Annotated in this window: 114 protein-coding genes, 2 tRNA genes and 1 pseudogene (2 of these 117 only partly in view); 66 read left to right on the top strand and 51 right to left on the bottom strand. The window is 64.3% G+C overall.

Translation table 11 applies throughout. The annotated features are described in order from the left end of the window. Together EBB59_RS05945 and EBB59_RS05940 are read right to left on the bottom strand one after the other, a co-directional pair. Positions 1–606, bottom strand: partial view of an ABC transporter ATP-binding protein gene (locus EBB59_RS05945; protein WP_122101219.1) — the 5' portion only. 96 nt of this gene lie to the left of the window's left edge; only the first 606 of its 702 coding nucleotides appear in the window; it begins with the start codon at positions 604–606; its stop codon lies beyond the left edge, outside the window. 3 nt (positions 607–609) lie between these two features. After that, the gene (locus EBB59_RS05940) at positions 610–1,857 is read right to left on the bottom strand and encodes an efflux RND transporter periplasmic adaptor subunit (protein ID WP_122101218.1); all 1,248 of its coding nucleotides are present in this window, start codon (positions 1,855–1,857) and stop codon (positions 610–612) included. A 279-nt stretch (positions 1,858–2,136) separates the two neighbouring features. Between EBB59_RS05940 and EBB59_RS05935 the strand changes: the two are divergent. Beyond that, positions 2,137–2,499, top strand: a pseudogene (locus tag EBB59_RS05935) (ATP-binding cassette domain-containing protein); the annotation flags it as partial. Positions 2,500–2,686: 187 nt separating this feature from the next. On the opposite strand, the gene EBB59_RS05930 reads toward EBB59_RS05935, so the two are convergent. The 7 genes from EBB59_RS05930 to EBB59_RS05900 all read right to left on the bottom strand — a co-directional run bounded on the left by EBB59_RS05930 (position 2,687) and on the right by EBB59_RS05900 (position 8,784). Continuing rightward, a complete protein-coding gene (locus tag EBB59_RS05930; RefSeq protein ID WP_122101217.1) occupies positions 2,687–4,063 on the bottom strand; it encodes a leucyl aminopeptidase family protein in 1,377 nt (458 codons plus the stop codon). Beyond that, a complete protein-coding gene (locus EBB59_RS05925) occupies positions 4,060–4,788 on the bottom strand; it encodes an HAD family hydrolase (protein ID WP_122101216.1) in 729 nt (242 codons plus the stop codon). Before EBB59_RS05925 ends, EBB59_RS05930 begins: the two co-directional genes overlap by 4 nt. 93 nt (positions 4,789–4,881) lie before the next feature. Continuing rightward, positions 4,882–6,006: an AI-2E family transporter gene (locus tag EBB59_RS05920; protein ID WP_425451800.1), complete on the bottom strand. Its 1,125-nt coding sequence runs from the start codon at positions 6,004–6,006 to the stop codon at positions 4,882–4,884. Further along, entirely contained in the window at positions 6,003–6,413 is a 411-nt protein-coding gene (locus tag EBB59_RS05915) for a hypothetical protein (RefSeq protein WP_122101215.1), read from the bottom strand. The genes EBB59_RS05920 and EBB59_RS05915 overlap by 4 nt, the downstream gene beginning before the upstream one ends. A 25-nt stretch (positions 6,414–6,438) precedes the next feature. After that, positions 6,439–6,981, bottom strand: a complete 543-nt coding sequence (locus tag EBB59_RS05910) for a phage holin family protein (RefSeq protein ID WP_122101214.1) — start codon at positions 6,979–6,981, stop codon at positions 6,439–6,441. A gap of 6 nt (positions 6,982–6,987) precedes the next feature. After that, positions 6,988–7,338 carry a hypothetical protein gene (locus EBB59_RS05905; protein ID WP_122101213.1) on the bottom strand — a complete coding sequence of 117 codons (351 nt, stop codon included), beginning with the start codon at positions 7,336–7,338 and terminating at the stop codon, positions 6,988–6,990. A 27-nt stretch (positions 7,339–7,365) separates the two neighbouring features. Then, positions 7,366–8,784 carry a trypsin-like peptidase domain-containing protein gene (locus EBB59_RS05900; RefSeq protein ID WP_122101212.1) on the bottom strand — a complete coding sequence of 473 codons (1,419 nt, stop codon included), beginning with the start codon at positions 8,782–8,784 and terminating at the stop codon, positions 7,366–7,368. Between the two features lie 386 nt (positions 8,785–9,170). On the opposite strand from EBB59_RS05900, the gene EBB59_RS05895 reads away from it, so the two are divergent. The 7 genes from EBB59_RS05895 (at position 9,171) to EBB59_RS05865 (ending at position 16,641) form a co-directional block, all read left to right on the top strand. Then, complete coding sequence (locus EBB59_RS05895; protein WP_122101211.1) at positions 9,171–11,333, top strand: adenosylcobalamin-dependent ribonucleoside-diphosphate reductase; 2,163 nt, start codon at positions 9,171–9,173, stop codon at positions 11,331–11,333. A 124-nt stretch (positions 11,334–11,457) separates the two neighbouring features. Further along, a complete protein-coding gene (locus tag EBB59_RS13780; RefSeq protein WP_158601726.1) occupies positions 11,458–12,060 on the top strand; it encodes a hypothetical protein in 603 nt (200 codons plus the stop codon). Positions 12,061–12,124: 64 nt separating this feature from the next. Beyond that, positions 12,125–12,925 carry a TSCPD domain-containing protein gene (locus tag EBB59_RS05885; protein WP_122101209.1) on the top strand — a complete coding sequence of 267 codons (801 nt, stop codon included), beginning with the start codon at positions 12,125–12,127 and terminating at the stop codon, positions 12,923–12,925. Positions 12,926–13,202: 277 nt separating this feature from the next. Continuing rightward, positions 13,203–13,607, top strand: a complete 405-nt coding sequence (locus EBB59_RS05880; protein WP_122101208.1) for an EF-hand domain-containing protein — start codon at positions 13,203–13,205, stop codon at positions 13,605–13,607. Between the two features lie 119 nt (positions 13,608–13,726). Then, positions 13,727–14,638, top strand: coding sequence for an arginine deiminase-related protein (locus tag EBB59_RS05875; RefSeq protein ID WP_122101207.1), 912 nt, complete (start codon positions 13,727–13,729; stop codon positions 14,636–14,638). Further along, positions 14,638–15,432, top strand: coding sequence for an SDR family NAD(P)-dependent oxidoreductase (locus tag EBB59_RS05870; protein ID WP_122101206.1), 795 nt, complete (start codon positions 14,638–14,640; stop codon positions 15,430–15,432). Before EBB59_RS05875 ends, EBB59_RS05870 begins: the two co-directional genes overlap by 1 nt. A gap of 21 nt (positions 15,433–15,453) precedes the next feature. After that, on the top strand, positions 15,454–16,641 hold the full coding sequence (locus EBB59_RS05865) for a cation:proton antiporter (RefSeq protein WP_122101205.1): 1,188 nt from the start codon (positions 15,454–15,456) through the stop codon (positions 16,639–16,641). Between the two features lie 521 nt (positions 16,642–17,162). On the opposite strand, the gene EBB59_RS05860 is transcribed toward EBB59_RS05865, so the two are convergent. Beyond that, entirely contained in the window at positions 17,163–18,323 is a 1,161-nt protein-coding gene (locus tag EBB59_RS05860; protein ID WP_122101204.1) for a PQQ-dependent sugar dehydrogenase, read from the bottom strand. A gap of 74 nt (positions 18,324–18,397) precedes the next feature. Here EBB59_RS05860 and EBB59_RS05855 point away from each other — a divergent pair, with 74 nt between their 5' ends. The 8 genes from EBB59_RS05855 to EBB59_RS05820 all read left to right on the top strand — a co-directional run bounded on the left by EBB59_RS05855 (position 18,398) and on the right by EBB59_RS05820 (position 24,554). Then, complete coding sequence (locus tag EBB59_RS05855) at positions 18,398–19,117, top strand: HAD family hydrolase (protein WP_245979085.1); 720 nt, start codon at positions 18,398–18,400, stop codon at positions 19,115–19,117. Positions 19,118–19,193: 76 nt separating this feature from the next. Beyond that, positions 19,194–19,619 carry a hypothetical protein gene (locus EBB59_RS05850; protein ID WP_122101203.1) on the top strand — a complete coding sequence of 142 codons (426 nt, stop codon included), beginning with the start codon at positions 19,194–19,196 and terminating at the stop codon, positions 19,617–19,619. A 123-nt stretch (positions 19,620–19,742) separates the two neighbouring features. Then, positions 19,743–20,177: a hypothetical protein gene (locus tag EBB59_RS05845; RefSeq protein WP_147455518.1), complete on the top strand. Its 435-nt coding sequence runs from the start codon at positions 19,743–19,745 to the stop codon at positions 20,175–20,177. Between the two features lie 143 nt (positions 20,178–20,320). After that, positions 20,321–20,776: a hypothetical protein gene (locus tag EBB59_RS05840; protein ID WP_245979083.1), complete on the top strand. Its 456-nt coding sequence runs from the start codon at positions 20,321–20,323 to the stop codon at positions 20,774–20,776. A 115-nt stretch (positions 20,777–20,891) separates the two neighbouring features. Next, positions 20,892–21,911, top strand: coding sequence for a tRNA dihydrouridine(20/20a) synthase DusA (gene dusA / locus EBB59_RS05835; RefSeq protein ID WP_122101200.1), 1,020 nt, complete (start codon positions 20,892–20,894; stop codon positions 21,909–21,911). Between the two features lie 94 nt (positions 21,912–22,005). Beyond that, positions 22,006–22,377 (top strand): PepSY domain-containing protein, encoded by a 372-nt coding sequence (locus EBB59_RS05830; protein WP_122101199.1) that lies wholly within the window; start codon positions 22,006–22,008, stop codon positions 22,375–22,377. Positions 22,378–22,424: 47 nt separating this feature from the next. Beyond that, positions 22,425–23,111: a response regulator transcription factor gene (locus EBB59_RS05825; RefSeq protein WP_122101198.1), complete on the top strand. Its 687-nt coding sequence runs from the start codon at positions 22,425–22,427 to the stop codon at positions 23,109–23,111. 66 nt (positions 23,112–23,177) lie between these two features. Continuing rightward, positions 23,178–24,554 (top strand): ATP-binding protein, encoded by a 1,377-nt coding sequence (locus EBB59_RS05820; RefSeq protein ID WP_245979081.1) that lies wholly within the window; start codon positions 23,178–23,180, stop codon positions 24,552–24,554. Between the two features lie 21 nt (positions 24,555–24,575). On the opposite strand, the gene EBB59_RS05815 is transcribed toward EBB59_RS05820, so the two are convergent. Beyond that, entirely contained in the window at positions 24,576–24,827 is a 252-nt protein-coding gene (locus EBB59_RS05815; RefSeq protein ID WP_147455517.1) for a hypothetical protein, read from the bottom strand. A 99-nt stretch (positions 24,828–24,926) separates the two neighbouring features. Between EBB59_RS05815 and EBB59_RS05810 the strand changes: the two genes are divergently transcribed. The 6 genes from EBB59_RS05810 (at position 24,927) to EBB59_RS05785 (ending at position 28,755) form a co-directional block, all read left to right on the top strand. Continuing rightward, entirely contained in the window at positions 24,927–25,937 is a 1,011-nt protein-coding gene (locus EBB59_RS05810; RefSeq protein WP_122101195.1) for a biotin--[acetyl-CoA-carboxylase] ligase, read from the top strand. After that, positions 25,934–26,662 carry a type III pantothenate kinase gene (locus EBB59_RS05805; protein ID WP_122101194.1) on the top strand — a complete coding sequence of 243 codons (729 nt, stop codon included), beginning with the start codon at positions 25,934–25,936 and terminating at the stop codon, positions 26,660–26,662. Before EBB59_RS05810 ends, EBB59_RS05805 begins: the two co-directional genes overlap by 4 nt. Positions 26,663–26,671: 9 nt before the next feature. Further along, complete coding sequence (locus EBB59_RS05800; protein ID WP_158601725.1) at positions 26,672–27,373, top strand: SPOR domain-containing protein; 702 nt, start codon at positions 26,672–26,674, stop codon at positions 27,371–27,373. 53 nt (positions 27,374–27,426) lie between these two features. Continuing rightward, a tRNA-Thr gene (locus EBB59_RS05795) sits at positions 27,427–27,502 on the top strand. 32 nt (positions 27,503–27,534) lie between these two features. After that, positions 27,535–28,458: an arginase gene (gene rocF / locus EBB59_RS05790; RefSeq protein ID WP_122101192.1), complete on the top strand. Its 924-nt coding sequence runs from the start codon at positions 27,535–27,537 to the stop codon at positions 28,456–28,458. Between the two features lie 147 nt (positions 28,459–28,605). Continuing rightward, a complete protein-coding gene (locus tag EBB59_RS05785) occupies positions 28,606–28,755 on the top strand; it encodes an entericidin A/B family lipoprotein (RefSeq protein WP_122101191.1) in 150 nt (49 codons plus the stop codon). Between the two features lie 131 nt (positions 28,756–28,886). Here EBB59_RS05785 and EBB59_RS05780 read toward each other — a convergent pair whose 3' ends face one another. Both EBB59_RS05780 and EBB59_RS05775 read right to left on the bottom strand, forming a co-directional pair. After that, the gene (locus tag EBB59_RS05780; RefSeq protein ID WP_122101190.1) at positions 28,887–29,093 is read right to left on the bottom strand and encodes a CsbD family protein; all 207 of its coding nucleotides are present in this window, start codon (positions 29,091–29,093) and stop codon (positions 28,887–28,889) included. A 138-nt stretch (positions 29,094–29,231) separates the two neighbouring features. Next, positions 29,232–30,023 carry a hypothetical protein gene (locus tag EBB59_RS05775; protein ID WP_122101247.1) on the bottom strand — a complete coding sequence of 264 codons (792 nt, stop codon included), beginning with the start codon at positions 30,021–30,023 and terminating at the stop codon, positions 29,232–29,234. A gap of 109 nt (positions 30,024–30,132) precedes the next feature. Between EBB59_RS05775 and EBB59_RS05770 the strand changes: the two genes are divergently transcribed. Further along, positions 30,133–31,431, top strand: a complete 1,299-nt coding sequence (locus tag EBB59_RS05770; RefSeq protein ID WP_122101189.1) for a tryptophan--tRNA ligase — start codon at positions 30,133–30,135, stop codon at positions 31,429–31,431. Between the two features lie 161 nt (positions 31,432–31,592). Beyond that, the gene (locus EBB59_RS05765) at positions 31,593–32,579 is read left to right on the top strand and encodes a sensor domain-containing diguanylate cyclase (RefSeq protein WP_122101188.1); all 987 of its coding nucleotides are present in this window, start codon (positions 31,593–31,595) and stop codon (positions 32,577–32,579) included. Positions 32,580–33,261: 682 nt separating this feature from the next. Here EBB59_RS05765 and EBB59_RS05760 read toward each other — a convergent pair. Genes EBB59_RS05760 through pdhA form a run of 4 tightly spaced genes read right to left on the bottom strand, consistent with a single transcriptional unit; the run spans position 33,262 to position 37,119 of the window. Beyond that, a complete protein-coding gene (locus tag EBB59_RS05760) occupies positions 33,262–34,671 on the bottom strand; it encodes a dihydrolipoamide acetyltransferase family protein (protein ID WP_122101187.1) in 1,410 nt (469 codons plus the stop codon). Then, positions 34,668–35,027, bottom strand: coding sequence for an SH3 domain-containing protein (locus EBB59_RS05755; RefSeq protein ID WP_122101186.1), 360 nt, complete (start codon positions 35,025–35,027; stop codon positions 34,668–34,670). Before EBB59_RS05755 ends, EBB59_RS05760 begins: the two co-directional genes overlap by 4 nt. After that, complete coding sequence (locus EBB59_RS05750; RefSeq protein WP_170156550.1) at positions 35,027–36,049, bottom strand: alpha-ketoacid dehydrogenase subunit beta; 1,023 nt, start codon at positions 36,047–36,049, stop codon at positions 35,027–35,029. The genes EBB59_RS05755 and EBB59_RS05750 overlap by 1 nt, the downstream gene beginning before the upstream one ends. Further along, a complete protein-coding gene (gene pdhA / locus EBB59_RS05745) occupies positions 36,046–37,119 on the bottom strand; it encodes a pyruvate dehydrogenase (acetyl-transferring) E1 component subunit alpha (RefSeq protein WP_122101185.1) in 1,074 nt (357 codons plus the stop codon). The genes EBB59_RS05750 and pdhA overlap by 4 nt, the downstream gene beginning before the upstream one ends. 142 nt (positions 37,120–37,261) lie before the next feature. On the opposite strand from pdhA, the gene EBB59_RS05740 reads away from it, so the two are divergent. The 3 genes from EBB59_RS05740 (at position 37,262) to EBB59_RS05730 (ending at position 40,539) form a co-directional block, all read left to right on the top strand. After that, complete coding sequence (locus EBB59_RS05740) at positions 37,262–38,149, top strand: tryptophan 2,3-dioxygenase (protein ID WP_122101184.1); 888 nt, start codon at positions 37,262–37,264, stop codon at positions 38,147–38,149. Continuing rightward, positions 38,146–38,790 carry an energy-coupling factor ABC transporter permease gene (locus tag EBB59_RS05735; protein WP_122101183.1) on the top strand — a complete coding sequence of 215 codons (645 nt, stop codon included), beginning with the start codon at positions 38,146–38,148 and terminating at the stop codon, positions 38,788–38,790. The genes EBB59_RS05740 and EBB59_RS05735 overlap by 4 nt, the downstream gene beginning before the upstream one ends. Before the next feature lie 303 nt (positions 38,791–39,093). Further along, the gene (locus EBB59_RS05730) at positions 39,094–40,539 is read left to right on the top strand and encodes a peptide MFS transporter (RefSeq protein WP_425451801.1); all 1,446 of its coding nucleotides are present in this window, start codon (positions 39,094–39,096) and stop codon (positions 40,537–40,539) included. Between the two features lie 66 nt (positions 40,540–40,605). Here the strand turns inward: EBB59_RS05730 and EBB59_RS05725 are convergent, their stop codons facing one another. Next, positions 40,606–41,088 (bottom strand): MarR family winged helix-turn-helix transcriptional regulator, encoded by a 483-nt coding sequence (locus EBB59_RS05725; RefSeq protein ID WP_122101245.1) that lies wholly within the window; start codon positions 41,086–41,088, stop codon positions 40,606–40,608. Positions 41,089–41,239: 151 nt separating this feature from the next. Between EBB59_RS05725 and hppD the strand changes: the two genes are divergently transcribed. Then, entirely contained in the window at positions 41,240–42,340 is a 1,101-nt protein-coding gene (hppD, locus tag EBB59_RS05720) for a 4-hydroxyphenylpyruvate dioxygenase (protein WP_211327693.1), read from the top strand. 78 nt (positions 42,341–42,418) lie between these two features. Further along, the gene (gene hmgA, locus EBB59_RS05715) at positions 42,419–43,696 is read left to right on the top strand and encodes a homogentisate 1,2-dioxygenase (protein WP_122101243.1); all 1,278 of its coding nucleotides are present in this window, start codon (positions 42,419–42,421) and stop codon (positions 43,694–43,696) included. A 38-nt stretch (positions 43,697–43,734) separates the two neighbouring features. On the opposite strand, the gene EBB59_RS05710 is transcribed toward hmgA, so the two are convergent. The 11 genes from EBB59_RS05710 to EBB59_RS05655 all read right to left on the bottom strand — a co-directional run bounded on the left by EBB59_RS05710 (position 43,735) and on the right by EBB59_RS05655 (position 54,568). Continuing rightward, a complete protein-coding gene (locus tag EBB59_RS05710) occupies positions 43,735–43,980 on the bottom strand; it encodes a hypothetical protein (RefSeq protein WP_122101181.1) in 246 nt (81 codons plus the stop codon). Positions 43,981–44,112: 132 nt separating this feature from the next. After that, a complete protein-coding gene (locus tag EBB59_RS05705; RefSeq protein ID WP_122101180.1) occupies positions 44,113–44,454 on the bottom strand; it encodes a Na+/H+ antiporter subunit G in 342 nt (113 codons plus the stop codon). After that, positions 44,451–44,720 (bottom strand): K+/H+ antiporter subunit F, encoded by a 270-nt coding sequence (locus EBB59_RS05700; protein ID WP_122101179.1) that lies wholly within the window; start codon positions 44,718–44,720, stop codon positions 44,451–44,453. The genes EBB59_RS05705 and EBB59_RS05700 overlap by 4 nt, the downstream gene beginning before the upstream one ends. Further along, positions 44,717–45,202, bottom strand: coding sequence for a Na+/H+ antiporter subunit E (locus EBB59_RS05695; protein WP_122101178.1), 486 nt, complete (start codon positions 45,200–45,202; stop codon positions 44,717–44,719). Before EBB59_RS05695 ends, EBB59_RS05700 begins: the two co-directional genes overlap by 4 nt. After that, the gene (locus EBB59_RS05690; protein WP_122101177.1) at positions 45,199–46,767 is read right to left on the bottom strand and encodes a monovalent cation/H+ antiporter subunit D; all 1,569 of its coding nucleotides are present in this window, start codon (positions 46,765–46,767) and stop codon (positions 45,199–45,201) included. The genes EBB59_RS05695 and EBB59_RS05690 overlap by 4 nt, the downstream gene beginning before the upstream one ends. Further along, positions 46,764–47,219 carry a Na+/H+ antiporter subunit C gene (locus tag EBB59_RS05685; RefSeq protein WP_122101176.1) on the bottom strand — a complete coding sequence of 152 codons (456 nt, stop codon included), beginning with the start codon at positions 47,217–47,219 and terminating at the stop codon, positions 46,764–46,766. Before EBB59_RS05685 ends, EBB59_RS05690 begins: the two co-directional genes overlap by 4 nt. After that, positions 47,219–50,002 carry a monovalent cation/H+ antiporter subunit A gene (locus EBB59_RS05680; protein ID WP_122101175.1) on the bottom strand — a complete coding sequence of 928 codons (2,784 nt, stop codon included), beginning with the start codon at positions 50,000–50,002 and terminating at the stop codon, positions 47,219–47,221. Before EBB59_RS05680 ends, EBB59_RS05685 begins: the two co-directional genes overlap by 1 nt. 161 nt (positions 50,003–50,163) lie before the next feature. Then, a complete protein-coding gene (locus EBB59_RS05675; protein ID WP_122101174.1) occupies positions 50,164–51,060 on the bottom strand; it encodes a universal stress protein in 897 nt (298 codons plus the stop codon). 1,217 nt (positions 51,061–52,277) lie between these two features. Next, the gene (locus EBB59_RS05665; RefSeq protein ID WP_122101173.1) at positions 52,278–53,177 is read right to left on the bottom strand and encodes a DMT family transporter; all 900 of its coding nucleotides are present in this window, start codon (positions 53,175–53,177) and stop codon (positions 52,278–52,280) included. Between the two features lies 1 nt (position 53,178). Further along, on the bottom strand, positions 53,179–53,667 hold the full coding sequence (locus tag EBB59_RS05660; protein WP_122101172.1) for an Mpo1 family 2-hydroxy fatty acid dioxygenase: 489 nt from the start codon (positions 53,665–53,667) through the stop codon (positions 53,179–53,181). 4 nt (positions 53,668–53,671) lie between these two features. Then, a complete protein-coding gene (locus EBB59_RS05655) occupies positions 53,672–54,568 on the bottom strand; it encodes a phosphoribosylaminoimidazolesuccinocarboxamide synthase (RefSeq protein WP_122101171.1) in 897 nt (298 codons plus the stop codon). Positions 54,569–54,626: 58 nt separating this feature from the next. On the opposite strand from EBB59_RS05655, the gene EBB59_RS05650 reads away from it, so the two are divergent. From EBB59_RS05650 to EBB59_RS05610, 9 genes are all read left to right on the top strand, one after another. Beyond that, positions 54,627–54,968 carry a J domain-containing protein gene (locus EBB59_RS05650; RefSeq protein ID WP_122101170.1) on the top strand — a complete coding sequence of 114 codons (342 nt, stop codon included), beginning with the start codon at positions 54,627–54,629 and terminating at the stop codon, positions 54,966–54,968. Next, positions 54,965–55,648, top strand: a complete 684-nt coding sequence (gene rpe / locus EBB59_RS05645; RefSeq protein WP_122101169.1) for a ribulose-phosphate 3-epimerase — start codon at positions 54,965–54,967, stop codon at positions 55,646–55,648. The genes EBB59_RS05650 and rpe overlap by 4 nt, the downstream gene beginning before the upstream one ends. Further along, a complete protein-coding gene (gene rraA, locus EBB59_RS05640; protein ID WP_122101168.1) occupies positions 55,645–56,133 on the top strand; it encodes a ribonuclease E activity regulator RraA in 489 nt (162 codons plus the stop codon). Before rpe ends, rraA begins: the two co-directional genes overlap by 4 nt. 188 nt (positions 56,134–56,321) lie before the next feature. Then, entirely contained in the window at positions 56,322–57,281 is a 960-nt protein-coding gene (gene yegS, locus EBB59_RS05635; RefSeq protein ID WP_122101167.1) for a lipid kinase YegS, read from the top strand. A gap of 137 nt (positions 57,282–57,418) precedes the next feature. After that, on the top strand, positions 57,419–58,906 hold the full coding sequence (gene trpE, locus EBB59_RS05630; protein ID WP_122101166.1) for an anthranilate synthase component I: 1,488 nt from the start codon (positions 57,419–57,421) through the stop codon (positions 58,904–58,906). Positions 58,907–58,916: 10 nt separating this feature from the next. Beyond that, the gene (locus EBB59_RS05625) at positions 58,917–59,495 is read left to right on the top strand and encodes an anthranilate synthase component II (RefSeq protein ID WP_122101165.1); all 579 of its coding nucleotides are present in this window, start codon (positions 58,917–58,919) and stop codon (positions 59,493–59,495) included. Between the two features lies 1 nt (position 59,496). Beyond that, positions 59,497–60,531 (top strand): anthranilate phosphoribosyltransferase, encoded by a 1,035-nt coding sequence (gene trpD, locus EBB59_RS05620; RefSeq protein ID WP_122101164.1) that lies wholly within the window; start codon positions 59,497–59,499, stop codon positions 60,529–60,531. Further along, the gene (trpC, locus tag EBB59_RS05615) at positions 60,524–61,333 is read left to right on the top strand and encodes an indole-3-glycerol phosphate synthase TrpC (RefSeq protein ID WP_122101163.1); all 810 of its coding nucleotides are present in this window, start codon (positions 60,524–60,526) and stop codon (positions 61,331–61,333) included. Before trpD ends, trpC begins: the two co-directional genes overlap by 8 nt. Continuing rightward, positions 61,330–62,070 (top strand): haloacid dehalogenase-like hydrolase, encoded by a 741-nt coding sequence (locus tag EBB59_RS05610; protein WP_122101162.1) that lies wholly within the window; start codon positions 61,330–61,332, stop codon positions 62,068–62,070. The genes trpC and EBB59_RS05610 overlap by 4 nt, the downstream gene beginning before the upstream one ends. 16 nt (positions 62,071–62,086) lie before the next feature. Here the strand turns inward: EBB59_RS05610 and EBB59_RS05605 are convergent, their stop codons facing one another. After that, positions 62,087–62,536 (bottom strand): GNAT family N-acetyltransferase, encoded by a 450-nt coding sequence (locus EBB59_RS05605; RefSeq protein WP_158601724.1) that lies wholly within the window; start codon positions 62,534–62,536, stop codon positions 62,087–62,089. 7 nt (positions 62,537–62,543) lie between these two features. After that, a complete protein-coding gene (crp, locus tag EBB59_RS05600) occupies positions 62,544–63,230 on the bottom strand; it encodes a cAMP-activated global transcriptional regulator CRP (RefSeq protein WP_122101160.1) in 687 nt (228 codons plus the stop codon). A 129-nt stretch (positions 63,231–63,359) separates the two neighbouring features. Between crp and speD the strand changes: the two genes are divergently transcribed. Then, positions 63,360–64,151 carry an adenosylmethionine decarboxylase gene (gene speD, locus EBB59_RS05595; RefSeq protein ID WP_122101159.1) on the top strand — a complete coding sequence of 264 codons (792 nt, stop codon included), beginning with the start codon at positions 63,360–63,362 and terminating at the stop codon, positions 64,149–64,151. A 51-nt stretch (positions 64,152–64,202) separates the two neighbouring features. Here the strand turns inward: speD and EBB59_RS05590 are convergent, their stop codons facing one another. Beyond that, on the bottom strand, positions 64,203–64,925 hold the full coding sequence (locus EBB59_RS05590; protein WP_122101158.1) for a hypothetical protein: 723 nt from the start codon (positions 64,923–64,925) through the stop codon (positions 64,203–64,205). Positions 64,926–65,009: 84 nt separating this feature from the next. After that, positions 65,010–65,654: a 2-polyprenyl-3-methyl-6-methoxy-1,4-benzoquinone monooxygenase gene (coq7, locus tag EBB59_RS05585; protein ID WP_122101157.1), complete on the bottom strand. Its 645-nt coding sequence runs from the start codon at positions 65,652–65,654 to the stop codon at positions 65,010–65,012. Between the two features lie 183 nt (positions 65,655–65,837). Between coq7 and rplM the strand changes: the two genes are divergently transcribed. From rplM to maiA, 6 genes are all read left to right on the top strand, one after another. Continuing rightward, the gene (gene rplM, locus EBB59_RS05580) at positions 65,838–66,266 is read left to right on the top strand and encodes a 50S ribosomal protein L13 (RefSeq protein ID WP_122101156.1); all 429 of its coding nucleotides are present in this window, start codon (positions 65,838–65,840) and stop codon (positions 66,264–66,266) included. Positions 66,267–66,279: 13 nt separating this feature from the next. After that, the gene (gene rpsI / locus EBB59_RS05575) at positions 66,280–66,672 is read left to right on the top strand and encodes a 30S ribosomal protein S9 (protein ID WP_122101155.1); all 393 of its coding nucleotides are present in this window, start codon (positions 66,280–66,282) and stop codon (positions 66,670–66,672) included. A 173-nt stretch (positions 66,673–66,845) separates the two neighbouring features. Then, positions 66,846–66,920 (top strand) — tRNA-Gln (locus EBB59_RS05570). Between the two features lie 106 nt (positions 66,921–67,026). Further along, the gene (locus EBB59_RS05565) at positions 67,027–67,761 is read left to right on the top strand and encodes a 2OG-Fe dioxygenase family protein (protein ID WP_122101154.1); all 735 of its coding nucleotides are present in this window, start codon (positions 67,027–67,029) and stop codon (positions 67,759–67,761) included. A 48-nt stretch (positions 67,762–67,809) separates the two neighbouring features. Beyond that, positions 67,810–68,799 carry a fumarylacetoacetate hydrolase family protein gene (locus tag EBB59_RS05560; protein WP_122101153.1) on the top strand — a complete coding sequence of 330 codons (990 nt, stop codon included), beginning with the start codon at positions 67,810–67,812 and terminating at the stop codon, positions 68,797–68,799. Positions 68,800–68,809: 10 nt separating this feature from the next. After that, on the top strand, positions 68,810–69,469 hold the full coding sequence (maiA, locus tag EBB59_RS05555) for a maleylacetoacetate isomerase (protein WP_122101152.1): 660 nt from the start codon (positions 68,810–68,812) through the stop codon (positions 69,467–69,469). Between the two features lie 21 nt (positions 69,470–69,490). Here the strand turns inward: maiA and EBB59_RS05550 are convergent, their stop codons facing one another. Then, positions 69,491–70,636 (bottom strand): PilT/PilU family type 4a pilus ATPase, encoded by a 1,146-nt coding sequence (locus EBB59_RS05550; RefSeq protein ID WP_122101151.1) that lies wholly within the window; start codon positions 70,634–70,636, stop codon positions 69,491–69,493. A gap of 293 nt (positions 70,637–70,929) precedes the next feature. On the opposite strand from EBB59_RS05550, the gene EBB59_RS05545 reads away from it, so the two are divergent. The 7 genes from EBB59_RS05545 to EBB59_RS05515 all read left to right on the top strand — a co-directional run bounded on the left by EBB59_RS05545 (position 70,930) and on the right by EBB59_RS05515 (position 79,782). Beyond that, a complete protein-coding gene (locus tag EBB59_RS05545) occupies positions 70,930–71,751 on the top strand; it encodes an ABC transporter permease (RefSeq protein ID WP_122101150.1) in 822 nt (273 codons plus the stop codon). Next, complete coding sequence (locus EBB59_RS05540) at positions 71,741–73,141, top strand: ABC transporter ATP-binding protein (RefSeq protein ID WP_122101149.1); 1,401 nt, start codon at positions 71,741–71,743, stop codon at positions 73,139–73,141. The genes EBB59_RS05545 and EBB59_RS05540 overlap by 11 nt, the downstream gene beginning before the upstream one ends. Positions 73,142–73,149: 8 nt before the next feature. Further along, positions 73,150–74,427 (top strand): sulfotransferase family protein, encoded by a 1,278-nt coding sequence (locus EBB59_RS13420; RefSeq protein WP_147455516.1) that lies wholly within the window; start codon positions 73,150–73,152, stop codon positions 74,425–74,427. A gap of 66 nt (positions 74,428–74,493) precedes the next feature. Beyond that, positions 74,494–76,737: a glycosyltransferase gene (locus EBB59_RS13415; protein WP_147455515.1), complete on the top strand. Its 2,244-nt coding sequence runs from the start codon at positions 74,494–74,496 to the stop codon at positions 76,735–76,737. Continuing rightward, positions 76,734–77,651, top strand: a complete 918-nt coding sequence (locus EBB59_RS05520; RefSeq protein ID WP_122101147.1) for an NAD-dependent epimerase/dehydratase family protein — start codon at positions 76,734–76,736, stop codon at positions 77,649–77,651. The genes EBB59_RS13415 and EBB59_RS05520 overlap by 4 nt, the downstream gene beginning before the upstream one ends. A 1-nt stretch (position 77,652) precedes the next feature. Next, on the top strand, positions 77,653–78,219 hold the full coding sequence (locus EBB59_RS13410) for a hypothetical protein (RefSeq protein WP_147455514.1): 567 nt from the start codon (positions 77,653–77,655) through the stop codon (positions 78,217–78,219). 12 nt (positions 78,220–78,231) lie between these two features. Continuing rightward, the gene (locus EBB59_RS05515) at positions 78,232–79,782 is read left to right on the top strand and encodes a DUF2142 domain-containing protein (protein ID WP_122101146.1); all 1,551 of its coding nucleotides are present in this window, start codon (positions 78,232–78,234) and stop codon (positions 79,780–79,782) included. Positions 79,783–79,985: 203 nt separating this feature from the next. Here the strand turns inward: EBB59_RS05515 and galE are convergent, their stop codons facing one another. The 6 genes from galE to EBB59_RS05485 all read right to left on the bottom strand — a co-directional run bounded on the left by galE (position 79,986) and on the right by EBB59_RS05485 (position 85,400). Further along, positions 79,986–80,993: a UDP-glucose 4-epimerase GalE gene (gene galE, locus EBB59_RS05510; RefSeq protein WP_122101145.1), complete on the bottom strand. Its 1,008-nt coding sequence runs from the start codon at positions 80,991–80,993 to the stop codon at positions 79,986–79,988. 1,091 nt (positions 80,994–82,084) lie between these two features. Beyond that, positions 82,085–82,453 carry a DUF2304 domain-containing protein gene (locus EBB59_RS05505; protein WP_122101144.1) on the bottom strand — a complete coding sequence of 123 codons (369 nt, stop codon included), beginning with the start codon at positions 82,451–82,453 and terminating at the stop codon, positions 82,085–82,087. A gap of 2 nt (positions 82,454–82,455) precedes the next feature. Next, positions 82,456–83,145 carry a glycosyltransferase family 2 protein gene (locus tag EBB59_RS05500; protein WP_122101143.1) on the bottom strand — a complete coding sequence of 230 codons (690 nt, stop codon included), beginning with the start codon at positions 83,143–83,145 and terminating at the stop codon, positions 82,456–82,458. A 4-nt stretch (positions 83,146–83,149) separates the two neighbouring features. Beyond that, complete coding sequence (locus EBB59_RS05495) at positions 83,150–83,539, bottom strand: GtrA family protein (protein ID WP_122101142.1); 390 nt, start codon at positions 83,537–83,539, stop codon at positions 83,150–83,152. Positions 83,540–83,631: 92 nt separating this feature from the next. Beyond that, complete coding sequence (locus EBB59_RS05490) at positions 83,632–84,570, bottom strand: electron transfer flavoprotein subunit alpha/FixB family protein (RefSeq protein WP_122101241.1); 939 nt, start codon at positions 84,568–84,570, stop codon at positions 83,632–83,634. A gap of 83 nt (positions 84,571–84,653) precedes the next feature. Further along, entirely contained in the window at positions 84,654–85,400 is a 747-nt protein-coding gene (locus tag EBB59_RS05485; protein ID WP_122101141.1) for an electron transfer flavoprotein subunit beta/FixA family protein, read from the bottom strand. Between the two features lie 136 nt (positions 85,401–85,536). On the opposite strand from EBB59_RS05485, the gene rfbB reads away from it, so the two are divergent. The 7 genes from rfbB (at position 85,537) to EBB59_RS05450 (ending at position 91,802) form a co-directional block, all read left to right on the top strand. Next, entirely contained in the window at positions 85,537–86,589 is a 1,053-nt protein-coding gene (rfbB, locus tag EBB59_RS05480; protein WP_122101140.1) for a dTDP-glucose 4,6-dehydratase, read from the top strand. Positions 86,590–86,601: 12 nt separating this feature from the next. Beyond that, entirely contained in the window at positions 86,602–87,486 is an 885-nt protein-coding gene (gene rfbA, locus EBB59_RS05475) for a glucose-1-phosphate thymidylyltransferase RfbA (RefSeq protein ID WP_122101139.1), read from the top strand. Beyond that, positions 87,483–88,040 (top strand): dTDP-4-dehydrorhamnose 3,5-epimerase, encoded by a 558-nt coding sequence (rfbC, locus tag EBB59_RS05470; RefSeq protein WP_122101138.1) that lies wholly within the window; start codon positions 87,483–87,485, stop codon positions 88,038–88,040. The genes rfbA and rfbC overlap by 4 nt, the downstream gene beginning before the upstream one ends. Then, positions 88,037–88,924: a dTDP-4-dehydrorhamnose reductase gene (gene rfbD / locus EBB59_RS05465; RefSeq protein ID WP_122101137.1), complete on the top strand. Its 888-nt coding sequence runs from the start codon at positions 88,037–88,039 to the stop codon at positions 88,922–88,924. The genes rfbC and rfbD overlap by 4 nt, the downstream gene beginning before the upstream one ends. A 36-nt stretch (positions 88,925–88,960) precedes the next feature. Further along, positions 88,961–90,373, top strand: coding sequence for a mannose-1-phosphate guanylyltransferase/mannose-6-phosphate isomerase (locus tag EBB59_RS05460; RefSeq protein WP_122101136.1), 1,413 nt, complete (start codon positions 88,961–88,963; stop codon positions 90,371–90,373). 90 nt (positions 90,374–90,463) lie between these two features. Beyond that, a complete protein-coding gene (locus tag EBB59_RS05455; protein WP_122101135.1) occupies positions 90,464–91,174 on the top strand; it encodes a CoA transferase subunit A in 711 nt (236 codons plus the stop codon). Between the two features lies 1 nt (position 91,175). Then, positions 91,176–91,802, top strand: a complete 627-nt coding sequence (locus EBB59_RS05450) for a CoA transferase subunit B (protein WP_122101134.1) — start codon at positions 91,176–91,178, stop codon at positions 91,800–91,802. Between the two features lie 72 nt (positions 91,803–91,874). Here EBB59_RS05450 and EBB59_RS05445 read toward each other — a convergent pair whose 3' ends face one another. Next, positions 91,875–93,500, bottom strand: a complete 1,626-nt coding sequence (locus tag EBB59_RS05445) for an electron transfer flavoprotein-ubiquinone oxidoreductase (RefSeq protein ID WP_122101133.1) — start codon at positions 93,498–93,500, stop codon at positions 91,875–91,877. 245 nt (positions 93,501–93,745) lie between these two features. Between EBB59_RS05445 and EBB59_RS05440 the strand changes: the two genes are divergently transcribed. Next, a complete protein-coding gene (locus EBB59_RS05440; protein ID WP_122101240.1) occupies positions 93,746–94,315 on the top strand; it encodes an alpha-ketoglutarate-dependent dioxygenase AlkB family protein in 570 nt (189 codons plus the stop codon). Between the two features lie 3 nt (positions 94,316–94,318). On the opposite strand, the gene EBB59_RS05435 is transcribed toward EBB59_RS05440, so the two are convergent. The 4 genes from EBB59_RS05435 to EBB59_RS05420 are packed head-to-tail and all read right to left on the bottom strand — an operon-like array spanning position 94,319 to position 97,839. Then, a complete protein-coding gene (locus EBB59_RS05435; RefSeq protein ID WP_122101132.1) occupies positions 94,319–94,936 on the bottom strand; it encodes an ABC-type transport auxiliary lipoprotein family protein in 618 nt (205 codons plus the stop codon). Further along, positions 94,933–95,859, bottom strand: a complete 927-nt coding sequence (locus EBB59_RS05430; protein ID WP_122101131.1) for an MlaD family protein — start codon at positions 95,857–95,859, stop codon at positions 94,933–94,935. Before EBB59_RS05430 ends, EBB59_RS05435 begins: the two co-directional genes overlap by 4 nt. A gap of 5 nt (positions 95,860–95,864) precedes the next feature. Then, positions 95,865–96,722: an ABC transporter ATP-binding protein gene (locus EBB59_RS05425; RefSeq protein WP_122101130.1), complete on the bottom strand. Its 858-nt coding sequence runs from the start codon at positions 96,720–96,722 to the stop codon at positions 95,865–95,867. A gap of 1 nt (position 96,723) precedes the next feature. Further along, positions 96,724–97,839, bottom strand: coding sequence for an MlaE family ABC transporter permease (locus EBB59_RS05420; protein WP_122101129.1), 1,116 nt, complete (start codon positions 97,837–97,839; stop codon positions 96,724–96,726). Between the two features lie 111 nt (positions 97,840–97,950). Here EBB59_RS05420 and EBB59_RS05415 point away from each other — a divergent pair, with 111 nt between their 5' ends. Continuing rightward, positions 97,951–99,195, top strand: coding sequence for a threonine/serine exporter family protein (locus EBB59_RS05415; protein WP_122101128.1), 1,245 nt, complete (start codon positions 97,951–97,953; stop codon positions 99,193–99,195). Between the two features lie 70 nt (positions 99,196–99,265). Here EBB59_RS05415 and EBB59_RS05410 read toward each other — a convergent pair whose 3' ends face one another. The 3 genes from EBB59_RS05410 to EBB59_RS05400 all read right to left on the bottom strand — a co-directional run bounded on the left by EBB59_RS05410 (position 99,266) and on the right by EBB59_RS05400 (position 101,940). Beyond that, positions 99,266–99,634: an H-NS histone family protein gene (locus tag EBB59_RS05410; RefSeq protein WP_245979078.1), complete on the bottom strand. Its 369-nt coding sequence runs from the start codon at positions 99,632–99,634 to the stop codon at positions 99,266–99,268. A 134-nt stretch (positions 99,635–99,768) separates the two neighbouring features. Further along, positions 99,769–101,478 carry a proline--tRNA ligase gene (locus EBB59_RS05405; RefSeq protein WP_122101126.1) on the bottom strand — a complete coding sequence of 570 codons (1,710 nt, stop codon included), beginning with the start codon at positions 101,476–101,478 and terminating at the stop codon, positions 99,769–99,771. A gap of 72 nt (positions 101,479–101,550) precedes the next feature. After that, on the bottom strand, positions 101,551–101,940 hold the full coding sequence (locus tag EBB59_RS05400; RefSeq protein ID WP_158601723.1) for a DUF4124 domain-containing protein: 390 nt from the start codon (positions 101,938–101,940) through the stop codon (positions 101,551–101,553). A 119-nt stretch (positions 101,941–102,059) separates the two neighbouring features. Here EBB59_RS05400 and pssA point away from each other — a divergent pair, with 119 nt between their 5' ends. The 3 genes from pssA to rimI are packed head-to-tail and all read left to right on the top strand — an operon-like array spanning position 102,060 to position 103,560. Continuing rightward, on the top strand, positions 102,060–102,833 hold the full coding sequence (pssA, locus tag EBB59_RS05395; RefSeq protein WP_122101239.1) for a CDP-diacylglycerol--serine O-phosphatidyltransferase: 774 nt from the start codon (positions 102,060–102,062) through the stop codon (positions 102,831–102,833). Next, positions 102,830–103,081, top strand: coding sequence for a hypothetical protein (locus EBB59_RS05390; protein ID WP_122101124.1), 252 nt, complete (start codon positions 102,830–102,832; stop codon positions 103,079–103,081). The genes pssA and EBB59_RS05390 overlap by 4 nt, the downstream gene beginning before the upstream one ends. After that, on the top strand, positions 103,081–103,560 hold the full coding sequence (gene rimI, locus EBB59_RS05385) for a ribosomal protein S18-alanine N-acetyltransferase (RefSeq protein ID WP_425451798.1): 480 nt from the start codon (positions 103,081–103,083) through the stop codon (positions 103,558–103,560). Before EBB59_RS05390 ends, rimI begins: the two co-directional genes overlap by 1 nt. Positions 103,561–103,578: 18 nt before the next feature. Here the strand turns inward: rimI and EBB59_RS05380 are convergent, their stop codons facing one another. The 3 genes from EBB59_RS05380 to EBB59_RS05370 all read right to left on the bottom strand — a co-directional run bounded on the left by EBB59_RS05380 (position 103,579) and on the right by EBB59_RS05370 (position 108,603). After that, positions 103,579–106,533, bottom strand: coding sequence for a valine--tRNA ligase (locus EBB59_RS05380; protein WP_122101123.1), 2,955 nt, complete (start codon positions 106,531–106,533; stop codon positions 103,579–103,581). Positions 106,534–106,570: 37 nt separating this feature from the next. Then, positions 106,571–106,993, bottom strand: a complete 423-nt coding sequence (locus EBB59_RS05375) for a DNA polymerase III subunit chi (protein WP_122101122.1) — start codon at positions 106,991–106,993, stop codon at positions 106,571–106,573. A 125-nt stretch (positions 106,994–107,118) separates the two neighbouring features. Next, positions 107,119–108,603: a leucyl aminopeptidase gene (locus EBB59_RS05370; protein ID WP_122101121.1), complete on the bottom strand. Its 1,485-nt coding sequence runs from the start codon at positions 108,601–108,603 to the stop codon at positions 107,119–107,121. A 112-nt stretch (positions 108,604–108,715) separates the two neighbouring features. On the opposite strand from EBB59_RS05370, the gene lptF reads away from it, so the two are divergent. Further along, positions 108,716–109,801: an LPS export ABC transporter permease LptF gene (gene lptF / locus EBB59_RS05365; protein ID WP_122101120.1), complete on the top strand. Its 1,086-nt coding sequence runs from the start codon at positions 108,716–108,718 to the stop codon at positions 109,799–109,801. After that, positions 109,798–110,248, top strand: the 5' portion of a protein-coding gene (lptG, locus tag EBB59_RS05360; RefSeq protein WP_122101119.1) for an LPS export ABC transporter permease LptG. Its footprint extends 659 nt past the window's final position; 451 of the gene's 1,110 nt are visible here — the first part of the coding sequence; its start codon is at positions 109,798–109,800; the stop codon falls past the right edge of the window. Before lptF ends, lptG begins: the two co-directional genes overlap by 4 nt.

Here is a 110,248-nt window from a genome sequence, read left to right as displayed (position 1 = left end):
GACCATGATGATGGTCTTGCCGTGCTCGCGGTTGAGCATTTCCAGCAGGTTGAGCACGTCCTCGGCGGATTGGCGGTCGAGGTCGCCGGTGGGTTCGTCGCAGATCAGGAACACCGGGTCGGAGACGATGGCGCGGGCAATCGCCACGCGCTGCTGCTGGCCGCCGGAGAGTTCGTTGGGGCGATGGCGGGCGCGATCGCCCAGGCCGACCAGGGTCAGCGCGATCAGGGCGTTGCGGCTGCGCTTGGCGGCCGGCAGGTCGGTGAGCAGCAGCGGTAGTTCGACGTTTTTCTGCGCGCTGAGCGTGGGCATCAGGTTGTAGAACTGGAATACGAAGCCGACATGGTCGCTGCGCCACTTTGCCAGCTCGCCTTCCTTCATGCGGTCGATGCGCTGGCCTTCAATCTCGATGCTGCCGGCGCTTGGCGTGTCCAGCCCGCCGATGAGGTTCAGCAGCGTGCTCTTGCCGGAGCCGGAAGGCCCCATCAGCGCGACGAAATCGCCGCGGGCGATTTCGAGATGGATGTCGTGCAGCACTTCGAGCGCTTCCGGCCCGCGCCGGTAGGTCTTGGCGACGTCGTGGATCGATACCAGGGGCGCGGCCATTGCTTATTCCTCCCCGGTGGCGTCGTTGGCGGTGATCGCCATGCCGCTCTTGAGCGTGTCCGGCGCGGCCAGCACCACCACGTCGCCGGGCTTGAGGCCGGCGACGATCCGCACGTCGCGTTCGCCGAGCTTCTCGGCGCTGGCGACCGGCGTCATCGTCACGACGCCGTTGGCGTCGACCACGAAGGCCACGGTCTTGCCGCCGCGTTCGGCGATGGCGGCGGCCGGCACGCGCACGCCTTCGGGCTTGGCGGTGTCGGCGGTCTTCGGCTTCTCCAGGAAGCTCACCTTGACGCCCATGTCCGGCACGATGCGCGGGTCTTTCGTTTTCAATCCGATCCGCACCTTGACCGTGGCCTTGCCGCGGTCGGCGGCGGGGATGATGGCGATGACCTCGGCCGGGATATTCCAGTCCGGGTAGGCGTTGAGCCCGGCCTCGACCGGCATGCCCGGTTGCACCCGGCCGATGTAGGCTTCGCCGACTTCCACCTCGATCTCCAGCGAATCCATGTCGACGATGGTGCCGATGCCGGTGCGGGTGAAGCCGCCGCCGGCCGCTATCGGCGAGACGATCTCGCCCGGCTGCGCCGCCTTGGCGGTCACGATACCGGCGAACGGCGCGCGCACCACGGTGTTGTCCACGCCCTGCCGGGCGATCCGCGATTGCGCCTCGGCCACCCGGGATTGCCGCGCGATGGTCGTCAATTGCGCGCGCAGGGCGTCGCGTTGGGCGATGGCGGTATCCAACTGCGCCCGCGAGACCAACTGCCGCCCGGCCAGCGTGGACAGCCGCGTCGCGTTGGCCTCGGCCTCGCGTAGTTGCGCGGCGACGCCGGCGCGCTGGCTTTCGGCGGCGGCCACCTGTGCTTGCGCCAGTTGTCGCTGCTGGGCGGCATCGATGGGATCGAGTCGGGCGATCACCTGGCCCGCCTCGACGCGCTGGCCTTCCTCGATCAGCACCTCCTGCACCTTGCCCGGCACTTTCGCCGAGACGGTCGCCATCCGCCGCGCCACCACGTAACCGCTGGCATCGAGCACCGAGGCCGCTTCGCCGCCGGCGCCGATCGACCGCGCGGTCGCGGTATCCACCGGCAGGGGCTTGGGTCTAACGAAGAAAGCGGACACGGCGGCCAGCGCCAGCAACGCCGCGATGACCGCGGCCGCCACCCACCACTTGCGGCGAGGGTTGGGCGGTGGCGTGGCCTGGCGGTCGATGCGGAGTTCCCTGAGCAGGTCGGCGGAGGCGTTCATCGTCGGTATCGGCGTGGTTTGGCGACAGTGTGCAGTGGGAGGCTGACGACCGCCACCTGCCGGAAGTCAATGAGTGACGCACAGTCTGCGATGCGGCGCGGGGCGTGTCAGCTGACAACTGTCATGCGATTGGGCTGACCGGGGCCACTGCCGCCGACATCATGCCATCGCCATCCTGGCCGCCTCGGGCCCGGAGACGACGATGGACATGCCAACGACGCCCGACCACGCCACGCGGGAGGTCGCCCGCCTGCCGGCGCGCGCAAACGCTATGGCGGCGTGGCGGCGCTGGGCGGCTTCGACCTGCGAATCCAGCGTGGCGAAGTGCTGGCCCCGCTAGGCGCCAACGGCGCCGGCAAGAGCACGGCGATCGGTGTGATGCTGGGGCTGGGGGCGGCCGATACGGGGCGTGCCGAGTTGTTCGGGCAGCCGCCACGGTCGCTGGTCGCGCGTTACCGGATTGGCGCCATGCTGCAATCGGCGCGGCTGCCCGAGACTTCCACCGTCGGTGAATTGCTCGAAGCCCTCCGCGCCTGCTACCCGAATCCGCGCACGCAGGCCGACTGCGTGACGCTGGCCGGGCTGGATGGCTTGCTCGATCGTCGTTATGGCCGGCTTTCCGGCGGGCAGCCGCGGCGCGCGCAGTTCGCGCTGGCGATCTGCGGTGCGCCCGAACTGCTGTTCCTCGATGAACCCACCACCGGTCTCGATATCGAGGCCCGCCGGCTGATCTGGCGGGCGATCCGCGACCTGCGCGATGTCGCCACCGGGCCGGCTTGCCAAGATCAAGATCGCCGCATGCATGCGCCAGCCTTGCCCGTCTTTGTGCTCAGCCGAAGCGCGCCTTCAGCATCGCGAACGCGCTGCGCAGGGCTTGCGCCTCGCCGCCGGCGGGGCGGCCGGGGCGGTCGTTGTCGTTCCACGAATAGACGTCGAGGTGCGCCCACGGCTGCGTATCGGCCACGAAGTGTTGCAGATAGAGCGCGGCGGTGACGCTGCCGGCCATCGGCGTGCCGCTGCCGTTGGCCAGATCGGCGATGCCGCTTGCCAGGTAGCGCAGATAGGGCTTCCACAGCGGCATCCGCCAGACCGGGTCGAAATGCGCATCGCCCGCCGCGCGCCAGGCGTCGGCGATGCCGTCGTCGTTGGCGTAGAGCGCGGGCAGGTCGGGGCCGAGGGCGATGCGGGCGGCGCCGGTCAGGGTGGCGAAATCGAGCATCAGCGCGGGGTCGTCCTCGCCGGCGCGGGTCAGCGCATCGCACAGCACCAGTCGGCCCTCGGCGTCGGTGTTGTCGATTTCCACGCGGGTGCCCTTGCGGGTGGCGATCACTTCGCCCGGCCTGAGCGCGTTCGGCCCGACCGCGTTTTCCACCGCGGCGACGAACAGCGACAGTCGCAAGGGCAGGCCGCGGGCCATGATCAGCTCGGCCAGGGCGATGGCGTGCGCGGCGCCGCCCATGTCCTTCTTCATGTTGCGCATGCCGGCGCTGGCTTTCAGGTTGAGGCCGCCGGTATCGAAGCACACGCCCTTGCCGACTAGCGCCAGACGCGGCGCGTCGGGCTCGCCCCATTCGAGCTGGATGAGGCGCGGCGCGCGGTGCGAGGCGCGGCCAACGGCGTGGATGGCGGGATAGTTTCGCTCCAGAAGTTGGTCGCCGGCGATGACCTCTACCCGGCCGCCGCGGCGCTCGGCGATTTCGCGCACCACCGCTTCGAGTTCGTCCGGGCCCATGTGCTCGGTCGGGGTATTGACCAGGTCGCGCACGCGCAGGCAGGCGGCGAGGATGTCCAGGGTTTCCGCATCGGCGTGGCCGTCCAGCACCAGTCGCGCCGGTTCGCGCAACGGTTGCTTGTAGCGGCGGAAACGGTAACTGCCGAGGCCCCAGCCCAGGAGCAGCGCGCGCCGGCCTTCGGCATCCAGCTCGCCGGCCAGTTTCCAGTCGCCGGGCGGCAGCGCGAACGGTGCGTGCGCATGGGCGAAAGGGTCATGGATGTCGCCAACGCCGATCACCGCGCCCTCGATGCCATCGGTGCCCGGCAATAGCACGCTGCTGCCGGAGGCGGCGGTGAATTTCTGCGCATCCAGCCATTGGCCGATGGCCGGCAGTTGCAGCTTGCGCCAGTCGTCGAAGCCGACGCCGCGCACGCAGTGGAACGGACGGATCGGTGCTTGCGGTTGGCGGGTGAGGCCGGGCAGGTCGTTCATGTCGGGGTCTCGTCGTGGGCGCGCGCGTCCAGCCAGTCGGCCAGTGCGCACAGGGTGGGGAAGGTCAGGCTGGGCGTGAAATCGCGCTTCGGCCAGGTGGGGTGGCGCGGGCGCGCGTCGTCGCGGTGCAGCCAGCAGGTGGCGAGCCCGGCGCGATGCGCGCCGACGATATCGGCCTCGATGTCGTCGCCGACATGCAGCACTTCTTCCGGGCGCCGGCCAAGGCGCTCGCAGGCGTGCAGGAAGATTGCCGGGGCGGGCTTGCCGGCGCCGAACTCGCGCGCGCTGACGCGCTGGGCGAACAGGTGGCCGATGCCGATGGTGTCGAGATCGGCGTTGCCGTTGGACAGCGCGCACACCGGCAGGCGCGCGGCGATGCGCGCGAGCGCGGCGCGCGCGTCGGCGTAGAAGTCCACCTTGTTGCGCTCGACGTAGAACGCGGCATAGGCGGCATCGGCCAGGGCGGGATCGCCGCCGCTTTCGGCCAGCGCGATCTCGATGCCCTTGCGCCGCAGCCAGCTGGCGTCGTGCGATTGCGCGGGAAAGCGTTCGATCACCCGCTCGCGCAGCCGGCGCATGGCCGGGATCGGGAACTGTCGGGCGGTGCGCGGCGAGTGTTCGAGGAACCAGTCGTGCAGTACCCGTTCGATGCGTTCGCCGATGGGCGGGAATGGCCACAGGGTGTCGTCGAGATCGAGGCTGATGGCGCGGATGGTCAGGCTCATCGCGATGATTCTAGCGGCTCGCCCAATCGCTCGCCGCCTTTGGCGTGCGTGCCCGCATGGGGCGGGGCGCGCGGATTTGCGCCGGTGGCGGGCTTACTCCAGCAGCCTGGCCCACCCCTCGAATCCCTCGACCTTCGACAGGATGATCTTGCCGCAAACCAGCAGCGGCACCGCCAGCAGCAGGCCAAGCATGCCCCACAGGAAGCTGAAGACCATCAGCGCCAGCATCAGGACCAGCGGCGAGAGCGCCATGCGCCGGCCGAGGATCAGCGGCGTGACCACCTGGCCTTCGATCGTTTGCAAGCCGAGGTAGATCGCCACCGGCAGCAGCGCCTGTGCCAGGCCGTCGTTCTGGGTCAGGCCCATCACCAGCATCAGCAGCGCGCCGATGGCCGGGCCGACGTAGGGCGCGTAGTTGAGCAGCGCGCTCAGCGTGCCCCACAGCAGCGCCTCGGGTGGATTCAGGCCCAGTGCGACGTGCAGCGCCGCGGCCACCGCCAGGCCGAGCACGGCGTTGATCGCGCTGATGGTCAACACGTAGCGGGACATTTCGCGTTCGATCGATTGCAGGATGTCGATGGTGATGCGCTTGTGGTGGCGGCCCGGCAGCAGTTCGATGGCGCGTTTCTGCAAGGTCTGGCCGAAGATCATGAAGAACAGCGTGAGCAGGATCACCGCCAGCACCTGGGCGGCGATCCTGGGCGTCGCGGTCAGGGTCTTGTAGGGGTCGTTGACCTCGGTCTTGATCACTTGCACCGGCTTGTTGATGCGCTCGCCGCCGGCGCTGCGGGCGATGTCCTCGGCCATCCGGTTGGCCGCCTGCACCGGCTTGGTCATGGCGCGCAGCTTGGGCGCCAGCGTGTTCATCTGGCGCGGCATTTCCTGTAGCCAGGACGCCACCGGCTCGACCAGTTGCCGCCCGAGCGACACGGCCAGCGCCAGCCCGCCGAACAGCACGATCACCGCCGAGAGCGGGCGCGGCAGACACAGCTTTTGCAGCAGGCGGATGATCGGGTTGCCGATCAACGCGAAGAACAGCGCCAGCAGGATCGGCAGGATCACCGTTTGCGTGGCCCACAGCGTCCAGCCCAGCGCCAGCGTGGCCAGGGTCAGCAGCGCCAGCGAGGTGCGGGGACGCGGCGGCGCGGCGAGCGGAGCTTCGTCGTTGGCGGGCGAGGGCGGGCCGCCGCCCGGCGTGGGCGGCACCGGCGTGCTCACGTCAGGCCGGCGCGGCGCAGGCGCTCGTAATGGCGCAGCGATTCATGGTCGTTGCCCCCGGCATCGGGGGCGGCCGCCCGTGTCGGCGGGTTGGGCTCGCGCGGCGTCCCGGCCTCGTGGCGGGCGTTCTCGGCTTCGTCGACGGCGGCCTGCGCGCCGCCACCGGCGACCAGGCCGGACAGCGCCGAGAGCATCTGCAATACGCCGGAGCCGCCGATGCCGGCCAGCGGCCGCGTGCGTCCGACCAGGAAGCCGCTGGCCAGCCCGGCGATCACGATCCGGCCCGGCGTCCAGATCGCCCGCCAGGATGTCCGCAACTGCCGCCAATCGGCGCCGACGCTGCGCTCGCGGGCTTCGAGCGCCTGCTCGGCCTGGGTGACTTTGTGGATGAGTTGCTTGAAGCCCATGATCTTCCCTTGTGCCGAAGCCGCCTCAGGGCGGCGTCACGTCGATGCCCCGGCGGTCCTTCACCGGCGCGCCGTTGGTCTGTTTCGGCGGCATGTGTTCGGTCGCCTCGCGGGTCGATTGCGCCGATCCCGCTTCCGGCGTGTGCTCGGCCAGTTCGCCGATGCCGAGCCTGGCCAGTTGCCGGCGCGTGGCCTTCATCCGGGTGTGCTCGAAATAGTGCATGGCCCGCCAGCCGGCGATACCCGCGCCGGCCAGGCAGAGCAGCCCGACGATCAGGAGCGAGAGCGACCACGGCAGGCCGAAGCGCAAGGCCAGCACCGCCACCAGCGCGGCGGTCAGCAACAGCCCGGCGACCGCGCCGAAGACGATGGCCACGGCGGTCAGCGCCAGCGTGCGCCCGGCGGCGCTGCGCGCCAACGAGATGTCGGCGGACACCAGCGTGCGCATCGCCTTGGCCGAATCGAGCGTGGCATCGACGCCGGCGCGCCCGGCGGCGCCGACCTGCCGGAGGGTTTCCAGCAGGTCGGGCGCGGGATCGGGCGGCGGCGTGCCGTTGTCGGCGCTCATCGCCGCTTACTTGTCTTGGCCGCCCGCGCGCGCCAGCTTGGCGATGGCCCAGCCGGTGGCGAAGGCGATGCCGAAGGCGGTCAGGGGCCGTTCGCGGATCAGCTCGGCGGCGCTGTCGATCATGTCGCGGCTCTTGTCCATCAGCACGTCCATCTGCTCCTTGGCGGCGGCGCCCATTTCCTCGGCGGCGGAAAGGCCGGCGACCGCGGAATCGGCCAGTTCGGCCTTCATGTTGGCGCGGCCGTAGCGCAGCTCGTCGCCGGCGGCGGCGGCGGCGCCCTTGATCGAATCGCCCGCGTGGGCGGCGGCTTGCTTGAGGTGGCTGCCGGCTTCGGCGAGGTTGTCTTTCACGTTCATGGCACGGTCTCCTTGGGGGTGGGGGGGTTACTGCATCAGGATCTGTCCGCGCTGGCCGTTGCGCCAAATGCGGAAAACCAGTTGCGGGGGGGCGTCGCGGAAGCTGGCGCGGAAGCTGGCGAGGTCGCCGAACTCGCCGCTGGAGGCGGCCAGCACCACGTCCCCCCGGCGCAGGCCGCTTCGCTCGGCGCGGCTGCCGCGCGCCACGTCATCGACCTGCACGCCGCTGGCGCCCTGCCGGCGCAGCGATTCCGGCAGTTCGCTGAAGGTCACGCCGGCCAGGCGCGGGTCCAGACTGGCGCCGTCGCGCAGCACCTCCCGCAGGCCGGCCGAGAGTTGCAGCGGCTGGCCGTCGCGGCGGATGTCCAGGCTAAGACGCGCGTCCGCCGCTTGTAGGCCTTGGAAGTTGCGGAAGGTTTCCGCGCTATCGATGCGCTGGCCGTTGGCCGCGACGATCACGTCGCCCGGTCGCAGCCCGGCCGCCGCCGCCGAGGAACCGGGCAGCACCCGGGCGACCAGGGCGCCGCGGCTGGAGCCGAGGCCCAGCGCGCGCGCGCGGCGTTCGTCCAGGTCCTGCGTGTCCACGCCCAGCGTGCCGCGTCGCACCTGGCCATTGTTGGCGAGGAGCTGCCGCATGATGTCGCGGACCAGGTTGGTGGGGATGGCGAAGCCCAGCCCGATGTTGCCGGCCATCGAGCCGCGCGGGTTGAAGCTGGCGGTATTGATGCCGACCAGGCGGCCGCCGAGATCGACCAGCGCGCCGCCGGAGTTGCCGGGATTGATGCTGGCATCGGTCTGAATGAAGTTCTGGAAACCCGCGCCCGGCAGGTTGCTGCGGCCGACCGCCGAGACGATGCCCGAAGTCACCGTCTGCCCGACGCCGAACGGGTTGCCGATGGCGACCACGAAATCGCCGACCCGCAACTGGCCGCTGTCGGCCAGCGGGATCGCGGTGAGTTTGTTGGCCGGAATCCGCATCAGGGCGACGTCGGTATCGGGATCGGAGCCGAGGAAGTCGGCCTTCAGCGTGCGGCCGTCGGCCAGCGTGACCGAAACGTCGTCGGCATTCACGATCACGTGGTGGTTGGTCAGCACGTAGCCGCGCGCGGCATCGACGATCACGCCCGAGCCCAGCGATTCGTTGATCCGCTCCTGGGTCAGCTCGGGGAATACGCGGCGGAAGATCGGATCGTTGCCGAACGGGCTGACGCTGATGCGTTGCTTGGTGTGCACGCTGACGACCGCCGGCATCGCTTTTTCCAGCATCGGCGCCAGCGAGGGCCGCGGCTGTCCGACCACGGCGGGCGGCAGGGGGGCCGCCATCGGCACGTTGGCCGGCTGCGCTTCGGCGGGCTGGGTCATGGCATCGCGCAGGGCGGTCGCGGCGAAACCGCCGAAGCCGGCCGCGGCGGCCAATGCCAGCAGCGTCGGCAGGGGCCGCGGCATGCGGCGGACAGGGCGCTCGGAGGGGCTCATCGAGGATAGTTATCCCGTGTCGGCGGTGGCGTTGATGTGAAGTGGGCAGTCTGGCGCGACAAAGCTGAATGGCTCGTTCCGCGAGGGTATCCGGCGCGCGCCTGGCATGTCATTGAAAATTCTTTTGGATGAATGGGGAAGCGCGGTTGACAGGCCCGGTCCGGCGGCCTAACTTTTCGCTCCGCTTCCACTATATCTTGGGGTTTCACTCCTTGGGTGCTCCCAAGGGTTGGGTCGAAGGCCCAAGGCAAGCGGGAAAGACGAGCGGCTCCGGGGCGCTATCGCGCAAGCAGCGGAGCAACGGTTCGCGCGCCCGGCGCGCGCCATCGGCATTCAACAGGGAGCGAGTCATCGGCATGAGCAACGCACGCCTCGAAGCGGTCAGGACGGACAACGGCGAAAAGGCGGATGCCGCCATCCCGATGCAGCCTGCCTCGCTGGACATCTGGGACAAGAAATACCGGCTGAAGACCAAGCAGGGCGAAGCGATCGATACCGACATCGAAGCCACCTGCAGGCGCGTCGCCAGGGCGCTGGCCGAGGCCGAGCCGACCGCCGAATTGCGCGAGCACTGGGGCGAGCGCTTCGCCTGGGCGCTCCGCCGTGGTGCGATCCCGGCCGGGCGCATCATCTCCAACGCCGGCGCGCAGGCGCACAAGCCGGCCACCTCGACCATCAACTGCACCGTTTCGGGCACCATCGTCGATTCGATGGACGGCATCCTGGAGAAAGTCCACGAGGCCGGGCTGACGCTGAAGGCCGGCTGCGGCATCGGCTACGAGTTCTCCACCCTGCGTCCGAAGGGCGCGTTCGTGGCCGGCGCCGGCGCCTACACCAGCGGCCCGATGTCGTTCATGGATATCTACGACAAGATGTGTTTCACCGTGTCCTCGGCCGGGGGCCGCCGCGGCGCGCAGATGGGCACTTTCGACGTTTCGCATCCGGACGCGCGCGACTTCATCCGCGCCAAGCGCGAGGACGGGCGGCTGCGCCAGTTCAACCTTTCGCTGCTCATCACCGATGGCTTCATGGCGGCGGTCGAGGCCGACGCCGACTGGCCGCTGGTCTTCCCGCTCTCCGTGAAGGAACGCGACGAGGTCGATCTCGACAACCGCGAGGAGATCGTCTGGCGCGACTGGCCGACCAGCGAGGGCTACCTCGCCCGTGACGACGGCCTGGTCGCCTGCAAGGTGTACGGCCAGGTCAAGGCGCGGCACCTGTGGGACATGATCATGGTCTCCACCTACGACTACGCCGAGCCGGGCTTCATCCTGATCGACCGGGTCAACGAGATGAACAACAACTGGTGGTGCGAGAGCATCCGCGCCACCAATCCCTGCGGCGAACAGCCGCTGCCACCCTACGGCGCCTGCCTGCTGGGTTCGGTCAATCTGACCAGGTTCGTGCGCGACCCGTTCACCGACCAGGCGCGCTTCGACTGGGCGGAATACAAGGAAGTGGTGCGCGTGTTCACCCGCATGCTCGACAACGTGGTGGAAGTGAATGGCCTGCCGCTGGCGCGGCAGCGCGACGAGATCGTGCGCAAGCGCCGCCACGGCATGGGCTTCCTGGGCCTTGGCAGCGCCATGACCATGCTGAGGATGAAATACGGCGGCGGCGAATCCTGCGCCTTCACCGAGCGGATCGCGCGCGAGATGGCCGTGGCCGGCTGGGAAGTCGCCCTGCAACTGGCCGAGGAAAAAGGCCCCGCGCCGATCATGCTGGAGAAGTTCGCCGTCACCGCCGAGATGCTGCGCAAGCGCCCGGAGATGGAGAAGGACGGCTGGAAAGTCGGCGATGCCATCGAAGGTCGCCAGTTGCACGCGCGCTATTCGCGCTACATGCGGAAGGTGGCCGAAGTCGCGCCGGAACTGGTCGCGCGGCTGGCCGAGCGCGGCGCGCGCTTCACCCACCACAGCTCCATCGCGCCGACCGGCACCATTTCGCTGTCGCTGGCCAATAATGCGTCCAACGGCATCGAACCCTCTTTCGCCCATCACTACAGCCGCAACGTGATCCGCGAGGGCAAGAAGAGCAAGGAGAAGGTCGACGTGTTTTCCTACGAGCTCCTGGCCTACCGCGAACTGGTGAATCCGGAGGCGATGCCGTTCGCCGATGATGCCGACAAACAATTGCCGGATTACTTCATCGCCGCCGACGACATCACGCCGAAGGCGCATGTCGATGTCCAGGCCGCGGCGCAGATCTGGGTGGACAGCTCGATCTCCAAGACCGCCAATGTCCCGACCGATTACCCCTACGAGGATTTTAAGGACATCTATCGCTACGCCCACGAGAAGGGCCTGAAGGGCTGCACCACTTTCCGCTTCAACCCAGCCGCGTTCCAGGGCGTGCTGGTGAAAGAGGCGGACCTGGAGAACACCACCTACCGCTTCGAACTGGAGGATGGCTGCGTGGTGGAAGTGAAGGGCAACGAGGAAATCGAATACGACGGCGAGACGCACACCGCCGCCAATCTCTTCGATGCGCTCAAGGAAGGCTATTACGGCAAGTTCTGAAGCCGGTGGCGGACGCGCCGGGGGCGGGGTTCGTCACGCGGCATTGCGGCGACGACGGGTATAGCATCGTGCGGGTAATACCCATTTATTCCCTATCCCCGGTTTGCGCCCACAAGGAGGGCATATGGTCAAGAAGCAAAGCAGCGGCATGATCGCCAAGGCGGAAAACGCCGTCGGAGCCGCGGTCGAGACTGCGAAGGAAGCCGGCAGCAGCGTCGTTGCCAAGGTCGAGGACATCGCGGCCAGCGCCAAGAAGGAAGGCGTCAGGGTGCGCAAGGTGGTGGCGAAGAAGGCCACGGCGGCGCGTAAGACGGTCGCCAGGAAGGCCGCCCAAGTGGAGAAGGCGGTGACCAAGCGCGCCGCCGCGGTCAAGAAAGCCGCCAAGAAAACCACTGGTGATTTGAAGAAGAAAGCCGCCTCGGCCGGCGAGAAGGCGCGCGCCGAGGCCGCCGCGCTGAAAAAACAGGGCGCGGGCAAGAAGACCGAAGCGGTGAAGCGCCTGGCCGGTAAGAAGACCGTCGCCAAGAAAGCGGCCGCCGCGAAGAAAGCCGTCGCCAAGAAAGCGGTGGCCGGGAAAGCGGCGGTGAAGAAGGTCGTGGCGAAGAAAGCGCCCGCCAAGAAGGTCGCGGTCAAGAAAGTCGCGAAAAAGGCCGTGAAAAAGGCCGTGAAGAAAACCGCCACCACCCGGCGCGCGGTCAAGAAAGCGGCGGGTAAGGTCGCGAAGTAACCGTGAGGATCGTCCGTCGCCCGGTGGCGGCGGACATCTCCACATCCCTAGGAACCAGGACACCATGGCCGTCAAGATCGACAAGAAAATTAAGGGTTACGCCGTACTTACCCCGGAAGACAAGGCGCGCGAAGCCCAGCCCGCCCCGGCCGGGACAAGCGTGGCGCGCGAAACCGTCGAGGCCGAGTCCGGGGCGGACAACGTGATCCAGATGCACGAGAGGATCGAGCGCCCCGAGGTGCTGATCGGCTCCACCTACAAGATCAAATCGCCGTTGGTCGAGCATGCGATGTACGTCACCATCAACGACATCGTACTCAACGCCGGTACCGATCACGAACATCGACGTCCGTTCGAGATCTTCATCAACTCCAAGTCGATGGAGCATTTCCAGTGGATCGTCGCGCTGACCCGAATCATGTCGGCGGTGTTCCGCAAAGGCGGCGATGTCACTTTCCTGGTCGAGGAAATGAAAGCGGTGTTCGATCCCAAGGGCGGCTATTTCAAGGCGGGCGGCGTCTACATGCCGTCGCTGGTGGCCGAGCTGGGCAGTATCGTCGAGGATCATCTGAAGACCATCGGCATGCTGTGCGATACGGAAATGAGCGAGCACCAACTGGCGCTGATCGCGGAGAAGCGCCGCGCCTACGAAGCACGGCGGAACGGCTCGAAAAAAAACGCTGAAACCGTGCCGGCATCGGCCACGTCCGACGCGGTCGAGCACCCCGAGGACATCGCCGTGACCGGCGAAGGCGTGAGCTTCCCGCCCAGCGCCAGCATGTGCCACAAATGCCACGCCAAGGCCATCGTGATCATGGATGGCTGCGCCACCTGCCTCAATTGCGGTTATTCCAAATGCGGTTGAGTGGCGAAACATTCACCAGGCGAAACGGCGACAGGCACCTCCGGGTGCCTGTTTTCATGTGCGTGCCGGGGCGGTGGCCGTCTAGCTCGATTCATCGCGCGGCGGGTTAAACCTCCGTTTTCTTAACACTTGCGCAGTGGTGAAGGTTCATATGGCTTCGTTCAAGGTGGCGTTGCGCTTCGATGGCAATCGAATCCGACTTTGCATCGGCGCATCGTGTCTCGGCGCTTTCCGAGGCTCGTTTCGAGTCCCCCACGAACGAAAGAGGTAGAAACTGATGAACTATCGCAAGAACTTTGCCCCGCTGTTGGTCGCTTCCATCATGACCCTGGGCGCCGCCCCGTTGGCTTTCGCGCAGGATGCCGCCCAGGATGGCAAGGCCGCCGAGATGCCGCCGCAGTCCACTTCGGCAACGCCGCCCACCGAGGGCGCCGCCGGCCAGCAGTCCGAGACCACCACCCAGGCGCCGCCGGCCGAAGCCGGCGACAAGACCAACTGGAACGATCTCGACAGCGACGGCAACGGCAGCCTCAGCAAGACCGAAGTCGCCTCGGTGCCGAGCCTGTCCCAGGTCTTCGATGCCGCCGACGCCGACAAGGACGGCCAACTGACGCAAGACGAGTACAAAGCCTGGCTCGCCGCCAATTACGGCGACAAGGGGCAGCCCGGCAAGGGCGGCTGAGCACTCCACAAGAAAACCAGTTGTGGCCAATCGGGCGGCGCGAGCCGCCCGATTGATTTTGGGGCCGACGCCGACCGACCCGCTGGCGGGGAAGAAGGGGATCGCTGACAATCGCCCCCATGCTGACCCGTGACGTTTCCGCCTTCTTCGCCCATGCGCGCACCCTGGACGCCGATTTCGGCCCGGCCACCGCGCGCGCCGCCTTCCTCGTCGCGCCCGATGGTTTCGCCCAGGCCACGCAATCGGCCGAGGACAATGCCTACATGGCCGATGCCTCGGCGTTCGATGCCGTGCGCGCCTCGGCCGAGCACCGCGAATTGCAGCGCGCGATCGGCGCGGTGCTGCCGGCGATCTGCTTCGCCGGCGACCCGGCCACGCCGGACGCGGTCTTTCCCAACAACGTCTTCGGCACCGCCGGCGGACGGGTGGTGATCGCGCGGATGCGCCACCCGGTGCGCCAGCGCGAAGCCGGACGCGGCGACATCCGCGCCTTCTTCCGTGACGTGCTTGGCCGCGAGGAAATCGACTTGTCCGGCCAGCCGCATCCGTGCGAGCTGACCGGCGCGCTGGTGATCGACCGCGCGCGCGGGCTGGGCTACATCGGCCTGTCCGAGCGCTGCGACGAAGAAGGCGCGCGGCTGATGCATGAAGCCTTCGGCCTGCGCGCCTCGCTGTTGTTCGACCTGGCCGAGGGCGAATACCACACCAATGTGGTGCTTTCGGTGCTGGCCGGCCGTGCCGCGGTGGTGTGCCCGAAAGGCTTCGCCGATGCCGCCATCGCCAATGCCATCGCCGCGCATTACGCGCCGCATGCGTTGATCTGCGACGAGGCCGAGCACGCCGCCTTCGTCGGCAATTGCATTGCGCTTTCCGCCGATACGGTGTGGATGAGCGCGCGCGCCGATGCCGCGTTGCGCGCCCCGAGCCGGCGTCTGTTCGCCGATGCGGGCTTCGTGCCGCGTTCGGTGCCGCTGGCGGCGATCGAGGCCGGCGGTGGTTCGCTGCGTTGCTGCATCGGCGAGATTTACTGATGACCTCGCGGGTTCCGCCGCGCAAGACCGTACTGATCACCGGGGCGTCGGGTGGCATCGGCAAGGGGATTGCGGAGGCCGCCGCGCGCGATGGCTGGCATTTGCTGCTTTCGGCGCGTAATGCCGCCGCGATCGAAGCGTTCGCGGCCGATTGGCGGCGGCGATACGGTATCGAGGCGACGGCGATCGCCGCGGACCTGGCCGCGCCCGGCGGTGCCGAGCGGCTGTTCGCGGAAGTCGAAGCGCGCGGTGTCGCCATCGACATGCTGGTCAATAACGCCGGTGTCGGCGTCTATGGCGAATTCGTCGATACCGACCTTGATGACGAACTGGCGATGCTGCGCCTCAACATCGAGGCGCCAACGGTGCTGGCCAAGCGTTTCCTGCCACGGCTTCTCGCGCGCGGCGGCCATATCCTCAACATCAGTTCCATCGCCTCGTTCCCACCGGGGCCGTTCCTCGCCGTCTATTACGGCAGCAAGGCCTATCTGCGGGTGTGGAGCGAGGGGATCGCCGAGGAGTTGGCGGCGCGCGGCGTCGGTGTCACCGCCTACTGCCCCGGCCCGACCCGAACGCGGTTTTCCGAGGCGGCGAACGCGCGTCGCTCCGCCTTGTTCAAGGGCGGCTACCTGCCCGATGGCGACGCGGTCGGCGCCGATGCCTGGCGCGTGGGGCTGGCAGGTAAACGGCTGGCGGTGCACGGCATGGGCAATCGGTTGCAGGTATTCCTGATGCGCTTTACGCCCCGTATCCTGTTGGCGAAGATCGTGCGTTTCGTATCCCGCCCCGTTTGAGCGCCGCCGGTGCCGCACGCGATGACCACCACCGAGATTTTCCTCGTCGCCATGCTGATCATCATGGCGGTGCCGTATTTCGTCTGGCGGCTGGGGCGTACCGATTACTGGGCGCCGCTGGTGGTGGTGCAGATCGTCACCGGCATCCTGCTGGGACCGGGCGTGCTGGGCAGGTGGTTTCCCGATTACTACGCCTTCGTCTTCAATCCCGAAGTGGCGCAGGCGTTGAACGGCATCGCCTGGTGGGCGGTGATGCTGTTCGTCTGCATCGCCGGGGTCGAACTGGACCTGAAACGCGCCTGGGAAAACCGCCGCGAATCCGGCATCACCGCCGGGCTGGCGCTGAGCACGCCGTTGCTGTTCGGCGCCATGGTCGCGCTGGTCATGCTCCGCTTTCCCGGCTGGGCCGGCGCCGGGAGCCGGCCGTGGCAGTTCGTGGCCGGGATCGGCATGGCCTGCGCGGTCACTGCGCTGCCGATCCTGATCCTGCTGATGGAGAAACTCGACATCCTGCGCCGGCCGCTTGGTCAGCGCATCCTGCGCTATGCCAGCCTGGATGACATCGCCATCTGGGGCGTGCTGGCGTTGATCCTGATGGATTGGGCGCGGATCGGCCGGCAGGCGGCCTTCCTTCTGCTGTTCGCCGTGGCCTGCGGTTTCTTCCGCCGGCTGATGCGCCGGGTGCCGGAGCATGACCGCTGGTACATCGCGCCGGTCTGGCTGGCGCTGGTGGCGCTGGGCGCGGACTGGGCCGGGCTGCACTTCATGGTCGGCGCGTTTCTTGCCGGCGTGGTGATGGATGGCGACTGGTTCAACCAGGCGCGCATGGATCTGCTGCGTCACCACATACTGCTGGTGATGATGCCGGTGTTCTTCCTTTCCACCGGGCTCAAGACCGCCTGGTCGATGGGCGGGCTGAGCGTGTTCATGGCGGCGGGCGGGCTGCTGCTGGCCGCGGTGGCGGGCAAACTGGCGGGGGTGAAACTGGCCGGGCGTATCCTCGGCTGGCCGAAGGGGGAGGCCTCGATCATCGGCTGGTTGCTGCAAACCAAGGCGCTCATCATGATCATCTTCGCCAACGTGCTGCTGGATCGCGCCATCATCACCAACGAAACCTTCACCGCGTTGCTGTTGATGGCGGTGGCCAGCACCATGCTGAGCGTGCCGATGGTGGCGTCGAAACTCCAGCGGCGCGCTGGCGCGGGCTGACTTTTGCCACGGGCGCCGATTCCGCCGGCGTGGCGGGTGCCGCCCGATGAAACATGCCGCGCATTCTGGCCGTCGTGCCATCACCGGCTTTCTCGAAGCGGCCTGGCTTCCCCACCCAACGCACCGCGATACGCGCCCGTGCCCGGCAACTGAAAACCGAAGCGTGCGCGGGAGGCCGCGCCGGAGGGGCGCGCCAGTTGCGCGTGGCGATCCATGCCATGCCCGGACGGGCGGCGTGCCGGCCTTCCGGCGACGCGAACTGTAGGCGAATACGCGCCCGACGTTGCGCCGGAAACCCGATGCGGCATGCCGGCCTTGGGTCGTGGTGACATGAGGGGCTTTCCACCGGCCGCGCCGAAATCTCGCGGCCGTCAGCCTCTGGTTTCAGCCCCTGAGCTCGGTTGAATGGCGGACTAGGCGCGGCCAGCCGCACCAGCGCCGATCCGTTCGCTACGGCGGTGGAACAGACCGTGCGCTGCGGCCGCACCGTCGCCCGAGGGGGGGGCGTTCTGGCTGCCGGTTCAACTAGCGGGCGTTAGCCTGAGCAACCGCGCGTTGCCGCCACCCTCCAGCAGCCAGAGCGCGCCGTCCGGTCCTTGCTCCACTTCGCGGATGCGGCTGCCCATCGGGTAACGGGTCTCCTCGGCGGCGCTGTCGCCATCGAACTTCACCACCAGCGGCGACTGCGAGGACAGCCCGCCGATCAGCGCGCGTCCCCGCCACCGTGGAAACATCGCGCCATCGCAGAAGATCAGGCTGGAAGGCGAGATCACCGGCGTCCAGCCGACCTCCGGCGCATGGTATTGCGGCGCGCTGGCGTGCCTGGGGATCGGCCGACCGTCGTAATGGTCGCCATCGCTGACCACCGGCCAACCGTAGTTGTCGCCCCTCACCACACGGTTGAATTCGTCGCCGCCCTTCGGCCCCATTTCGTGGCTCCACAGCTGGCCCCGGGCGTCGAAGGCGAGACCCAGCACGTTGCGGTGGCCGAGCGTCCACACCTGCGCGGCGATGCCGCCTTGCGACACGAACGGGTTGCCGGCGGCGAACGATCCGTCGTCGTCGAGGCGGACGATCCTGCCGAGGTTGCTCCGCATGTCCTGCGCTGGCTCGAATGTCTGCCGGTCGCCCGAACCGATGAACAGACCGCCATTCGGCGCGAACACGATGCGATGGCTGTAATGGCCGCCGCCTTTCACCTTCGGTACCTGCCGCCAGATCGTTTCGGGGGCTCTCAGCCTGCCGCCGCCATCCACGTCCAACGTCAACTTCGCCCGCGCCACCACCACGCTGCGCGTGCTGCCTTCGTCGGCTTCGGCATGGCTGAAATAAACCCACTCGTTGTCGGCGAACCGCGGGGGCGGAGCCACGTCGCCCAATCCGCCTTGTCCGCCGTATGCCACTGCCGGCGAACCGCCGATCTCGCCCATGCGCTTGGTCGCCGGGTCGAATAGTTTGAGTCGGCCGGCCTTCTCGCTCACCAGCAAGCGACCATCGGGCAGGAAAGTCATCGCCCAGGGCTGGTCGAAACGGGCGAACTCCGTGCGCCGGAAGGGTGCGACGTTTCCCGCCGGAGGCGTCGCGGAGCGGTCGGGCGCGGTGATCGCGGGGCCGCCGTTCTGGTAGGCGGCAAGCGCCAGCGTGGCAGCAAACGGGAGGACGAACGAGGCGATCGGGCGCATGACGGGCCCATTCGTGAAACCCCAGCGTGCCGGAGACGCCATCAAGGCGCCGTGTCGTCGGGTAGAGTGGGGCGATGGCAGAGCACATCCGCATGGTCGGCTTCGATGCCGACGACACCCTCTGGAAGAGCGAGGACTACTACCGCGAGGCCGAGGCCGAATTCCGCCGGATCGTTGGTCGGCATGTCGATCTCGACGACCTCGGCGCGCGCCTGTACGCGGTGGAGAAACGCAACCTGGCGCTGTTCGGCTACGGCGTGAAAGGCATGGCGCTGTCGATGGTGGAAGCGGCGATCGACATCACCGAAGGCCGTATCCCCGCCGCCGACATCCATCGCATCGTGATGCTGGCGAAAACGCTGCTGCGGCATCCGGTCGAACTGCTGCCCGGGGTCCGGGAGGCGGTCGCGGCGGTGGCCGCGCGCCACGACATCGTGCTCATCACCAAGGGCGACCTGTTCCACCAGGAGGCCAAGGTGCGCGAATCCGGGCTGGCCCGCTGGTTTCGCCGGATCGAGATCATCAGCGAAAAGGACGCGCCGACCTATGCGCGGCTGCTGGAAGAGTTCGGCGTGGCGCCGGCCGAGTTCGTGATGGTGGGCAATTCGCTGCGTTCGGACATCGCGCCGCCGCTGGAACTCGGCGCCTGGGGCGTGCACGTGCCCTACCACGTGACCTGGGCGCACGAGACCGAGGCCGAGGTGGATGCCGCGCACCCGCGCCTGCGGCTGGCCGGTACCGCCCATGACATTGCCGCCTGCCTGGACGACATCGAACACGCGGCGTTTTCCTAGCCCAGAGTCGGATTTTGCCGATGGCGTGGGGCGCGCCCTGGTACGAGGCTGTGGTGGGAGTCTCGGAGGTATCGCCATGAGCCGTTGCGTCGGCGCCATCATCATCCTGCTTTTGACGGTAGCGCCGCCCCTGGTTGCCACCGAATTGCGCAAGTGCGCGCTGGCCGGTGGCGGCCACGCCTACGTCAGTGGCGATTGTCCGGCCGGTAGCCGGTTGCTCTGGCAGCGTGGCATCGAGGCGCGCGTCGATGCCGACGACCTGCGTGAACGCCGCCAGGACACCGCGCGCTGGCGGGAAATGAACCGTATGGAAGTGTCCGCCGCCTTGCGGGCGCGCCCGGCGCGGGTATCGGCGCGGCGGGCGCATCGTGGCGATACCGCCGCGCGTCGTTGCGAACGGGCGCAACAGCGACGCAGTCGTACCCGCGAGCGTGACTTCATGCAAATGACTTATGATCAGGCCGTCGCGCTAGATAGGCGGGTGGCCGATGCCTGTCGCTGAACGTGCGCCATCGCCGGATATGCGGGGGGCTGGCGCGACAATGAGGTTAAATGCGTATTCACTGCCGCCCCTGCAAGGTGGCAGCACGGTCGCCGCGGCGGCCCTTGACCAAGGAGGTGAAGCATGAAAACCCTTACCCGTATGATGGCTCCGACCATCTTGGCCGCCGGTTTCGGGCTGGGTGCTCTGGCCATGTCGCAACAGGTGCAGGCGCAGGAACCGCCGACCCGGGTACTCGTCGATATTGAGGACGTCATCCTGCACGACGGCCAGCCGTACTATCGCCATGGCGATTACGGTCTGGATGAACGCTTGATCGTTGAGCACGACCGTCATGGCCGCCCGCGCTATTACCGGGTGGTCGACAGCCACTACGGCAACCCGCCATATGGCAATGCCTATGGTTACTACCGCAATGGACAGGGCAGCCGCGCCCGTTGCAATCGCAACGGCAAGTGCGTTTGGTACACCCCACGTTATGACTATCGTAGTGACTACCGCCACCACGATTACCGCGTCTACGACGACTATGCCCGTCGCTACAGCCGCGGCTGGTAAGCGGCCCGTGCTATGCAGTGGGACTGCTCCTTGAAGGGCGGTCTCCACCAGTGGACTTGGCAGGCCGCTTGGTGTTACGGCGCGCGCTAGATACGCCAAGTCAGGTTTGCGGTGCCGTCGCTTACCCCTGATCACCGATCGCAATGCGCCCATTCCTTACGCTCAGCCTTCCCCGACTGCTTGCCGCCATGGCCTGCGCCGTGGCCATGCTGGCATTTCCCGCGCGGGCGGAGGGACCGCTGGAATGCCATTTCGATTTCACCATGGAAGGTTGGTCCGCGTTCTACAAGACGGCCGATGGCGAGGGCATGGTGACTTGCAGTGATGGCAGCCGGTTGCCGGTGAAGATCGTTTCGCGCGGTGGCGGGATTACCTTTGGCCGATCCCGGATCGAACATGGGCGTGGTGAATTTTCCGGCATCTACAACATTCGTGAAGTCCTGGGCGGCTATGCCGCCGCCGAAGCGCATGCCGGAGCCGGCCGTTCCGGCAAGGCGCAGGTAGTGACCAAAGGCTCGGTTTCACTGGCTCTGACCGGGCGCGGCTCGGGTTGGGACATCGGAGTATCCATCGGCAGCTTTGTACTGAGCGAGCGTTAAGCCAGGGGCGGGAGTTCGGAGGGGAGGGGCTTTCGGTGTCTGGCTCCAGATGGGGGTTTTTCGTGCCGGGCGGCGGCATCGTCAATAATGGCGGTTTGCCGCCATAGATTCCCCGATGCCATCCGCTCCCCCCTCCACCGTCCTCATGGCCGCTCCCGCGTTCGCGTTGTCGGTGGCCCCCATGATGGATTGGACGGATACCCATTGTCGGGTCTTCCACCGCCTGCTGTCTCCCTCGGCGCGGCTCTATACCGAGATGGTGCATGCCAACGCGGTGATCCATGGCGATCGCGGCCAGTTGCTGGCGATGGACCCGGGCGAGCACCCGGTGGCCTTGCAACTGGGTGGCAGCGAGCCAGTCCTGCTGGCCGAGGCCACGCGGATTTCGGTGGAGCACGGTTTCGATGAAATCAATCTCAACTGCGGCTGTCCTTCCGACCGGGTGCAGGCCGGCCGTTTCGGCGCCTGTCTGATGCGCGAGCCAGCGCTGGTGGCCGAATGCGTGGCGAAGATGGTCGAGGCCGCGGCCGGCGTACCGGTGACGGTGAAGTGCCGGCTTGGTGTCGATGACGATCACGATTACGCGAAGTTCCGCGCTTTCATCGACCAGGTGGCGGATGCGGGCTGCGGCCATTTCATCGTCCATGCCCGCAACGCGTGGTTGCGGGGGTTGTCGCCGAAGGAAAACCGCGAGGTGCCGCCGCTGCGGTACGACTGGGCCTGGCGGCTCAAGCAGGAACGACCGGAATTGCGGATCGAGCTGAACGGCGGTATCGCCGATCTCGCCGCCATCGAAGCCCAGCGCGGCCGGGTGGACGGCGTCATGCTGGGGCGTGCCGCCTATCACGACCCGTATTTGTTGCAGCAGGTGGAGGCGCATTGGAGTGGTGCCGCCATCGTGCCGCGTGCCGACGTGTTGCGGAGTTTCCGTCCCTACGCCGAACGTCAGTTGGCGGAGGGCGTGGCGCTCAAGCATATGACGCGTCACCTGCTGGGTCTGTTCCACGGCCAAGCTGGCGGGCGCGCTTTCCGCCAGACGCTGAGCGAGGGGGCGCATCGTCCGGGGGCGGACTGGTCGCTGGTCGAGGCCGCGTTGGCCGCGCAACAGGCGCGGGGCGAACGCCTGGTTGGTTAATCTTTGTCAAGGTTTCCTTAAGCGGATTAAGGACGAGTTCAATCCTGGCTGCCCAGACTGATCGCCCAATTCCCCCGCCTCCCCCCGACCCGCCGTGCGTCGCCCGTCCGCTTTCGTCATTTTCGCGTTGTTGCTGGTGCCGGTCCTTGCACGGGCGCAGCAGCAAGAGCATGGACTGCCGGTGTCGGCGGAGCCCGTGTTGATGTTGCTGCCGCGCGCCACGCAGCCGGCGCCGGCCGGTGCCGGTGGCATTTCGGCGGCGGTGCGCCGCGTCGAGCGCGCCACCGGCGGCCAGGTGTTGAACGTCGAAAGCATGCGCTTCCAGGGCCGCGAGATTCACCGGGTCAAGGTGCTGGCGCCCGGAGGGCGGGTGATGGTGGTCGTCGACGATCCAGCCCAGCGCCGCGCCCCGATCGGCCCGTCGGCCTTCCCGTCTACACGTGACGATGACACAGGCAGGCCCTAAGCTTGTCTACCTGAATGGCCGATCGCGGCCGAAGCCGGAGACCCCTGATGCGTATCCTCCTCGTCGAAGACGAAGCCCCCTTGCGTGAGACCCTCGCCGCGCGCCTGATGCGCGAAGGCTATGCCGTGGATGCCGCGCAGGATGGCGAAGAGGGCTTGTACATGGGCCGCGAGGTGCCGTTCGACATCGGCATCATCGATCTCGGTCTGCCGAAGATGAGCGGCATGGAACTCATCAAGGCGCTGCGCGACGAAGGCAAGCAGTTCCCGATCCTGATCCTGACCGCGCGTTCGAGCTGGCAGGACAAGGTCGATGGCCTCAAGCAGGGCGCCGACGATTACCTGGTCAAACCGTTCCATGTCGAGGAGCTGCTGGCGCGCATCAACGCCCTGGTGCGCCGCGCGGCCGGCTGGAGCAAGCCTTCCCTGGAGTGCGGGCCGGTGGTGCTTGATCTTGCCGCGCAGACCGTCACCGTCCACGGCCAGAACGTCGACCTCACCAGCTACGAGTACAAGGTGCTGGAATACCTGATGATGCATGCCGGCGAACTGGTCTCGAAGGCCGACCTCACCGAGCACATCTACCAGCAGGATTTCGATCGCGATTCCAACGTGCTGGAAGTCTTCATCGGTCGTCTGCGCCGCAAGCTGGATACCGATGGCAATCTGAGGCCGATCGAGACCGTTCGCGGCCGTGGTTATCGCTTCGCCATTCCGCGCAACAGCGAAGGCTGATCGCATCGGGCGGCCCGCGCGTCGAAGATGGCGGTGCGCTCGCACCGTCGCTTAGCTTATTTCCGCATGGCCATGTTCTGGCATCCCCGCTCGCTCGCCACCCGCCAATTGCTGGCCGCGGGCCTCGGCCTGCTCGCCTTCCTGACACTGGTCGGCCTCGCGCTCGACCGCGCTTTCGTCGATACCGCCGAGCGCAACATGCGCGAGCGCCTGGCCAGTTATGCGCTGGCCTACGCCGCCGGTATCGAGTTCGATGTCGATGGTTATCTGGTGCCGCCCTACCGTGCGCCCGATCCGCGCCTGGAGCGCCCGGGCAGCGGTCTCTACGTCGAACTGCTGGTGCCGAACGGGCATTGGCGCTCGATGTCTTCGGAAGGCCCGGTGCTGCCGGCGGGACAGCGCCTGGAGAAGGACAGCGTGCGTTTCGAAGGGCCGCTGCCGATGCAGAACATCAACGGCGCGTTGGGCGAAATCTACCGTTATTCGCGTAGTTTCACCGCGCCCGGCGCACGCGGCGAGGACACGCCCTACACCATCCACGTCATGGAGGACACGCGCCTCCTGGCCGCGCAGATCAACGTCTTTCGCAGCGCTTTGTGGACCTACCTCGGTGCGGCCGCGTTGATCCTGCTGTTGCTGCAACTCCTGGCATTGCGCTGGAGCCTGTCGCCGTTGCGTCAGGTGATTGCCGAGCTGGACCGGGTCAAGCTCGGCCGGGCCTCGCGGATGAGCGGCTTCCACCCGCGCGAACTGCAACCGTTGACCGACAGCATCAATGCCTTCATCGAGAGCGAGCGCACGCATCTGGAGCGCCAGCGCAATACCCTGGCCGATCTCGCCCATAGCCTGAAGACGCCGCTGGCGGTACTGCGCGCGCGGCTGGACAGCGGCGCGCCGGATGCCGAGTTGCGCGACGAACTGGACACGCAACTGGAGCGTATGAATGCGCTGGTGTCCTACCAACTTTCGCGCGCGGCGTCGGGCGGGCACAAGCTGTTCGCCACGCCGGTGCCGATCCTGCCGCAGGCCGAACAGATCGTGCTCGGGCTTGAGAAGATCTATGCGGCCAAGGGCGTGCTGTGCGAGTTCGAGATCGATGAGAGCGCCCACTTCCACGGCGAGACCGGCGATCTTCAGGAACTGCTAGGCAATCTGCTGGAGAACGCCTTCAAGTGGGCGAAGTCGCGGGTGCTGCTGACCGTAGCGAAAGATGCCGGCGCCCTGTTGCTGGCGGTGGATGATGACGGTCCGGGTATTCCCAGGGAGAAGATCGCCGTGGTGCTTCAACGCGGGGTGCGTGGCGACGAGCGCGTGCAGGGCCATGGCATTGGCCTGTCGATCGTGCAGGACATCATCCAGGGCTACGGTGGTGAGTTGCTTGTGAGCGCATCCGCCGAGTTGGGCGGCGCGCGTTTCGAAGTGAGGCTGCCGGCTTCGCGTTGAGTCGCGGGGGCGGGGGTTCGCTCAGCGGAACATGCCCGGCAGAAGGCTGTGCCAGCGAGGCGCCGTGTTGTTGCGGGCGGGCGGGTCGCCGGGACGGCGTTCGGCGTTACCGGTCTCGCTGCCGCCGCGACGCGTGGGCAGAGGCGTGGTGCTGCCGGCTTCGTTCTCGGCATTGCTGGCGGCCGGTTCGTTGTCATTGCCGGCCGGTGTCTGGGCGAGCACGCTGGCGCTCGACAACATCAGAACACAGACGATCAGGAAGCGACTGGGCATCGGTTGGCTCGGCACGGCCCGGAGCGGGCCGGAACGCCGACTATAGCGTGGCCCTCGCCAAGGCGTGTGAGGATGGCGCGGCTGGCGGATAATCGCCCGATGTCCGCTCCCAGCACCGCCGATGCCGAACGCCGCTCGCGCGTCGATCTCGATCGCCAGTTGCTGCTGCGCCTGGCCGCCGCGCCGGCATCGGGTGACGCCCTGGCCGCCGCTCACGGTTTGACCAGGGCCGCGGTCTGGAAACGCATCCAGGCATTGCGCGAGGCCGGGATCGCCATCGAGGCGCGTCCCGGCCAGGGGTATCGGCTGGCGCAGCCGCTCGACCTGTTGGATGCCGAAACCCTTCACGCCGCGTTGGCGCCGGCTTGCCGCGCCCGGCTGGCCGGGCTGGCGTTGGTCTGGCAGGTCGATTCCACCAACAGCGCCCTGCTGGCGCAGCCGCCGCCGGCCGGTGGCGTGCGCGTGTTGCTGGCCGAGCGGCAAAGCGGTGGTCGCGGCCGTCGTGGCCGCGCCTGGGTTTCCCCCCTGGCGGCCAATCTCTATCTCTCGCTGGATCGCCGCTTCGCCAGCGGGCTGGCGCGACTGCCCGGCCTGAGCCTCGTGGCCGGGATCGTTGCCGCCGAAGCGCTGCGTGCCGTCACCGGGCTGGATATCCGCCTGAAGTGGCCGAACGACCTGCTGCTGGATGGGCGCAAGCTCGGTGGTCTGCTGGTCGAAGGCGGTGGCGAACATGCCGGCCCGGCGCGGGCGGTGATCGGGTTGGGGGTGAATGTGCGGATGCCGCCCGCCGCATCCGTCGATATCGGACAGCCATGGGCCGATTTGACCGGCGCGCCGCGAGCGTCATCGCGCAACCAACTGGCCGCGGCCCTGCTCGATGCCCTGTTGCCGGCGCTGGATGAATTCGACCAGGTGGGCTTGGCGCGGTTCCTGCCGCGCTGGCAGGCACTGGATGCATTGGCCGGTCGCTCGGTACGGATACGGTTGGCCGAGGGCGAATTGGAGGCGGAGGCGCTGGGCATTGCCGCCGATGGCGCCTTGCGCGTGCGCACCGCGCAAGGCGAGCGTCTGTTGCATGCGGGCGAGGTGAGCGTGAGGGCGAACGTATGAACGACTGGTTGTTCGATCTCGGCAACAGCCGGCTGAAATTCGCACCGCGCCGGCAAGCGGCGGTGGTTGAGATGCGGGGGCTGGCGCATTGGCCCGGCGAGGATTTCGCCAGCCTGCCCGATGAAGTCCGTGGCGAAACCGCCTGGGTCGCGGCGGTGGTGGCGCCGGCCTTGCGCGCGGCGCTGGCCGGCGCGCTGGCCGAGCGTTTCGCCCGCGTTTCGTTCGTGCGCAGCACCGCGCGTTGCGGGCGCTTGCGGGTGGCCTACGCGGAGCCGGCGCGGTTGGGCGTCGACCGCTTTCTCGCCCTGCTGGCGGCGGCGGAGGCTGGGCGGCCCGTATTGGTGGCCGGCGTCGGCACCGCGCTCACGGTGGATCTGGTCGATGAGACGGGCGGCCATCGTGGCGGTCGCATCGCGCCATCGCCCACCTTGATGCGGGAGAGCTTACATGCGCGTGTGGCGCAATTGCCGGCGGCTGGCGGCCACTATGCCGAATTCGCCGCCGATACCGGGGACGCCCTCGCCTCGGGTTGCGAGGGTGCGGCGCTGGCGCTGATCGAACGCAGCCTGGCCGAGGCCGGGACGCTGCTTGGGCGGCGGCCGGCATTGTGGCTGCATGGCGGCGGCGGCGGCGTATTGTTGGCGAGGCTGGCGGCGGCCGAGTCGCGTCCGCGCTTGGTGCTGGATGGGCTGGCGCGTTGGGCGGCGCTGGCCGATCGCGCATAGAATCGCCCCATGTTCGCGCGCATGCTGCTGGTCTGGTTGGTGGTGCTGAATCTGGGCGTGGCCGCCTGGTGGGGCGGGCATCGCGATGCCGCGCCGCCGCGCCGCCCGGCAGTGGCCGATGGCCCGCCCAGGCTGGCGCTGGTCGGCGAGCTGGAGACGGCCGTCACCACCACGTCCGCGTTGCCGGCCGATGGCGCCGCGTCGCCCGCCGCACCGAAAGTCGCCGAGCCGCCGCCGGCTAAGGCGACGCCCCCCGAGTCGGCGCCGGTTTGCTTGAGCTACGGGCCGTTCGCCAGCGAGGCCGCCGCCACGGACGGTATCGCCCGCCTGCGCAGAGCCGGGGCTAGTGCAAGCCTGCGCCGGGTCGAGTTGAGTCCGGCGCGGGGTTACAACGTCTTCCTGCCGCCGTTGGCCGACCGTGCCGCCGCATTGGCGATGGCCGAACGCCTGCGGGCGGCTGGATTCAACGACTTGGTCGTGCTCAACGAGGGCGGGCAAATCAACGCAATCGCGTTGGGCCGTTTCGGCGGCGAGGAAAACGCGCGTCGTCATCAGACCGCACTGCTTGCCAAGGGGTTCGCGGCCCGGGTCGCCCCCGCCGGGGCCGGCGCGGCGCAGTTTTGGCTGGACGTGCGCGCACCCGCGGGTTTCGATGCCGCCGGCCAGCGCCGCGCCATCGGCGCGCCGCGTCGGCAGGCGCGACGTTGCTGATGACCGGGCAGGCCGCGTGCGGGCTCGGCTAGAATGAGCGTCCACGCATCTGCGCCGCTTTAGCTCAGTTGGTAGAGCAACCGCCTTGTAAGCGGTAGGTCGTCCGTTCGAGTCGGACAAGCGGCACCATTCTCGTGCGGATGCCCGAATCCGGAACCCGTATGAGCCGATTCACTCTTCCCGTTTCCATTTTTGGCGTGCCGACCGATATCGGCGCCGCGCATCGTGGCGCTTCGATGGGGCCGGAGGCGCTGCGAGTGGCGAAGTTCGCCGAGAAGATCGCCCGCCACGGGGTGGAGGTGCGCGATCTCGGCGATGTGGCCGGCCCGCGCAATCCGCAGACCGAGCCGGTCGAGGGCTATCGCCATCTTGACGAAGTGGCGGCGTGGAACCGCGCCGTGTTCGAGACGAGCGCGGGCGAACTGGCCGCTGGCCGCATGCCGATCATGCTGGGCGGCGACCATTGCCTCGCCATCGGTTCGATCGCCGCGGTCGCCGCGCATTGCCGTGCGCGCGGCAAGCGGCTGCGGTTGTTGTGGATGGATGCCCATGCCGATTTCAACACCCGCGAGATCACCCCTTCGGGCAATATCCACGGCATGCCGGTGGCCTGCCTGTGCGGCCTGGGGCCGGGCGTGCTGGTCGATCTTGGCGCGCCAGGTCCGGCGATCCGCCCCGATCAGATACGCCAGATCGGCATCCGCTCGGTCGATCGCGGCGAAAAACGGCTGGTCAAGGCGCATGGTCTCGACATCTACGACATGCGCTACATCGACGAGATCGGCATGCGCCGAGTGATGGAGGAGGTGCTGGAAGGCATCGACGAGAACACCCACCTGCACGTCAGTTTCGATGTCGACATGCTCGACCCGGGGATCGCGCCCGGCACCGGCACCCGTGTGCCGGGGGGCGTCAACTACCGCGAGGCGCAGCTCATGATGGAGATGATCGCCGACACCGGTCGGCTGGGGTCGCTCGATGTGGTCGAGGTCAATCCGGCGCTGGACAAGCGCAATGCCACTGCCAGGCTGGCGGTGGAACTGGTGGAAAGCCTGTTCGGTAAATCCACTCTGATGCGCGATTGAATTGACCGGCCAACCCGGCCGGCGACTGAATGCGGATACCCGGACAGCGGACACTACACGGAGGATTCACGCGCGGAAGGGTTCCATGGTCGAGCGCGGCCTGCTCTGCGCAGGCCCCCCCGTTTCCCCAAGCAAAAGGAGCTATCCATGAAGCGTTTGATCATCGTTTCCCTGTTGGCCATGTTTTCGTTGGGCCTGACCGCCTGCAATACCGTCGCCGGCGCCGGCAAGGACGTGCAGAAGGTGGGCGAGAAGATGGAAGGCAAGGCGCAGGACTGCAAGGACGGCAAGTGCTGATCAGCCCACAGGCTCGAAATCGAACGAAAGGCCGGGGATTACCCGGCCTTTTTTCATCGTATCGGCATGTCCGGCCAGTGTCCGGGCCGGAGGCGGGCCGCATTGCGCGGCCGCCAGCCGATGCCCGTGGGTCAATCGTTCTCGATCATCTTCTCGAAGGCGTTGACCTCGTCCTCGGCGCGTTCGCGCGCCCAGCCGTACTTCTCTTGCAGCTTGCCGGCGAGGTAGTTGCGATCGCCCTCGGCCACGTCGAAGACGTCGTCGGTGAGGTCGCCCCATTTGGCCTGGGCCTTGCCTTTCAACTGCTTCCACTTGCCGGAGATGATGTCCTTGTTCATGGTGCGTGCTCCTGTATCGGGAAAGGATGCGCTTGCGCGCCAACGGCGGTGCCGTTGGAGAACAGGATGGAGGCATGGGCGTAAAGGCGCCGTCGCCGATTCGTGCATGTGAGGTGACGACGGCGCCATTCGCATTGCTCAGCGCCGCGGCGGGTCCGGCACGAAACCGCCGGGGAACGCGCGTGGGGCGTCACCGCGCCAAGGCCGCTGGCGCGGCAGGATGCCCATCGCCGCCAGCCGTTCCCGGTGGTCGTAGCGCAACTGCCCGATCTGCGCGGGGGCGCGGCTGGCGCGGATGAAATCGGTGCGCGAGGCCGGCGACCATTCGCGCTCGCCATGGCCGGTGCCGACCCGCTGGCGTGCGAGGTTATCGGCACTGGCTTCCTTTTCCATGACGGCGCCGGCCTCCCTTTCCATGACGGCGCTGGCGGCGGGCGCAGCCGCCACCGGTGCTGGCCGAGGCGGACGCGCCATGCGTTCCTCGAACACCGCGATCCCGACCACGCCGACGTTGTCCGGGCGTCCGGTGCGCGCGGCATAGCTGTCCGGCAGCCGGGTGAAGACGAACTGCGCGACTTCGTCCATCGACTTGCGCCAGCCTTCGATTTCGGTGCTTTGCCTCGGGGCCAACACGTAGCCGGATTGGCGTGGGGCGGCGGTTTCGCCGGTGACGGCGTTGACGCCATCGACCGATAGCACCACCAGCACCCGGCGGTCGGTGTGGTTGACGAGGCGCACGGCGTAGCGGTGGCCGGGCTGGCCGGCCACCCAGCGTTCGCCGCGATGGGGGTAGGCGGGCAGGACGCGGCCCTCTTCGCGGTCGAGCAGTTGCAGGCTCACCAGGTGGGGGCGCGGTGGCGTGAGTGCGTCGGCGGCGGGCGTGACAAGCAGGCCGAGCGAAAGCGGGAGGATGGAAAGCAGGCGGCGCATGGCGGTGTCCTGGAAGGGGTGTGCCTGCAACAACGCGCCATCGTCGCGGGCGGGGTTGAGGTGTCGCGCGGAGTAAAATCGGCGTTTCCACCCGCAACGCGTTTTTTCCATGTCCGCACGTCCGCTTCGCATCCTCACCGGCATCACCACTTCGGGCACGCCGCATCTGGGCAACTACGTCGGGGCGATTCGCCCGGCCCTGGCCAGCGCGCAGTCGGCGGAGGCGGAGAATTTCTATTTTCTGGCCGATCTGCACAGTCTGATCAAGTCCCAGGACCCGGCCAGGACTCAGCGTTCCACGCTGGAGATCGCCGCCACCTGGCTGGCCTGTGGGCTGGACGTGGAGAAGAATTGGTTCTACCGCCAGAGCGACATCCCCGAAATCAACGAGCTGACCTGGTTCCTGACTTGCGTGGCGGGCAAAGGCATCCTCAATCGCGCCCATGCCTACAAGGCGGCGGTGGACAAGAACCGCGCCGAGGGGCAGGACGAGGATTTCGGCGTCACCGCCGGGTTGTTCATGTACCCGGTGTTGATGGCCGCCGACATCCTGATCTTCGATGCGGACAGGGTGCCGGTGGGCCGCGATCAGATCCAGCACATCGAGATGGCGCGCGATTTCGGCCAGCGCTTCAACCACGTGTATGGCGGCGAGCATTTCGTGCTGCCGGAGGCGGCGATCGACGCGCAGGTGGCGACGCTGCCGGGGCTGGATGGCCGCAAGATGTCCAAGAGCTACGGCAACACCATTCCCTTGTTCGCGCCGCCGGCGGAGCTTAAGAAACTGGTGATGTCGATCGTCACCGATTCGCGCGCGCCCGGCGAGCCAAAGGAGGCCGAAGGCTCGGCGTTGTTCCAGCTTTATCAAGCGTTCGCCAGCCAGGAGGAAGCCGCGGCGATGCGCCAGGCGTTCGCCGAGGGCATCGGCTGGGGCGATGCGAAGCGGAAGTTGTTCGAACGCATCGAAACGGAAGTCGCGCCGCTTAGGGAGAAGTACGACGCGCTGATCGCCCGGCCCGCGGATATCGAAGCCATCCTGCGCGAGGGCGGCGCGCGCCTGCGCGAGCGCCATGCCCGCCCGAGACTGGCCCGCTTGCGCGAGGTGGTGGGGTTGCGCGACTTGTCCGGCGCGATGTGCGGCGAATCGACGCAAACGCGTGAAAAAGCCGCCGTCATGCCGGTATTCAAGCAGTACCGCGAGGCCGACGGCAAATTCCATTTCAAGCTGATGCGGGGGGAGCGCCTGTTGCTGATAAGCCGTGGTTTCGACTCCCCGCGCGATGCCGGGCAGCGGGTGGCGGCGATGAAATCCGGCGCGCTGCCGAGTGAATCCGGCGATTTCCAGTTGGGCCAGGGCGTGAGCATCGAGGAGGTGAGCACCGCGCTGGCCCTGCTTCAGGGTGATTGAGCGGCGCCGCATGTCGCCAGGAACGGCATCAAGCGCGGTGCGTGACGGGGTTCGCGGCTTTATCTGTAGGGTCTGAAAAGCTCGGCCTTCATGTAGGCTGGTGGGCATAATGCAATAGTTTCTTCCGTGTGTCTTGTCTTTCACTTCCGCGTGGCTTGGTGATGTCACAGTTGCTTCCGTTCGGCGCCGTTGACGGTGCTTCCGAGGATTACGAATGCCAGCGTCAGGCGGCGCTGGACCGTTACGACGTGGTCGATACGCCGCCGGAGCAATCCTTCGACGACTTGGTCACGCTGGCGCAGATGGTGATCGGCGCGTCATCGTCGATGGTCTCGTTGATCGACGGCGACCGACAGTGGTTCAAGGCGCGTCGGGGTTGTGAAAGCTGTGAAACGCCGCGAACCATCGCTTTTTGCGACCACGCCATTCGCAGGCCCGGGACGTTGATGGAAGTGCCGGATACGTTGGCCGATCCGCGCTTCGCGCAGAACCCCCTGGTGATCGGCGAGACGGGGTTCCGTTTCTATGCCGGTATGCCGATCCTGAGCGCCGATGGTTATCCGCTGGGCACGATCTGCGTGTTCGACACCAAGCCGCGCCAGTTGGACGATGCCGGCCGCCAGGTGCTGATGGTGCTGGCCCGGCAGGTGCAGCAATTGCTGGAATTGCGGCGCCACCTCAAAGTGCAGCAGGTGCAACTGGAGTGGCAGGAGCGTGACCAGGCCAAATTGCAGCGTCAGCACGAAGCCTTGCAGCAACAGTCGCGCCGCGATGCGTTGACCGGCCTGCTCAACCGCGCGGCCCTGGGCGAGCTGATGGCGCAGCCGCAGGCCATCAATCGATTCAGTCAGAGTGGCTATTCGCTGATGTTGATCGACATCGACCACTTCAAGCGCATCAACGACAGCCGGGGGCATTTGGAGGGCGATCATGTATTGCGCGTGGTCGCCAAGGTGGTGCGGCGGAACATTCGCCAAGGCGATGTGGCGGTGCGTTACGGTGGTGAGGAAATCCTGCTGGCGCTGCCGGATACGGGTCTCCAGGACGCGCGCCAGATGGCCGAGCGCATCCGGTTGGCGGTGCGGGCATTGCCGGAGCGGGTGACGGTGTCGATTGGCGTCAGCGCCCAGGCGCGAGGAGCCGCGTAGCGTGTTCGCGCGCGCGGATAAAGCGCTTTACCGCGCCAAGGGAGAGGGCCGTAATCAGATCGCGCTGGCGGAGGACGCGTTGGCGCCGTGATTGCCGGCGCGACTGCTGTAGCCCCATTCGCCCGTTGGCGCCGGGGTGGCCCAGGTGCTTGTGTTGGCCGGTCGGGTTGGGGCGGGGCGGCATCGTCGCGTGCGCCCATCGTCGCCCGTCCCGGGGTATCCCGTGTGATGTGAGGGTCTGGGGCCGGGTATCGCTCCAGGTGCTGGCCAGAGTATTCGCGGATGCCGGCGTGGTGCGGCGTGCTGGGCTACTGGCACCGCCGCGTGCGTGAGGTATTCCGCCGTGTGGCTGCCCGGCCACCGGCACCGTCGCGGGTGCGATGAATTCCACGGCGTGCACCGACGCGAGGTGTTCCCTGTCCACAGCTATCGCCGCGTGCGTGAGGTATTTCGCCGTGTGGCTGCCCGGCCACCGGCACCGCCGCGGGTGCGATGAATTCCACGGCGTGCACCGACGCGAGGTGTCCCTGTCCACAGCTATCGCCGCGTGCGTGAGGTATTTCGCCGTGTGGCTGCCCGGCCACCGGCACCGCCGCGGGTGCGACGAATCCCGTCGAGCGGCACCGGCATGGGGCGTGGGCATGGCACCGGACACATGCCCGCGACGGCGTGGGTTTGGCGGTTATTGCGCGAGTGCGAGGTCGTCCAGCAGGGCCTTGAGGAAGCGCGCGGCCTCGCCGCCGGTGGCGGCGCGGTGGTCGAAGGTCAGCGAGATCGGAATGCGGCGATGCACTTCGATGCCGCCGATCACCGCCACCACGTCGTGGCACAGCTTGCCGGCGCCGATGATGGCCACGCAGGGCGGCACCACCACCGGGGTGGCGTAGCGGCCGGCGAACATGCCGAAGTTGGACAGCGAGATGGTGTAGCCGGAAAGCTCCGAGGACGGGATCGAGCGTTCCTCCACCTGTGCGCGCAGACGCTTGATCGCGGTGCGAACGCCGGATGCGTCGAGCATGTCGGCGTTGCGCAGCGCGGGTACGAACAGGCCGTCGTCGGTATCCACGGCGATGCCGATGTCGACGTGCGGATGCAGGGTGCGGGCGAGTTTCTCGCCGTCGAACCAGGCGTTCAACGCCGGCACGGCCTTGCAGGCGGCGACGATCGCGCGCACCAGCCGCGCGGTGATGTCCTGTTTGCCGATCCACGCGTGCAGGTCGGCATCGTCCACCAGTGTGGTCGGTACCACCTGGGCGTGGGCGTCGGCCATCACTCGGGCCATGTTGCGGCGCACGCCCTTGAGTTGCTCGGGCTGGCCGCTGGCGGCGACACCCGGCGGCTGGGTGCGGATCGGTTTGCCCGATTGCGAGAGCGTGCTGCGCTGAGCGGGTTGCGGCGCGGCGTGTCGTGTGGCGGGCATGGGGGCGTCGACCGCGCGCGGCGCCGGCGCGGGGCCGGGCTTCGCGCTGCCATCGGCGGCGGCCTGTTTCACGTCCTGCATGGTGACGGTGCCGTCCGGGCCGGAGGCGCGCACGCGGGCGATGTCGATGCCGAGCTTGCGCGCCATCGCGCGTACCGCGGGCACCGCCTTGATGCCACCGACGGCCATCGCCGCCTCGCTGTGCACGCGGTCGCCGACTTGCATCGCGCCGACCACGGTGCCGGCGTCGGCCTTGGAGTTTTCGTTGGCGTCGGCGGCTTCGGGTTGCGGCTTGCCTTCGGCCTGGATCGCGCCGCCTTCGCTTGAGGCGACCACTTTGTCGTCCGGCGCCGGGTCCGGCGCGCCGACCGAATGCCCGCCGCCGTGGTGGTGGCCGGTATCCTGGCCTTCGGCGCGTTGCGGCATGGACATGTCCATTTCGAATTCGGCCAGCATGTGGCCGGTGACGATCACCTCGCCCGCGCCGCCGGCGAGTTTCAGCACCTTGCCGCTGACTGGCGAGGGCACGTCCACCACCGCCTTGGCGGTTTCCATCGAGACGAGGTTGTCATCGAGCTTGACGGTATCGCCTTCCTTGACGTGCCATTCGACGATGGTGGCGTCCGGCAGACCTTCGCCGAGGTCGGGGAGGTTGAAGGTTTTCTTGTTCATTCGGAATGTCCTTTTTTCGATTCAAGGTGGCGTGCCGGGAACCAGCCCCGGGCGCCATGTCGGTTTTCCGCCCACCACCAGCCGGCTTGTTCGCGGTAGAGGCGCAGGGTTTCGCCGGCGTCCGCCGCCAGTTCGAGGGTGTCGTAGGTATCTTGCGCGATGGCATGGCGACCGTCGGGTTCGGCGGCGAGGAGGTCGCGGGGTATCCAGCCGCCCAGGCCATCGGCGCGGGTGATCCAGACGAACGCCGGCCAATCGCCATCGCGCCCGCCCAGCCGCACGCGCTCGCCGACGCCGACCCGGATCGGCGGGTGATCCGGGACGCGGTGCGCGGCGATGACGCGTGCCTGCCGCATCAACGATGCGCCATCGCGCGGCGGGCGGCGGCGAGGATCTTGTCCACGCTCGGCAGGTACTTCATTTCAAGGCGGAACAGCGGGATGTGCGTGTCGTAGCCGGTGACCCGCTCGACCGGCGCGAGCAGGTCGAACAGGCATTCCTCGGCCACGCGCGCGGCGACCTCGGCGCCGAAGCCGGCGGTCTTGGCGGCTTCGTGCACGATCACGCAGCGGCCGGTCTTGGCGACCGACTCGGCGATGGTGTCGAAATCGAGCGGTTTCAGCGTGGCGACGTCGATCACTTCGGCGCTGATGCCCTCGGCGGCCAGTTTCTCGGCCGCCTCCAGCGTTTCCTTCACTTGCGCGCCCCAGGTCACGAGCGTGACGTCGCCGCCGTCGCGCAGCACGTAGCAGACATCCAGCGGCAGCGCTTCGCCGTCGTCGGGTACCAGCTCCTTGTACTGGCGGTAGATGCGCTTGGGTTCCATGTAGATCACCGGGTCGGGATCGCGGATCGCCGCCAGCAGCAGGCCGTAGGCGCGCTGCGGGCTGGAGGGCATCACCACGCGCAGACCGGGCACGTTGGTGAAGATGGCTTCGTTGGCTTCGCTGTGGTGCTCCGGCGCGCGGATGCCGCCGCCCCACGGCACGCGCAGCACCATCGGGCAGTGCAGGCGGCCGCGGGTGCGGTAGCGCATGCGCGCGGCGTGGCAGACGATGAAATCGACCATCGGGTACATGAAGCCGTCGAACTGCGCCTCGGCCACCGGGCGCATGCCCTGCGAGGCCATGCCGACGGTGAGGCCGGCGATGGTGGTTTCGTCCAGCGGGGTGTCGATCACGCGTTCGGGGCCGAATTGCGCGCTGAGGCCGGCGGTGGCGCGGAACACGCCGCCGTTGACGCCGACATCCTCGCCCAGCACCACCACGCGTTCGTCGTGTTTCAGTTCCCAGGCGAGCGCCTGGGTGATGGATTCGATCAGGGTGATCGGCGCGGCTTCCTTGGGCATGTCCTGCGGGTTCTTCGTGGTCTTGCTCATGCGCGCTTCTCCAGGGCGATCGCGGTTTCGCGCTGGCGGCGCACGTCGGTGGGCATGTCGGCGTAGAGGTGGTCGAACATCGCCTCGACCGGCTGTACCGGGGTTTCCAGATAGGCATTGATCTCGATGTCCACCTGTTTGCCGCATTCCTCGACCCAGGCTTTTTCCTGTTCTTCGTCCCAGAATTTCTGGTCGCTCAGGTATTTGCGCAGGCGGATGAACGGCTCGCGCGTCCAGGCTTCCTTGACCTCTTCCTCGCCACGATAGCGGCGGGCGTCGTCGGCGGTGGTGTGGTCGTGCAGGCGGTAGGTCATGAACTCGATCACGCTGGCGCCTTCGCCGTTGCGCGCGCGTTCGGTGGCCAGACGCATGGCTTCCATCACGGCGACGATGTCGTTGCCATCCACCTGCAGGCAGTGCAGGCCGCCGGCCAGGCCCTTCTGGGCCAGTGTCCTGGCGCCGGTCTGCGCCTTGCGCGGCACGCTGATCGCCCAGCCGTTGTTGATCACGCACAGCACCAGCGGCAATTCGAAGGCGCCGCCGGAATTCACCGCGGCGTAGAAATCGGTCTTGGACGAACCGCCGTCGCCGCAGGTCGCCACGGCGACGCGTTTCTGCCCACGCAGCTTGAACGAGAGCGCGGCGCCGGCGGCCATCAGCATCTGGGTGGAGATCGGCACGCACCACGGATAGTCGTTGCGGGGGATCTCGAAATCGTTGCCGCGTTCGTCGCCGCCCCAGTACATCAGCACTTCGCGCGGTTTCACGCCGCGCATGAACTGGGCGCCGTATTCGCGGTAACTGGGGGCGAAGACATCCTCCGGCGCCATCGCGGCGCCGATGCCGACGTGGGTGGCTTCATGGCCCAGGCTGGCGGCGTAGGTGCCGAGCTTGCCGGTGCGTTGCAGGGCGATCGCCTTGCTGTCGAAGGTGCGTACGAACAGCATGCGCTTGAACAGTTCCACCAGTCTGGCGGGATCGTTCAGGGCGGAGGGCAACGGTGCGATGGGCCGGCCATCCGGGGCGAGGTATTGCAGGTATTCGATTTCGAACTGTGCGGCAAGTGTCATGCCATCTTTCCATCGATCGGGTCGGTGATCAATGATAACGAGACGAAGGAAAGGTTCCGTTGCGCGCTGCGGCATGACCGGGGCGCATGTGTTTGAACCAGGTCGGCCGCGTGCGCCGGAAGCGCGTGCGAGAATCCGCGCCATGAGCATCGAGAACAACGAGCGTCAGCTCGAAGCCGGTATCCATACCGACCTGTCCGGTCGCATGAGCTATGGCGGCTATTTGGGGCTGGAACGCCTGCTCTCGGCGCAGCATCCGTTGTCCGAGCCGCCGCACCACGACGAGATGCTCTTCATCATCCAGCACCAGACCTCCGAGCTGTGGATGAAGCTGCTGATCCACGAGCTGTCGGCGGCGCTGGCGCACCTGCGCCACGACCGTGTCTGGCAGTTCGGCAAGGGGGTGGCGCGCTGCAAGCGGGTGATGGATCAATTGATCGGGCAGTGGTCGGTGCTGGAAACGCTGACGCCCGCGGAGTACCTGGAATTCCGCGAGGTGCTGGGGCCGTCCAGCGGCTTCCAATCGTTGCAGTACCGTTGCATCGAATTCTTGCTCGGCAACAAGAACGCGGGGATGGTCGAGGTGTTTCGTCACGATCCCGAGGCGCGGGCGCGGCTGGAGGCGGTACTGCATGCGCCGAGTCTGTACGACGAGTTTCTCTGCTACCTGGCGCGCTGGGGTCATGCGGTGCCGGCCGGGCATCTGGCGCGCGACTGGTCGAAGCCGCACGCGCTCGACCACGCCCTGCTGCCGGTGTTCGGGCGCATCTACGAGGACACTCACCGCTATTGGCGCGAATACGCCCTGTGCGAGGACATGGTCGATCTGGAAACCCAGTTCCAGCTCTGGCGCTTCCGCCACATGCGTACGGTGATGCGGGTCATCGGTTTCAAACGCGGCACGGGTGGTTCGTCGGGCGTGGATTTCCTGAAGCGCGCGCTCGATCTCAGTTTCTTTCCCGAACTCTTCGAGGTGCGCACCCGTATCGGCGCCGGACACGGTTACGGCGAGGGGGAGGCCGTCGCATGAGTTTGCAACTGCCGTCGCAGTGGCAATGGGTCGGCGCGGCGCTGGCCGTCGCCGTCCTCTTACAGGCGGTGCGTCGACTGCCCTGGTACAAGCTGCAAGGCGATGCCGAGGCGCAGCGCATCTATGCCGTCTTCATCGCGGTGGCGATCATGATGCGTGGCTTCAATACCCAATCGGTGATGGGGGTGAATCTACATTTTCTCGGCGCCGCCATCGCCACGCTGATGTTCGGTGCGCGCTTCGCGCTCGTCGCGCTGGCGGTGGTCAGCGCGGCCTGGGCGCTGCTTGGCGGCGTCTGGCTGGGCTGGGGCTGGGATTTCCTGGCCAACGATGCGCTGCCGGTGGCGGTCACTGTCGTGATCGGCGCGCTGGTGGTGCGGAAGTTGCCGGCGCATATCTTCATCTACGTGTTCGGCAATGGCTTCTTCGCCGCCGCGTTGTCGATGGCGGCTTCGGTGCTGGTCAAGGCGTTCGTCACCGACTGGCTGGGCGGCGATGCCACGCCCTATCTGATCGCGATGATGCCGATGTCCTTCGGCGAGGCTTTCTTCACCGGCGGGGTGATGGCGCTGGTCGTCGCCTATCGCCCGCAGTGGTGTGCGAGCTTCGACGATGCCAAGTATTTGACCCGCAGCGATTGAGCCGCCGTGGCGGGTGGCGGCGCCGGGGAGCGCCTGCCCGCCTCGCCGCCGCCGTCACCCGGGCGTCCGGCCCCCAATACCCGACCGTGGCGGGCGCTTGGCGTCGTCGGTATGGCCATCTGCATGCTGCGCCGCCGCATGGTTCCGGCATTGACGTGACGCGTGTGCTCGGTGATCCTCGCGTGCCGCCCGATGGTGGCGCCTCCGATCCACGCATCACAGGAAAAGCGCATGAGCACGACCGTGCCCGATAGCAAGAGGCTGCCCACGGGCGCCAACCCACTGCCCGAATACTCGCAGGTGATGGGGCATCCCAAGCCGTTGTGGATGCTGTTCATGACCGAGTTCTGGGAGCGCTTCGCCTTCTACAGCATGCGCTGGGCGTTGACGCTCTACATCGTGGCGCAGTTCTTCGCCGGAGACGCGGGTGGCGAGAAACCGGCCAACGAACTTTACGGCGCCTATCTGGCGCTGGTGTACGCGGCGGCGATCTTTGGCGGCTATGTGGCGGACAAGCTGATCGGCTACCAGCGCTCGATTTTGTTTGGCGCGATCATCATGGCCATCGGCCTGTTCATGGTCGCGGTGCCCAACGAGCAAGTCTTCAAGCTTGGCCTGGCCACGGTGATCGTCGGCAACGGTCTGTTCAAGCCGATCATCTCCACGCTGGTCGGCAAGGTCTACGCCCAGGGCGACGGGCGCCGCGATTCCGGCTTCACCATCTTCTACATGGGCATCAACCTGGGCGCGATGATCGCGCCGGTTCTCACCGGTTGGCTGGCCGAGCGCATGTTCGGCGGTTCGCCCGAGATGCCCGCCTACAAGGTGGTGTTCATCGCCGCCGGTATCGGCATGGCGATCAGCCTGGTGTGGTTCTGGTTTGGCCGTGGGCAGTTGAAGGGCGTCGGCCTGCCGGCGCAGGAGGCGATGGGTCTGGGCCGGCTGTTGGCGGTCGCGCTGGGCGCGGCGGCGGCGGTGCCGGGGTTCTACTTCCTGCTCAGCATCGATGCTAAAACCTTGCAGGTGATTTTGATGACCCTGTTCATCATCCCGGCGGCGCTGTTGCTGGTGGAGGGCATCCGCGAGGGGCGGGTGGCGCGCGACATGGTGCTCGCGATGCTGATCATCTTCGTGTTCAACGTGCTGTTCTGGATGTTCTTCGAGCAGGCCGGGGCTAGTTTCAACTTCCTGGCGCAGAACATCGTCAACCGCGACCTGGGCGGCTGGACGTTCCCGGTGGGCTGGTTCCAGTCGGTCAACTCGGTCGCGATCATCACGCTGGCGCCGGTTCTGGCCTGGATGTGGGTGCGCATGGGCAAGGCCAATCCGTCGATCCCGCGTAAGTTCGGCCTGGGTCTGATCTTCAACGGCCTGGCCTTCCTGCTGCTGGTGTTCGCGCTTTCCAGCCTGCTCAACGATGCCGGCAAGATTCCGTTCTGGACGCTCTTCATGGTCTACGTGATTCAGTCGGTGGGCGAGCTTTGCCTGTCGCCGATCGGGTTGTCGATGACCACCAAGCTGGCGCCAGCGCGCCTGACCGGGCTGGCGATGGGCTGCTGGTTCCTGTCGATCGCCATCGGCAACAATCTTGCCGGCATGTTCGCCGGGCGCGTCAGCGGCGAGGGCGGCATGACCGTGGCGTCGGCGCAGGCCGGCTACAACTTTGGCTTCTGGGCGCTGGTCGGCGCAGGGGTTTTGTTGTTCCTCATCGCGCCACTGGTGCAGAAGCTGATGCACGGGGTGAAATAAGCCCCGCACGCGATGAAACGGCGGCTTCGGCCGCCGTTTTCGTTGGCGCGGTTCGGCCCGCGCCGGTCAACCTTCGCCAAGGCGGGTAACGCCGGCGGCGAGCTTGTCCAGCAACTGCGCAAGCCGGGTGCGTTCTTCATCGTCGAGCGATGCCAGCAGTTTCTGTTCGATGGCCAGGGCCAGCGGCGCGATCCGTGCGTGCATGCGGCGGCCGGCGCGCGAGAGCGCCAGCACCGATCGGCGGCGGTCGTCGCCGTGGGTGTCGCGCTCGACCAGCCCGCCGGCGATCAGGCGCGCCACCGCGCGGCTGACGGCCACCTTGTCCATCGCGGTGCGTTCGGCCACCTCGTTGGCCGACAGGCCATTGAAGCGGCCCAGCACGGCGATCAGCCGCCATTCGGTGATGCCGATGCCGAACCGCTCGGCGTAGGTGTTGGCCACCGCGGCGCTGATGCGGTTGGAGAGCACCGACAGGCGGTAGGGCAGGAATCGCTCCAGCTCCAGCTCCAGCATGGGCGTGGGGGGTGTTTTGTCGTGTCGTTCCGGCATCGTGGCCTGTGCCGATGTCGCCGTGCGCTTCGCGCCCATACCGCACCGCAGCTTGAAAATGGTTTCATATGAAACTATAACGGCGGCCTCCGCGCGCGCAAGCGCCACGCGTTTCCCAAGCCACTCCACTCACGCATCCGCAGGAGCCGCCATGTCCGTACCACGCGCCGTCATCGACCAGGACATCGGGATGATCCCGACCACGTTCGACAACCCGATGGGCATCAACGGTTTCGAGTTCGTCGAATTCGCCGCGCCAGCGGGCGAGGGCGCGCGCATGCGCGACTACCTCGAAAGCATGGGGTTCACCGCCATCGCCAGGCACAGGGATCGGGAGATCACCCTATTCCGCCAGGGCGGGATCAACTTCCTGCTGAACGAATCGGCGGATTCGTTCGCCGCGGATTTCGCCGGCCGGCACGGCCCCTCGGCCTGTGGTTTCGCGATCAATTTCAAGAAGCCCTCCGCCGAGGTGCTGGCGCACGTGCTCGCCAACGGCGGCGAGGCCGTCGGCTTCAAGCCGGAGACCAAGGCGGTGGACGCGCCGGTCATCCAGGGTATCGGCGGCTGCATGCTGTATCTGGTCGATGACGGCAAGGCCGATCTCTATGCCGATTTCGTACCGTTCGAGGGCGCGGACACGCAGCCGAAGGGCTTCGGCATGACCTTCATCGACCACCTCACCCACAACCTCTTCCTCGGCAACATGCAGAAGTGGTCGGACTACTACGAGAAGTTGTTCAACTTCCGCGAGATCCGCTATTTCGACATCAAGGGATCGAAGACCGGCCTGCTGTCGAAGGCGATGACCGCGCCGGACGGCATCGTGCGCATCCCGCTCAACGAGTCCAGCGACGAGAAGAGCCAGATCAACGAATACCTGCGCGATTACAAAGGCGAGGGTATCCAGCACATCGCGTTGTTCACCAACGACATCTACGGCACGGTGGAGGCGATGCACGCGCGCGGCGTGAAGTTTCTCGATACGCCGGATACCTATTTCGACGTGATCGACGCGCGTGTGCCGGAGCACGGCGAGGACGTGGAAAGGCTGCGCAGGAATTCGATCCTGATCGATGCCGATCCCGACACCCGGCAGCGCAAGCTGTTGCAGATATTCACGCAGAACGCGTTCGGCCCGATCTTCTTCGAGATCATCCAGCGCAAGGGCAACGAGGGCTTCGGCGAGGGCAATTTCCAGGCGCTGTTCGAATCGATCGAGCGCGATCAGATCAAGCGCGGCGTGCTGTAGGGAGCGGCCATGAACACCGAAGGCAAGGTGATCGCGATGCCCGCCCACGACGACGTGCGTATCCGCCAGACCGGCTACATGAGCGGCTTCGGCAACGAGTTCGCCACCGAGGCGTTGCCGGGCACGTTGCCGGAGGGGCGCAATTCGCCGCAGGTGGTGGCGCACGGGCTGTATGCCGAGCAGATCAATGGCACCGCGTTCACCGCGCCGCGCCATTCCAACCGCCGCACCTGGACCTACCGCATCCGTCCGGCGGCGATGCATAGCGAGTTCGAGTTGTGGCATCACAATCACTTCCACAACGATTTCGGCCACGGCCCGGTCACGCCCGGGCAGTTGCGCTGGAATCCGCTGCCGCTGCCGGAGACGCCGGTCGATTTCGTCGATGGCTTGTTCACGATGGCCGGTAATGGTTCGCCGGCGGCCGGCACGGGCATCGGCGTGCATCTGTACGCGGCCAACAAATCGATGGAGGGGCGTTACTTCTACGATGCCGATGGCGAGATGTTGATCGTGCCGCAGCAGGGGCGGCTGGTGATCGCCACCGAGCTGGGCGTGCTGGAGGTGGCGCCGCAGGAGATCGCGGTGGTGCCGCGCGGTATCCGCTTCCGGGTGGAGCTGCCCGATGGCGCTTCGCGCGGCTACGTGTGCGAGAACTTCGGCGCTTTCCTACGCATCCCCGATCTGGGGCCGATTGGCAGCAATGGTTTGGCCAATCCGCGCGATTTCCTCACCCCGTGCGCCAGTTACGAGGATGTCGAGGGCGATTTCGAGCTGATCGCCAAGTTCCAGGGCCATCTCTGGCGCGCCGGCATCGGCCATTCGCCGCTGGACGTGGTGGGGTGGCACGGCAACCACGCGCCCTACAAGTACGACTTGTGCAAATTCAACACTATCGGCTCGATCAGCTTCGACCACCCCGACCCGTCGATCTTCCTGGTGCTGACTTCACCGACCGACACGCCGGGCGTCGGCAATCTCGATTTCGTGATCTTCGGCCCGCGCGTCCTGGCGATGCAAGACACCTTCCGCCCGCCGTGGTTCCACCGCAACATCGCCAGCGAGTTCATGGGCCTGATCTACGGCGCCTACGATGCCAAGGCCGATGGCTTCTCTCCCGGGGGCGGTTCGCTGCACAACTGCATGACCGGCCACGGCCCGGACGCGGCGACCTTCGAGAAGGCCAGCCATGCCGATACCTCGAAGCCCGACTACATCGTCGACACCATGGCGTTCATGTTCGAATCGCGCGGGGTGATTCGGCCCAGCGCGCAGGCTTGCGATGCCGGCCATCGCCAGCGCGACTACACGGCGTGCTGGGCCGGGCTGAGGAAGCGCTTCGACCCACAGCACTGAGGTGGCGGCGGCATCGGCTCACCGGTGCCGTTCGCGCTTCATGCGACGCCTGGTTCGATGGCGGTTCTCGATCCCGGGCGGGCGGGTTTATCGTCGCGTTCGAGATAGCCGCGCTCTTCCAGTACCTGTATGGCTTCGGCGGCGCGCGGCCCCAGTATCGCCACGATCTGCTCGATGTTGCGTTGGCCGTCGCAAAGGATCAGGGCGCGGCGTTCGGACGGGGCAAGCTCGCGGCCTTGAGTGGCCAGCACCGTATGGGCGCGAAGGGTCTTGTGGAAGCGCATGTGCGTCGTGTGGAATGTGACGTGAAAGTGTGACGTGGTGCGCAATTATGGCGGTGGAATGCCGTTGGCGGTAAGATCGCGCGGCCCCGAGTCTTATATCCCCTCGCCGTGCCCTATCGGCGCGGTGGCCGGTCAGGCGTCGCCGCCGCGCCCGTCCGCCGCCGGCGGTTCGGGGCGGTCCTTCGGGCGGATGGCGAGCGCGGCGCGCGCCATCATCATCGCGCTGACCGGGGCGGTGATGAACAGGAAAGCGGTGATCATGAGCTCGCGCAGGTCCAGCCCGCCGTGCGAAAGCGCGCGGGCGCCGATCGAGGCCAGCAACATGCAGCCCACGCCCATGGTGCTGGCCTTGGTCGGCCCGTGCAGGCGCTTGTAGAAATCCGACAGCTTGAACAGGCCCAGCGAGCCGGCCAGCACGAAGAAGCTGCCGAGCGTGAGCAGCGCGACGATCAGGATTTCGAAGACGGTGTTCATTCGACGATATCCCGGCGCATCACGTATTTCGATAGCACCACCGTGCTGACGAAGCCGAGCATGGCGATGATGAGCGCGGCCTCGAAATACACCGCCGAACCGATGTGGACGCCGTACAGCACCAGGAGGGCGATGGTGTTCACCGACAGCGTGTCCAGGGCGAGGATGCGATCGGGCAGACCCGGCCCGCGCAACAGCCGCCACAACGACATCGCCAGCGCCAGGCCGACCACGAACATCGACAGGATGACGGCGGTGGCGATCATTCGAAGATTTCCCTCAGCAAAGATTCGTAGCGCGACTTGATGGTGGCGATGGTGCTCTCCGGGGCGTCGAGGTCGAAGCAATGGACCAGCAGGTGGCGATGATCCTCGCTCAATTCGGTGGATAACGTGCCGGGCGTCAGCGAGATGATGCTGGCCAGCGCGGTGATGCCATGCGGGTCGCGGATGTCCAGCGGCACCCAGACGAAGGCCGGACGGATGCGCGATTCGCGGCCCAGGATCAACCAGGCCACGTGCGCGCTGGATACCACGATGTCCAGGCCGACCCGGCCGGCCAGCCGCAGCACGGCCGGCAGCCGGCGGATGCGCGCGCGCTCGGGTTGCAGCAGGCCGGCGCCAAGCGGCAGCAGGGCCGCCAGCAGCAACGCCAGGATGAACTGGCCGCTGCTGAAATCGCCGACCAGGAGCAGCCACAGCAGCAATACGGTCAGGCTCAGCAAGGGCGAGGGCAGGAAGCGGTTCATGGCGCGGGCTTCCGCATCGTCGGCCGAGCCTCGCGCAGCATGGCCGAGGTGCCGGCCGGCGCCAGCACCTCGGTGGCGGCGGTTTGCAGATAGCGATAGACCGGCGAGGCGAACACCGTCAGCGTGACGCCGTAGCCCAGTAACAGCCAGATGGCCAGCCATTGCAGGTGGCGCTGCCAGGGAGCGACGAGACGCGGCTGCGGTGGCGCCGGCAGGTCGCTTTCGGGACGCCAGCGCGCGGCGCGCGCCGGGGCTTCCCACAGCAGGCCGCTGCCGGCGCGCGCCATCGCCACGATCGCCATCCAACTGGTCAGCAGGAGGGTGCCCCAGACCCAGCCCTTGTATATGTCCGGCACCGCTTCGAGCATCAGCAGCTTGCCGACGAAGCCCGATAGCGGCGGCAGGCCGGTGATGGCGATGGCCGCGAGCAGGAAGGCGATGCCGGTGGCGATGGGCTGCGTCAGCGCGCCCATGCGGTCGAGGTGGTCGCCCTCGGTGCCGCGCTGGCGGCGCATCTGGTTGGCCAGGAGGAACAGCGTGGCGGCGGCAAAGCTGCTATGCAGCAGGTAATACAGGCCGGCGGCGAGCGCATCGCGCTGGCCGAGCGAGAACATCGTGAACAGCGTGGCCGCCGATGCCACCACCAGCCAGCCAACGATCGCGCGTAGGCTGATCGAGGCCATCGCGCCGAAGGTGGCGAGGGTCAGGGTGACGAGCGCCGCCGGCAGCAACCAGTTCCACGGCCAGCCGCCGGCGTCGGGAATCGCGCCGAAGGCCAGGGTGAACACCCGCAGCGCCGAATACACGCCGACCTTGGTCATCACCACGAACAGCGCGGCGGCCGCGGCGGGGGTGTATTTGTAGCTCATCGGTAGCCATAGGAACATCGGCAGCAACGCCGCCTTGGCGCAGAACACCACCAGCAGGATGCCGGCGGCGGCCTGGATGAGCGCGGCGTCCCCGGGGGCCGCCGCGGCTACCCGCGCGCCGATTTCGGCCATGTTGAGGCTGCCCACCAGCCCGTAGATCAGACCGAGCGCGATCAGGAACAGGGTCGAGGCGGCGATGTTGAACATCACGTAGTGCAGCCCCGCGCGCATCCGCGGGCCGCGGCCGCCGGAGAGCATCAGGCCGTAGCTGGCGATCAGCATCACCTCGAAGAACACGAACAGGTTGAATAGATCGGCGGTGAGGAATGCGCCGTTCAGGCCGGCCAACTGGAACTGGAAGAAGGCGTGGAAGTGCAGGGCATGGCGATCCCAGCCGGTCGTCGCGTAGATCAGCGCCGGCACGGCGAGCAGCGCCACCAGCAGTACCAACGCCGCGGACAGGCGGTCGACCAGGAGGGCGATGCCGAGCTTCGCCGGCCAGTCGCCGAGCAGGTAGACCAGGCTGCCGTGGGTCTCGACCTCGCGCAGCAGCAGGATCGACAGCGCCAGCGTCCCGGCCGTGCCCAGCACGCCGAGCGCGCGTTGCCAGGCCAGCCCGCGACGTTCGAACAGCAGGATCGTCGCCGCCGCCAGCAGCGGGAAGACGATTGGCGCGATGACCAGATGCGCGCTCATTCCCGCCCCCCGGCTTTCCCGTTTTCGCCGGCCGCGGGCGCGGTGGCGCAGGCTTCCATGTCCTCGGCGGTTTCCTCGCGGTCGGTATCGAGCGGTACCAGGCGGGTGTAGTCGAGGCCGGTGCCGGCATCGACGTGGTCGCTGTCGCTGTCGCCACGGTTGCGGATGGCGATGACGATGCTGACCGCGGTCATCGCGAAGCCGATCACGATCGCGGTCAACACCAGTGCCTGCGGTAGCGGGTCGGCGTGGTTCGCCAGCGTGGCCGGTACGCCTTCGCGCAGTATGGGCGGCATGCCGGGGCGCAAACGGCCGGCGGAGAAGATCAGCAGATTGGTGGCGTAGGAAAGGAGGGTGAGCCCGAGGATCACGTCGAAGCTGCGCGCGCGCAGCAGCAGGTAGATGCCGGCGGCGGTGAGAATGCCGATGGCGCTGGCGAGGGCGAATTCCATCACGCGTCTCCCTTCACCGTGGTCTTGGGCGGGCGGATCGTGCCCATCATCGACAGGATCAGCATCGCCCCGCCGAACACCACCAGATAGACGCCGGTATCGAACACCATCGCGCTGGCCAGGGGCACTTCGCCGATCAGCGGCAGTGTCAGGTCGGCATGGCCGCTGGTGAGGAAGGGCAGGCCGAGCAGCATCGGCGCGATGCCGCCGGCCAGGGCCACCAGTAGGCCGACGCCGATCATCCGCGTGTAATCGAAGCCCAGCCGTGACTCCACGTAGCGCGAACCCAGCAGCACGTATTGCAATAGCAGAGGGACGGTCAGCACCAGGCCGGCGATGAAGCCGCCGCCGGGTTGGTTATGGCCCCGAAGGAAAAGGTAGAACGATACCGCCAGCGCCAGTGGGAACAGCAGGTGGCCGAGGTTGGCGGGAATCGGCAATGCCACGGGGGGGCCGGGGATGCGTTCCTCCGGCGCCAGTCGCGCGTGCCGCAACAGGGCGTGCACCACCAGCCCGGCCATGCCGAACACCGCGATTTCGCCCAGGGTATCGCTGCCGCGGAAATCGACCAGGATCACGTTGACCACGTTGCTGCCCCAGGCTTCCGGCAGCGAGCGCGCCAGCAAGGCATCGGCGACGGTCCGGGTGGGCCGGGTCATCATCGCGAAGGCCAGCGCGCCGATGCCGGTGCCGCCGGCGATGGCGATCAGCGCGTCGCGCCAGCGCCGCAGGCCGCGCCGGGAGCCGGCCCGCGGGGTCGGGCTGACCTGCGGCAGGTAGTTCAGCGCCAGCAACATCAGCGTGATCGTCACCATCTCCACCAGCAGTTGGGTGAGGGCGAGATCGGGGGCGGAGAGGAAGACGAAGGCCAGACTGACCGCCAGTCCCACCGCGCCGATCACGATCAGCGCCACCAGCCGCTGCCGGTGCGCGAGCACGGTGAGCGCGGTGGCCGACACCAGCATCGCCCACAGTCCCCAGCCCAGCGCCGGCATCGGCTGGCGTTCGGGGCCGGGGACGCTGCCGAGCAGGGCCGGCAGCGCGGGCAAGGCGGCCATGGCCATCGCCGCCAGCAGCATCAGCAGCAGCGAGCGTTGCAGGCTGCCGTTGGCGATGCGGTAGGTGAAGCGTTGCGCCAGCGCATACAGTGCGCCGACGTTGACGTAGAACAAATGGCGGCCCCATGAGCGGCGCGCGATGGCGTGCAGGTCGAACAGCCGGCGCAGGCCGAAGTACAGCGCCACGCCGCTCAGCATGCCGCCCAGGCTCATCATGAGCGGCGTGTTGAAGCCGTGCCAGATCGCCAGGCTGTAGCGGGGCATGTCCTCGCCCAGCACGCTGCGCGCCGAGACCGCGAGCGTCGGCGCCATGGTCATCGCCGGGGCGATGCCGACCGCCACGCACAGCACCACCAGTACCGCCACCGGCAGTTTCATGAAGCGCGGCGGCTCGTGGATTTCGCGCTGCACGTCGCGGGGGCCGTGGCCGAAAAAGGTGTCGTGGACGAAACGCAGACTGTAGGCCACGCCGAAGACGCCGGCCAGGAAGGCGGCGACCACGGTGATCTTGCGCGGCAGATTGCTGGAGATTTCCAGCGCTTCGGCATAGAACATCTCTTTCGACAGGAAGCCGTTGAACAGCGGGATGCCGGCCATCGCCAGGCTGGCGATGATCGCCAGCGCACTGGTGTAGGGCATGTAGCGGCGCAGGTTGCCGAGCCGGCGCATGTCGCGAGTGCCGGTCTCGTGGTCGATGATGCCGGCGGCCATGAACAGGCTGGCCTTGAAGGTGGCGTGGTTGAGGATGTGGAACAGCGCCGCCACCACCGCCAGCGGCCGCGACATTCCCAGCAGCAGGGTGATGAGGCCCAGGTGCGAGATGGTCGAGTAGGCCAGCAGACCCTTCAGATCGTGCTGGAAGATCGCCGTCCAGGCGCCCAGCAGCAAGGTGATGGCGCCGACGATGCTGACGGTGTGGAAATAGAGATCGCTGCCCGAGAGCACCGGGTACAACCGCACCAGCAGGAACACGCCGGCCTTCACCATCGTTGCCGAGTGCAGGTAGGCCGAGACCGGGGTGGGCGCCGCCATGGCCTGAGGCAGCCAGAAGTGGAAGGGGAACTGCGCGCTCTTGGTGAAGGCGCCGAGCAGCACCAGGCCGAGGATTGCCGGATACCACGGGCTGGCGCGTACCACGTCGCCTGCCGCCAACACGTCTTCCAGGCGATAACTGCCGACGGCCTGGCCGATCAGCAGCACGCCGCCGAGCAGGGCCATGCCGCCGAGGCCGGTGACGGTCAGCGCCATCCGTGCGCCCTGGCGGGCGTCGCGGCGCTGGTTCCAGTAGCCGATCAGTAGGAACGAACTGATCGACGTCAGTTCCCAGAACACCACCATCAGCAACAGGTCGCCGGAGAGCACCAGGCCCAGCATCGCGCCCATGAACAGCATCAGGTAGGAGAAGAAGCGCGGCACGCTGTCGCGCGGGCCCAGGTAGTAGGCGGCGTAGAGCACCACCAGCGCGCCGATCGACAGCACCATCAGGGCGAACATCCAGGCCAGCCCGTCCAGCCGCAGAATGAAGCCGATGCCGGCTTCCGGCAGCCATGCCCAGTCGAGTTCCGGTACCTGCCCGGCCATGACCGCGGGGGTCAACATCGCCAGTATCGCCAGCCCGGTGAGCGGGGCCAATCCGGCCAGCCATGCGCTTTGCCGGCGCGATCCGCCCAGTAGCGGGATCAAGGCGGAGGCGGCGAACGGCAGGAGCAGGATCAGGCCCAGCATGCGGTGATGACGGTTCCAGAAGTGATTGATTCGGAAGAGGAATCCCGGGTGCGCCGGGGAGGACAGTCTAGCCGAATATGAATGGCGCCCCGTTCACGGCCCGGTGATCCGCGCCGTGCGCGGAGGCGGCACATGCACCGTCGTGCCACGGCGCGCGGCGCTCAGCCGCGCACGATCAGGGTATCGGTGATTGCGGTTTCGAGCAGGCGCTTGGCCACGCTGCCGATCAGCGCGTCGGCCAGGCGGCCGCGGCCGTGGCTGGCGATCACGGCGAGATCGAGCCGTTCGTCGAGGCTGGCCTGGCGCAGCAGGCGCACCGGGTTGCACAACGCCGGTCGCGGCTGCCACTGGGCCGCCGCCGCCTTCGGCAGTTGTTCGTCGCGCCAGCCGGTGAGGGCGCGGACGGTTTCGGCCTCGGCGCGCGTCACCGCCGCCTCGCGGGCGACGGACTCGCCGGAGAGTTCGCGCAGCGGCAGATCGAAGCCATGCAGGAGCAGCCGCGTCTGCGCGTCGTTGAACCATTGCGCCGCCAGTTGCAACGCATGGGCCGCGGCCGGTGAGAGGTCGCAGGCGACGCCGATCCGCGCATAGGCGCCCTGCGGCCTCTGCTGCACCACCAGCACCGGTATCGTGGAATGGCGCGACAGCCACACCACCGTCGAGCCGAGCGCGACGCGTTGCAGGGCGTCGCTGCGGGCGATGCCGGTGACGATCAGGCCGCAGCCGGTTTCCCGCGCCACTCGCAACACGGTCTCGCCGATGTGCGCGGATTCCTCGACACGCACTTCGACCTTGGCCGCGCCTTCCGGCAATTGCGCGCGCACGCGCTCTTCGATCAACTCGGCCTGGGTTGGCGCGTCCTCGTCCTCGCCGTCCTGCTGGAAATGGTTGGGCTTGCTGAAGCTCGATTCCTGCGGGAGCACCACCAGGATCACCAGTTTCGCCCGCCAGTGTCCGGCGAGTTGCAGGGCGCGGTCGTAGGCGCGGTCGGTGCGCGCGCTGAGGTCGGTGGCGAGCAGGATGGCCTGGGGCGTGTCCGGTTGGGCGGAGGCGGGCATGGGGGAGTCGGTCCTTACGGCGGCGAACGCTCGAAGTTTAGCCGCCCCGTCGCGCCGACGGCAGCGCTTGTGCCTCGCGTATCCTTGAGCGATGGCCCAGGATCGCGCCTCGCGCAGGCATCGTCGATGAAGACCGCGCTGGTGTTCGGCGCCAGCGGGCAGATCGGTCGTCCGCTGCTGTCGCGTCTACTCGGTGACGGCTGGCCCGTGCTGGCTGTCTCGCGGCGCGCGGCGCGGCAGGGCGGCAACCCGCGGGCGGCGCACTGGCTCGAAGGGGAGTTTGCCGCGATGCCGGCCTTGTCCGCGCGGCCGGGGTTGATCGTCAGTTGCGGTCCGCTCGATGCCTTCGCCCATTGGCATGCCGGGCACGATGCCGGCGCGCGCAGGGTGATCGCGTTCGGTTCGACCAGTGTCGAGGTCAAGCGCGAATCGGCGGACGCGGGCGAGCGCGACATCGCCCGCCGCCTGCATGAGGCGGAAATCTCGTTGCGGGCGGTCTGCGCCACACGCGGCGCTGCGCTCACGCTGTTGCGACCGACGCTGATCTACGGCGACGGCGTCGATCGCAGCCTGAGCCGGATCGTGGCGCTGGCGCGCCGGCATGGCCGCTTCGTCTTGCCGCTGGATGCGCGTGGGGGGCGTCAGCCGGTGCATGCCGGGGATATGGCCGATGCCGCCTTCGCCTGCATCGGCAATGCCGTAAGCGTCGGCCGCGCCTATGCGTTGCCCGGTGGCGAGACGTTCGACTACGTCGAGATGGTGCGGCGCGTCCTGGGCGTGTTCGATCCGTCGCCGCGATTGCATCTGTTGCCGATGCCGCTGTTCAGGTTGGCGTTGCTGGCCGCGCGCGCCAGCGGCCGGCTGGACGGCTTCAATGATGCAATGCTGGCGCGGATGCGTGAGGACCTGGTGTTCGATGCCGGGCCGGCGCGGCGCGATTTCGGCTATGCGCCTCGCGCGTTCAAGCCCGATGCAACGTGTTCGCCACCGGGTAGCGCCTTGCGGGGCGGCCATGCGCGGCGAGGCATGCCGGCATGCTTCGCCGTGGCGGCTTTCCGGCGCGCGCGGCAGTCGTCGATGTTCCCTTCGAGGTCCGTACTTGGGCGAATCGACGAAAGCCTCGCGGCGCGCGCGTCAGTGGCCGAGGCTCCCCGCCGTGTGCGTCTGGCCGGGGGCCGGGTGATTGGCGGGGCCGTTTGCCCGCACGGGTATCGCGATCAGATCTCCGCCAGTCCGTTGACCCTGGCGCGCTTGCGCAGGGCGATGGTCAGCACGCCGCCCAGCACCATCGCGCCCCCGGCGAACACGCGCGGGCCGGGGCGGTCGCCCCAGAAGGCGATACCGAGTGCGACCGCGATCACCGGCACCAGCAGCAGCCAGGGCATCATCAGCGCCACCGGGTGTCGCTGCACCAGCCGGAAATAGATGCCGTGGCCAAGCAGCGAGGAGGCCAGCGCCGCATAGGCCACGCCGAGCCACGCCATCGGGCTGGCCCCGCCGGATGAAAACAGCGCGCCAGGTTCCCGCCACAGGCTGAGCGCCAGCAGTGGCGGCACGCTGGTCGCCGCCATCCAGCCCTGCTGGTTGAACATGTCGATGCCGCGCAGGCCCTTCATCATGACCGTGCCGAGGGCGAGCGCCAGCGCCGAGGCCAGCATGGTCAGCAGCGCGGCGGGCTTGGCCAGCACCTTCGGGTCGAGGCCCAGCACCAGCACGCCGGTGAAGCTGATGCCGATGGCCAGCGCGGTGCGCCAGCCGAATTTTTCACCCAGCCACCACCACGCCAGCAGGGTGGTCATCGGGATGTAACTCTGCATCACGATCGCCGCCGAGGAAATTTCCCCGGCCAGGTAAAGCGCCAGGAAGCTCAGGCCGAAATGCACCACGCCGATCAGCAGCGATACCGAGAACAGCCGCACCCGCTGGCCGGGCGGCGGCAGGCGCAGAAACACCGCCAGCGCGGCGAGCAGCACCACGAAGCGCAGCAGGGTGAAGGTGATGGGCGGAATCTCGCGCAGGCCGATCGCCGACATCAGAAAATTCAGCGCCCAGATGAGGCAGACCAGTATCAGCAGGGCGAAATCGCGCCCGCCGAGGCCCAGGGATGCGGCGGCCATTTCAGTATTTCCAGCCGAACTTGCGGTAGAGCTTGTTCAGTACCCAGGCCGGGCCGATCAGCAGATAGGTGAGGTCGGTGAGGAAACTCGGGCGGCGGCCTTCGCGGTAATGGCCGACGAACTGGCCGATCCAGGCGGTCACGAACACGCCCAGCGCCAGCCAGGCCAGCCCGGCGCCGCCCAGTTGCCCGTGCAGCCAGCGCGTGCCCCAGGCGAAGACGACGAACACCGCCAGCATGCCGAAGCCGAGCGGGCGCGAGTGGCGGTAATAGAACATCCAGGCCAGGAACATCGCCAGCGCGGCGAAGGCGCCCGGGCCGAACAGCGTGCCGGGCACCGGGATCGCCCACAGCAGCGCCACCACCGACCACAGGATGAGCGGCACGCAGACCACGTGCAGCCACTGGTTCAGCGGGTTCTGGTGGTCATCGGAGTAGCTGGCGAACCAGCGCTCGATGGGGCGTTCGGCGGTGTCGCGGGGGGCCGGCATTTCTTCAGTCCGCCCCGATTCCCGCCAGGCGGTGCAGTGCCTCGGCATAGCGCGCGCGGGTGCGTTCGATCACTTCCGCCGGCAGGCGCGGGCCGGGCGGGGTCTTGTCCCAACCCAGCGTTTCCAGATGGTCGCGCACGATCTGCTTGTCGTAGCTCGGCGGGCTGGCGCCGATAACGTATTCGTCGGCCGGCCAGTAGCGGCTGGAGTCGGGCGTCAGCATTTCGTCCATCACGTGGAGCTTGCCGTCCTCGTCGGTGCCGAATTCGAACTTGGTATCGGCCAGGATGATGCCGCGTGATGCCGCGTGATCGCGGGCGAAGGCGTACAGCTTCAGCGTGGCCTCGCGCACCGCCTCGGCCATTTCCCGGCCCACCTTGTCGATGGCGGTGGCGAAGTCGATGTTTTCGTCGTGCTCGCCCACCGCCGCCTTGGTCGAGGGGGTGAAGATCGGCGCGTCGAGCTTCTGCGCCTGGCGCAGGCCCGCGGGCAGCGCGATGCCGCCGACCGCGCCGCCGGCGAGGTAATCCTTCCAGCCACTGCCGATGAGGTAGCCGCGCGCGATGCACTCCACCGGCACGGGCTTCAGTTTCTTCGTCACCACCGCGCGCGCCGCGTATGGCGCCGGATCGACGCCGGCCGGCAGCACCGAGGCCACCGGGTCGCCGGTCAGGTGGTTGGCGATGATGTGGCCGGTCTTGCCGAACCAGAAATTACTGATTCGGGTCAGTATCTCGCCCTTGCCGGGGATCGGGTCGGGCAACACCACGTCGAAGGCCGAGAGGCGGTCGGTGGCGACCATCAGCAGGCGTCCGTCGCCCAAGTCGAAGACATCGCGCACCTTGCCGCGATGGATCAGGTCGAGACCGGGTAGATCGGAGTGAATGAGCGTGGTGGCCAAGGCGGTTCTCCCTAAACAGGCCGGCAGTTTAAGCCTTTCGTCCGGTTAAACTTCGCCGATGACCCGCTGGTACGGAAAACTCCTCGGCGCCTGTCTCGGTGCTCTGTTGTTGCGCGGCAACCCGCTGTTGGGCCTGCTGCTGGGCGCCTTGGCCGGGCATGCCTTCGATGCCGACTGGTTCGGCATCGGCGCGCGGAAGGCGCCCTACCGCGTGTTCGGCCTGACCCCCGAGGCCGCCGACGCCGAGATCGACCTCGCCTACCGCCGCCTGATCTCGCAATACCACCCCGACAAGTACGTCGCCGCCGCGCCCGAACTGCGCGCCGAGGCCGAGAAACAGGCGCGCCGGATCAACGCCGCCTACGACCGTATCCAGCAACTCCGGAAAAAACACCGATGAGCCGCCAATCGACCGTGATCGCTCCGTCCATCCTCTCCGCCGACTTCGCCCGGCTGGGCGAGGAAGTGGATAAGGTGCTGGGCGCCGGCGCCGACTGGGTGCATTTCGACGTGATGGACAACCACTACGTGCCCAACCTCACCATCGGCCCGCTGGTGTGCGAGGCGCTGCGCAAACATGGCGTGAGCGCGCCGATCGACGTACACCTGATGGTGGAGCCGGTCGATGCGCTGATCCCGATGTTCGCCGATGCCGGCGCCAGCCACGTCAGCTTCCACCCCGAGGCCAGCCGGCATGTGCATCGCAGCGTGCAGTTGATCAAGTCGAAGGGATGCCAGGCCGGGCTGGTGCTGAATCCGGCCACGCCGGTCGACGTGCTGGACTGGGTGCTGGAAGACCTCGATTACGTACTGCTGATGTCGGTCAACCCCGGCTTCGGCGGGCAGGCGTTCATCCCATCCACGTTGGCCAAGCTGCGCGCGGTGCGCGAGCGCATCGATGCCTCGGGCCGCGCCATCCGGCTGGAAATCGACGGCGGCGTGAAGCCGGGGAACATTGGCGAAATCGCCGAGGCCGGGGCGGATACCTTCGTCGCCGGCTCGGCGATTTTCGGCCGGCCGGATTACCGCGCCGTGGTCGAATCGATGAAGCGCGCGGTCGCCGCCGCGCTCGTGGCATGAGCGCGGCGGCCTGGCGCACCTGCGACCTCAGTGACGCGCATGGCGATGCGCTGCGTATCCCGCTGCTGCCGTGGCGCGACTACGGCGGACGGGTGGCGTTCCACGGCACGCTCAGCACCGTGCGCGCGTTCGAGGACAATAGCCGCGTGCGCGAAGCCGTGCACGAACCCGGCGCGGGCCGGGTGCTGGTGGTCGATGCCGGCGGCTCGCTGCGGCGCTCGATGCTGGGCGACCTGTTGGCCGCCAAGGCGGTGGAGAACGGCTGGGCCGGGCTGGTCATCGCCGGGGCCATCCGCGATGCCGCGGTGATCGCCACGCTCGATCTCGGCGTCAAGGCGCTGGGCACCGTGCCGCGCAAGACCGAGCGCCGCGACCAGGGGTTGCGCGACGTGCCGGTGCAGATCGGCGGCGCAACCCTCCGTCCCGGCGACTGGCTGGCGGCGGATGCCGACGGCATCGTGGTCGCGGACCATCCGCTGGCCTGAGCGCCCGCCGGCATGGAAAAAGCCGGTGCCTCGCGGCACCGGCTTTCGAAATGTTTGGAGGCTCCATCCTCCGCGTTTCGTCCTTGGCTATGACTTCCCATGTTATGGATCGCCGATGACGCCCGGGTGACGACGCCATGGCACACCGATGACATGCCATCAATGCCCGCGCGGCGTACATTCGGCACATGAAAACTTCCGCCGACATGCCCTGCCTGCTCACCCTCAACGGTAAATCCGCCGGACGCAAAGACGTGCGCGAGGCGGTCGAAAGACTCCGCGATGGCGGCCTGCCGCTACAAGTGCGCGTGACCTGGGAAGGCGGCGACGCCGCCCGCCACGTCGCCGAGGCGATGGCGATGGACGCGCGGATGGTGATCGCCGGCGGCGGCGACGGCAGCCTCAACGAAGTGGTCAATGCGCTGATGGAATATGCCGGCCAGGGGCGCGAACTGCCCAGCCTGGCCGTGCTGCCGCTCGGCACCGCCAACGATTTCGCCACCAGCGCCGGCATCCCGCTCGAACCCGGCGCGGCGCTGGCCTTCGCGCGCGCGTGCCGGCCGCGTGCCGTGGATGTGCTGAAGATCGAAGCCGCCGGCGAAACCCGCTGGTGCGTCAATCTCGCCACCGCCGGCTTCGGCACCCAGGTCACGGTGGATACCGACCCGGTGTTGAAGCGTCGGCTCGGCGGCCTGGCTTATCTCGTCACCGGGCTGGGCAAGCTGGGCGATGCCGAGAGCGCCAACGCGCGGGTGCGCGGCGCGGACTTCGAATGGCGGGGCGACTACATCGCCATGGGCATCGGCAACGGTCGTCAGGCGGGTGGCGGCAACGCGTTGTGCCCGGAGGCCCTGATCGACGACGCCCGGATCGATCTCACCCTCGTGCCGCCACCGCCCGAGGGCGGGCAGGGGTTCGGCGAAATGCTCTCGGTGCTCGGCACCGCGCTCGCCTCGGGCAGCAATGCCGCGTTGGCCGAAGTCGCCGTCTGCGCGCGCTCGCCCTGGTTGGCGCTGGAGGCCGATGCGCCGTTCGTGCTCAATCTCGATGGCGAGCCGTTCGAGGCGCGCGCCTTCCGCATCGAATGCGTGCCGAAAGCGTTGCGCCTGCACCTGCCGCCGGACAGCCCGCTGTTGTCGCCGGCTTGACGCGCCGCTGCGCCGATCGGCTACAGTAGCGCGCATGAATCCCGCACCCGTGCGAATCCCCGGCAACGGCAACTGGCGATGGTGGCCCGCAGCCACCGTTCGTCCCGCCCGCCCGTTGCCCAGAGAAGATTCGTCGCATGTCCGCTTCCGAATTCCAGCGCCTCGCCGCTGAAGGTTTCACTCTCGTTCCCGTCGTCCGCGAAGTGCTGTCCGATCTGGACACGCCGCTTTCGGTCTATCTGAAGCTGGCCGACGGTCCATATGGTTATCTCTTCGAATCGGTCGAGGGCGGCGAGCGCTTCGGCCGCTGGTCGATCATCGGCCTGCCGGCGCGGCGCGTCCACGCCTTCTTCGGCCACGAATTGCGCACGAGCGAGGACGGTGTGGAGATCGAGCGCCGCCACGTCGCCGACCCGCTGGCCGAGGTCGAGCGCATCCGCGCCGCCGAACGCGTGCCGAAGGCGCCGGGCCTGCCGGGTTTCTCCGGCGGTCTGGTCGGTTGGTTCGGCTTCGAGTCGATCGGCTACGTCGAGCCGCGCTTCGCCCGCGACGAGCGCCCGGACGAACTCGGCACGCCCGATATCTTGCTGATGCACAGCGACGAGGTCGCGGTGTTCGACAACCTCAAGGGCCGGCTGTATCTCCTCGTCCACGCCGATCCGCGCCAGCCGCATGCCCATGCGCGCGCCGAGCGCCGGCTGGACGCGCTGGTGCACCGCTTGCGCCAGGCCGGCAGCGGTTATCCGGAAACGCTGCACGGCAAGGCGCTGGACGAGGCCGATTTCGTCAGCGGCTTCACCCGCGAGGGCTTCGTCGCCGCGGTGGAAAAAGCCAAGGACTACATCCGCGCCGGCGACGTGTTCCAAGTGGTGCTGAGCCAGCGCCTGTCGGTGCCGTTCCATGCCCGCCCGGTCGACGTCTATCGCGCGTTGCGGGCGATGAACCCCTCCCCCTACATGTATTTCCTCGATACCGGTGCGATGCAGGTGGTCGGCTCCTCGCCGGAGATATTGGTGCGCTTGCAGAATGGCGAAGTCACCGTGCGCCCGATCGCCGGCACCCGCCCGCGCGGCGAGACGCCCGAAGCCGACGCGGCGCTGGAAACCGAACTGCTGGCCGACCCCAAGGAGCGCGCCGAGCACCTGATGCTGATCGATCTCGGTCGCAACGACGTCGGCCGGGTCGCCCAACCGGGCAGCGTGAAGGTGGGGGAAAGCTTCACCATCGAGCGCTACAGCCACGTCATGCACATCGTCAGCGAAGTGACCGGCCGGCTGCGCGACGGCCTTGGCTGCATGGACGTGCTGCGCGCGGCCTTCCCGGCGGGCACGGTCAGCGGCGCGCCGAAGATCCGCGCGCTGGAAATCATCCGGGAACTGGAGCCGATCAAGCGCAACGTCTATGCCGGCAGCATCGGCTATCTCGGCTGGAGCGGCGACGGCCGGCCGGGCGATGCCGACACCGCCATCGCCATCCGCACCGCGGTCATCAAGGACGGCCGCCTGCACGTGCAAGCCGGCGCCGGCATCGTCTTCGACTCCGATCCCGAAAAGGAATGGGACGAGACCATGAACAAGGGCCGCGCGCTGTTCCGCGCGGTGGCCGAGGCGGCGAAGGGGCTGTGAGGGCGAAACGATGATTCTGATGATCGACAACTACGACAGTTTCACCTACAACCTCGTGCAGTACTTGCAGGAGCTGGGCGCGGAGGTGCGGGTCGAGCGCAACGATGCGCTGACGGTCGATGAAATCGAGCGGCTGGCGCCGGCGCGCATCGTCATCTCGCCAGGCCCCAGGACGCCGGACGACGCGGGCGTGTCGATGCGGGTGATCGAGCGTCTCGGCCCGCGCATTCCGATCCTCGGCGTCTGTCTCGGCCATCAGTCGATTGGCCAGGTGCATGGCGGCAAAGTGGTGCGGGCCGGCCGCATCATGCACGGCAAGACCTCGGCGATCCGCCATGGGGGCCAGGGCGTGTTCGCCGGCCTGCCGGACGGTTTCGAGGCGACGCGCTACCACTCGCTGGTGGTGGAGCGGGCCAGCCTGCCGGATTGCCTGGAAATCACCGCCTGGACGGAAAGCGACGATGGCGCGTTCGAGGAGATCATGGGCCTGCGCCACCGCGAGTTTCCGGTCCAGGGCGTGCAGTTCCATCCCGAATCCATTCTGACCCGGCATGGTCATGCGCTGCTGCGCAATTTCCTGGAGTACTGACGTGCCCATCACGCCCCAGCAAGCCTTGCAGCGGACCATCGAGCACCGCGAGATATTTTTCGACGAAATGGTCGACCTCATGCGTCAGGTCATGCGCGGCGAGGTCTCGCCGGCGATGACCTCGGCCATCCTCACCGGCCTTCGCGTCAAGAAGGAAACGGTGGACGAGATCGCCGGCGCGGCCACGGTGATGCGCGAGTTCTCGCGCAAGGTCGAGGTGGCCGAGCGCGCGCATCTGGTCGATATCGTCGGCACCGGCGGCGATGGCGCCCACACTTTCAACATCTCCACCGCCTCGATGTTCGTGGCCGCCGCCGCCGGCGCGCGGGTGGCCAAGCACGGGGGGCGTAGCGTGTCCTCCTCCTCGGGCAGCGCCGACGTGCTGGAAGCGCTGGGCGCGAAGATCGAACTGACGCCGGCGCAGGTCGCGCGCTGTATCGACGAGACCGGCATCGGCTTCATGTACGCGCCGGTTCACCACCCGGCAATGAAACAGGTGGCGCCGGTCAGGCGCGAGATGGGCGTGCGCACGCTGTTCAACATCCTCGGGCCGTTGACCAACCCGGCCGGCGCCGAGAACATCCTGATGGGCGTGTTCCATCCCGATCTGGTCGGCATCCAGGTGCGCGTCTTGCAGGCGCTGGGCGCCAGGCGCGCGCTGGTGGTCTGGGGGCGCGACGGCATGGACGAGCTTTCGCTCGGCGCCGCCACCCTGGTGGGAGAATTGCGCGATGGCGAGGTGCGCGAATACGAAGTGCATCCCGAGGATTTCGGCATCGCCATGGCTCATACCCGCAATTTGCAGGTGAACGATGCGGCGGAATCCAGGGAAATGCTGCTGGGCGCACTCGGTAACGTGCCCGGTCTGCCGTTGGAGATCGTGGCGATGAATGCCGGCGCCGCGTTATACGCGAGTGGCCTCGTCGCCGGCATCGGCGAAGGCATCGTGTTGGCGCGTGAGGCGATCGCCACGGGCGGGGCGCGTGAAAAACTGGAGCAATTCGTGCGGGTGACGCAGAGGTTGGCAAATGAGTGACGTGTTGAACCGGATTCTCGAACGCAAGCGCGAGGAAATTGTCGAGCGTAGTGCGGCGCTGCCTCTGGCCGCGCTGGAGCAACGGCTTGCCGCGGCCCCGGCGCCGCGTGGCTTCGCGGCGGCGTTGCACGCGAGGATCGCCGCGGGCCAGCCGGCGGTGATCGCCGAAGTGAAGAAGGCCAGCCCATCGAAGGGGCTGATTCGCGCCGATTTCGATCCGGTCGCGATCGCCGCCAGCTACGAGCGAGGCGGCGCGGCCTGCCTCTCGGTGCTGACCGATGTCGACTTCTTCCAAGGCGAGGACCGCTACCTGCGACAGGCGCGCGCGGCTTGCGGCCTGCCGGTGCTGCGTAAGGATTTCGTCATCGATCCCTACCAAGTCACCGAGGCGCGCGTGCTCGGCGCCGATTGCGTGCTGCTGATCGTGGCCGCGCTCGACGACGTATCGATGCATCATCTCGCCCAGCGCGCGCTGGCGCTGGGGATGGACGTGTTGATCGAATCCCACGATGGCGAAGAACTCGATCGCGCCCTGCAAGTACCGGCGCTCAATGGGCATGCGCCGCTTATCGGCATCAACAACCGGGACCTGCGCGATTTTTCGGTCACGCTCGACACCACGCTCGGGCTGATCGAACGCATCGGCGGCGACCGCCTCTTGGTGACGGAAAGCGGCATCCATACCCGCGAGGACGTACTGAGGATGCGCGAGGCGGGGGTGGATGCCTTCCTGGTCGGCGAAGCCTTCATGCGCGCCGACGACCCGGGGCAGGCGCTCGCCACGCTGTTTTCCGGCGCATGAGTGCGCCCGTCCCGGCCTCGCGTTACGGCAAGCCGCGCGCCGATGGCGATCTGGTCGTGTTCGATTTCGACCACACGCTTTACGACGGCGACTCCTTCACCCATTGTCTGCGCTGGCTGATCGGCCGCGCTTGGTGGCGGCGATGCCTGGCGTTGCTGGTCATGCCGGTCGCCGCGCCGATGATCGCCTTTCTGCCCACCCGCCGCCGGGGGATCAGCGCCTTCGTCTGGGTCGGCACGGTCGGCCTGCATCGGCGCCGCGACCTCGACGAACTCATCGACCGCTACGTGCTCGCCAACCGCGAGGCGATCCGGGCGCGCCTGCTGCCGGTGGCGCTGGGGGTGCTGCATCGCCACCGCGAGGCCGGCGATACGGTGATCGTCGCCACCGGCGCGCCGCCGGAGCTGGCGCGGGCGATCCTCGCCTTCGTCGCTCACGAGGACGTGCCGGTGATCGGCACCCGGGTCGGGCCGAAATTCGGCGCGCTCGGCGCGCTTCGCCACTGCCATTACGAGATGAAGGTGCGGATGATCTGCGAGGCCGGTTACGTCCAGCCGATTGCGCGCGCCTACAGCGACAGCCGTGCCGATCTGCCGTTGCTGCGGGCTGCGCGTGCGCCGGTGGTGGTCAACCCGAAGGCGAGATCGGTGGCGAAATTCGAACGGCAATTGCCGCCGGGGACGCCGATTCTCAACTGGGGTTGCCCGGATCGCGCCGGTACGCCGGCCGCGTCTTGAGCGGGGCCGGCGGCGTTCAGGAGCCGAGGTGCTTGACGAAGCGCAGAGTGCCGTCGCTGTAGCCGCAGGCACGGTAGAACGCGTGCGCATCGGTGCGTTGCGAGCCGCTGGTGATTTCCAGCCGCGCCGCACCCCCGGCCCGCGCCCGGCGCTCGGCTTCGCGCAGCAGGGCCTTGCCGAAGCCGCGTCCCTGGGCTTCCGGCGTTACCACCATGGCGGTGATCCTGCAGGTGGTGGTGTCCAGCGGCAGGTAATACATGAAATCGAGCGCGATCAGGCCGCAGACCATGCCCTCGTGCCGCGCCAGCACCAGCGCCTGGCGCTCATTGGCGATGATCGTGTGGATGCGCTCGCCGGCATCGGCCCCATCGCAGGGATAGCCCAGCATCGACAGCAGCTCGGCCACGTCGTCCGCGTCCATCAGTGAGGCGTTGCGCAGATCGACGAGATCGATATCCTCGCGCATCGGCTTCTCAGCGGGTGCCGTAGAGGATAATGGTTTTGCCGCGGGCATGCAGACGGCCGTCGGCCTGCAACTTCTTCAATACCCGTCCGGCCATCTCGCGCGAACAACCGACCAGCCGGGCCAGCTCCTGGCGGGACACGCGTATCTGGGAACCCTCGGGGTGGCTCATCGCGTCAGGCTCCTGGGCCAGGTCGAGCAAGGTGCGGCTGATGCGGTCGCTGACGTCGAGGAAGGCCAACCGGCTGGCTTTGCGGCTGGTATCGCGTAGGCGTCGGGTCAACTGGCTGCCGATGCCGTACAGCAGCTTGGGCGCGTCCGCCGCCAGCGGGCCGCTGAGCAGTTGAAGGAATTGCTGGCAGCCGATTTCGGCCAGTTCGCAGGCGGTACGGGTGCGCAACACCACTTCGCGCTGCGAGGACTCGGTGAACAACCCCATCTCGCCGACGAACTCGCCCGAACCGAAATAGCCGAGGATCAGTTCGCGGTTCTCGTCTTCCTCCACCAGGATGCTGACCGAACCGTCCAGCAGGTAGTACAGGGTGCCGCCTGGGTCGCCGGGGCGGAAAATGTCGGTGCGGGAGGGGTAGCGACGACGTTGCGCGTATTGCAAGAGGCGCTCGATGGTGCCGCTGTCCAGGGAGAGCGGCCCCGTGTGTCGACGCAGGGCGAGATTCAGGGAGGCAGGGAGGTTCATTACGGTTCAGTCTTGTGAAGCTTGTACAGCTTATGCGTAACCGCGGGCAGGGGCAAACCTCGTGCTGCCATGTGACGGTGATATCCATGCCGCATAATGGCGGTTTCGTGTCCGATTGGAGTTTCGCCCGTGGTCAAGCCGCTGCCGCGTTTGAAGTTGCAGGGTTTCAACAATCTCACCAAGTCGCTCTCGTTCAACATCTACGATGTCTGCTACGCGGCGTCCGAGGACGAGCGCAGGCGCTACATCGAGTACATCGACGAGCAGTATGACGCCGATCGCCTGACTCAGATATTGACCGACGTGGCCGAGATCATCGGCGCCAACATCCTCAACATTGCCCGTCAGGACTACGATCCGCAGGGCGCTTCGGTGACGATCCTGATCTCCGAGCAGCCGGTGATCGACAAGGCCGACGCCAAGGGCGTGATTTCGGATGCGGTGGTCGCCCACCTCGACAAGTCGCACATCACCGTCCACACCTACCCGGAAACCCATCCGGACAACGGCATCGCGACCTTCCGCGCCGATATCGACGTGTCCACCTGCGGCGTGATCTCACCGCTGAAGGCGTTGAACTACCTGATCGAATCGCTGGAATCGGACATCGTGGTGATGGACTACCGCGTGCGCGGCTTCACCCGCGACATCAAGGGGCGCAAGCACTACATCGACCACAAGATCAACTCGATCCAGGACTACCTGCACAAGAACATCAAGGCGCGCTACGAGATGCTCGATGTCAACGTGTACCAGGAAAACCTGTTCCACACCAAGATGCACCTCAAGGACTTCGACCTCGACAACTACCTGTTCGAGGAAAAAGCCCGCAACCTGTCGTTCAAGGAGCGGATGAAGATCGAGGCGCGGCTCAGGCGCGAGATCGAGGAACTCTACCAAGGACGCAATCTGGCCGATTGATCGCGGGCCGTCGGCGCCAGGCGTGCGATTGCCAGCATGGTGAGCCGAGGGTCAAAGCGCGTTGTCCATTGGCGAGCAACAGGCGCCGCAAACCCCTTCGCAGCACGTGATCGCCCCGCAACAGGTCATCGAGCGTCCGCTGCCATCGGTGCGGGGCGCTGTGCAGCAGTTGTCCTTGCCGTTGCCTGGGCAGGGCAGTTGTGGGCAGTGTTGATCGCTTTTCAGCGTCGTGGCCGCCCGGGTTTCCATTTCCCGGTTCAGCGGCGGGCAGATTCTGGTCATTGCCTCGATGCCGCGCGGATCGTGCCCGGGGCTGGCCCGCACCTGTATCTCCAAGCGGCCGGCGTTGCCATCGATGGCGAGGGTGGCCGGTTGGTTCTCCTCGGCTCTGACGCTGGGTTCGCCCGCGACCACCCAGGCGCCGGCAATCTGTTCCATTACGATTGCCTGGATATCGATACTGGATGCGCCGCTGGCCGTCCTGGCCGCGGGCGTCGTCAGTATTTCCACTCTGAGGCCGCCTTCGCGGTAGGCGGGGTCGACGAGCCGCATCTGTGCGGCGATGCCGTTCAGCACAGTGATCCTCGGTGAAGCGAGTGTCTTGCCGTCGCGTGAAATATGCACTTCCAGCGCATAGGTGCTGGGAGGGGTTCGGAAGTCGGTTTCAGTCGCGCGCAGCGGCTTGGCGGTGATGCCGGTGAGGATGAAGGCGATGGTCGCGAGCCACATCGAAAGATGATGAGTGCGCATGATTTCGTTCTCCTGGCGATGCATGTGGCGAGCATGACCCGGGGGGTGTCGGTCGTACGCCCCATTTTCGCTTTTATCACGCGCGCTGTGGCGGCGTCAAAGTGGCGTTCACACTCGGTAGGCGACGGCCTTCATCACTTGTGATGCCGCCGTCATCAGGCGCGGGATCGGGAATGGCGGCATGCGGGCGCCGGCGGCTTCGGCCTGATTGGCGTGGCGCGCTTCGTCGAGCTTCATCCGGCCCAGAATGGCGCGGCTTCTGTCGTCTTCCGCCGGTAGCGATCGCAGGTGCTCGTCGATGTGGGCTTCGACCTGGCGTTCGGTCTCCACCACGAAGCCGAGATTCCAGCCGTCGCCGCGCAGGCCGGCCAGCACGCCGATGGCGAAGCTGCCGCCATACCAGAATGGGTTGAGCAGGCTGGGGCGACTGCCCAGTTCGGCCAGGCGTTGGTCGCACCAGGCGAGGTGGTCGGTTTCCTCTTGCGCGGCTTGCAGCAGGTGCGCGCGGGTGAGGGTGTCGCGGGCGACGGTGGCCTGGCCGACGTAGAGCGCCTGCGCGCAGACCTCGCCGGCGTGGTTGATGCGCATAAGCCCGGCGGCATGGTGGCGGGCCGCTTCGTCCAGTGCCGGTTCGGGCAGTCCGCTGGCGGGGGATGGGCGTTCGGCCGGCGGGTGGCCGAATACGGTTTCCAGCGCGTTCTGGCCGCTGGCCAGCCAGCGGTCGAGGCGGGTGAGGCGGCGTGCGTTATCCATCGCGGTATTGTGCGCCAGGCTGGCCTCCCGGCGGATACGGCATGGCAAGGGTTGCGCCGAGTATGGCTGGCGGCTATCATTCCGCCTCTTTTGCTCCACCCCTCCACAACGCGTGGCGAAGTTCCGTGCCGGTCAGCCGGCGCGCAATCAGCCCGACCAGGCATCCAACGAGTCACTCCATCAATGAAGACCTTTACCGCCAAGAACGAGACCGTCCAGCGCGACTGGTACGTGGTCGATGCCGAGGGCAAGACCCTCGGGCGTCTCGCCGCCGAACTGGCCCACCGCCTGCGCGGCAAGCACAAGCCGGTCTATACCCCGCACGTCGATGCTGGCGATTACATGATCGTCATCAATGCCGAGAAGATCACCGTCACCGGCAAGAAGCTCTCGGACAAGAAATACCACCGCTTCACCGGCTACATCGGCAATCTCAAGACCGAATCCCTGGCCGAGGCGCTGGAGCGCCATCCGGAGCGAGTGATCGAAATCGCCGTCAAGGGCATGCTGCCGAAGAACCCGCTCGGTCGCGCCATGTACAAGAAGCTCAAGGTCTACGCCGGCCCCGAGCATCCGCACGCCGCCCAGCAGCCGCAGGTCCTGGATATTTAAGGTTTAGACGATCATGGCACTCCAACAGAATTACGGCACCGGCCGTCGCAAGTCCTCCACCGCCCGCGTGTTTCTGCGCAAGGGCTCGGGCAACATCACCGTCAACGACCGTCCGCTGGACGAATTCTTCGGCCGCGAGACCGCGCGCATGATCGTGCGCCAGCCGCTGGAGCTGACCCAGTCGCTGGACAAGTTCGACGTGGTGGCCACCACCACCGGCGGCGGCACCACCGGCCAGGCCGGCGCCATCCGTCTCGGCATCGCCCGTGCGCTGGTCGAATACGACGAGTCGCTCAAGGCCGAACTGCGCAAGGCGGGCTTCATGACGCGTGATGCGCGCGAGGTCGAACGCAAGAAGGTTGGTCTTCACAAGGCGCGTCGCGCCACGCAGTTCTCGAAGCGCTGATCCGCGCGGCCTTCTGGCATTTTCATGGCGGCTTGCCCGTACTTCGGTATGGGTGGAGTCGCCACTCCCGGCCAGAAGACGATTGGATGGATGCTTCACCAGGCGGGATGCGTTTCGAGGATCTTCACGAAGCGTGTTCCGCCAACGGAAACGACACGATATAATCGCTTCATAGCCCCGTCGCCAAGCGGTAAGGCACCTGACTCTGACTCAGGCATTCGGTGGTTCGAATCCATCCGGGGCTGCCAAACCCGAGACCGGTCGCGACCAGTATGCGATCCGGCCGAGAAAGCCCGCCAATGGCGGGCTTTCGTCGTTATACGCATCGAAAATGCCTATTGGAGAGTTGCGCCGATGTTCCAGCCGCCGTTTTCCACGCTCGATTTCCTGATTCCCGATATACGCGCGCGCGGCTATGCGCTGCTGGCCCCGGATGACGTGGTGCGGTTCACCGGCTGCGCGATGGGCGAATTGGAGGCTTTGCTGCCCGCCTGGGACGACCTGCCACCGGACGAATATCTCCGCGACGGTGGTCGCTACCGTTATCGCCGCCATGCCAGTTATCGCTGCGAACGCGGCGTGCTGGAGGACGTACCGCATCGTGCGCACTGGCAGTCGCTGGATTACAACGCGCTGCATGGCGGCATGTTGCGTTGGTTCGCGCCGGTCAGCGAGGAGACCCGCGCGCGGCCAGCCTGGCATCGTGTCATCACCGCCGTCGCCGCGGTTTGCGACGAGGTGCGTGGCACACATCGCTGGTCGGTGGAGGCGCATCAGTTCCGCATCGACACCAGCGATGGCATCGGCCGCCCGACCCCGGAGGGCGCGCACCGTGACGGCGTCGATTTCGTCGCCGTGTTCCTGCTGGCCCGTCAAGCGATCAAGGGCGGCGAGACGCGAGTGTTCGAGGCCGATGGCCCGAGTGGCCTTCGCTTCACGTTGGAGCAGCCGTGGAGCCTGATGCTGATGGACGACCCGCGCGTGATCCACGAGTCGACCCCGATCCAGCCGGTCGCGGAAGGTGTGAACGGCTATCGCGACACGCTGGTGCTGACCTACCGCGCCGGAGGATTCCAGGACGAGGCATAGCCCACGCCGACTGTGGGAAAATGCATTTTTCCCTGGTTGGACAATCGGATGAAGCTCGGTTCCCTGAAGTATGGCGGCCGCGATGGCACGCTGATCGTCGTTTCGCGCGACTTGCGGCGCGGCGTGCGTGCCGGCGCCATTGCCACGACCCTGCAACAGGCGCTGGAAGATTGGAGCAACCTCGCGCCCCGTCTCAACACGTTGTATCAGGCGTTGAACGAAGGTAATGCCGAGGACGCATTCGACATCGACATGAAAGCGCTCGCCGCGCCGTTGCCGCGCGCCTACGAGTTCGTCGATGGGAGCGCCTACCTGCCGCACGTCGAGCGCGTGCGCCGCGCGCGCGGCGCCGAGGTACCGGAGAGTTTCTATAGCGATCCGCTGATGTACCAAGCGGTCAGCGCGGGTTTCTACGGCCCGCGCGACCCGGTCAAGGTGGTGAGCGAGGATGCCGGGATTGATCTGGAGGCCGAGATCGTCGTCGTTACCGACGACGTGCCGATGGCGGCAGCACCGGAACAGGCCGCCTCGCACATCCAGTTGATCGGCCTGGTCAACGATGTTTCGCTGCGCAACCTGATTCCGCCTGAGCTTGCCAAGGGCTTCGGTTTCCTGCAATCCAAGCCGCGCTCGGCGCTGTCGCCGGTGTTCGTCACGCCGGACGAACTGGGCGACGCCTGGGTGGGCAACAAGGTGCATCTGCCACTTCTCACCCACATCAATGGCCAGTGGTTCGGTGCGCCGGAAGCGGGTGAGGACATGCAGTTCGACTTCGCCCAGCTCGTCGCGCACGCGGCCAAGACGCGTCCGCTGTCGGCGGGCACCATCGTCGGCTCCGGCACGATCGCCAACCAGGACACCTCGCGTGGCGCGTCGTGCTTCGCCGAGCGCCGTACCATCGAGACGCTGGAAACCGGCAAGCCGGTAACGCCGTTCATGTCGTTCGGTGATGTCGTGCGTATCGAAATGAAGGACCGCCAGGGGCGTGACATCTTCGGCGCGATCGAGCAGGTGATCGAGCGCCAAGCGGCACCTTGAGGCGTGCGGGATGAGCACCGATGCGATCACGTTGTATTCGTACTGGCGATCGAGCGCCGCTTACCGTGTGCGCATCGGTCTCAATCTGAAACAGATCCCTTGCAGCATCGCGCCGGTGCACTTGTTGCGCGGCGGCGGCGAGCAGCATGGCGAAGCCTACCGCACCATGAACCCGCAGCAACTGGTGCCGACACTGGTGCATGGCCGGCGTCGCATCACGCAATCGCTGGCCATCCTGGAATACCTCGACGAAATCCATCCCGAGCCCGCCTTGCTGCCGGTTGATGCCGGTGGCCGTGCCCGTGTGCGTGCGTTGTCGATGTTGGTCGCCTGCGACATCCATCCACTCAACAACCTGCGCGTGCTGCGGTACTTGAAGTACGAGGTGGGTATGGAGCAGCCGGCCGGGGATGCCTGGATGCGGCACTGGATGCACGAAGGCTTCGCGGCGATGGAAGCCATGTTGGCCGCTTCGTCCGAGACCGGCGCGTTCTGTCATGGCGATGCACCGACGATCGCCGATTGTTGCCTGGTGCCGCAGCTCTACAACGCGCGGCGTTTCGATGTGGACCTTGCGCCGTATCCATTGCTGACCCACATCGAGGCCAACTGCCTTGCGCTGCCGGCCTTCAAGACGGCACGCCCGGAGAACCAGCCTGACGCGGCCTGATGGCCGCGTCGCCGGTTGGGATCAGAAGTCGGTTTCCTGGAAGCCCTGGGTGATGCCCGATGGCTTGCCGGTGAACACGTCGGCATAGGGGTCGTGCTCGTTCGCGCTGCCTTCCGACAGGCGGAACTTGAGCGCGAGTCCTTCGCGGGAGTCGGCGGCGTTGAGCGCCGATTCCATCGAGATGCGGCCTCCCTTGTACATCTGGAACAGCGACTGGTCGAAAGTCTGCATCTGTTCGGTCAATGACTCCTCCATCGCCGGCTTGATCTTGTGGATTTCGCCGCGGCGCATCAGGTCGCGGATCAGTGGCGTGCCGAGCAGCACCTCGGTGGCCGGTAGGCGCTTGCCATCGAGTCCCTTGACCAGTCGCTGCGAGATCACCGCGTGCAGATTGAGCGAGAGGTTCATCAGCACGTTCTTGTGCGCGGCCTCGGGGAAGAAGTTGAGGATGCGCTCCAACGCCTGATCGGCATTGTTGGAGTGCAGGGTGGCGAGACAAAGATGGCCGGTTTCGGCGAAGGTGATCGCGGCTTCCATCGTGGCGGCGTCGAGGATCTCCCCGATCAGGATCACGTCGGGGGCTTCGCGCATCGCATTCTTGAGCGCGCTGTGAAAGCTCTGAGTGTCGATGCCCACCTCGCGCTGGTTGACCAACGAACGTTTATGGCGGTGCAGGAACTCGATCGGGTCCTCGATGGTGAGAATGTGACCACTCATGCTGCTGTTACGGTGGTCGATCATCGAGGCCAGCGTGGTCGACTTGCCAGAGCCGGTAGAGCCGACCACGAGCACCAGCCCGCGCGGGGAGGTGATGACGTCCTTGAGCACGGGCGGAAGATTGAGCTCCTCAACCGATGGGATATCGGTCCGGATCGCACGGATCACCATGCCCACTTCACCGCGTTGACGGAACACGTTGACCCGGAAGCGTCCAGCATCCTCGATGACAATGGCCATGTTCAGCTCCATCTCGCATTCGAAAGCTTCGACTTGATCCTTGTTCATCAATGAATAAGCAATGCGCTCCACCAGCCCGGATGGCAGATTGGTCGTTCCAAGCGGGTACAATCTGCCCTCCACCTTGATGTGGATGGGCGCGCCGGTCGACAGGAACATGTCCGACCCGCGCTTTTCGGTCATAAGTTTGAGGAAGTGTGCGATGTCCAACGTGGGCGCCTTGGTGATGAATTAATGGCTGAAGTTAGAATTGATTGAGCTAAGAGGTTTTTGATGAAGGCCAGGATGTGGAGTTCTTTAAAAATTCACTGTTGGCTAATATTTTATGACCAGGTAATGGTTCTTGGCAATAGGAGTGTTGCGATGGTCGGGGTGCTTGATCCTTTTCCGTAGTTGGTGTGTCTCTTGATGTTTTTCGGGAATTTTTTATTGTTTTTTAAATCTCATATGGTTTGTATTTTTGAGGCTTCAAAAATTAAGTTTTTAACTTAAAATATTCGCAAATGAAAAAAAATCCATTGCAGAACATTGTCGGGCTGTTGCATTCTATCGTGACGCATCGTGAGATGATTTTCCGATTGACCCAGCGTGAAATATCGAGCAAATATCGTGGTTCATTATTTGGTGTTGCATGGTCGCTGTTGCTTCCACTATTGATGTTGGCGGTTTATACGCTTGTTTTTACTGAGATATTTGAGGCGCGTTGGGAGTTGAATGAGTCGAGAAAGGGGATTTTTGCGCTGGCAATTTTTTCTGGATTAGTGCTGTATACATTTTTTGCTGAGTGTACTTTGAAGGCTCCTGCTCTGCTGCTTTCTAATACTAGTTATATTACTAGGGTTGTATTTCCTTTGGAAATATTGCCCGTAGTTTCTACATTGGCCACATTATTCAATGCGGTGGCTGGTCTGGTTGTGCTTTCTGTTGGGGTTGTGTTGTTAACTGGCCGAATAGAATTGACTTTTCTTTACGCGTTTTTGATGTTGTTGCCGTTAACGTTTATTTGTCTTGGTCTTGTTTGGGTATTGTCGGCGATTGGTATTTATATTCGAGATATTGGATTGATCGTTGCGCCATTAACAACAGGAATGTTGTTCCTAATTCCTGTGTTGTACCCATTGTCACAAGTGCCTGAGCGATTGCGTGGATTTGTAGAAATCAATCCTCTGACTTATTTGATTGAGTCCACACGTGGTGCGATGCTCAGTGGTCGTATACCGGATATGCCGCATTTTGGAGGGGTTTTGATTGGGGCAGTCGTATTCTCTTTGTTGGGTTTTCTATTATTTAATAAGGCGCGAAGAGGGTTTGCGGATGTTGTCTAGCCATGATAGTGATGTCGTAATTAATGTTGAAAATCTAACCAAGGTATATCGAGTTTACCATCGTCCTCATCATCGTTTGTTGCAATCCCTTAATCGTAAGGGGAAATATTTCGATGGGTTTAATGCATTAACTGATGTCAGTTTTAAGGTGGGTAGAGGAGAGACTGTCGGAATTATTGGGAAGAATGGATCTGGGAAATCCACGCTTCTGCAATTAATTTGCGGTGTTTTGGAGCCGACAAGCGGTAGTGTTGAAGTCAAAGGAAGAGTTGCGGCTATCTTGGAGCTGGGGGCTGGATTTAATTCTGAATTTAGTGGCCGTGAAAATTTAATTTTGGGTGCGTCGCTGCTTGGAATGAATGAGGCTCAAGTGCGTGAGGCGATTCCTGAAATTATTAGGTTCTCCGAATTAGAAGGCTTCATTGATCAGCCAATTAAAACTTACTCCAGTGGTATGTATATTCGTTTGGCATTTTCTTTGGCGATCAATGTGCAGCCGGATATTTTGGTGATTGATGAGGCGTTAGCTGTAGGGGATGAGGCGTTTCAGAGGAAATGTTTTGGGAAGCTTGCACAACTGAAATCAGCCGGATGTACCTTGCTGTTTGTTTCGCATTCTGCGGGAAGTATCATTCATTTGTGTGATCGAGCCATCCTGCTTGATGGAGGGTATCGGTTATTGTCTGGTCGTCCGAAGGAGGTGGTGGCATTCTATCAACGCTTGATATACGCGCCTGAGGATAAACGTGGGGCAGTTCTGGATGAAATTCTTCATATGGATGCTTCTGGTATACTGGAAGAAAATGACGATGCGGGAATATCAATAGAAGTTAGTGCCGACCATGCGCCAAATATAGAAATTCATAACGTTGACTCTAGTGAACGTTTTGAGTCGGAGTTAAAATCTACTAGTACAGTGGAATTGGTGTCTAAAGGTGTATGTATTGAAGATGTAAAGATATTTTCTGAATCCGGGGTTTCGGTGAATGTGTTGGCTCCAGATAAAGTATATCGATTAAATTATATTGCAAGATTCTTTAAGGATGGTAGAGCTATAAATCTTGGCATGATGATAAGGTCGGTAGAAGGAATAGAACTGTTTGGGATGACTTCCAATTCGATTGGGGACTCTATTGAATGTATTCCGGCTGGGACTTTATGTAATGTTTCATTCCTGTTTCGCAACCGATTTCTTCCGGGGACATATTTTATAAGTGCTGGTTGTCATGGTGTGGATGAGGAAGGGGAGTTAGGATTTTTATATAGAATTCTGGATGTATGTATCTTCAAAGTCGAAGAGAAACGCTCTTCTCGATTGGTTAGAGGGTATTACGATCTATCTGAAGAGCCTGCATGTCAGTTGTCTTTGAGTCAGGTTGATTGCGAGTAGATATATAAATGAATGGACAATGTGGCCAATCACAAGGTGTTTTTTTACTTGGGATGCATCGGAGTGGAACCTCTGCACTTACTCGTGTATTGAACCTACTAGGCTTACATATCGGCGGAAAACTGCTTCAGGCTGGGATTGGTAATTCCAGTGGTCATTGGGAACCCATTCCTGTAATTGAAATAAATGAGCGAATATTGGCAGCACTGGGTAGGACTTGGAGTGACCCGCGGGAAATGGGGCGGGGGTGGATGCAGAACTCTGAGGTTATGGCACTGCTTCCAGAGGCAAAAATGTTGCTCGCTCACGATTTTAGACCTCATTCTGGTTGGATAATTAAGGATCCAAGATTGTCGAGGCTACTACCTTTTTGGGTTGAAGCTGCTAAGTGCTGCGGGCAAATTGAACTGTCGGCGGTTATTTCATTGCGTCATCCTTGGGAGGTGGCAGTGTCTCTTAATCGTCGAGACGGTATGCCGTTATCTCAAGGTTTTTTGCTTTGGTTTCAGCACAACCGTGAAGCGTTAATTGCATCTGAAGGTATGCGAAGGGTTATTATTAACTATGAAGATCTCCTTAGTGATTGGGGAGGGCAGATAGAACGATTTAATAATTATTTAGAATTACCCCTCAAGTTAAAAAATTCATTGGAAATTGCTGATTCAGTAGAGTCATTTTTAACGAGTGATGCTCGCCATGAAAATTATGAAAAATCTAATGCAGATGTGCCCAAGGTATTGGTTGATTTTTTCATGAAGATGAATGTGGCTCGGGATGAGGAGGGAATTAGAGAAGCGCTAGATTACGCGAACTCTATTTGGGAATCTGCAAGTTTTTACAGTGAGGCATTGACTGATATCCATATATATTGTACTCGGTTGCAGGCGCGTGTAACTGAGTTAGAAGGCTTGGCGCTTGATAGTAATGGGGAGGTAGGGAAGCACCTTAAAAATATTTCTGATCATTTGTCTCGTGCTGATTGGGTTAATAAAGAGCTGGAGAATAAATGGCGAGATTCTGAGGATAGACTTCAATGTTTATCAATAAGAGAAAAAGAGCAAGAAAAACAAAATAATATATTGCAGTGCAAGTTGGATGAGTTGGTTCGAGAAAAAGGAATTCTTGACGATAAAGTAAAAGGCTTATGTGAAAAGCTAAAATTTTATATTGACAGTAATTTCTTGACGGGCGAATTAACATTACAAATAGAGAGAAATAATAAACAGTCTTATGAGCTCCAAAAGATACTTGCGCAATTGGCGGATTTGTCCATCCAAATAAATTGATGCAAAACAAAGACGTGCCAATGGGGCTTGATTCCTGATTAAAAAGGAAGGAAAGGAAAGAAGGAAATGAGTTGCGATGTCAAAGATATGGCTATTGAATTAAAACCTAAAGTTAGCATCATTATCCCAGTTAAAAATGCATCAGGAATTATTGGATCTGTATTAGAGGCCGTTTCGGGTCAGGTGGTTCCTTGGGGCTTTGAAGTAATTGTGATTGATTCGGGGTCGAATGATGGGACTTTGGATATTATTAACAGCTATACTTTTGTGCAATTGGTGCAAATTCCTCCTAAAGAGTATGGGCATGGTCGCACTCGGAATCTTGGAGTAAAACTTTCTAAAGGAAAATATGTTGCATTCTTGACTCATGATGCAATTCCAGCGAATAATAAGTGGCTGCTAAATTTAGTTAGCCCACTAGAAGATGATTCTAGGATTGCGGGAGTATTTGGTCGCCATATTGCACATGACAATGCTAGCTTTCGCATTAGTAGAGAGCTTGACCAGCATTTTGAGAATTTTCATCAGGCTGGTAAAGTTTTTTGGATCCAGGATGCTGAGCGTTACCAAAATGATCTGGGGTATAGGCAAAACCTTCATTATTATTCAGATAATAATTCATGTTTAAGAAGATCGATATGGGAACATGTTCCTTATCCCGATGTTGATTTTGCTGAAGATCAGTTATGGGCTAAGTCTATAATTGAGAGAGGTTATCGGAAAGCTTATGCACATGATGCAGTGGTTAAGCATTCACATGACTTTGGTGTTGTTGAAACATTTAAGCGGTCTTTCGATGAATCGAAAGCCTTTAGAATCCATTTTGGATATATTCTGGGTGGAGCGAATCTATGGGAAGCATTCTGTAGTGGTCTTACAGCTGCTTTGGGCGATTATAGGTATACTCGATCAGAATGCCCAAAGAGTACTGTTGCAATTGCTTGTGTCGCTGCGGGATGTCAGTTTGCAAAGCACTTGGGACATTGGTTGGGACGGCATTCAGACAAGTTACCTCACTGGGTACAGCGCGAGGTTTCTTTGGATATGAAGCTAAAGTACGGTAAATTTCGGATTGGTGAGGGAATTATAAAGTTCATAAGAATAATGCGATCAGAAGGTAGTCGATCAGCATTGGCAAGGACTTTTGGTTTACTATCCAAAAAAATTAATTCATCAGTAGTAGTGATGGAGTCAAAGAAGGATGTTGCTGGTTTTTTTCGAGCAGTATATTCCCCTGAATATTGCAATCAAGCTAACCCTATACTGAGAGTTTCATTGGATTTCTCTGCTGATGTGGATATTCTCTGGTTTATTCCAGATTTTGGAGCAGGATCAGGGGGGCATTTAAATATTATCCGATTTGTTAGTGGCCTTGAAAAGCTTGGTATGAGATCGGCTATAGTTATAGTTGGAGGACATTCTCATGCCAACCATGGTGAGGCTAAAGCAAAACTAGATAAATATTTCGGTGAAACAAGCTCATTAATATATTTTGAAGAGGATTTGTTGCCTAAGGTTAATAAAATTATTGCAACGAGCTGGATCACAGCTCATTTTGCTAAGCACTATTCATCATCTGAGCTGGATCGATATTACTTTGTTCAGGACTATGAGCCATTGTTCTATCCGGCCGGGTTCGATGCCATAGCAGCAGCTGTAACTTATAGTCTTGGGTTTCAGTCGATTTGTGCAGGAAGCTGGATTGTGGAGGAGCTTAAGCAGCGTCATGGGGTTAAGGCGCTTGGGTATTTTGGATTTTCCTATGATAAAGAAATATATAAAAGAGTTCCCAAGCGAGATAACGTGGAGCGGGTGTTTTTTTATGTTCGGCCACCTACGGCTCGAAGAGGATTTGAACTGGGGTTGTTGGCGCTTGACTTAGTTGGACGGTTGCGGCCGGGGGTGAATTTTATATTTGCCGGTTGGGATGTCTCGGATTATCGTTTTGACCATATACATTTGAATGCTGGAGTATTACATACCTCTGAATTGCCGGATCTTTATTCTCAATGCGATGTTGCTTTGATTCTTTCTTTCAGTAATATGTCTCTTTTACCCTATGAGGTAATGGCTTGTGGGTGTGCAGTAGTTACTAACAATGACGCATGTGCAACATGGGGATTGAATAAGGAGGTTGCAGAATTTGCTGCGGCTACGCCGGAAGCGTTGGCACAGGCAATCATACGATTGCTTGAAGATAAAGATGCACGTGCCAAGAGAGTTGAAATAGCAAGGAAATTTGTAGAGGAAACTTGTTGGGACCGTGAAATCGGCAAGGTTGGTCGCCTCTTGGTGGGAGCAGGGGAATGATTTCTAAGGCTGTGATTTTAGGCGGGGGAGGGTTCCTTGGAACACACTTAACAAATAAACTTCTCTTAGAGGGAGTTGATGTCGTTTCGATTGGGCGTAATCCAATTGTTGGTAGAAATTCTCATATAGTGGCTGATCTTTTTGAGCTTGACTCGCTGGATATTTTATTGAAAGGCGCGGATGTTTGTATACATTTAGTTACGAGTGTTGTTCCATCTAGCGCAGAGCGTGGGGGATATGCCGAGCTCGAAAAAAATCTTGCGTTAGCATTTCGGATTGCTGAGTCATGCCGAAAGACCAATGTGTGTAAGCTGATTTTTGCCTCTTCGGGAGGAACAGTTTATGGGCAAGATGCTATGGGGGCTAATGAAGAATGTGCTTGCAAACCTATTGGGCTTTATGGCGTGCAGAAGCTTGCCATTGAGTCTACTTTGCGTAGCTGCTTGCGTAACACTTCTTGTCATTTGGTGAATTTGCGTATTGGTAATCCTTATGGATTAGGGCAAGAGGGTAAGAAAGCACATGGAATTATTGGACATATTTTGAATTCCATCGAGACTGGATTGCCTTTTTCTGTATGGGGAGATGGTAGTCAGGTTCGCGATTATATATACATAAGCGACGTGATGGATGCATTTTTCCAGAGTATATTGTATTCTGGAGAGAAGGATGTATTCAATATTGGAACTGGTATTGGGGTTTCTACCAATGAATTGATAGGTATTTGTCAAGAAGTTCTTGGAAAGAAAGTGTCAGTTATCTACGAAAAGCATCCTGAGTATGATGTAAATAGAGTTTCCTTGGATATAGGAAATGCCCAATCGGAGTTGGAATGGCAGCCTATAGTAGGCTTGCGTGAAGGCATTGGTATGTATTACAGAGAATGGCTAAAGAAAAATTATGAGAGGAAATAATATGTTTAGAAATATATTCCCCCCGTTGTTAGCATTGTCTATGGTCTCATGCTCTCAATATGAGAGTCCTCCTCAGGCAAGTGATAAATATCAAGAGGAAGAACTTGATAAGTTAAATGCACCGGCCGTCATTGAGCAAGCTCCGGCGAAGCTTGATGCACGGGTTGAATTGCCGGATGGATGGGATTACTCAAGGATATCCCCCGGAGAATGCATAACCCACATTGATCAGATCAATGGTGTGCCAGCAAAATCTATGCCATATGCTAGGTCTAGTGATATTACTATCGTAGGATGGAATGTAACTTCATCTAAGTCGGATGCAACACCGGAAGTGATTTATGGGGTGTTTAAACCGTACGATCAAAGTAGCTCAGGTGCTTTGCTGAAAGCGGAAAGAAAGCCTCGTCCAGATGTGGCTGGAGATAATAGACTATATGCAAATGCCGGGTATGAGGCCCTTGGGAAATTTCCGGCAGATCCTGGTCGTTATCGTTATTATATTTGGACAGGTACGCCGGATGCTATTGTCGAATGCGATAGTAAGGTTATTATTGTTGTGAATTGATGGGGGGTAAGCATGATCTCTACTGAAAGATGGTATGGGGTATTTATTTTAAGTATGCTCCTAGCTGCTGTGGTTCTGCTGGGGATTATGTTTAATATAATCTGGCTACTCCTTTCGGTATTTCTTATGGGGGGGGTAGGTGTGGCTTGCATGCGAGTAGCGAAATATTCTCGAGCTTTGGGAGTTCAAGCCCTTCAAGAAAGATTGTATATTCTGGTTTTCTGTTTTGTAGCCTTTTCTTCTTTGTTGCTATCTGTGTTAATTCCGCCTCAGCAATCCCCGGATGAGACTGCGCATTTTGGTCGTGCATATAGTTTGCTAAATAATGAGGTGCTGATAAAAAGGTTGGAAGGCAGAGCAAATCAACATATGGATGAGGGGTTTCATGAGTATGATAGGGTATGGAGTTCAAGCCTTCCTTTTAAACCGGATAATCAGGTAACACGGGAAATGCAAGAGCAAGCCCGGGCGCTCAAGTGGCATGATAAGGAGTTGGAATATTATAATCCGGCTGCGGTTTATTTCCCGTCACTTTATTTGCCTGCCTCATTAGGTATTGGATTGGCTAAATGGTTGCAGCAACCACCATGGGTTGCTGCAAGTTGGGCGCGATTTGGTATGTGGTTCATAGCTATATTGTCAATGGGACTGGCACTATCTATTATTCAGGTTGGGCGATGTTTTATGGCGGCAGTCATGGTGCTGCCAATGACATTGGCGCAAATAGGTAGTTCGAACCTTGATAGCATAACAATTTCAGGGACTTTTTTATTGATTTCAATATATACTTGGCAGTTGTCTAGCCATGCTATTAAAGCCCCGCAGAATATTAGGCGATGGGGTGAGGGGGCTAGTTGGTTACTTCTGTTGCTGTTAGCAATGGCAAAGCCTGTATTTTTAGTTTTGTTGTTGCTGCCTTTATATATATATGAAGGAAGGCGTGAACGCAAATGGAGAGGTTGGGGAGTGGGGGCGATGATCGTTTTTATGGTTTTAGCCTGGCAGCTTCATGTTTCATATAACTTTGAGAACCCTAATCCATCTGTGCAAGAAGCCCCATTGTCTCGTCTCTTTGAGGCTTTAACATCTCCATTAGATACGATAAATTTGTTTTTTCATACCTTTAATGAGAAAATTTTATTCTACTGGGAATCAATGGTTGGTATTTTAGGGTGGCTCGATACTCCGTTGCCTAAGGGGGCATATATTTTAGCCGGAGGGTTACTTTTTATATCATTGATTTCGGATATGATGGGGCCTGCTCGTATTGATTCTTCAGCGAAATTGGTGTTGGGCTTGGTGTTTTTATCTTATGTGGTTGGGGTTATGTTAATGTTGTGGGTGGCATGGACACCAGTTGGCAGTAAGGTTATTGAGGGCGTACAAGGTAGATATTTTCTGCCACTCTTGCCGGTGATGGGTGTGGTATTGGCAGGTATGCTGAGTTCCAAATTTTCAGCCTCTAGTTTGTATAAAAAAGTTGTTGTAGTTTTTTTTATTATTTATATGGTTTCATTTACAGTCGATATCCCTTCGTTGTTGATTTATCGCTATTGGCTTTAAATTTGATGGTTGTGCTTGGGTTGTAACTTCTGCGCATAAATTATGTGGCGTAATTGATGATCGGTTGTGTGGTTTGGCTTGGTGGGAGGGGATAGTCTCCCGGGTGATGTGACAGTTCGCTTGCCATTAAGGTCATTTGGGAGGTGGATTCCATCAACATATTTAGTTAATAAACCTGCTGATCACAGAAGCAGAAGGAGGTACTAGGTCTGTTCATCCAACTGCTGTTGCCAGCGCCAGGCATCGGCGCACATCTGCTCAAGGTTGTGTTGGGCCCGCCAACCAAGTAGCTTTTCAGCAAGCGCTGGAGCGGCATAACAGGTTGCTACGTCTCCGGGACGACGTGGGCATACTCTCATCCGTATATGTCGGCCACTGATACGTTGAAAAGTATCGATGATTTCTAGCACGCTGTAGCCATGGCCTGTGCCAAGGTTTACAGTTAGCGCTTTCTCTTGCGATATTAGGTATTCCAATGCTCGGATATGTGCGATGGCTAAATCGGTGACATGGATATAGTCGCGAATGCCAGTGCCGTCGCGAGTAGGGTAATCATTACCAAATACACGTACGTATGGGTGCTGGCCAGCAGCAGTTTGGGAAACAAAGGGGAGTAGATTATTAGGTACTCCGATTGGTAATTCACCGATCAGGCCACTTTTATGGGCGCCGACGGGATTGAAATAACGGAGGATTGCCGGCAGGATGCCTCCGTTTGCGCTAGCTATGTCGCCGATTAATTGCTCGCAAACAAGTTTGGTTCGACCGTAGGGGTTGCTGCTACCTAATGGTGATGCCTCATCCACAGGTTGTTGTGGTGCCTCACCATATACGGTAGCCGAAGAGCTGAATACCAAAGGGCGTATGCCAGAGGTCTTCATTGCTTTAAGCAGGCTAAGCGTGCCGCTTATGTTGTTATCAAAATACTCTAGCGGGACCGACTGGCTCTCACCCACCGCCTTGAGGGCGGCAAAATGTATTACTGCTTCAATATCATGATGTTGCAAAGCTTGAAGCACGGTGGGAGTATCGCGTATGTCAGCTTCAAGGAATAATGGGCGCTTACCGCAAATGCGTGCAATACGTTCTATCACTTTAGGGGTACTGTTGCAGAAATTGTCGAGGATGACGACATCATGGCCGCGCTCGATCAGTTCGATACAGGTATGGGAGCCGATGTAGCCGGCACCGCCGGTCAGCAGAACGCGCATGTTTAAACCTGGAATGGGTATGGGATTGGCCGGAACTTCTGGGCTTCCCCATATCCTATACGTAATCGCTTATCTCGCCCACTCTCATTGATTCTCCCTATCGTTATGGGGGTTTTTAAGCCATGTTTGGCTCTCATAGATCTGCAGGCGCAGCACATGAATACGACCCGTACCTGAGTGTTGTACGTGGTGTAAGGCAAGCAAGGGCAGTCCGGTGCCGTGGTCTTGAATGGTCACACTTACAATTCGCTTGGCTAGCGAAAACGGCCCAAGGGTGGCTATAAGTGGAAGAACGTCAGCAAGACATGTCGGATGCTGTCAACGAGTAGGAGCACCTAGATGCTATGTTGTGCAGGAAAAGTGCTTAACGTGATAGGCGAGACGCTGAAGTTGGCTTGGTGGATTAGGGAGCCTGCTGCGAAGATGTGGCAGAACCAGCGAAGGGAGGAGGCATTCACTTGTTGGTGGTCAAGCGTCTAAAGCCAAGAAGGATTCGTATTCCTGTTCAGGGGCTGGCAGGTCGAATGTAGCTTTGGCTGAATCAATTGCTTCGGTGGTTGGCTTGGGAGTGTGGGGGATTGTCAAAACCTTGGCAGGGCTACACTTCGCTATTTTGATGTGTCGATAATGTCGACGTGATCCCTTAACGTGCTTAACATATTCTGGGGGGGTATTAAAGATGCGGTTCTTACAATCCGTCCGTTGGGGCGGATATAAATACAAGAGAAGCAGCAAGGTATACATGCTTATAGGTATACCTGGTTATCAACTGACGATGTGGAAGTCTCACTGGCTAGAAGCAAAAACGACCAGGGTCTGATCCCCGGCATGAGAAGTTCAACAGGTATTGGAGATGCCGACTTCGTTAACTAAGACCATATGAGAAAAGAACTGACAAAAGCAGAGGCAGTGGAAGATATTGAACTACTTGTGGTGAAGTTGCCAAAGATCAGGGTAGCACGGGCTATCTTTAGTAGTTAGAGGGGATTTCGACTGCTCAATAGGTCTCGGTTCTTAGTATGCGACTAAGAACGGTTGCTGAAATATTGGTCAACTGGTACAGGGTATTGGAAGTGCGAGGGGGGGGGGGCTCACTCGTCACTATGCTGCCCCGGCTGCCTTGCGGTGTCTGGATTATTCAACGCTTCCAAGATCGCAATGCGACGGGCGAGATGTACGATCTGTTTTTGGTTCTGTTTGTCCTTGGCATAGGTATTGAACATTTGGAATGCTACTACCTGTACTAGAGCATAGACCAGCAAATCAGTGCCACGGCCAACGCCAACTATGTGGGCTAGTGCTGTAAGGCTATCAGGAACCATGATCGCAATGATCGCTGCAATTATGAAGCCGACTAGAAGGACTTTCTTAAATGCGTTGGACCAGCTCGTGCCCCGTGATGTAAGAAAGTACCACGCGATGGTCAGAGTCGAGGCGATCAGTAGGAATCGAATGAGCATGGTTACTTAATCACTTTCCTGAGGATGGCATCGAATGCAATATTGATGGCGTTAATCATTGACTGTCCCTTGCTACGGGAGTATTCGCTATAAATGATCGTGACTGGAACTTCGGCATAGCTAAACCTCTCCTCGCCAATACGTTCCACGATCTCTGAGGCATGTGAGAAGTCGGGGAGTTCCAGTTTCAGGCGCTCTGCCGCCGAGCGATGGATCACACGTAAGCCATTATGGGTGTCGGTGAGGGTTACGCCTGTGGTGGTGTTGGAAAACCATACGGCCAATTTTAGGATCAATCGCTTCATCTGCGGCATATTGATAGCTTTTCCGAGGAAGCGTGATCCCATCACGATTTGTATTTTGTGCTGCTTTGCGTAGGCAAGCATGCTTTCTACGTCTTCAATCCGGTGCTGACCATCGGCATCGAAGGTCACAATATATTCTATGTTCGGGTCGAGCAATGCCGCGTCGATACCCGTTTGCAACCCAGCACCTTGACCCAGATTGATTGGGTGTTTAATCAGGCGCGCATGCGTTTCAAGTACACGGCTGGGCGTATCGTCCCGACTTCCGTCGTCGACCACTATGACATTCGGAAAGCTATGTGGTATGGCCAAGATTGTGTTCTTGATCGCGCTGCCTTCATTGTAGGCTGGGATGACGATGGCGACATTGGAGTATTCGAGTGACATGGAGTCATGCCTTGCCGGTGTGCTGATTGAAGACAAGTTTTGAAAAAATCAAGTAGTTACAGCCAGCAATGCATGCCATAACCAACAGTTTGGAAACGTACTGATTCAGCCCGATGGGACCGGTCAATAGCAACATCGCCGCGTTACCTGCTACAAGGTTAATCCCGGCAATTGCACCATATTTTAGAAGTTCCGCTTTCATCTCGCCGTGGCTGTGAAATACCCAGCCACGGTTGAGAAGGAAGCTGACGATGAAGCCACAGGCGAAGCTAAGCGTTTGGCTTAGTACCAGCCAAGCGCCTCCCAGGGTTGCATGCATAAGGATGAAGATCAGGTACTCCGTCGCTGCGGCTGTGCCGCCGGAAATCAGAAACCTGAAAAAACGTCCATCCATGAAGAAAGATCGCACTGTCAAGTGGAAGGGGGGTAATAAAAATTTTGTTTGGTGGTATCTGTGGCTCGTATCGTTGTTCGGTATAAGTGCCGTTACAGCGTTTTTTCAAGCTCAGGCAAGATTGAGAACAAATCCCCCGCCAACCCGATATCCGCAATCTCGAAGATCGGGGCATCGGCATCCTTATTGATGGCGACGATCGTGCCGGCATCCTTAATGCCGGTCAGGTGCTGGATGGCGCCGGAAATGCCTATAGCGATGTAAAGTTCCGGGGCGATGATCTTGCCGGTCTGTCCAACCTGCATGTCGTTGGGGACGTAGCCGGCATCGACCGCCGCGCGCGAAGCGCCGACGGCAGCGCCAAGCTTGTCGGCCAGGTCGTAGATGATCTTGAAGTTTTCGGCGCTGCCGACGCCGCGGCCACCGGATACCACCCGGCGTGCGCTTTGCAGGTCGGGGCGGTCGGATTTGCCGGATTCGAGTTTGATGAAGCGGGTATGGTTCGGGAGTTGAACGTCGAGCGTCAAGCTCTCGACCGCCGCATTGCCGCCGCCGGCGGTTTGCGGCCAGGACGCGGTACGAATGGTGGCGATGACGATCTGATCGGCGGGAGCCTCAACGGTGATGATGGCGTTGCCGGCATAGATCGGGCGGTTGAAGGTATGCGGGCCTTCCACCTTCATCAGGTCGGAAACCTGGGCGACGCCGAGCAACGCGGCGACGCAGGGCATGAGGTCTTTGCCGAAAGTCGTGCTCGGGCCGAACACGTGGCTGTAGCCGGCGGTCAGCTTGGCGATCTGCGGCGCCAATATCTGGGCAATGGCGTGCTCGTTGGCGGGGTTGGCGATGGCCAGTACCTTCGATACGCCTTCGAGCAGCGCAGCCTCGGCGGCGATGCCAGTGGGCTCTGCGGCGAGTACGGTGATGTCGATGGCTTCGGGGTTCAGGGCCTTGGCGGCCGATACGCATTTGGCGGTGGCGGCGTTGAGTTTGCCGTCCTGATGCTCGGCGATGATGAGGACTTTGGACATGGTGAGCTCCACTGGATCTTTGGGGGCCGATGTGTCGGCAATGTGGAATACTGTGGCGCGCCGGTCGTCCCGGCGCGGCGGCATCACAGCAATCCCTTTTCCTTCAGCTTGGCGACGAGTTCCGCCGCGTCTTTCACCATCACGCCGCGGCTGCGCTGGGTTGGCGCGGCGTAGTGGCTGATCTTGAGCGTATCGGCGCTCTCGACGCCCAGGTCGGCCAACATGATGGTTTCCAGCGGCTTGCTCTTCGCTTTCATGATGTCTGGCAGCTTGATGAAGCGTGGTTCGTTGAGGCGCAGGTCGGTCGTGATCACGGCCGGAAGGTCGATTTCGAGCGTTTCCAGCCCGGCATCCACTTCGCGGGTGACGCTGGCCTTGCCATCGGCGACTTCCAGCTTGCTGGCGAACGTGGCCTGTGGGCGGCCCCACAACGTGGCCAGCATCTGGCCGGTCTGGCTGGCGTCGTCGTCGATCGCCTGCTTACCGAGCAGGACGATGTCCGGTTGCTCCTTTTCGACCAATTTCAGCAGGGTGCGGGCGGCGCTCAGCGGTTGCACCGGGCCATCGGCCACTACGTGGATCGCCCGGTTGGCGCCCATGGCCAGGCCATTGCGAAGATGCGGCTGGGCATCGGCGGGCGCGATGGCAGCGACCACCACTTCGGTGGCGATGCCCTTGTCGCGCAGGCGCAGGGCCTCTTCGAGCGCGATGTCGTCGAACGGATTGGCCGAGAGCTTGACGCCATCGGTCACGACGCCCGAACCATCGGGTTTGACCTGGACGCGAACGTTGGCGTCGATGACGCGTTTGTAGCCGACGAGGATTTTCATGATTGTGGCAGCATCCTGAAAGCATGCGGGCAGCTCCCGCCTGAAAAAGCATTCTAACTGACGCTTGGCGGGTGGCAGGCGGTGGTCGGCAGGCGGGGCTTACAATGGCCGCTCCTCAAATCTATGGACTGGGAACATGCGGACTTGGCTAGTCACCGGCGGCGCCGGTTTCATCGGCGGCAACTTTGTGCTGGAGGCGGTACGCGGTGGTGTCAAGGTGGTCAATCTGGACCTGCTGACCTATGCCGGCAACCGCGACACGCTGGCCACGCTGGATGGCGATCCCCGCCATGTGTTCGTTCAGGGCGATATCGGTGACCGTGAACTGGTGGCGAAGCTGTTGGCCGAACACCAACCCGATGCGCTGATCAACTTCGCAGCCGAGAGCCATGTCGACCGGTCGATCGACGGGCCGGGGGCCTTCGTCCAGACCAATGTGGTCGGCACTCTGGGCCTGCTGGAGGCGACTCGCGACTATTGGAAAACCCTCGATGAAGCGAAGCGTGAGGCCTTCCGCTTCCTGCACGTCTCCACCGATGAGGTCTACGGCTCGCTGGGCGATACGGGCCTGTTCACCGAGAGCACGCCGTATGCGCCGAATTCACCGTATTCGGCCAGCAAGGCGGCCTCGGATCACCTGGTGCGGGCTTTCCACCACACCTATGGTCTACCGGTGCTGACCACCAATTGCAGCAACAACTACGGGCCTTACCAATTCCCGGAAAAGCTGATCCCGCTGGTCATCGCCAAGGCCATGGCCGGCGAGCCGCTGCCGATCTATGGCGATGGCAGGAACGTGCGCGACTGGCTTTACGTCGGCGATCACTGTGCCGCGATCCGTGCCGTGCTGGAGAAGGGCGTGGCGGGGGAAACCTACAACGTCGGCGGCAATGCGGAGCAGCGGAACATCGAGGTGGTGAAGACGATCTGTGCGCTGCTGGACGAGAAGCGGCCACGTACCGATGGCGCGAAATACGAATCGCAGATCACCTACGTCAAGGATCGCCCGGGGCATGACCGCCGCTATGCCATCGATGCTTCGAAGCTCAAGCGCGATCTGGGGTGGGAGCCCGCGCATACGTTCGAGCAGGGCATCGCCGATACCGTCGACTGGTACCTCGCCCATCAGGCGTGGGTGGACCGTGTGCTGGATGGCTCGTACCGGCTCGAACGAATCGGCCAGGCGTAAGGAGACGCGGACATGCAACGCAAGGGCATCATCCTGGCCGGTGGTTCCGGCACCCGCCTCTATCCGATCACCCAGGGCATCAGCAAGCAACTGCTGCCGGTGTACGACAAGCCGATGATCTATTACCCGCTGGGCGTCTTGATGCTGGCGGGCATTCGCGAAGTGTTGATCATCAACACGCCGCACGAGCAGGCGCTGTTCAAGAACCTGCTGGGCGATGGGTCGCAGTGGGGCATGAAGTTCGAATATGCGGCGCAGCCGAGCCCGGACGGGCTGGCGCAGGCCTTCACCATCGGGGCCGAGTTCCTAGACGGCGCGCCAAGTTGCTTGGTGTTGGGCGACAACATCTTCCACGGCCCGGGCCTGACCGCGATGCTCAAGCGCGCCGATGCGCGTGGCGAGGGCGCGACGGTCTTCGGCTATTGGGTGCAGGACCCGGAGCGCTACGGCGTGGCCGAATTCGATGCCGAGGGCAAGGTCGTCGGCCTGGAGGAGAAACCGGCCAACCCGCGTTCCCATTACGCTGTGACCGGCCTGTACTTCTACGATGGCCGCGCGCCGGAATTCGCCGCCGCACTCAAGCCGTCCGCGCGTGGAGAGCTGGAAATCACCGATCTCAACAAGGTCTATCTGGAAGCGGGCGCGTTGCACCTGGAGCAGTTGGGACGCGGATATGCCTGGCTCGACACCGGCACGCACGGCTCGCTGCTCGAAGCGGCCAACTACATCGAGACCATCGAGAAGCGGCAGGGGTTGCGGGTGTGCTGCCCGGAGGAAGTCGCCTATATCAATGGCTGGATCGACGTGGCCCAGCTTGAAGCCCTGGCCAGACCTTTGGCCAAGAATGGTTATGGCCGCTATCTGCTGGACTTGCCCGAGCGGGGCCATGTGCCATGAAAATCATCGAAACCGGGCTTCCGGGCTGCTTGATCGTCGAGCCGCGGGTGTTTGGCGATGCGCGCGGCTTTTTCTACGAATCCTTCAATGCCGACAAGCTGGCCGAACACGGCCTCGATCTCCATTTCAAGCAGGGAAACGTATCGGCATCGGCCATGGGCGTGCTGCGCGGTCTGCACTACCAGTGGCCGAAACCGCAGGGCAAGTTGGTTTCCGTGGCGCAGGGTGAGGTGTGGGACGTGGCGGTCGATATCCGCCACGGGTCGCCGACGTTCGGCAAGTGGACGGCCGTGGTGTTGAGTGCCGAAAACAAGCGCCATTTCTGGATTCCGGAAGGCTTCGCCCACGGCTTCGTGGTGTTGAGTGAAAGCGCCTTGTTCACCTATCTCTGCACCGAAACCTACGACGCCGCGGCCGATGCCAGCCTCGCCTGGAACGATGCCGATCTCGCCATCGATTGGCCGGTTTCCTCGCCGATCCTGTCTCCGAAGGATGCCGCCGCGCCATTTCTGGCGGACATTCCCGCCGAAAGGCTGCCGATGTATCCACGATGAGGATCCTGCTGCTGGGAGCGAACGGGCAGGTCGGCACGGAGTGTCGGCGTGCGCTGGCGCCGCTGGGCGAGGTCGTCGCGGCCACCCGCACGGGTGAATTGGGCGAGGTTGCCGACTTCGATCGCCCCGAAACGCTGGCCGCGTTGATCGAGCGCGCCGCGCCGGAGGTCGTGGTGAACGCCGCCGCCTATACCGCCGTGGACAAGGCCGAGGACGAGCGCGCGGCCGCGTTCCGCGTCAATGCCGAGGCGCCGCGCGTTATCGCCGATGCCTGCGCGAAACGCGGTGCATATCTCGTTCACTATTCGACCGATTACGTGTTCGATGGGCAGGGCGAGCGAGCGTATCGTCCCGCCGACGCCACCGCGCCGCTGGGCGTGTACGGGCAAAGCAAACTGGCCGGCGAAGAGGCGGTTCGCGCGAGTGGTTGCGCGCACGCCATCCTGCGTACCGCGTGGGTCTATGCCCATCATGGAAGGAACTTCCTGCTGACCATGCTGCGCCTTGCCGGTGAGCGCGAGGAACTGCGCGTGGTCGCCGACCAACATGGCACGCCGACGCCGGCGGCGTTGATTGCCGATGTCACGGCGAAGATCGTCGCCGCGCCCGCGCGGGACAACGGTACCTGGCATCTGACGCCGGAGGGCGTCACCACCTGGCATGGGTTCGCCGAAGCGATCATCGACGCAGCGCATCGACGCGGCCTGATCACGCGCAAGCCGCGGGTCTTGCCGATCGCCAGCGCCGAGTTTCCCACCCCGGCCCGGCGTCCCGCTTATTCGGTGCTGGATACGCGAACACTTCGCGATGACTGGCGGCTGACTCTGCCCGATTGGCGCGAAGGGTTGGATGGGGTACTCGACGCGCTCGCCGTAACGCGATGAAGTAGGCTGGCGACCCACCCGATCCAGCGTCGAACCATGATTCATCCCGTGATCCTCAGCGGCGGCAGCGGCACCCGCCTGTGGCCGCGTTCGCGCAGCAACACGCCCAAGCAGTTCCTGCCGCTGGTGGGCGATGACACGTTGTTCCAGGCGACCGCGCGCCGGGTCGCGGTATTGAGGGATACCACCGCGGTACTCACCGTTTGCGCGGAGGATCACCGCTTCATGGTCGGCGAGCAGTTGCAGGCAATCGGTCTGGCCAGTGGCGGCATTCTGCTGGAGCCGGTCGCACGCAACACGGCGCCGGCCATCGCGCTGGCGGCGCTGCATGTCCTCGCCGTCGATCCCGACGGCGTGCTGCTGGTCTTGCCGGCCGACCATCTGATCCGCGATGAGCCGGCTTTCCACGCCGCGGTGCGGGCCGGGTTGCCGCGTGCGATCGGTGGGGCGCTGGTGACTTTCGGCATCCGGCCGGAATACGCCGAAACCGGCTATGGCTACATCCGCATCGGCGAATCGCTGGGAAGCGGGGTGCATGCCATCGACGCCTTCGTCGAGAAACCCGATGCCGAGCGTGCGCGGGGCTATCTCGCCGGCGGCGATTATTTGTGGAATTCCGGCATGTTCCTGTTCCGCGCCGATGCCTATCTGGCCGCGCTGGCCGCGCATGCGCCGGCCATTCTCGATGCCGCCCGCGAGGCGTATGCGCGGGCGAAGCGGGACCTCGACTTCATTCGCGTCGATGCCGAAGCCTTCGCGCGAAGCCCCAGCGATTCGATCGACTACGCGGTGATGGAGCGGGCGGCCGATGCCGCCGTGGTGCCGGTCGATTGCGGTTGGAGCGACGTCGGCAGCTGGTCGTCGCTGTGGAGCGTCGGCGCGCGCGATGCCGATGGCAACGTGCAACTGGGAGACACGCTTGCCTTCGATACCCGCGACAGTTACCTGCAAGCCGCCGATGACCGGTTGGTCGCCGCGCTCGGGGTGCGCGATTTGATCGTGGTCGATACCGCCGATGCGGTACTGGTCGCGCATCGCGACCGCGTGCAGGACGTCAAGAAACTGGTCGACCGGCTGAAGGCCGAGGGTCGCACCGAGCATCTGCATCATCGCAAGGTCTATCGGCCGTGGGGCAGCTACGACTCCCTGTCGGTGGGCGAGGGCTTCCAGGTCAAGCGCATCGTGGTGAAGCCCGGCGCGGCGCTGAGCCTGCAACGCCATCGCCATCGCGCCGAGCACTGGGTGGTGGTCTCGGGGCGCGCCGAAGTGACCTGCGACGAGCGCGTGTTCGAATTGCGGGCGAACCAGAGCACCTACATTCCGCAGGGCAGCGTGCATCGCCTGCGCAACGCCAGCGACGAGCCGGTCGAGTTGATCGAAGTGCAGTCCGGCGGCTACCTGGGCGAGGACGACATCGAGCGGCTGGAGGATGTCTACGGCCGAAGCTGATCGCCGTCCCCTGTACTTTCGGCCAGGGCATCCGGCCGGGTCGCCGCCGCGCGATACACTGGCCGCTTTCACAGGCAATGGTGCGTATCGATGAGTCGAAACAAACTGCAACCCGATGCCCGGACGGCGCTGGCCGACATCGTCGCCGATGGACAGACGCTGGCGGTCGGCGGCTTCGGCCTCTGCGGCATCCCCGAGGCGTTGATCGCCGCGTTGCGCGATTCCGGCGTGAAGAATCTCACCGTCATCTCCAACAACGCGGGCGTGGATGGCTTCGGCCTCGGCGTGCTGCTGGAGACCCGGCAGGTCGGCAAGATGATTTCGTCCTACGTGGGCGAGAACAAGGAGTTCGAGCGCCAGTTCCTGGCGGGCGAGTTGGCGCTGGAATTCAACCCGCAAGGCACGCTGGCCGAGCGCCTGCGCGCCGGTGGCGCGGGCATTCCGGCCTTCTTCACCGCCACCGGCTACGGCACGGTGGTGGCCGAAGGCAAGGAAACCCGCGAGTTCGATGGCCAGCATTACGTGATGGAAACCGCGCTCAAGGCCGATGTCTCGCTGGTCAAGGCGTGGAAGGCCGACAAGGCCGGCAATCTGGTGTTCAAGAAGACGGCGCGTAACTTCAACCCGGTTTGCGCGATGGCGGGCCGGATTTGCGTGGCGGAGGTGGAGGAGCTGGTCGAAATCGGTCAGATCGACCCCGACCAGGTGCATCTGCCGGGCATCCACGTCGACCGCATCGTGGTGAACGAAACCCCGGAGAAACGTATCGAACAACGCACCGTGCGGCAGGAGGGCAACTGAGATGGCTTGGACCCGTGACGAAATGGCCAAACGCGCCGCGCAGGAGCTCGGCGATGGCGCTTACGTGAACCTCGGCATCGGCCTGCCGACGCTGGTGGCGAACTACATCCCCGAGGGCATGGAGGTCTGGCTGCAAAGCGAAAACGGCCTGCTCGGCATCGGCCCGTTCCCGACCGAGGACGAGGTCGACGCCGATCTCATCAATGCCGGTAAGCAGACCGTGACCACGATGCCGGGGGCCAGTTTCTTCGGCAGCCACGACTCCTTCGCCATGATCCGCGGCGGTCACATCGACCTGGCCATCCTGGGCGCGATGGAAGTTACCGACAAGGGCGACCTGGCCAACTGGATGGTGCCCGGCAAGATGGTCAAGGGCATGGGCGGCGCGATGGACCTGGTGGCCGGCGTCAAGCGCGTGGTGGTGCTGATGGAGCATGTCACCAAGAACGGCAGCCCGAAGATCCTGCCCGAGTGCACGCTGCCGTTGACCGGGCTTGGCGTGGTCGATCGCATCATCACCGAGCTGGGCGTGTTCGACGTGACGCCGGAAGGGCTGAAGATCGCCGAGTTGGCGCCGGGCGTCAGTGCGGAGGAGGCGGGGGAGAAGACCGGGGTGCCGTTGCGCTGATCGAAGCCGCATTGCCCGCTCGATGGAAAACGCCGCCCGCGGGCGGCGTTTTCGTTTGCCTGCCGACGGACTTCAGAGATTCTGGTAGTTCGGCCCCGAGCCGCCCTCGGGCGTCACCCAGTCGATGATCTGGTAGGGGTCCTTGATGTCGCAGGTCTTGCAGTGCACGCAGTTGGCGGCGTTGATCTGGAGGCGTTTGCCGTGCGGTTGGCTGGCGTCCTCGACCATTTCGTACACCGCGGCCGGGCAGAAGCGCGTGCAGGGGTTGTCGTACTCCTCGACGCAGGTGGTGGCGCAGACGCTGGTGTCGGCGACCTTGAGGTGCACCGGCTGGTCTTCGTCGTGCGAGGTGGAGGCGTAGAACACACCCTGCAAGCGGTCGCGCGGCGGCAGGGTGCGTGGCACGTAATCGCGCTCGGGCTGGGCGCGGCCGAGTTTTTCGGTGGCGGCGTAATCGGCGCTCTGCTTGAGCGTCCAGGGCGAGGCGCCGCCGGTCACGGTTTCCCAGGCGGCATTCAGCATGCCGAGCCACAGCCCCTTTTTGAAGCCTGGCTTGATGTTGCGCACCTTGCGCAATTCGGCCATCACCTCGGAGTCGCGCAGCCTGGCATCGAAGCCCTCCGTCACGAGTTGGTTGGCGAAGAGATGCTCGGCCGCCAACATGCCCGACCTGATCGCCTGATGGGTGCCCTTGATCTTCGGCACGTTGAGCAGGCCCGCGCCGTCGCCGATCAAGAGCGCGCCCGGCATCTCCACCTTCGGCAGGGACTGCCAGCCGCCGGTGACGATCGCGCGCGCGCCGGCGGAAACGATCTGCCCGCCTTCCAGCAAAGGGGCGATCAATGGATGCGCCTTCCATTGTTGGAAGGCTTCCCACGGTTTGTATTCGGGGTCTCGATAGTCCAGGCCGCTGACATAGCCCAGCGCCACGCGTCCCCCCTCCAGGTGGTAGAGGAAGCTGCCGCCGTAGGTGTGGTCGTCGGCCGGCCAGCCCAGCGTGTGCACGATCTTGCCGGGGCTGACACGCGCTTCAGGCACCTGCCACAGCTCCTTGATGCCGATGGAATAACTCTGCGGATCGCACTCGGCATCCAGCCCGAAGCGCTTGATGAGCTGCTTGGTCAGCGAACCGCGCGCGCCTTCGGCCAGTACCGTGACCCTGGCGTGGATGTCGATGCCCGGTGTGTAGCTCGGCTTGGGCGCGCCGTCCTTCGCGACACCCATGTCGCCGATGCGTACGCCGATCACCTTGCCGTCGTCGTCGTGCAGGGTGTCGGCCGCGGCGAAGCCCGGAAACACTTCCACGCCGAGCGCTTCGGCTTGCGGCGCCAGCCACGCGCACAGCGCGCCCAGCGAGACGATGAAGTTGCCGGTGTTGTGCATGCCCGGCGGCAACGGCAGTCGGCGCTGGCCGGCGCGGCCGAGCATCCAGAATTCGTCTTCCTTCGCCGGCACGCAGATCGGAGGCGGATTGTCGCGCCAGCCGGGCAGCAATGCGTCGAGGGGTTGAGGCTCGATCACCGCGCCGGAGAGGATGTGCGCGCCGACGGTCGCGCCTTTCTCGATCACGCAGACCGAGAGGTCCGGGGCGAGCTGCTTCAGCCGGATGGCGAAGGCAAGGCCGGCGGGGCCGGCGCCGACGGTGACGACGTCGTACTCCATCACGTCGCGTTCGATTTCTGGCTGGATGTTGTTCATCGTGGCTCCTGGTGGGGAGAATCCGTCCCGCTGTCCCGTGCGGGCGCGAGGCCGATCTGACCGGCCCGGGCCGACATCGACATTCTCGGCGACGCGTTTCTCGGTTCGTGGCCGGGCGCGGCCTGTACCGCGCGCCGCATTCGTACCTGGCCCCGGACGCGCGCGAGCGCGTCTGGCATTGGGATGGATTCCTGAGCGAATTGTCGATGTTTGCGCCGCGCCCGGCAAATCGGGACGATGCGGGGATGCGCGCATTTTCGCTCCCCTGCATCGACCATCGTCCTGGCTGGCTGCCGGAGGCGGTCGCGGCCAACCTGTTCGCCCAATTGCGAGTCGGCGTGCCGTGGGAAACCCACCACATACGGATGTTCGGGCGCACGCTGGCAGCGCCGCGTCTGTCCTGCTGGATCGGCGATCCAGGCGCGGTCTATCGCTATTGCGGCAACCGTTTCGAGCCGAGGCCGTGGCCGCCGGCGGTGGCCCGCCTGCGCGAGGCGCTGGAGGCCGAGCTGGGGGCCGGTTTCAACAGCGTTCTTGCCAATCTCTATCGCGATGGCCGCGATGCGATGGGCTGGCACCGCGACGACGAGCCGGAACTGGGCGATGCGCCGCTGATCGCCTCCCTGAGCCTGGGCGCGACACGGCGCTTCCTGCTGAAGGCGGAGGCGGGCGGCCGCCATGCGATCGACCTCGCCGCCGGCGACCTGCTGTTGATGCACGGCGAGAGCCAGCGGCGGTATCGCCATGCGCTGCCGAGGACGGCGAAGCCGGTCGGGCCACGGATCAACCTGACCTTTCGCCGTATCCTGCGCTGAGGCTCAGCGCGCCTCGTCCATGGCCCGCAGCGACCAGCCGGAAACCTCTTTCGCCACTTGCGACAGGGCTTGCTCGAAGGCTCGTGATACGTCCGCCACCTCGACGCCCGCCGCTGGCGTGCTGGCACGAAACACGCGATGTCCGGCCACCTGGTTGCGGTCGTTGCGGATCAGGCTGGCGGACACTTCCACCACCGCGGTTGGTTTGTCGCCGCCGGCGTAATCGGCATCGAAACGGCGGATGTCGAGCGCGAGATTGAAATCGCCGGCGATGCCGCCGCCGCGTCGCGCCACGCCGTTGAGCTTGCCGCTGTCCTCCAGCAGGTGGATGACCGCGTCTTGCAGCATGTCCGGCGCTGGCTGCACCCAGCTCGCGCCACGGTAGACCTGGGCCTCGCCCGGGGTCGGCCGGACGACGATCCGGTTGCTGTCGGTCAGGCGGTCGGCGCTGGGGCGCATCACGACCAGTTGCGCCCCGGCGCGCGGCCAGGCCGGATCGGGCACGGCGGAAATCCGTGGCGAATACAAAGTGATTTCACTTTTCTTGGGCACGATGCCGCAACCGGCCAGCGCGGCCAGGGCGAGGAGGAGCGCGAACGTGCGCGGGGCGATGTGGTTCATTTCGGGCTGAACTCCTTGGGCTGCTCGCGCGAGAGCAGGTAGCCGGCGGGATTGTCGTCGAGGCGGTCGCTGATCCGGCGCAGGTCGCGCATCAGCGCGCGCAATTCGGCCAGCGTCGGCGCTATCTGTTGCAGGCCGTCGCGGGTGAACTGGCCGATTGGCGCGCGGTTTTCCGCCACCAGCGAATTGGCGTTCTCTCCGGCCGACTGGAACGAGGCGATGGCGTGGTCGAGTTTGTCCATCGTCGCCGGCAGCTTGGCGATCACTTCGCGGTCGACCTTGGTCAGTGCGCGGTTGGTGGTGTCGAGCGTCTTGCGCAGGTCCTCGCTTGCCATGCGCGCGTTGACCAGCAGTTGGCGGATGTCCTCGCGCTGGCTGCCGATGGCGTCGGTGGTGGCGCGCAGGTTTTCCAGGGTGTCGGAGATGCGTTGGATGTTCTCCTCACTAAGCGCCTTGTCCAGCCGCGCCACCAGCTTGTTGGCGGTATCGGAAATGTTCTGCAAGGCGGACGGTTCGGTCTGGATCACGGGCATGTCGTTGCGGTGATCGGGACGCAGCAGAGGGGTGTCCGGGCTGCCGCCGGTGAGCTGGATGAAGGGGCTGCCGGTCAGGCCGGCCATCGACATCTTGGCGCGGGTGTCCACTTTCACCGGGGCATCGTTCTTCAGCTTGAGGATGGCTTCCACCCGGCGGGGGTCGCGTGGATCGAGCGAGAGTTTCTCCACCGTGCCGACCGAAATGCCGTTGTACTGCACACCGCTGCCTTCGCTGAGGCCGGTGACCGGCTCGTTGAAGATCACCTGGTAGCGTTGCCAGCTGGCATCCGAGGAGTACTTCGCCGCCCATAGCGCGAAGCCGAGCAGGAAGGCGGTGATGAGGATGGTGAAACTGCCTATCAGGACGTAATTGGCCTTGGTTTCCATCGCGTTTATTCCGTGGTGATGCGTTGCCGCAGGGCCGCGCGCTCGCCGATTGCCGCGGCCTGCGCCGCGCGCGCGCGCGGGCCGTGGAAGTATTCCCGTACCCAGGGGTGGTCGAATTTCTCCACCTCGGGCAGGGGGGCGTTGACGATCACTTTTTTCTCCGCCAGTACCGCCACCCGGTCGCAGATGGTGTAGAGCGTATCGAGGTCGTGGGTAATCAGGAACACGCTCAAGCCGAGCGCTTCGCACAGCGTGCGCAGCAGCTCGTCGAAGGCGGCGGCGCCGATGGGATCGAGCCCGGCGGTGGGTTCGTCGAGAAACAGCAGCGGCGGGTCGAGCGCTAGCGCGCGGGCCAGGCCGGCACGCTTGCGCATGCCGCCGGAGAGTTGCGAGGGCAGCTTGTCCATGGCCTCGGCGGAGAGGCCGGACAGCTTCACTTTCAATAGCGCTAGTTCGTAGCGGAGGTCGTCGCCCAGCGCCGGGTAGTGTTCCTTGATCGGCACTTCCACGTTCTCGCCGACGCTCAGCGAGGAAAACAGCGCGCCGTCCTGGAACAGCACGCCGGTATTGCGCTCGACCGCGAGACGGTCGGCGATGTTGTCGGATAGCGCGTCGATGCCCATGACCTTGATCTCGCCCGCGTCGGGTCGGCGCAGGCCGATGATGCTGCGCATCAGCACCGATTTGCCGGTGCCCGAGCCGCCGACCACGCCGAGGATCTCGCCGCGGCGCACGTCGAGGTCGAGCCCGTCGTGCACGGTCTGGCTGCCGAAGCGGTTGACCAGGCCGCGCACGCGGATGATGCTGTCGCCGCCATCATCGGCGGTGGTCTGTGCGCGGTGGGGGCGTCCGGCTTCTTCCATCTCACCAGCCCATGTGCATGAACCAGATCGCGGCGAGCGCGTCGAGCACGATCACCAGCGAGATCGTCTGCACCACGCTGGAGGTGGTGCGCTCGCCGACCGACTGCGCCGTGCCCTTGACTTGCAGACCCTCCAGGCAGCCGATCAGTCCGATCACCAGCGCGAACGCCGGCGCCTTCGACATGCCGACCCAGAAATCGCCGATGTCGATGGTTTCCTGTATCCGCGCCAGATAGGCCGGCGGCGGGATGTCCAGGCTGAAGGCGCCGACCGACAGGCCACCGATCAGCCCGGCCACCATGGCCAGGAAGGTGAGCAGCGGCAGCATGATGATGAGCGCCAGCACGCGCGGGATCACCAGCAGGTCGACCGGGTCGAGGCCGAGGGTGCGGATCGCATCGACCTCCTCGCGGCTGACCATCGCGCCGATCTGCGCGGTGAAGGCGCTGGCGGTGCGTCCGGCCAGCAGGATCGCGGTCAGCAGCACGGCGAATTCGCGTAGGAAGGCGATGTTGACCAGATCGACGACGAGGATCGTCGCGCCGAAGTCCCTGAGGATGTTCGCGCCGAGGAAGGCCAGCACCGCGCCGACCAGGAAGGTGAGCAGCAGCACCAGCGGCACCGCGTCCAGGCCGACCTGTTCCATGTGGTGGACCACGCTGGTGACGCGCAGGCGGCGCGGCTCCCTGAAGAGGCGCAGGGTCTTGACGATGCACTCGCCGAAGAAGCTCGCCAGCGCGACGATCTCCCGCCAGTTGCCGGCCACCGCGTAGCCCAGCCGGCCGAGCGCGGCGCGGAAGCCGAGGTCGCGCGTGTGTTTCGGGCGGTCCTGGCCGACATCGACGATCGCTTCCACCAGTGCGTGGTGGTCGGGGCGGAAGGCGAACTGGTCGCGTCCCATGCCGTGATCGAGGGCGAAGTGCTGGAGTTGCAGCACGCCGAGCGAATCGAGGGCGTCCACATTGCGCGCGTCGATGCGCTTGATGGCGCCGTCCGCTTTGGCGAGCGCGTGGGCGATCGACGTCGCTTGCGCCAGCGTCCATTGGCCGCGCAGGCGCAGCTCGCCGCTGGCGGCGTCGAATTCGGCAACGGGCGCGGGGTTGAGGGAGGCGGTCATCAGTGGGTTCCGTGTCCGCGCATGTTATCGGCTCCGGGCGCTCACGGTGTTGACGCGGAACCGACTTTCGCGGGGGATGGAGCGGCGAGGCTTCCGTGTCATGCTTTCCGCATGTCGCCCAACTCCCTGTCCAGCGCGCCGTGGCCGGCGCGCGTCGCCTTCATCACCGAACTGGCGGAACGCCTGCATGCCTACGGCACCACCGCGCAGCGGCTGGAAGGTGCGCTGCTGGCGGTTTCCTCCAGGCTGTCGGTGGAGTGCGAGCCATGGATCAACCCGACCGGGATGATCCTGACCTTCCGTGACCCCGACGACCCGAACACCAACGACATCACCCGGGTGATTCGCTTGCCGCCGGGCGACACCGACCTCTGCCGTCTAGTGCGCGTCGACCGTATCGCCGAGGACGTGCTGACCGGGCGGATCGGCATCATCAAGGGACATGCCGAACTGGAGCGGCTCGACCGCGTTCCGACCCGGCGCTGGCAACTGATGCAGGTGCTCGCCTTCAGCATGGTGGCCGGTGGCGTGGCCATGCTGCTCAGAATGCCGTGGCTGGATGTCGCCACCGCCACTTTCGCCGGTTTGTGCATTGGCCTGCTCGACTACGCGGTTTCGCGCCAGCCGTTGTTGCGGGAATCGATGGAAGCGCTGGCGGCGATGTTGGCGGCGACGCTGGCGGTGCTGGTGGCCGGTTTGATCGCGCCGCTCAATCTCAATACCGTGATCATCGCCTCGGTGATCGTCCTGCTGCCCGGCATGGCGCTGACCAATGCGATCAACGAATTGACCAGCCAACACCTGGTGGCCGGCACGGCGCGTTTCGCCGGCGCGGTCAGCACGATATTGAAGCTCACCATCGGCACGATGATCGCGCTCACGATGGCGGAATGGAGTGGGCTGGAGCCGATGGTTCTCTTTAGCCGCCCGCAGCCGTTCTGGGTGGAGGGGCTGGGGCTGCTGGTCAGCTGTTACGCCTTTGCGGTGGCGTTTCGCGCCAGCCGTCGGGATTATCCGCTGGTGATGTGCGCGGCCGCCGCGGGGTATCTGATTTCGCGCCTGGCCGGAGAGGCCATGGGCAGCGCCGTCGGGGTTTTCCTGAGCGCGCTTGGCCTGACCGTCGCCGGCAACCTGTATGCGCGTTTCAGCAATCGCCCGGGGGCGCTGATCCGGGTGCCGGGGATCATCCTGCTGGTGCCGGGCAGCGTGAGTTTCCGCGGATTGATGACCCTGATGCAGCAACAGGACATGAGTGCCGGCCAGGCGGCGTTGATGGCGGTGCTGAACATTCTGCTGGCGCTGATCGCGGGATTGATGTTCGGCAATCTGCTGGCGCCGCCGCGGCGCAACCTCTGAGCGCCCGCCAGGTGCCACACAAACGGAAAGCGCCGGTTTCCCGGCGCTTTCGAAGTATCGCGGAAACCGCTCAACCCTTGTTGATCAGAAATTCCTCGACCTGACGGCCGGTGGCCACGTAGGCGGCCAGCCAGCGTGGCTGCTTGCCGCGGCCGGTCCAGGTTTCCTGGGCGTTGGCCGGGTTGCGGTACTTCGGCTCCACCTTGGCGGTCGCCTTGCGCGGGGCCTTGCTGGCGGCCTTGCGGGCGCGAGTGGTCTTGGGCGTGTTGCCGACACTGCCGAACAAGTCTTCGAAAGTGTAACCGGAGGTCCGCACGATCTTGTTGATCGAGGCGCGAACCTGGTTGATCGGCTTGCGCTTGGCCAGCACTTTCTTGCGCTTCTGCGCCTGACTGATCAGGTCGGCGAGTTCCTTGCTGTTTAGATTGGTGATATCCACGACGTTCTCCGGGTTACGTTCTTGTCTGCCATCCCTGTCCATTGGCAGGCATCTTGCCTGGCGCGCATGATAATGCGGAGATAATCGAGAGTAAACACCTGAATAATTGCGGATTCGATATTCGGCGATTTCGTTCAGCTGTGGAGCCGGGTCAGCAGGGTTTCCCGGTCGAGGGTTTCCGGCTCGCCGGCGTCGCGCCGGCGATACTCGAAGGTGGCGGCGGCGAGCCCGCGCTCCGATACCACCACCCGGTGCGGGATGCCGATCAGCTCGATGTCGGCGAACATCGCGCCGGGGCGCAGGCCACGGTCGTCGAGCACGGTATCGATGCCGGCGGCGTTCAAATCGCGGTACAGCGCCTCGGCCGCCTCGGCGACTTCGGGGTTGTTTTTCGGGTTGATCAGGCAGATCGCGGCTTGCCAGGGCGCCATCGCCGCCGGCCAGCGGATGCCGGCCTCGTCGTGGCTTTGCTCGATGGCCGCGGCGACGATTCGTGAAACGCCGATGCCATAACAGCCCATCAGCGGGTTCACCGGTTTGCCGCCGGCATCCAGCACGGTGCAGGCCATCGCCTTGGAATACCTGTCGCCGAGCGCGAATACATGGCCGACCTCGATGCCGCGGGCGATGCCAAGCCTGCCGCGCCCGTCGGGCGATGGGTCGTGCTCGACCACGTTGCGGATATCGGCGGTTTCCGGCTCCGGCAGGTCGCGGCCCCAGTTGACGCCGGCGAGGTGGAAGCCGTCCTGGTTGGCGCCGACCACGAAATCGGCCATTGCCGCCACACCGCGATCGGCGATGACGCGGATGGGTTTGGCCGGATCCAGCGGGCCGAGAAAACCGGGCGTGGCGCCCAGGTGGTCGCGGATTTCGTGCTCGTTGGCCAGGCGGTAGTCGGCCAGGCCCGGCAACTTGGACAGCTTGATTTCGTTGACGGCGTGGTCGCCGCGCACCAGCGCCAGCACGAATTGCGGGTTGCCCTCGGCGTCTTCCCCCATCATCGCCACCGATTTGACGGTGCGATCGAGCGCGACATCCAGCAAGGCGGCGACGTCCTCGCAGGTTTTCTGCGTCGGGGTGTCGATCCTGCGCATGCTTTCGGTGGCGGTGGGCCGCTCGCCGGGCGAGACGGCTTCGGCCAGTTCCACGTTGGCGGCGTAATCGGAGGCATCGGAAAACGCGATGGCATCCTCGCCGGAATCGGCCAGTACGTGGAATTCGTGGGAGGCCGAACCGCCGATGGCGCCGGTATCGGCGAAGACCGCGCGGAACTTCAGGCCCAGCCGGGTGAATATCCGCGAATAGGCTTGGTACATGTTGCGGTATTCGGCTTGCAGCGAGGCTTCATCCAGGTGGAAGGAGTAGGCGTCCTTCATCAGGAATTCGCGCGCGCGCATCACGCCGAAGCGCGGGCGTATCTCGTCGCGGAACTTGGTCTGGATCTGGAAGAAATTGACCGGCAGCTGCTTGTAGCTGGACAGCTCGTGGCGGGCGAAATCGGTGATCACTTCCTCGGCGGTCGGCGCATAGCAGTAACCGGCTTCCTTGCGATCTTCTATTTTCAGCAGTTGGCCGCCGAATTTCTGCCAGCGCCCGGTTTCCTCCCACAGCTCGCGCGGCTGGATGGTCGGCATCAGGGTTTCGATGGCGCCGGCGCGGGTCATTTCCTCGCGCACGATGTTTTCCACCTTGCGCAGCACGCGCAGGCCCAGCGGCGACCAGGTATAGAGGCCGGCGGCCAGCTTGCGGATCATGCCGGCCTTGAGCATCAGCTTGTGGCTGACGATCTCGGCCTCGGCCGGGGTTTCCTTCTCGGTATGCAGGTGGAATTGCGACAGGCGCATGGCAAAACTCGCGGGTCGATACAGCCCCGCATTTTGCCATGCGACAGGCGCGCGCAGCGCTGTTTGGCCGGTTTACTTCTTCGGCGTGCAGTTGGTGTCGATGATGGTCTGCGCAAGCCTGGTCTGGGCGGCGCGTTCCTCGTCGTCGAGCACGCGGCTGGATTTGCCCTCGCCGTCGCTTTTCATCTGCACCGGGGTGCCGCTTTTGAGGATGGCGAGGTTGGCGCGCGCCTGGCGGCATTGCTCGGTTTCCGGCGCGGCCGGTTCTTCTTTCGCCATAGGTGCCGGGGCCGGTGCGCCGGCGCCGCGCACGCTGTAATCGCCGCTCTTGGGCGGGGTGCCGGAATAGTGTGTCCGGCCTTGCGAATCGCGCCACTGGTAGACCTTTTCCTGGGCCAGCCCGGTGGTGACGCAAAGAAGAGTGAGGGTGCAGGTCGCGACGAGGAGGAAGACGGGGCGCATGGTGGTTTTCCAGAAGAACTTGCCGCATTGCATCACCGGGGCTGGCCGGCCGCAAGTCGTCCCTGGCGGCGCTGGCCGGTGAAATGGCCGGCGGCAGGCCCTACACTGCCCGGATGTCGATGGATGAAACTCCCGCCCAGCCACCGCGCCGTCCCACGCGCGCGGTCTATCTGCTGCCCAATCTGTTCACCACCGGTGGCCTGTTCGCCGGGTTTTACGCGATCATCGCCGCCGGGCAGGGCAAGTTCGAACATGCCTGCGTGGCGATCTTCATCGCCGCCCTGCTCGATGGCGTGGACGGGCGCGTCGCCCGCCTCACCAATACTCAGAGCGAGTTCGGCGTGCAGTACGACTCGTTGGCCGACTTGATCAGTTTCGGCATGGCGCCAGCGCTGTTGATGTACCACTGGGCGCTGCGCTACATGCACGTCGATGGCACGACGGCGGGCAAACTGGGCTGGCTGGCCGCCTTCCTTTACGCCGCTTGCGCCGCCCTGCGGCTGGCGCGCTTCAACAGCCAGGTCAGCGTGGTCGACAAGCGTTGGTTCGTCGGCCTGGCGAGCCCGGCGGCGGCGGCGGTGATGGCGAGCTTCGTCTGGACCATGCACGACTACGCCCTCGAAGGCGCGGCTCTGCGCTATCCGGCGCTGGCCGTCACGGTGGTCGCGGCGTTGTTGATGGTGAGCAACATCCGCTATACCAGTTTCAAGGGGCGTCGCAGCGGGCCGCAGGGCGAGCGGGTGCCGTTCTTCGTGCTGCTGATCGTGGTGGCGGCCTTGATCGCGTTGGCGCTGTATCCGCCGGAAACCCTGCTGGCGGTGTTCGTGCTCTATGCGATGTCGGGGCCGGTGATGTCGCTGTCGCGGCGGCGCAAGGCGACGGAGCCGGCATGAATTGGGATGCCTTGCAGCGCGAGGCGTTGGCCGAGCTTGGTCATGTCCTGCTGCAATCGCACGTCCCCGGCAGCGAGCCGCCCCCGCCGCCCGACCCGCGCGTGCTGGCGATGCTGGCGAAGGCGCTGGGCATCGTCCCGGAGGCGCTGGCCGAGGCGGGCGTCGCCCTGCCCGCGCTGGAGCGGCTGCGCGATCCGGCGGTGAAGCGCGCGCTCTGGCCGCGCCTGCGCGGTTTGCGGGGCCGGTAGTGAGCGCCCTGCCCGAGGCCGCGGCGCCGTTGCTGCGACGGATGCGCGAGAGCGACCTGGACGCGGTGATGGCGATCGAGCTGCGCGCCTATCCGTGGCCCTGGACGCGCGGTAATTTCCGGGACTGCCTGCGCGCGGGTTATCCGATGTGGGTGCTGGAAGACGAAGCGGCTGGTCGGGTGACGGGCTACGCGGTGTTGAGCGTGCAGGCCGGCGAGGCGCATCTGCTCAATCTCTGCATCGATCCCGATTGGCAATCGCGCGGGCAGGGCAGGCGATTGCTGCGCGCGATGTGCGCGGTGGTGCGTCAACAGGCGGCCGTGCGCGTCTTCCTGGAGGTGCGTCCCTCGAATGCGCATGCGATCGCCCTCTATCACGGCGAGGGCTTCAACGAGATCGGCCGCCGCCCGCGCTATTACCCGGCCGCGGCCGGCGCGCGCGAGGATGCGCTGGTGATGGCGATGGAACTCCTGGACTAGCCGCCGAGGCGGCGCGCGTCAGCCGAGCCGTGCCCGCTGCGCGGTCAACGCCTTGTGCTGCGCGCTCCACTCGGCCAGCCGTGCGCGTTCCTGCGCCACCACCGCCGCCGGGGCGTTGGCGACGAAGGTTTCGCTGGCCAGCTTGTTCCGCGATTTGCCCAGTTCGCCGGCCACGCGCTTGAGCTCCTTGTCGATGCGGGCGCGTTCGGCATCCAGATCGACCAGCCCTTGCAGCGGCACGAACAGGTCGAGTTCGCCGACGCGGGCGGCGGCGGCGGCCGGTGGTTCGCCGGTGATCGGCTCGATGCGCTCGATGCGCGCCAGGAAGCGCAGGGCGGCGTCGAAACGGGTCAGGCGCGCATGTTCGCGCTCGCCGCCGCCGCGCGCCAGCAGTGCGATTTGCCTGCCCGGTGGCACGCCCAGTTCGCTGCGCACGCGCCGCAGCGCGCTGACCATGGCTTTCAGCCATTCGATGTCGGCATCGGCTTCGGCGTAGGCGGCGACATCGAGTTCGCCGGCGCGGGGGTAGGCGCGCAACATGATGGTGTCGCCGGCGATGCCGAGTTTCGGCGCGACCTGCCGCCAGAGCGTCTCGGTCACGAACGGGATCAGCGGATGCAGCAGCGCCAGCAGGCGCTCCAGCACGTACAGCAAGGTGTGGCGGGTGGACGCGGCGGCGGCTTCGTCATCGCCGTTCAAGGCCGGCTTGGAGAGTTCCAGGAACCAGTCGCAGAACTGGTTCCAGGCGAATTCGTACAAGGTTTGCGCGAGCAGGTCGAAGCGATAGGTTGCGAAATGTTCCGAGGCTTCGGCGGCGGTCTTGTCGAGCTGGGACAGGATCCACTTCTCGGCATCGCCGCGCGGCTGCGGCGCGCCCGAGGCGCTGAAGCCTTCGCTGTTCATCAGCACGAAGCGGGTGGCGTTCCACAGCTTGTTGCAGAAATTCTTGTAGCCCTCGGCGCGGGCGAGGTCGAATTTGACGTCGCGGCCGGGGCCGGCCAGCGCGGTCATGGTGAAGCGCAGCGCATCCGCGCCGTGCGCGGCGATGCCTTCGGGAAACTCCCGACGGGTGGCCTGCTCGATCTTCGGCGCGTCCTGCGGTTTCATGAGGCCGGTGGTGCGCTTGGCGACGAGGTTGTCGGCGCTGATACCGTCGATGATGTCGAGCGGGTCGAGCACGTTGCCCTTCGATTTCGACATCTTCTGGCCGTTACGGTCGCGCACCAGGCCGGTGATGTAGACATCGCGGAATGGCACGCGGCCGGTCAGCCGGTCGGTCATCATGATCATCCGCGCCACCCAGAAGAAGATGATGTCGAAGCCCGTGACCAGCACGTTGCTGGGGACGTGGGCTTCGAAGCCGCGCTCGGCCATGCGTCGTTCGTTGGGCCAGCCCTGGGTGGAGAAGGGCCACAGCGCGGAGGAGAACCAGGTCTCCAGCACGTCCGGGTCCTGGCGCAGGGCGGTGTCGCCCAGGCCGTGTTTCTCGCGCACTTCGTCCTCGCTGCGGCCGACGTAGCTGCGGCCGGCCTCGTCGAACCAGGCCGGGATGCGGTGGCCCCACCAGAGCTGGCGGCTGATCGTCCAGTCCTGGATGTTCTCCATCCAGTGGCGGTAGGTGTTGATCCAGTTGGCGGGGACGAACTTGACCTCGCCCGATTGCGCCAGCGCCATGCCGCGCTCGGCCATGCCGTCCATCTTCACGAACCACTGGTCGGTGAGGAAGGGTTCGATCACCGCGCCGGAGCGGTCGCCGAAGGGCTGCATGATCTTCTTCGCCTCGACCAGCGGCTGGCCCTCGGCATCGGTGACGGCCAGCCCTTCCCCGGTGATCGCGGCGACCACTTGCCGGCGCGCTTCCAGCCGGTCGAGGCCGCGCAGCGCTTCCGGCACCAGGTTGATCGCGGCGACGTCGCCGGCCTCGCGCTCGCCGCGGGTGATCGCGCCGGCCAGCTTGGCGCTCTCCTCGTAGGCGAGGCCGTCTTCGCGCATGCACGCCTTGCCGTCCATCAGCGCGTATAGCGGGATGCCGTGGCGCGTGGCGACCTGGTAGTCGTTGAAGTCGTGCGCGCCGGTGATCTTGACCGCGCCGGAACCGAAATCCGGGTCGGGATACGGGTCGGCGATGATCGGGATCAAACGGCGGTGCGCTTTCGGGCCGACCGGGATTTCGCACAGCTTGCCGACGATCGGCGCGTAGCGCGGGTCATCCGGGTGCACCGCCACCGCGCCGTCGCCCAGCATGGTTTCCGGGCGGGTGGTGGCGATGGCGATGTAGTCGCGGGTTTCGCGCAGCGTGACCTGGCCATCGGCGTCGCGCTCGACGTATTCGTAGGTCTCGCCGCCGGCCAGCGGGTATTTGAAATGCCACATGTGGCCAGGCACTTCGGTGTTCTCGACTTCCAGGTCGGAGATGGCGGTATCCAGCACCGGGTCCCAGTTGACCAGGCGTTGGCCGCGATAGATCAGACCCGCTTCGTGCAAGCGCACGAAGGCCTCGGTGACGGCCTCGGCGGCCATCGGGTCCATGGTGAAGACGCTGCGCGACCAGTCGCCGGAGGCGCCGAGCCGGCGCATCTGCCGCTCGATGACGTCGCCGGAATGCGCTTTCCACTCCCATACTTTCTCGATGAATTTCTCGCGACCCAGCGAATCGCGGGTGTCGCCCTTGCCTTCGATGGCCAGGTTGCGGCTCACCACCATCTCGGTGGCGATGCCGGCATGGTCGCTGCCCATCTGCCACAGGGTGCGGTAGCCGCGCATGCGGTGGTAGCGCACCAGCGCGTCCATCAGGGTGTGCTGGAAGGCGTGACCCATGTGCAGGGTGCCGGTGACATTGGGCGGCGGCAGCACGATGGTGTAGGCCGGGCCATCGCCCCGCGGCGCGAACACGCCGGATTGCTCCCACTTCTCGTACAGGCGGGTTTCGATGTCGGCGGGGAGGTAGCTGGGGGCGAGGGTCGTCGTGGTCATGGCGATGGAATGGGAGGCGGTGCCGGGCGGGCCGGCGTTACATGTCGTGTTTCTTGACGTCGAGTCCGCGCGCCTGGTACTGGCGCCAGCGTTCGCGTAGCGGGCCGCGGGCGGCCGGGTCGGCGGGCACCACTTCCAGCACGCGTTCGAAGGGGCCTTCGGCCGGGGCGTCGCGCAGGTTGATGACGAGCGGCCGCATCGGCGCGTCGGTGTCCGGCGCGGCAATCAGGATCGGGGCGAGTTCTTCTTCGTCGTCGAGTCCGGCGATCTGGTGCGGCAGGTAGGCATCGGGGTCGAACGACCATAGCAGGTCGTCGAGCGCTTCGGCCTGGGCCATGTCGCGGGCCAGGATCAGGGTAGCGAAGCCGGCCTCGTGCGACTTGCGCGCGAGTTCGCAGACCAGCTTCAGCGGTTCGTCGCGGAAACGGGGCCTGGCAATGAGGTAGAAGTCGGCGCGCATCCGGCGGCCCTACCTGCCCGGGGCGGGTAGCGGCATTCCGCGGCCCGCCGCGCCGGCCGCGTTCGACGCCGCCGGGTGAAAGGCGTGGCGGCGCGCCGGGGCGTCGCGGCGGGCGGCCGGATGGATCATCGGGCGGCGCCGCGATCCGACAGCCACTGGCTCAGCAACCCGACCGGGCGGCCGGTCGCCATGCCCATCTTGCCTTCGTCGCTGGCGCTGCCGGCGATGTCCAGGTGCGCCCAGCGCTGGCCTTCGGCGAAGCGCGAGAGGAAGCAACCGGCGGTGATCGCCCCGGCCCAGCGGCCGCCGATGTTGTAGATGTCGGCGAACTGGGAGTCGAGCATGGGTTGGTATTCGTCCCACAGCGGCAGTTGCCAGGCGCGGTCGAACACGGTTTCGCCCGCGCCGATCAGCTCGCGGGCCAGGTCGTCGTGCTTGGTCATCACGCCGGTGGCGTATTTGCCGAGCGCGACCATGCAGGCGCCGGTCAGCGTGGCGACATCGACCAGCGCCTCGGGCTCGAACTTCTGCGCCCAGGTCAGCGCGTCGCACAGGATCAGCCGGCCCTCGGCATCGGTGTTGCCGACTTCGATCGTCTTGCCGGACATGCTGGTGATGACGTCGCTCGGGCGGTAGCTGTTGCCGTCGGGCATGTTCTCCACGCCGACTGCGATGCAGACGAGGTTGATCGGCAACGCCATGCCGACGGCGGCGACGAAGGTGCCCATCACCGTGGCGGCGCCGCACATGTCGTACTTCATTTCCTCGATGCCGCCCTGGGTCTTGAGGTTGATGCCGCCGGTGTCGAAGGTGATGCCCTTGCCGACCAGCACGTAGGGCTTGGCCTCGCCCCCGTTGTTCCACTTCAGCGCGACGATGCGCGGGCGGTTGGCCGAGCCGCGCGCGACCGCCAGCAGCGAGCCCATGCCGAGCGCTTCCATTTCCGCATCGCCCAGCACCTCGCATTCGGCCTTGTCGAACTTGGCGGCGAACGCTTCGCCCTGCGCGGCGAGATAGGCCGGGTTGCAGACGTTCGGGGGCAGGTTGCCCAGCTCGCGGGCGAAGGCGACGCCGGCGGCGATGGCCTGGCCCTGCGCCAGCGCGGCGCCGTCCTCGCCCGTGATCTCGAACTTCTCCAACCCCTTGTCCTCGCGCTTCTTGTTGTTCGCGCCGAGGGTGGCGGTGTAGCGGTACATGGCGTGATCGGCGGCGATCGCGGCCTGGCGGATGTTCCAAGCGCGGTCGCGGCCCTTCACTTCCAGTTCGGAAAGGGTGAAAAGTGCGCTATGGACGTTGCCGGTCTTCAACGCGCGCGCGGCGTCGGCCGCCGCCTTCAGGTATTGCGGCACGCCGAACTTGGCCTTGTCGCCCAGGCCGATCACCAGGACGCGCGGCGCGGTGACGCCGGGCAGGTCGTGCAGCAGCACGGTCTTGCCGGGTTTGCCGCCGATGTCGCCACGCTCGGCCAAGGCCCTCAGGCGGCCGGCCGAGGCGGCATCGATGGCCTCGGCGGCCGGGGTGAGCGACTGGTCGGCAAACAGGCCGACCACGACGCAATCGAGGGCAGCCTGGGCGGCGGCGCTGGTGTTCAGGGCGAATTCGAGGGCCATCAACGAGATTCCAATCAGCTGTTACGTACAATGCGTGGCCGCCGTGGCCGCTACGGTCGCGGCGCCACAAGAGCCGACTAGTCTAATTCAACTACCCCGGGCCCCACCCTCGATGCAGAAGCTGGACCGCTACCTGCTGGGCGAATTCGCCCAGGCCATCTTCGCCACCCTGGTGGTGCTCTTGATCGTGATGATCGGCGGCGCCTTCATCGACGTGCTCGGGGACATCGCCCGGGGCCGCCTGCCGGCCAGCATGACCGCCGCGCAGCTCGGTTTCGTCCTGCTGACCTGGTTGCCGGTGATCATGCCGCTGGCGCTGATGCTGGGGCTGTTGATGGCGATGTCGCGGCTCTACCGCGATGCCGAGATGCCGGTACTGACCTCGATCGGCGTGGGGCCGAAGCGGCTGTTGAAGCCGTTGATGATGGTGACGCTGCCGCTGGTGGCGTTGATCGCGCTGTGCTCGCTGTGGCTCGGGCCGTGGGCCGACCGCACCTCGCGGGCGATGATCCGCGAGGCCAATCGCAACCTGCTCATCACCGGGCTGGAGGCCGGTCGCTTCACCGAGCTGCCCGGCGGCGGGGGCGTGGTCTATGTCGGCGAGATGGAACACAACGGCAGCAAGTTCAAGCGCATCTTCATCTACAGGCAACAAGGCGACCGCCTCGATGTCACCACCGCGGCCGAGGGCGAGTTGACCCTGGATGGCGCGCGCACGCGCTATCTCAGCCTGGGCAATGGTTTCGAGGTGGAAGGGCCGATGGCCGGCGGCGATCTCGACTACCGCCTGCTGCGCTTCGTCCGTAACGACGTGCGCATGCCCGACCGCGAAAACGATCCCCGCGCCAATGATCCGCGCCGCAAGCCGACCCTGGCCCTGCTGGGCGACCCCGCCCGCGAGGCGCGCGCGCAGTTGCACTGGCGCATCGCTCCGCCGCTCATCGCACTGGGTCTGGCGCTGCTGGCGGTGCCGCTCTCGCGCAGCCCGCCGCGGCAGGCGCGCTACGGGCGCATGGTCACGGGCTTCCTCGGCTACCTGGTCTCGATCCAGTTGATGCTGCTCGGCACCGACCTGATCGCCAAGGGCAAGCTGCCGGCCGCGCTTGGCCTCTGGTGGCTGCTGCTGCCGGTGCTGGCGCTGGGCGTCTGGTTCTACAGCCGTGATGGCCGGTTGCCGCGACGGAGGTTGGCGCGATGAAGCCGTTCCCGAGGATTCACGACCGCTACATCGGCAAGGTGGTGCTGGTTTTCGTCATCGCCGTTTGGTTCGTGCTGGTGATGCTCGATTTCATGCTGGGCGGTGGCGGCCTGATGGCCCAGCTCGATGACCTGGGCAAGGGCAGTTACGGCTTCGCCGATGCCTTCATGTATTCCAGTTACACGCTGCCGCGCCGTGCCTACGAGCTGTTTCCCACCGCGGCGGTGATCGGCGCGTTGCTCGGCCTTGGCCAACTGGCCGCCAGCTCCGAGCTGACCGCGCTGCGCGCGCTCGGGCTGTCGCGCAAGCGGCTCAGCGTCTCGGTGGCGTTGACCATCGGCGTGCTGACCGGGTTGATGGTGTTCTCCGGCGAAACGCTGGGGCCGTGGGCCGAACGCAAGGCCAATGCGCTCAAGGCCAGCGCGACCTCGCCCGACATGATCGTGG

The organism is Solilutibacter pythonis, assembly GCF_003697345.1.
GTDB lineage: Bacteria > Pseudomonadota > Gammaproteobacteria > Xanthomonadales > Xanthomonadaceae > Solilutibacter > Solilutibacter pythonis.
The sequence above is the reverse complement of the archived record's forward strand: the minus strand, read 5'-3'. Positions and strand labels throughout refer to the sequence as shown.

Coding starts and splice junctions, on each gene's coding strand:
- EBB59_RS05625 (WP_122101165.1), top strand. CDS start 58,917: ATGATTCTGATGATCGACAACTACGACAGTTTCACCTACAACCTCGTG.
- EBB59_RS05820 (WP_245979081.1), top strand. CDS start 23,178: ATGGCCATGTTCTGGCATCCCCGCTCGCTCGCCACCCGCCAATTGCTG.
- EBB59_RS05680 (WP_122101175.1), bottom strand. CDS start 50,002: ATGCTGGGCCTGATCCTGCTCCTGCCGTTCGCCGCCTCCGCCTTGATC.
- EBB59_RS13420 (WP_147455516.1), top strand. CDS start 73,150: ATGAATGGACAATGTGGCCAATCACAAGGTGTTTTTTTACTTGGGATG.
- EBB59_RS05840 (WP_245979083.1), top strand. CDS start 20,321: ATGCGCCCATTCCTTACGCTCAGCCTTCCCCGACTGCTTGCCGCCATG.
- EBB59_RS05400 (WP_158601723.1), bottom strand. CDS start 101,940: ATGCGCCCCGTCTTCCTCCTCGTCGCGACCTGCACCCTCACTCTTCTT.
- EBB59_RS05565 (WP_122101154.1), top strand. CDS start 67,027: ATGTTCCAGCCGCCGTTTTCCACGCTCGATTTCCTGATTCCCGATATA.
- EBB59_RS05780 (WP_122101190.1), bottom strand. CDS start 29,093: ATGAACAAGGACATCATCTCCGGCAAGTGGAAGCAGTTGAAAGGCAAG.
- EBB59_RS05610 (WP_122101162.1), top strand. CDS start 61,330: ATGAGTGCGCCCGTCCCGGCCTCGCGTTACGGCAAGCCGCGCGCCGAT.
- rfbA (WP_122101139.1), top strand. CDS start 86,602: ATGCAACGCAAGGGCATCATCCTGGCCGGTGGTTCCGGCACCCGCCTC.
- EBB59_RS05895 (WP_122101211.1), top strand. CDS start 9,171: ATGAGCAACGCACGCCTCGAAGCGGTCAGGACGGACAACGGCGAAAAG.
- pssA (WP_122101239.1), top strand. CDS start 102,060: ATGGATGAAACTCCCGCCCAGCCACCGCGCCGTCCCACGCGCGCGGTC.
- EBB59_RS05390 (WP_122101124.1), top strand. CDS start 102,830: ATGAATTGGGATGCCTTGCAGCGCGAGGCGTTGGCCGAGCTTGGTCAT.
- EBB59_RS05805 (WP_122101194.1), top strand. CDS start 25,934: ATGAACGACTGGTTGTTCGATCTCGGCAACAGCCGGCTGAAATTCGCA.
- EBB59_RS05685 (WP_122101176.1), bottom strand. CDS start 47,219: ATGGAATTCGCCCTCGCCAGCGCCATCGGCATTCTCACCGCCGCCGGC.
- EBB59_RS05700 (WP_122101179.1), bottom strand. CDS start 44,720: ATGATCGCCACCGCCGTCATCCTGTCGATGTTCGTGGTCGGCCTGGCG.
- EBB59_RS05435 (WP_122101132.1), bottom strand. CDS start 94,936: ATGAACCACATCGCCCCGCGCACGTTCGCGCTCCTCCTCGCCCTGGCC.
- dusA (WP_122101200.1), top strand. CDS start 20,892: ATGCCATCCGCTCCCCCCTCCACCGTCCTCATGGCCGCTCCCGCGTTC.
- EBB59_RS05650 (WP_122101170.1), top strand. CDS start 54,627: ATGACCCGCTGGTACGGAAAACTCCTCGGCGCCTGTCTCGGTGCTCTG.
- EBB59_RS05375 (WP_122101122.1), bottom strand. CDS start 106,993: ATGCGCGCCGACTTCTACCTCATTGCCAGGCCCCGTTTCCGCGACGAA.
- EBB59_RS05765 (WP_122101188.1), top strand. CDS start 31,593: ATGTCACAGTTGCTTCCGTTCGGCGCCGTTGACGGTGCTTCCGAGGAT.
- EBB59_RS05590 (WP_122101158.1), bottom strand. CDS start 64,925: ATGCATCGCCAGGAGAACGAAATCATGCGCACTCATCATCTTTCGATG.
- lptF (WP_122101120.1), top strand. CDS start 108,716: ATGCAGAAGCTGGACCGCTACCTGCTGGGCGAATTCGCCCAGGCCATC.
- rocF (WP_122101192.1), top strand. CDS start 27,535: ATGAGCCGATTCACTCTTCCCGTTTCCATTTTTGGCGTGCCGACCGAT.
- EBB59_RS05915 (WP_122101215.1), bottom strand. CDS start 6,413: ATGGGCTTCAAGCAACTCATCCACAAAGTCACCCAGGCCGAGCAGGCG.
- EBB59_RS05800 (WP_158601725.1), top strand. CDS start 26,672: ATGTTCGCGCGCATGCTGCTGGTCTGGTTGGTGGTGCTGAATCTGGGC.
- EBB59_RS13410 (WP_147455514.1), top strand. CDS start 77,653: ATGTTTAGAAATATATTCCCCCCGTTGTTAGCATTGTCTATGGTCTCA.
- EBB59_RS05760 (WP_122101187.1), bottom strand. CDS start 34,671: ATGAACAAGAAAACCTTCAACCTCCCCGACCTCGGCGAAGGTCTGCCG.
- EBB59_RS05520 (WP_122101147.1), top strand. CDS start 76,734: ATGATTTCTAAGGCTGTGATTTTAGGCGGGGGAGGGTTCCTTGGAACA.
- EBB59_RS05705 (WP_122101180.1), bottom strand. CDS start 44,454: ATGAACACCGTCTTCGAAATCCTGATCGTCGCGCTGCTCACGCTCGGC.
- EBB59_RS05690 (WP_122101177.1), bottom strand. CDS start 46,767: ATGAGCGCGCATCTGGTCATCGCGCCAATCGTCTTCCCGCTGCTGGCG.
- trpC (WP_122101163.1), top strand. CDS start 60,524: ATGAGTGACGTGTTGAACCGGATTCTCGAACGCAAGCGCGAGGAAATT.
- EBB59_RS05665 (WP_122101173.1), bottom strand. CDS start 53,177: ATGGCCGCCGCATCCCTGGGCCTCGGCGGGCGCGATTTCGCCCTGCTG.
- hmgA (WP_122101243.1), top strand. CDS start 42,419: ATGAGCGGCTTCGGCAACGAGTTCGCCACCGAGGCGTTGCCGGGCACG.
- EBB59_RS05500 (WP_122101143.1), bottom strand. CDS start 83,145: ATGTCACTCGAATACTCCAATGTCGCCATCGTCATCCCAGCCTACAAT.
- EBB59_RS05740 (WP_122101184.1), top strand. CDS start 37,262: ATGAGCATCGAGAACAACGAGCGTCAGCTCGAAGCCGGTATCCATACC.
- EBB59_RS05430 (WP_122101131.1), bottom strand. CDS start 95,859: ATGGAAACCAAGGCCAATTACGTCCTGATAGGCAGTTTCACCATCCTC.
- rfbB (WP_122101140.1), top strand. CDS start 85,537: ATGCGGACTTGGCTAGTCACCGGCGGCGCCGGTTTCATCGGCGGCAAC.
- EBB59_RS13415 (WP_147455515.1), top strand. CDS start 74,494: ATGAGTTGCGATGTCAAAGATATGGCTATTGAATTAAAACCTAAAGTT.
- EBB59_RS05560 (WP_122101153.1), top strand. CDS start 67,810: ATGAAGCTCGGTTCCCTGAAGTATGGCGGCCGCGATGGCACGCTGATC.
- EBB59_RS05445 (WP_122101133.1), bottom strand. CDS start 93,500: ATGAACAACATCCAGCCAGAAATCGAACGCGACGTGATGGAGTACGAC.
- EBB59_RS05825 (WP_122101198.1), top strand. CDS start 22,425: ATGCGTATCCTCCTCGTCGAAGACGAAGCCCCCTTGCGTGAGACCCTC.
- crp (WP_122101160.1), bottom strand. CDS start 63,230: ATGAACCTCCCTGCCTCCCTGAATCTCGCCCTGCGTCGACACACGGGG.
- EBB59_RS05380 (WP_122101123.1), bottom strand. CDS start 106,533: ATGACCACGACGACCCTCGCCCCCAGCTACCTCCCCGCCGACATCGAA.
- EBB59_RS05485 (WP_122101141.1), bottom strand. CDS start 85,400: ATGAAAATCCTCGTCGGCTACAAACGCGTCATCGACGCCAACGTTCGC.
- EBB59_RS05515 (WP_122101146.1), top strand. CDS start 78,232: ATGATCTCTACTGAAAGATGGTATGGGGTATTTATTTTAAGTATGCTC.
- rplM (WP_122101156.1), top strand. CDS start 65,838: ATGAAGACCTTTACCGCCAAGAACGAGACCGTCCAGCGCGACTGGTAC.
- rpsI (WP_122101155.1), top strand. CDS start 66,280: ATGGCACTCCAACAGAATTACGGCACCGGCCGTCGCAAGTCCTCCACC.
- EBB59_RS05880 (WP_122101208.1), top strand. CDS start 13,203: ATGAACTATCGCAAGAACTTTGCCCCGCTGTTGGTCGCTTCCATCATG.
- rraA (WP_122101168.1), top strand. CDS start 55,645: ATGAGCGCGGCGGCCTGGCGCACCTGCGACCTCAGTGACGCGCATGGC.
- EBB59_RS05695 (WP_122101178.1), bottom strand. CDS start 45,202: ATGAACCGCTTCCTGCCCTCGCCCTTGCTGAGCCTGACCGTATTGCTG.
- EBB59_RS05750 (WP_170156550.1), bottom strand. CDS start 36,049: ATGAGCAAGACCACGAAGAACCCGCAGGACATGCCCAAGGAAGCCGCG.
- EBB59_RS05860 (WP_122101204.1), bottom strand. CDS start 18,323: ATGCGCCCGATCGCCTCGTTCGTCCTCCCGTTTGCTGCCACGCTGGCG.
- EBB59_RS05775 (WP_122101247.1), bottom strand. CDS start 30,023: ATGCGCCGCCTGCTTTCCATCCTCCCGCTTTCGCTCGGCCTGCTTGTC.
- EBB59_RS13780 (WP_158601726.1), top strand. CDS start 11,458: ATGGTCAAGAAGCAAAGCAGCGGCATGATCGCCAAGGCGGAAAACGCC.
- EBB59_RS05675 (WP_122101174.1), bottom strand. CDS start 51,060: ATGCCCGCCTCCGCCCAACCGGACACGCCCCAGGCCATCCTGCTCGCC.
- EBB59_RS05710 (WP_122101181.1), bottom strand. CDS start 43,980: ATGCGCTTCCACAAGACCCTTCGCGCCCATACGGTGCTGGCCACTCAA.
- hppD (WP_211327693.1), top strand. CDS start 41,240: ATGTCCGTACCACGCGCCGTCATCGACCAGGACATCGGGATGATCCCG.
- EBB59_RS05770 (WP_122101189.1), top strand. CDS start 30,133: ATGTCCGCACGTCCGCTTCGCATCCTCACCGGCATCACCACTTCGGGC.
- EBB59_RS05850 (WP_122101203.1), top strand. CDS start 19,194: ATGAGCCGTTGCGTCGGCGCCATCATCATCCTGCTTTTGACGGTAGCG.
- EBB59_RS05870 (WP_122101206.1), top strand. CDS start 14,638: ATGACCTCGCGGGTTCCGCCGCGCAAGACCGTACTGATCACCGGGGCG.
- EBB59_RS05405 (WP_122101126.1), bottom strand. CDS start 101,478: ATGCGCCTGTCGCAATTCCACCTGCATACCGAGAAGGAAACCCCGGCC.
- EBB59_RS05885 (WP_122101209.1), top strand. CDS start 12,125: ATGGCCGTCAAGATCGACAAGAAAATTAAGGGTTACGCCGTACTTACC.
- EBB59_RS05660 (WP_122101172.1), bottom strand. CDS start 53,667: ATGCCGGCCCCCCGCGACACCGCCGAACGCCCCATCGAGCGCTGGTTC.
- EBB59_RS05815 (WP_147455517.1), bottom strand. CDS start 24,827: ATGCCCAGTCGCTTCCTGATCGTCTGTGTTCTGATGTTGTCGAGCGCC.
- EBB59_RS05455 (WP_122101135.1), top strand. CDS start 90,464: ATGAGTCGAAACAAACTGCAACCCGATGCCCGGACGGCGCTGGCCGAC.
- EBB59_RS05735 (WP_122101183.1), top strand. CDS start 38,146: ATGAGTTTGCAACTGCCGTCGCAGTGGCAATGGGTCGGCGCGGCGCTG.
- EBB59_RS05810 (WP_122101195.1), top strand. CDS start 24,927: ATGTCCGCTCCCAGCACCGCCGATGCCGAACGCCGCTCGCGCGTCGAT.
- EBB59_RS05785 (WP_122101191.1), top strand. CDS start 28,606: ATGAAGCGTTTGATCATCGTTTCCCTGTTGGCCATGTTTTCGTTGGGC.
- EBB59_RS05545 (WP_122101150.1), top strand. CDS start 70,930: ATGAAAAAAAATCCATTGCAGAACATTGTCGGGCTGTTGCATTCTATC.
- yegS (WP_122101167.1), top strand. CDS start 56,322: ATGAAAACTTCCGCCGACATGCCCTGCCTGCTCACCCTCAACGGTAAA.
- EBB59_RS05540 (WP_122101149.1), top strand. CDS start 71,741: ATGTTGTCTAGCCATGATAGTGATGTCGTAATTAATGTTGAAAATCTA.
- EBB59_RS05845 (WP_147455518.1), top strand. CDS start 19,743: ATGAAAACCCTTACCCGTATGATGGCTCCGACCATCTTGGCCGCCGGT.
- EBB59_RS05930 (WP_122101217.1), bottom strand. CDS start 4,063: ATGAACGACCTGCCCGGCCTCACCCGCCAACCGCAAGCACCGATCCGT.
- pdhA (WP_122101185.1), bottom strand. CDS start 37,119: ATGACACTTGCCGCACAGTTCGAAATCGAATACCTGCAATACCTCGCC.
- rfbC (WP_122101138.1), top strand. CDS start 87,483: ATGAAAATCATCGAAACCGGGCTTCCGGGCTGCTTGATCGTCGAGCCG.
- EBB59_RS05755 (WP_122101186.1), bottom strand. CDS start 35,027: ATGCGGCAGGCACGCGTCATCGCCGCGCACCGCGTCCCGGATCACCCG.
- EBB59_RS05900 (WP_122101212.1), bottom strand. CDS start 8,784: ATGCCGCGGCCCCTGCCGACGCTGCTGGCATTGGCCGCCGCGGCCGGC.
- EBB59_RS05415 (WP_122101128.1), top strand. CDS start 97,951: ATGTCGCCCAACTCCCTGTCCAGCGCGCCGTGGCCGGCGCGCGTCGCC.
- EBB59_RS05910 (WP_122101214.1), bottom strand. CDS start 6,981: ATGAGCGCCGACAACGGCACGCCGCCGCCCGATCCCGCGCCCGACCTG.
- EBB59_RS05420 (WP_122101129.1), bottom strand. CDS start 97,839: ATGACCGCCTCCCTCAACCCCGCGCCCGTTGCCGAATTCGACGCCGCC.
- rpe (WP_122101169.1), top strand. CDS start 54,965: ATGAGCCGCCAATCGACCGTGATCGCTCCGTCCATCCTCTCCGCCGAC.
- EBB59_RS05925 (WP_122101216.1), bottom strand. CDS start 4,788: ATGAGCCTGACCATCCGCGCCATCAGCCTCGATCTCGACGACACCCTG.
- EBB59_RS05865 (WP_122101205.1), top strand. CDS start 15,454: ATGACCACCACCGAGATTTTCCTCGTCGCCATGCTGATCATCATGGCG.
- EBB59_RS05940 (WP_122101218.1), bottom strand. CDS start 1,857: ATGAACGCCTCCGCCGACCTGCTCAGGGAACTCCGCATCGACCGCCAG.
- EBB59_RS05855 (WP_245979085.1), top strand. CDS start 18,398: ATGGCAGAGCACATCCGCATGGTCGGCTTCGATGCCGACGACACCCTC.
- EBB59_RS05425 (WP_122101130.1), bottom strand. CDS start 96,722: ATGGAAGAAGCCGGACGCCCCCACCGCGCACAGACCACCGCCGATGAT.
- EBB59_RS05875 (WP_122101207.1), top strand. CDS start 13,727: ATGCTGACCCGTGACGTTTCCGCCTTCTTCGCCCATGCGCGCACCCTG.
- EBB59_RS05450 (WP_122101134.1), top strand. CDS start 91,176: ATGGCTTGGACCCGTGACGAAATGGCCAAACGCGCCGCGCAGGAGCTC.
- EBB59_RS05905 (WP_122101213.1), bottom strand. CDS start 7,338: ATGAACGTGAAAGACAACCTCGCCGAAGCCGGCAGCCACCTCAAGCAA.
- EBB59_RS05730 (WP_425451801.1), top strand. CDS start 39,094: ATGGGGCATCCCAAGCCGTTGTGGATGCTGTTCATGACCGAGTTCTGG.
- trpE (WP_122101166.1), top strand. CDS start 57,419: ATGTCCGCTTCCGAATTCCAGCGCCTCGCCGCTGAAGGTTTCACTCTC.
- EBB59_RS05605 (WP_158601724.1), bottom strand. CDS start 62,536: ATGCGCGAGGATATCGATCTCGTCGATCTGCGCAACGCCTCACTGATG.
- EBB59_RS05440 (WP_122101240.1), top strand. CDS start 93,746: ATGCGCGCATTTTCGCTCCCCTGCATCGACCATCGTCCTGGCTGGCTG.
- EBB59_RS05490 (WP_122101241.1), bottom strand. CDS start 84,570: ATGTCCAAAGTCCTCATCATCGCCGAGCATCAGGACGGCAAACTCAAC.
- EBB59_RS05725 (WP_122101245.1), bottom strand. CDS start 41,088: ATGCCGGAACGACACGACAAAACACCCCCCACGCCCATGCTGGAGCTG.
- maiA (WP_122101152.1), top strand. CDS start 68,810: ATGAGCACCGATGCGATCACGTTGTATTCGTACTGGCGATCGAGCGCC.
- EBB59_RS05505 (WP_122101144.1), bottom strand. CDS start 82,453: ATGCTCATTCGATTCCTACTGATCGCCTCGACTCTGACCATCGCGTGG.
- EBB59_RS05370 (WP_122101121.1), bottom strand. CDS start 108,603: ATGGCCCTCGAATTCGCCCTGAACACCAGCGCCGCCGCCCAGGCTGCC.
- EBB59_RS05495 (WP_122101142.1), bottom strand. CDS start 83,539: ATGGATGGACGTTTTTTCAGGTTTCTGATTTCCGGCGGCACAGCCGCA.
- coq7 (WP_122101157.1), bottom strand. CDS start 65,654: ATGGATAACGCACGCCGCCTCACCCGCCTCGACCGCTGGCTGGCCAGC.
- EBB59_RS05460 (WP_122101136.1), top strand. CDS start 88,961: ATGATTCATCCCGTGATCCTCAGCGGCGGCAGCGGCACCCGCCTGTGG.
- galE (WP_122101145.1), bottom strand. CDS start 80,993: ATGCGCGTTCTGCTGACCGGCGGTGCCGGCTACATCGGCTCCCATACC.
- rfbD (WP_122101137.1), top strand. CDS start 88,037: ATGAGGATCCTGCTGCTGGGAGCGAACGGGCAGGTCGGCACGGAGTGT.